The organism is Neisseria mucosa, assembly GCF_013267835.1.
Taxonomy (GTDB): Bacteria; Pseudomonadota; Gammaproteobacteria; order Burkholderiales; family Neisseriaceae; genus Neisseria.
Window position 1 is genome coordinate 685,368 of record NZ_CP053939.1, and the last position, 115,343, is coordinate 800,710.

Consider the following 115,343-nt stretch of genomic DNA (forward strand, 5'->3'; position numbering starts at 1 on the left):
TGCCCGTCGGTAAGCGCACCTTCCAACCATACGGCCATGCCGCGTTCGATGCGCTCAATGCCTTCCAAACCACAGTTTTCGGCGATATTGGTTGCTTTGGAAGCCCAAGGCGAAATGGTACCCAAACGGGGTGTTACCAAAAATAAATGCAAGCCCTCGCGCGCTTTGGGCGTTTGTTCAACGCTTTGCGCCGCCAGTAAGGCTTGCAGTTTTTCGACTGTCGCGGCATCAAGTGCTTTTTCGCTACCGACAAAATACCAAAATTCGCTGCTTAATTTGACTTCGGGCAGGCCGAGTGCGGCTGCTTTTTGAAAGAGTTTTTCAACACGGAAATCGGAAAGGGCGGTTACACCGCGCAAGGGCAGAACAACAGACATGGATTCAGCTCACAAAATGCAGTTGGGGAATCCATTATTATACCTGAAAAATGCGATTTTGCTTGTGAATTTATACTTGAAATGTTGACAATTTTTACTTGTGAACAGAAGGCGGAAGAAGCCGTCTTTCCTTCCTTTTGTTTATTTTATATCTGATTATTCAGTTATTTTTATTTATTTTTGAAGGATTGGGCGAAATGGGGTCGGATAGGTGCGACGACATAAAGTGAGGATTATTGGATGGTTGTTTGTGATTTTTTGCTGACAATAAGGCCGTCTGAAACCTTGTTTTCAGACGGCCTTGCGTTATCCTTTCTTTTTATTCCCCAGCATATCCAACAAGCCTGCTAAGTTACTTTTTCCTTCTTCCTTGCTCACAATCGGATCGCCGCCTTTGCGTCCTAGGATTTTGATGTCTTCCTGCGGCATTTCGTCTATGAAGCGGCTCGGCTCGGGGAACTGCCATGTGCCTTGTTTTTTGCGTTTAAGGCAGTGTGTCAGCGTAAGTTGGCGTTTGGCGCGGGTAATGCCGACGTACATCAGACGACGTTCTTCTTCGACATTGTCTTCTTCTATGCTGTCGTTGTGTGGTAGGATGCCCTCTTCGCAACCGACGAGGAAGACGTAGGGGTATTCCAAGCCTTTGGAAGCGTGCAGGGTGGAGAGTTTGACGGCATCGACTTCTTCTTCACCTTTACCTTCCAAAAGCGTCATCAGAGCGATGGTTTGGGCAAGCTCGATGATGTTTTTGCCGTCCTGCTCACCTTTGTGTTCCAGCCAGCCGGTCAGGTCGGTAACGTTACGCCATTTGATTTCGCCTGCTTTGCCTTCCTCATTGGCTAGCAAGTGGTTTTCGTAGTCGATTTCTCTCAGCAGGTTATGGATAAGTTCGCCTGCTTCGCTGATTTCGGCTTTGGCGCGGTAGCTTTCAATCATATCCATGAAGGCTTGCAGGTGTTGGCGGTTAGTATGGTTCAACAGGGCAAGCGCTTCTTCGGTTTGCGCGGCTTCATACAGGCTGCATTCGTGTTCGTGCGCGTAGGTGTTGAGTTTGCCTAGTGTGACGTCGCCGATGCCGCGTTTGGGCGTGGTGACGGCGCGCAGGAAGGCGGGATCGTCGTTGGGGTTGGCAAGCAGGCGCAAGTAGGACAAAACGTCTTTGATTTCGGCTTTGTCGAAAAAACTTTGTCCGCCGGAGAGCTGGTAGGGAATGCGTGCGCTGCGCAAGGCTTCTTCAAAAATCCGAGCCTGATGGTTGCCGCGGTATAACACGGCGAAATCGGCGTATTGGGTTTTATCGCCGCCGACCAGCTTTTGCTTGACGATTTGGCTGACAACCCAGTCGGCTTCGTGCTGCTCGCTTTGGCAGGCAACGACTTTAACGATTTCGCCTTCGCCGAACTGCGACCAAAGTTTTTTGGTAAAGAGTTTGGGGTTGTTTTCGATGACTTTATTGGCGATTTTGAGAATCCGCGCGGTGGAGCGGTAGTTTTGCTCCAGCTTGATGACCTTCATCTGCGGATAGTCTTCCTGCATTTTGCGCAGGTTTTCCATGTTTGCACCGCGCCATGCGTAGATGGACTGGTCGTCGTCGCCGACGGCGGTAAACATGCCTTCCGCGCCGGTCAGAAGCTTCATCAGGGTGAATTGGCAGGTATTGGTGTCCTGACATTCGTCAACCAACAGATAACGCAGCCGCCGCTGCCATTTGTTGCGCACTTCGCTGTTTTGCTGCAACAGTACGGCGGGCAGGCGGATTAAGTCGTCGAAGTCCACTGCCTGATAGCTTTGCAGGGTTTCCTGATAACTGGCATAGACACGCGCTGTTTGCTGTTCCCACGCATTAGAGGCCGTCTGAACTGCTTCTTCAGGCGTTTTTAAATCGTTTTTCCAAAGGGAAATTTGGTGTTGCGCTTTGAATATGGCTTCTTTGCCCGTACCGCCCAAAAGTTCGCCGATGATTTTCGCGCTGTCGGTGGAATCGAGGATGGAGAAGTTTTTTTTGTAACCGATATGGTTCGCCTCTTCGCGCAGAATTTTCATGCCCAAAGAGTGGAAGGTACAAATTGTCAGCCCGCGCATTTGCGATTTGGGCAGCATTTTTGCAACGCGTTCCTGCATTTCCGTGGCGGCTTTATTGGTAAAGGTAATCGCGGCAACGGTATGCGGCAGATAGCCGACGTTGACAATCAAATGTTTGATTTTTTGCGTAATCACGCCGGTTTTACCGCTGCCTGCGCCGGCAAGGACGAGCAGGGGGCCGCCAAGATATTGGACTGCGGCTTGCTGTTGGGGGTTGAGTTTCATTGAAGGGGGAAGACGGGTAATGTGGGGAACAATTATACAACAAGGCCGTCTGAAATTTTCAGACGGCCTTGGGCGTTTTTTAGCTTAAACCTTATGCCAAATATTTCAATTTGCCTTTGAAGTCTTCCAGTTTTTCGTAGCCTTTTTGCGCCATGATGGCTTTTAATTCAAGGGAAATCCGTTCAAAAATACCTACGCCTTGCTGGTGTAGCGCCGTGCCGATCTGCACCATGCTTGCGCCGCACAAGATGTGTTCAAACGCATCACGACCGCTGTAAACGCCGCCCGTTCCGATGATTTGTATAGATGGATCCAGTCTTTGATAGAATGCGTGGACATTGGCAAGCGCGGTCGGTTTGATGTATTGGCCGCCTATGCCGCCGAAGCCGTTTTTCGGGCGGATGACGACGGATTCGTCTTCGATATATATGCCGTTGCCGATGGAGTTGACACAGTTGACGAATTTTAAGGGATGACGGTTGAACACTTCCGCTGCTTGATCGAAATGGACGATGTCAAAATACGGCGGCAGTTTAATGCCCAAAGGCTTGTCGAAGTAGCCGAAGGCTTCGCTCAAAATCCGCTCGGTGGTTTCAAAATCATAGGCGATTTGCGGTTTACCGGGGACGTTTGGGCAGGAAAGATTGAGTTCGGTAATGCCGTTGAACCCGCTGTTTTGCACTTTTTTTAACAACATATGCGTTTCATCGGGCGACATACCGACCAGCGAGAGGAAAAAAGCCCTTTTGGGATGCACCTCTTGAAGGGTAAGCAGGTAATCCAGATAGTAATCAATGCCTTGGTTTGGCAAGCCCATCGAATTGATGCTGCCGAGAGGCACGTCCCGATAACGCGGCTCGGGGTTGCCTTGACGAGGGGTAAGCGTTGCGGTTTTGGTAACGAAAGTGCCTGCCGAAGACTGTCTGACCGCTTCCAATTCCTCAACGGTCATACACGACACACCAGCCGCATTCATCAGGCAGTTGTCAAAGGAAAAACCGGCGATTTGGGTTTTCAACGATACCATCTCCTGCTCCTTTTCTCTGTAAAATCAAATTGTTTGACAAGCGTAACATGAAGAGGCAGAACGATTTTTAACAAACATCAAATGACAAAGCATGTAGGCGGATGTTGTTTTCAATATTGAAAAAAGGCCGTCTGAAAAACTCAAACGGTCTTTCAGACGGCCTTCGCTAAGCTGTCGGCTGATTTGGCTATTGGGTTTTGAAAATCAGGCCAACCATTCGTTCAAAGCCGCTTCAAAACGTTTCAAGCCTTCGGCCAGGTCTTCGTCGTTCAGCAGCAGGCTGGGAGCGAAACGCACCACATTGGCTCCGGCAACCAGTACCATCAGGCCGTGTTTCAAGGCAGCGGCGGTAATTTCCGATGCCTTGCCTGCGTATTTGTCTGTCAACACGCAGCCGAGCAGCAAACCCATGCCGCGGACTTCTTTAAATACGCCGGTTTTTACGCCTATTTCACGCAAGGCCGTCTGAAGTTTTTGGCCTTGTTGTTCAACGTGTGCCAATGTTTCGGGCGCATTGATGATGTCAAACGCACGGCTGCCGACCGCGCATGCCATCGGATTGCCACCAAAGGTCGAGCCATGCGTTCCGGGGCCGAAGGTTGGGGCGATTTTATCGGTGGTCAGTATCGCGCCAATCGGGAAACCGCAACCTAAGGCTTTGGCGGAGCTGATGATGTCGGGTGTGATGCCGTAATGCTCGTAGGCAAACAGTTTACCCGTATGACCCATGCCGGTTTGCACTTCGTCCAAAATCAGCAAGGCGCCGTGTTCGTCGCACAAACGGCGCGCGGCTTGCAGGTATTCTTGGGTGGCAGGCAGGATGCCGCTTTCACCTTGAATCGGCTCGATAATCACGGCGCAGGTTTTGTCGCCGACGGCGGCTTCCAATGCGGCAATATCATTAAATGGAACATGGGTAATATCTGACGGCAGCGGCGCGTAGTCTTTGCTGTATTTGGGTTGGCCGCCGACGGATACGGTAAACAGGGTACGGCCGTGGAAGCTGTTGAGGCAGGAGATGATTTCGGTTTTGTGTTCGCCAAAATGATCGCGACCGTATTTGCGCGCCAGTTTCAACGCGGCTTCATTGGCTTCTGCGCCGGAATTGCAGAAAAACACTTTATCGGCAAAGGTGTTTTCGACCAGTTTTTTAGCTAATTCTTGCGCCGGTTGGGTGGTGTAGATATTAGAAATGTGCCAGAGTTTATGCGCCTGTTCGGCCAAGGCTGCGACTAAATCGGGATGGCAATGCCCCAGTGCGTTCACTGCAATACCGCCTGACAGGTCAATGTACTCTCGTCCTTCGGTATCCCAAACACGGCTGCCGAGAGCGCGTTCCGGAATCATGGGGGCGAATGAGAAATTGGGCGTCAGGTAGTTTTGCATGTTCTTTTCCTTTTAATATTGTCAACAATTTCTTGAATTATGCGCCTATTGGTTGAGAGATTCAATATGGTAATCAGGCCGTCTGAAAACTGGCTTTCAGACGGCCTGATGCTTATTTATGCTTGATTTCCCAGCATTGATGGATTTTTTTGTTGCGGAAATCGTCGGGAACGGACTGCTTGGAAATATCTTTGACGGCATATTGTTCCGCGACCGAATCGTCCAACACAAAGCTGCGCAAGTTGTTGGAGAAATACAGAATGCCGTCTGAAGCGAGCAGGTTTATCGCGCCGTCGATCAGCTTTTTGTGGTCGCGCTGGATGTCGAGGATGTCGAGCATCTTTTTGCTGTTGGAAAAGCTGGGCGGATCCATAACGATCAGGTCGAACTTTTTGCCTTCGTCTGCGGCATTTTGAAGGTATTGGAACACATCGGCACGGACGATTTTGTGTTGTTCGGGGTCGATGCCGTTGAGTTCAAAATTGCGTTTTGCCCACTCGAGATAAGTGTTGGATAAATCAACAGTTTCGCTGGATACCGCGCCGCCGGTTGCGGCATAGACGGTGAAGCTGCCTGTGTAGGAAAACAGGTTGAGGAAGCGTTTGTCCGCTGCGGTTTCGCCGACTTTTTTGCGCGTGTTGCGGTGGTCGAGGAAAAGGCCGGTATCGAGGTATTTGTCGAGGTTGACCCAAAACTTGCGGCCGTTTTCGGTAATGACGAAATCGTCGCCGGTTTTGCCGGTTTTCTCGTATTGCTGCAAACCTTTTTGACGTTCGCGGCGTTTGAGGTGGATTTGTTCGGGTGCAAAACCGGTCACAAAACCAATGGCTTCCAATACATCGGCAAGCCATGCTTCGTATTCTTCGGGCTGCATCAGCCAGCCGGTATCGTATTCCTGAAGGTGGATTTGGTCGCCGTAAACATCGACGGCAAAGGGAAATTGGGGAATATCGCGGTCGTAAATGCGCCAGGCTTCAATATTGTTGCGTTTGGCCCATTTCATAAGATGTTTGATGTTTTTGCCCAAACGGTTGGCAAATGGGGTAATGTCGGTCATGGTTTCAGACGGCCTGAATAAGTATTGGGAAGGGGTTGGATTTTAACGCACTTGATGCCTTTTTGCTTGACTGTTATCCATAAAATCTATATTATCCGCCGTTCGCCTTTTGATACGAAGCCATCGTCATCCAACCTAAACCGCCGTTTCGGGCGCGTTTCTTTTATTGCTTGCTTATTGGCAAAGCCTTTTCTGTGCAGGTTGTCGTCGATGTTAACCACAAGCAAGATGCTTGCGACAACCCTGTAACTTCACATTTCCCGTATCGTTACTTTCCTTTGCTTCAGGTCGTCTGAAATTGTTCAGGCGTGCGCGTTGTTGTCTCTTTAGGATAGCCATGTCTATTAAATTTGCCGATTTGAACCTTGATAAAAACATTTTGTCAGCCGTACGCAGCGAGGGTTATGAAAGCCCGACTCCGATTCAGGCGCAAGCGATTCCGTTTGCTTTGGACGGCCGTGACATTATGGCTTCGGCACAAACCGGTTCAGGCAAAACCGCCGCCTTCCTGCTGCCGACGTTGCAGCGGCTGACCAAGCGCAGCGAAAAACCGGGCAAAGGCCCGCGCGCGTTGGTGTTGACGCCGACCCGCGAATTGGCGGCCCAGGTGGAAAAAAATGCGCTGGCGTATGCTAAAAATATGCGTTGGTTCCGCACCGTCAGTATTGTCGGCGGCGCATCTTTCGGCTACCAAACCCGCGCCCTGAGCAAACCGGTTGACCTGATTGTCGCCACGCCGGGCCGTCTGATGGACTTGATGCAAAGCGGCAAAGTCGATTTCGCCCGCTTAGAAGTGCTGATTTTGGACGAAGCCGACCGTATGTTGGACATGGGCTTTATCGACGATATCGAAACCATCGTCGAAGCCACCCCGACTGACCGTCAGACTTTGTTATTCTCCGCCACTTGGGACGGCGCAGTCGGCAAACTCGCGCGCAAACTGACCAAAGACCCTGAAATCATCGAAGTTGAGCGCGTGGACGACCAAGGCAAAATCGAAGAGCAGCTGCTGTACTGCGACGACATGCGCCACAAAAACCGCCTGCTCGACCACATTCTGCGCGACGCCAACATCGACCAATGCGTGATTTTCACGTCCACCAAAGCCATGACCGAAGTCATCGCGGATGAATTGTACGAAAAAGGTTTCGCCGCCAACTGTCTGCACGGCGATATGCCGCAAGGCTGGCGCAACCGCACGCTGATGGACTTGCGCAAAGGCCGCTGCAAAATTTTGGTTGCCACCGACGTCGCCGCACGCGGTATCGACGTACCGACCATTACCCACGTTATCAACTACGATCTGCCGAAACAGGCGGAAGACTACGTCCACCGCATCGGCCGTACCGGTCGCGCAGGCCGTACCGGTATTGCGATTACTTTTGCCGAAGTGAACGAATACGTCAAAGTACACAAAATCGAAAAATACATCGGCCGTAAATTGCCTGAACTGACCATCGAAGGTATGGAGCCGACACGCAAACGTAAATCCGCAGGCGGCAAGCCGAAAGGCAAAGGCGGCTGGGGCGATCGTAAATCCGGCGGCTGGCGCGGTGATAAGAAACCGGGCAAAGAAGGCTTTGGCGGCAAATCACGCGGCGAAGGTCATAAAAAAGACGGCTTCAAAAAAGATGGCTTTAAGAAAGACGGTTTCAAGAAGTCTGAAGGTTTCAAAAAAGGCGGCGAAGGCTTTAAAGGCAAGCGCAAGTCTAACGACAGCTTTGGCGGCAAACACAAAAGAGGTTGATTGCTTCAGTCTTAAGGCCGTCTGAAAAGACATAAGGGCGTGTGAAGACACGCCCTTTTTTATGGTTTCAAGTTTTTGTATATAAAAAAGCGTGGGATTGGTCCCACGCTTTTTTTCAGACGGCCTCTTACAAAGCGGCCAATACGGCATCGCCCATTTCGGAGCAGGAAACCAGTTTGGTGCCTTCTTCGTAAATGTCGCCGGTACGCAAGCCTTGTTGCAGTACTTTTTGTACGGCGTTTTCAACTTGTTGCGCGCGTGTTTCGTCGTTCAGGCTGTAACGCAGCAGCATGGCAAGAGACAATACGGTCGCCAGTGGATTGGCTTTGTTTTGACCGGCAATGTCAGGAGCGGAGCCGTGAGACGGTTCGTACAGGCCTTTGCCGTTTTCGTCCAAAGAAGCAGAAGGCAGCATACCGATGGAGCCGGTCAGCATGGAGGCTTCGTCAGAGAGGATGTCGCCGAAGATGTTGCCGGTGGCAATCACGTCAAATTGTTTGGGCGCGCGTACCAACTGCATGGCGGCATTGTCGACGTACATATGGGAAAGCTCAACATCAGGATATTGTTTGCCGATTTCTTCAAAGATTTCGCGCCACAGTTCGGTGGTTTCCAAAACGTTGGCTTTGCCTACGGAGCAGACTTTTTTGCTGCGTTTTTGGGCGGATTGGAAGGCAACGTGGGCAATACGGCGGATTTCGCTTTCGCTGTATTTCATGGTGTTGTAGCCTTCGCGTTCGCCGTTTTCCAAAACACGGATGCCGCGCGGCTCGCCAAAGTAAATATCGCCGGTCAGTTCGCGTACGATAAGGATGTCGAGGCCGGCTACGATTTCAGGTTTCAAAGTAGAAGCATTGGCCAGCTCTTTATACAAAATGGCAGGGCGCAAATTGGCAAACAGATTCAAGTCTTTACGAATAGCCAATAAGCCGCGTTCAGGGCGCAGCGGACGATCGAGATTGTCGTATTGAGGAGAACCGACTGCACCAAGCAGGACCGCATCGGCTTTGCGGCAAAGGTTTTGTGTGAATTCTGGATAAGGATGGCCGTATTCGTCATAGGCTTCGCCGCCCAAAGGCGCGTATTCGTAGCTGACATCCAAACCTTGTTCGATAAGTTTGTCGAGTACACGGACGGTTTCTGCAACGATTTCAGGGCCGATGCCGTCGCCGCGCAAGATAGCGATATGTTTGGTCATTTCGGGTTTCCTTATGGGAAGGTTTTAGGTAAAGGGCAGGTCGCCTGTTTTTCAGACGGCCTTAAATCAATTTGCTCTGAAAACGCTGATTGTACCATTATGGTACTGGTAAAGCTGGGTAGAAATCGCGTAGGCAGAGTCTTCAAATGCCTGCAGGGCAATATTTGCCATCGCCTGCAAAGCCTCTTCATCGGATGGGCTGCAAACGAGCAGGGCGTTGCGTGCCGGGACTGCAAAAACAGGGTTGACCGGCAGCATAGGATCGTCTTTAAGCACTTCGTCCAAAAGCAAAATCAGGGAAGCATCATAGTCGTTGTCCAAATGGATTTGAGCCAATGACCAACCTTCGGCATGATGAATTTGAACACCTCCATTCATCCGTTGGCGCAAATTATCCATGGCGGTACGATACAAGGCGTCCTCATCTTCAATACCGGCTTCTTTCATATGCTCACGATTGAGCGTATGCATGGATTCTTCCGTATCCACCATGTAAAGCAACATGATATCGCCCGCAATCGGTTTGTATACCAGATAATCGGCAGGTTCGTCTTTGTCCGTATTTGTAATCAGTCTGACGTTTTCCAGATAAATCGTATTTTTAATTGTCGGAAGAATTTGTTGTGCTGAAACACTGGCATCAGCATCTTGAATCTTATCGATAACCGCTAAATTGGCAGCAACAATAGCCTCCAAGGCCTCGGGATTTTGCAGATAACTTGTGTAATGGTTGCTCAAATATGTGCTGAACGATGCTTCATCATCTTCGGAAAACTGGATGATGATAGGCGAAGAAGCAATGTTTTCGCCCCAGTCGATTTTTGCCTCAAGATCCAATTCTTCTTGGATGCGACGGGCAAAGTATTCGACAAATTCCTGCCAAGTCATTAATTTAGGTTTAGAGCGGAACAACCTGCTGAAAAAAGACATATTGTGTCCTGAATAAGGAAGTAAGGCCGTCTGAAAAATTATAGACGTTCGGTTTCAACACGGATTTTAAAAACAACTTTGCGTATGTTTGCCCTGTCGCCGACCAATGGGGCATGCGCATCATTCGAGAAAAATAGCGCAAATTCGCCGGGCTCCAAGGTCAACCAGGTTTCCGGCTCGCAGTCGAAAAACTCGATATCGCGTTTTTCGTTGTAGCCTAAACCGTTTTTCAGACGGCCTCTGTCTATCCAGCCATACGTTTCGCTGCCATCAATCGGCGTTTGAATATCAATGTGTTTTAAGTGCGCTTCAGGCTTAGCTTCGCCTTGAGTCCTCATCGGCTCGCTGCCGATAAAAATACGGATATTGGGATTTTCGCACGGCACTTGACCGTCCGGCAGATTGGCAAAATCTAGGGTCTGCAACAGATGGAAGGCCTCGGCAAAGTCAGGATGCAGGACAGCGTAGCGGGTAGCATTGCTTATGGTGTCGGTAATCATGGTATGGTTAGGTAGAAATTAAACTTCAGACCAATACGTTTTTAAGGATGCTTTATTTGAATTGTAACAACAAGGCCGTCTGAAAATGCTTTTTATGGAGTTGTATTTTGCAAATCCAAAGTGGAAGCATAATGTTCTGCTATGGGAACACGCTTGCGGCTGACTTGGTTTATATCGCTGCCTTCTTCAGTCCATAAAAACGGAAAGAACGTGTAAACGCTGTCACCATTCAAATCACGGATTTCTTCGCGCCAATTTTCCCAACGCAGGTTTTCGTAAAACAACTGCAAATCGCCGTTCAATGCCCAATTTAAGAAGTCGCCGTAACCTTTACCGCAATCTTCCCATTCCAAGGTATCCGGTGGCAGGTAGAAAACATTACCTACTTTGCCATTCAATCCTCCACCATTAATCGCAAAATAGCCTCCAGCAACATCATCGGCAAACAGATAATAGGGAGCAGGGCCTGCTGGCTCGGATTGTGTGCGGCTCAGATTCCAACTTCCCAGACCACGGGGTAGCTTCGTACTGCCGGAACCCAGTATCCGCAACCAGCCATCATCAATCAGGATGCCGCCGGTTTCATAAACGACAGCGCCCATAAACGAACGTATCGTTACTTGGGTTTTGAAAAGTTCTTCCTGTACCTTTTCAAGTGTACGAGGCAGGACTTCAACGCTGTTTGTCGCTTCCTCAAGCCACTCTTGAATCAATGGCCATGCAGGGTCTTGGGTTTGGATTAATTCGTCGAATGATCTCATGGACTATCCCAAAACATTCAGTAAAGGCCGTCTGAAACGCTTAAATTTTTCAGACGGCCTTTGGTATATCAACCGTTAAACAGCCAAGGTTGGCTTTGGCGGCGTTTTTCTTCGAAATCGCGGATTTCGTCGGCGTGTTGCAGAGTCAGGCCGATTTCGTCCAAGCCGTTTAAGAGGCAGTGTTTGCGGTGTTCGGTAATGTCGAATGTGAATGTCTCGCCGCTAGGAGTGGTCAGGGTTTGCTCGGCAAGGTTGATGGAGAGTTGATAGCCTTCGTTGGCTTCAACTTCTTTGAAAAGCTGGTCAACCTGTTCTTCGGTCAAAACGATGGGTAAAAGGCCGTTTTTGTAGCAGTTGTTGAAGAAGATGTCGGCAAAGCTGGGGGCAATGATGGCGCGGAAGCCGTAGTCGTCCAATGCCCAAGGGGCGTGTTCGCGTGAAGAGCCACAACCAAAGTTTTTACGCGTCAATAGGATTTGCGCGCCTTGATAGCGTGGTTGGTTCAGGGAGAAATCCGGATTCAATGGGCGTTTGCTGTTGTCCATGCCAGGTTCGCCGTGGTCGAGGTAACGCCATTCGTCAAAGGCATTAGGGCCGAAGCCGCTGCGTTTGATGGATTTTAAAAATTGTTTGGGGATGATGGCGTCGGTATCGACATTGCTGCGGTTGAGCGGGGCGACGATGGCGGTAATTTTGGTAAAGGCTTTCATGTCAGGTTCTTATAGTAATAATGGGAAATTTTATGGCTATTCGGCTTAGCGTATGCTGTGCAAACCGATTCGGTTGCCTTCTGTATCTTCGATAAATGCGGCAAAGCCGTTGGCAATGCGGAATTTCTCTTGTAACAGTTTGCCGCCTGCTGCAACGGCTTTTTCTGCGGTTTCGGCACAATCCGGGCAATTGAAGAAAATAGTCGTTCCACCGTGGCCGGGCTGAGCATTACTGTCGTGCCAAATCATGCCGGCCGTACCGTGTTGGGTGTAATCGGCTGGAAAAATGATGAAACGGAATCCGTTGCCGCCAACGTCTTGCAGGGGCTTGTCGAATACGGATTCGTAAAAGGCTTTGGCGCGATCCAAATCATGAGCGTGAATACCAAACCAGCTTGACGGATTACTCATTGTTTCTTCCTTTGCTTGGAATCGTGAAAATGTCTGGAAAATTAATAATGTATCAGGCCGTCTGAAACGGAGTCAGGAGCTTCAGACGGCCTGATTTACCGAATTATTCGGTAGCGGCTTCGATTTTTTCTCCAACATGGCTCATGCCGCGGCCTACTGCATTGCCGCCTTTTTTAACGGCTTCGCCGGTTTTGTCGGCAACGTGTTCTGCGGTTTCTTTGGTTTTATCGGCTACGCGCTCGGCAGTCTCTTTGGTTTTGTCCCAATTGCGGTTGGCATCGTTTTTTGCGCCGGACCAAGTGCTGGAACAAGCTGACAGGATAAGGGCTGCGGCAGCCAATGCAAACAGTTTTTTCATAGTAGATTCCTTTCAAGGTATCGATTGATTGAGAAGGTTTTCAAACGTTTTGCGCAATGGGAAAACTTAATTGGGCAATGTATTGTTTCAGACGGCCTGATGAATAAAGGCTGTCTGAACATGTTTTAAGCCATAGTGCGGATGTCGGTAAAACGGCCGGTTACCGCGGCTGCGGCTGCCATAGCCGGGCTGACGAGATGGGTGCGTCCGCCGTTGCCTTGACGGCCTTCAAAGTTACGGTTGGAAGTGGAGGCGCAACGCTGTCCCGGGGTCAGGCGGTCGGCATTCATGGCGAGGCACATCGAGCAGCCCGGTTCGCGCCATTCGAAGCCGGCATCGATGAAAATTTTGTCCAAGCCTTCTTTTTCAGCTTGTTCTTTAACCAAGCCGGAGCCGGGAACGATTAACACGCGTTGTACATTGTCCGCTTTTTTGCGGCCTTTGGCGATAGCAGCGGCTTCGCGCAAATCTTCGATACGGCTGTTGGTACAAGATCCGATAAAGACGATATCGACAGGGATTTCGTTCAATGGCGTACCCGCTTCCAAGCCCATGTATTCAAGGGCGCGTTCCATGCCGCTGCGTTTGACCGGATCGGTTTCTTCGGCAGGATTCGGTACTTTGCCGCTGATGTCCAAAACCATTTCAGGAGATGTACCCCAGGTTACTTGAGGCTCGATGTCTTCGGCTTTGAAGTGGTATTCTTTATCAAAAACTGCGCCTTCGTCAGACACCAGCGTGCGCCAGTATTCGACGGCTTTGTCCCATGCTTCGCCTTTAGGTGCGAAAGGTTTGCCTTTTACATAGTCGATGGTGGTTTGGTCGACGGCAACCATGCCTGAGCGCGCACCGGCTTCAATCGCCATATTGCACAAGGTCATGCGGCCTTCCATAGAAAGGCTGCGGATGGCTTCGCCGCCAAACTCGATGGCGTAACCTGTACCACCGGCCGTACCGATTTGGCCGATGATATAAAGCGCTACGTCTTTAGCGGTAACACCGGGTTTCAGACGGCCTTCAACGGAAATCAGCATGGATTTGGATTTTTTTGCGGTAATGCACTGGGTTGCCATGGTATGTTCGACTTCGGAAGTACCGATACCGTGAGCCAATGCACCGAATGCGCCGTGGGTAGAGGTGTGCGAGTCGCCACAAACGACGGTCATACCGGGCAGGGTGGCACCTTGTTCCGGGCCCATGACGTGCACAATGCCTTGACCTTTATCCATAAACGGGAAGTAGGCGAGTGCGCCAAACTCTTTGATGTTTTTGTCCAAAGTATCGACTTGCAGTTTGGAAATCGGGTCTTGGATGCCTTTATCCCAGTCGCCGGTCGGGGTATTGTGGTCGGCTGTGGAGACTACGCTGTCGATACGCCAGAGTTTGCGGCCGGCCATTTTCAAGCCTTCAAATGCCTGCGGGCTGGTAACTTCGTGAACCAAATGACGGTCGATGTAAAGCAGGACAGTGCCGTCTTCTTCTTCGCGGACGACGTGGCTGTTCCAAAGTTTATCGTAAAGGGTTTGTGCGCTCATGATGAGTTTCTTTGCTAATTGGTAAGTATGAATGATGGTTTGTGTTTATGGGCGGATTTTAGGCTTTTTATAGGGGCTGTGCAATAGAAATTTGTCCAATTTTTAAAATTTGTCGTAAAGTTTCAAAAAGCCTTATCAAAAATTAGACAAATTGTAGAATTGTTGACAAAAAGATGCATTTTATCTGAAAGAATACTTGTCGAAATGCACTAAAAAGTTCTATCATTCTCACTCAATATCCACATTTACCAAGAGGTATAGAGAATGAAATTACCGGTTCTGGCTCCTGAGTACCTGACTCAATTTCAGGAATTCGAGAGAAAAATTCTTGCCAATCATGCCAAAATCGAAGCATGGTTTCGTTCGCACTGGAACGAACACCGTCCGCCGTTTTATGGTTCGGTTGACATCCGCAATGCCGGTTACAAAATTTCATCTATTGATATGAATTTGTTTCCGGGCGGCTTCAATAATTTGAATCCAAACTTCATCCCGCTGGCAGCGGTTGCCGCGCAAGATGCGGTACAGCGCGCCTGTGAAACGGCAAAATCCGTATTGATTATTCCTGAAAACCACACACGCAACACATTCTACCTGCAAAACGTTTACGCACTCAGCGAGATTTTGCGTTCGGCAGGGTATGAAGTCCGTTTGGGCAGCCTGAATCCAGAAGTTACCGAGCCGACTGAGTTTGAAACTGCCTTGGGCGACAAAATCCTGCTGGAACCTTTATTGCGTACCCGTGAGCGCGTCCACCTTGCCGACGGTTTTTCGCCTTGCGTTGTTTTGTTGAATAACGACTTGTCCGCCGGCGTTCCCGATATTCTCAAAGGCATCAGCCAAACCGTATTGCCTCCATTGCACGGCGGTTGGACGACGCGCCGCAAAACAGAACATTTCAGTGCATACAACCAAGTTGCCACCGAATTTGCCAAGCTGATTGACGTCGATGAATGGCAAATTAATCCTTATTTTGAAAAAATCAGCGGTTTGGATTTCCAAGAGCGCGAAGGCGAGGACGCATTGGCAGGTGCGGTAGAACGCGTATTGGCGAAAATTCAAGCCAAATACGATGAATTGGGTATTACCGACCAACCTTTCGTGATTGTCAAAGCCGACGCAGGCACTTACGGCATGGGCGTGATGAGCGTTAAATCAGCCGATGAAGTGCGCGGATTGAACCGCAAAAACCGCAATAAAATGGCAAAAGTCAAAGAAGGTTTGGAAGTCAGCGAAGTCATTGTCCAAGAAGGCATTTATACCTATGAAACCATGAACGGCGCCGTCAGCGAACCTGTCGTGTATATGATGGACCGTTTCGTCATCGGCGGCTTCTTCCGTGTACACGAAGGACGCGGAGCGGACGAAAACCTCAACGCCGGCGGCATGGTGTTCGTCCCGCTGTCCAACAGCATTCCCACCGGTAGCGGCGACAACTCCCAAGAGGCCCCCGAAGCCTGCAAACGCGTATTCGAACAATGGGATTCGCTCGGTATGCCACGCTCCGAGAAAGACTGCGACGTGGACAACGAACACAACCGCCTCTACGTTTACGGCGTAATGGCACGCTTGTCCTTACTCGCCGCCGCATTAGAGTTGGAACAAACAGCGCCTCAAGCCTAATAAAACATTAATCAATGTCATCAGGCCGTCTGAAAATCAGTTTTCAGACGGCCTTTTATGTCTGTACAATCCATTCAAACCAATAAACATGATTTCTTTTTATGAATAAACCAGCCAATCCTGTTGAGACAAACGACAATCTGCAAGAGCAGGCCATGCAGCGCAGCAATACGGACAATGCGCCGCGTTCTGCCATCCACCAAACCTTATATTCCGCCGATACCTTTGTTCAGCATGATTATCTTGCTGGAAAGGCTTTGCCCGATATTGCACGCCCGCAAGAAGACCAAATCAACTGGCTGCATTTTGTCGGCATCAATGATGCTGCTTTGCTCAAACACGCGCTTGAGCCTTACGGCATCCATGAGCTGGTTATTGAAGACATTCTCAGCCGCAAGCAGCGCCCGAAAATCGAAGACTACGGCAACTATGTATTTACTGCCGCACAGGTTTACCATTACACCACCACAGGCAAGCTCCATTCCGACCAAGTGTATGTGATTATCGGCAAAGATTTTGTATTGTCTTTCCAACAAAAACCGCTGGGCTTGTTCAGCCAGCTGCGCCGGCAGATGCACGAAAATCCGCACAATATTTTGAACAAAAATACGGCGTTTCTGGCGTATTGCCTGCTTGACCGCATTGTGGACGACTATTTTATCGTTTTGGAATCATACAACAACCGTTTTGAAACCATAGACAAATCCCTGTTTAAAAATGAAAACAGCGATATTCTCAGTAAGATTCACCGCCTCAAGCGCGATGCCGTCCGCCTGCGCCGAACGCTTTTGCCCTTGCGCGATGTGTTTTACCAGCTGGCCGTACGCGGCGATTTTGCCATTTTCAAAGGCGAATCGACCGTCTATCTGCGCGACGTGTACGACCACAATATGCAGCTTATCGAATCGCTTGATGCCTCGCGTGATATGGTGTTGAGCATGATGGACATTTACCTTTCCTTCCAATCCAACCGCATGAACCAGCAAATGCGCGTGTTGACGGTTATTACCATCATCTTCATGCCGCTGACCGTCATCACCGGCATCTACGGCATGAACTTCGACAATATGCCCGAGCTGCATTGGCATTACGGCTATTTCATGGTTTTGGGTGTGATGCTGTGCATTATCATCGGACTGCTGATTTTCTTCTCACGTAGAAAATGGCTATGATTAGGTGCGCCAGATTGAATTTTTCCACTCAAAAACGGTAGAATCAAAATTCCTACAAAACATGCCGTCTGAAATAACAGGCGGCCTTAAAAACGAACCACTTCAAGAGGCCAAACCATGGAACAAGCACGCCAACTTCCTTCTCACGAACTCATCATGTCTGAGCTGATGATGCCGGATACGGCAAACTTCAGCGGCAACGTCCACGGCGGCGAATTATTGCGCCTGCTCGACCAAGTCGCTTATTCCTGCGCCAGCCGATACAGCGGCAACTACTGCGTTACCTTGTCTGTCGATAAAGTTTTGTTTAAAGAGCCTATCCATGTCGGCGAACTGGTAACCTTTTACGCCAGCATCAACTACACTGGCCGCACTTCTATGGAAGTCGGCATCCGCGTTGAAGCGCAAAACATCCGCACTGGCGAAGTGCGCCATACCAACAGCTGCTACTTCACCATGGTTGCCGTAGAAGACGGCAAGCCGGTTGCCGTGCCGCCATTGGAAATCAATACACCGCGCCAACGCTGCCGTTATGAAAAGGCCAAAAAACGCAAAGCGTTGAGCCTTCAGGCGTCCAATGAAGTTTCTTGCAGCCTTTAAATGATTGCTTAGAAAGAATAAAGGCCGTCTGAAACCCTGTTTCAGACGGCCTTCACGCAAAAGCCATAAACCGCTTGTTTTGTGGTAGAATTAACAAGATTTTTGCCATAAGAAATTACAGATAATCATGACCGACGCAACCATCCGCAACGACCATAAATTTGCACTCGAAACCCTGCCTGTCAGCCTTGAAGACGAAATGCGCAAGAGCTACCTCGATTACGCCATGAGCGTGATTGTGGGTCGAGCCCTGCCGGATGTCCGCGACGGTCTCAAGCCGGTACACCGCCGCGTGTTGTACGCGATGCACGAGTTGAAAAACAACTGGAATTCCGCCTATAAAAAATCGGCGCGTATCGTCGGCGACGTTATCGGTAAATACCATCCCCACGGCGATACGGCCGTTTACGATACCATCGTCCGCATGGCGCAAGATTTTTCCATGCGTTATGTGCTGATCGACGGTCAGGGCAACTTTGGTTCCGTTGACGGATTGGCCGCGGCAGCCATGCGTTATACCGAAATCCGCATGGAAAAGATTTCCCATGAAATGCTGGCGGATATTGAAGAAGAAACCGTCAATTTCGGCCCCAACTATGACGGCAGCGAACATGAGCCGCTGGTATTGCCGACCCGTTTCCCCGCGCTGTTGGTAAACGGTTCGTCCGGTATTGCCGTCGGTATGGCAACCAATATCCCGCCGCACAATTTGGGCGATACCATCAATGCCTGCCTGCGCTTGTTGGATGAGCCTGAAACTGAAATTGACGAGCTGATCAACATTATCCAAGCGCCCGATTTCCCGACCGGCGCAACTATTTACGGCTTGAGCGGCGTTCGCGAAGGCTATAAAACTGGCCGCGGCCGCGTGGTCATGCGCGGTAAAACCCATATCGAGCCTATCGGCAAAAACGGCGAGCGCGAAGCCATTGTAATCGATGAAATCCCATATCAAGTAAACAAAGCCAAGCTGGTTGAGAAAATCGGCGAATTGGTACGCGAAAAAACGTTGGAAGGCGTATCCGACCTGCGCGACGAGTCCGACAAATCTGGTATGCGTGTCGTAATCGAATTGAAACGCAATGAAAATGCCGAAGTCGTTTTGAATCAACTCTACAAACTGACCCAGCTGCAAGACAGCTTCGGTATCAACATGGTGGCCTTGGTTGACGGCCAGCCGCGTTTGCTGAACCTGAAACAAATCCTGTCCGAATTCCTGCGCCACCGTCGCGAAGTCGTTACCCGCCGTACCCTGTTCCGCCTGAAAAAAGCGCGTCATGAAGGCCATATTGCCGAAGGTAAAGCGGTGGCCTTGTCCAATATCGACGAAATCATCCGTCTGATCAAAGAATCTGCCAATGCGCCGGAAGCCAAAGAAAAACTGCTGTCCCGCCCATGGCGCAGCAGCTTGGTTGAAGATATGCTCAGCCGTACGGATTTGGACCTGCAAATGATGCGCCCTGAAGGCTTGCCTGAAAATTTGGGTCTGCACAGTCAAGGCTATTACCTGAGCGAATTGCAAGCCGATGCCATCCTGCGCATGAGCCTGCGCAACCTGACCGGCCTCGATCAGGAAGAAATTGTCGGCGAATATAAAAACCTGATGAGTAAAATCATTGATTTCGTGGATATTCTTTCCAAACCTGAACGCGTTACCCAAATCATCCGCGAAGAATTGGCAGATATTAAAGCCAACTTTGGTGATGAGCGTCGCAGCGAAATCAATCCGTTTGGTGGCGACATTGCCGATGAAGACCTGATTCCGCAACGCGAAATGGTCGTTACCCTGACTCATGGCGGCTACATCAAAACCCAGCCGACTACCGATTATCAGGCGCAGCGTCGCGGCGGTCGCGGTAAACAGGCAGCGGCCACCAAAGACGAAGATTTTATCGAAACCCTGTTTGTTGCCAATACGCATGATTATTTGATGTGCTTCACCAATTTGGGCAAGTGCCATTGGATTAAAGTGTACAAACTGCCGGAAGGCGGCCGCAACAGCCGCGGCCGTCCGATTAACAACGTCATCCAATTGGAAGAAGGTGAAAAAGTCAGCGCCATCTTGGCCGTCCGCGAGTTCCCGGAAGACCAATACGTCTTCTTCGCCACTGCACAAGGCATGGTGAAAAAAGTCCAGCTGTCTGCGTTTAAAAACGTCCGCAGCCAAGGCATCAAAGCCATCGCGCTTAAAGAAGACGATTACTTGGTCGGCGCAGCGCAAACCGGCGGTGCGGACGATATTATGTTGTTCTCCAACTTGGGCAAAGCCATCCGCTTTAACGAATATTGGGAAAAATCCGGCAACGATGAGGCAGAAGATGCCGATATCGAAACCGAAAACGAAGATTCAGACGGCCTGGATGATGAAAATGCCGAAAACGCATTGCCAAGCGGCAAACACGGTGTCCGTCCGTCCGGTCGCGGCAGCGGCGGTTTGCGCGGTATGCGCCTGCCGGCCGATGGCAAGATTGTCAGCCTGATTACCTTCGCCCCTGAGGCCGAGCAAAGTGATTTGCAAGTATTGACCGCTACGGCCAACGGCTATGGCAAACGTACCCCGATTGCCGATTACAGCCGTAAAAACAAAGGCGGCCAAGGCAATATCGCCATCAATACCGGCGAACGCAACGGCGATTTGGTTGCCGCGACTTTGGTCAGCGAAACCGACGACCTGATGCTGATTACCAGCGGCGGCGTCCTGATTCGTACCAAAGTTGAGCAAATCCGTGAGACCGGCCGCGCTGCCGCAGGTGTCCGCCTGATTAATCTGGATGAAGGCGAAACCTTGGTCAGCTTGGAGCGCGTGGCTGAAGAGGCTGAAGATGAAGCCGCTTTAGAAAGCGATGCAGCTGAAAACCAAGTGGTAGAAACTGAAGATACTCCGTCTCAAGAATCTTAAACGTCAATGAAAAAGGCCGTCTGAAACATTTTCAGACGGCCTGCTTATTCCAAAAGAAAATCCCGTGAGCGCAACCGAACCGTTCGATTTACCTCTTTTTCTGAAAAATCTACCTAACCTGCCTGGCGTGTACCGTTTTTTTGACGAAGACAACAATGTTTTGTATGTCGGTAAAGCGGTCAATCTCAAGCGGCGCGTTTCCAGCTATTTCCAAAAAAGCGACCATTCGCCGCGCATCGCATTGATGGTAAAACAGGTTCACCATATCGAAACCACCATCACGCGTTCCGAAGCCGAAGCACTGATTCTCGAAAACAACTTCATCAAAGCCTTGTCGCCGAAATACAATATTCTTTTCCGCGATGACAAAAGCTATCCTTATTTGATGCTCAGCGGCCATCAATATCCGCAAATGGCGTATTACCGCGGCACGCTGAAGAAGCCTAATCAATATTTCGGCCCGTATCCCAACAGCAACGCCGTGCGCGACAGCATTCAATTGTTGCAAAAAGTTTTTATGTTGCGTACCTGTGAAGACAGCGTGTTTGAACACCGCGACCGTCCTTGCCTGCTTTACCAAATCAAACGTTGCACCGCGCCTTGTGTCGGCTACATCAGCGAAGAAGATTATCGCGACAGCGTGCGTGAAGCCGCGACTTTCCTTAATGGCAAAACCGACGAACTGACGCACACCTTGCAACACAAAATGCAAACCGCCGCCGCCAATCTGCAATTTGAAGAAGCCGCGCGTTACCGCGATCAAATCCAAGCGCTCGGTATCATGCAGAGTAATCAGTTTATCGACAGCAAAAATCCGAACAATCCCAACGATATCGATTTGCTCGCGCTGGCGGTTTCAGACGGCCTGGTCTGCGTACACTGGGTCAGCATACGCGGCGGGCGGCACGTCGGCGATAAAAGCTTCTTCCCCGACACCAAAAACGATCCCGAACCAAACGGACAAGATTACGCCGAAGCCTTTGTCGCCCAACATTATCTGGGCAAAAGTAAACCCGACATCATCATCAGCAACTTTCCCGTTCCCGATGCGCTGAAAGAGGCTTTGGAAGGCGAACACGGCAAACAGATGCAATTTGTCACCAAAACCATAGGCGAACGCAAAGTCTGGTTGAAAATGGCGGAGCAAAACGCACAAATGGCGATTGCCCAACGCCGCCTGCAACAAAGCAGCCAGCAACACCGCATCGACGAACTGGCCAAAATCCTCGGCATGGATTCAGACGGCCTTAACCGCCTTGAATGCTTCGACATCAGCCACACGCAAGGCGAAGCCACGATTGCGTCCTGCGTTGTGTACGATGAGCAAAACATCCAGCCTTCTCAATACCGCCGCTACAACATCACTACCGCCAAACCCGGCGACGACTACGCCGCCATGCGCGAAGTGTTGACGCGCCGTTACGGCAAAATGCAGGAAGCCGAAGCCAACGGAGAGGCCGTCAAATGGCCCGATGTCGTATTGATTGACGGCGGCAAAGGGCAAATCGGCGTTGCCGTATCGGTATGGGAAGAACTCGGGCTGCACATTCCTTTGGTCGGTATCGCCAAAGGCCCCGAGCGCAAAGCCGGCATGGAAGAACTCATACTGCCTTTTACCGGAGAAGTTTTCCGCCTGCCGCCCAACAGCCCGGCTTTACATTTATTGCAAACCGTACGCGATGAATCGCACCGCTTTGCCATTACAGGCCACCGCAAAAAACGCGACAAAGCACGCGTTACTTCCTCACTCAGCGAAATCCCCGGTATCGGCAGCAAACGCCGCCAAGCATTGCTTACCCGATTCGGCGGTCTGCGCGGCGTGATTGCGGCCAGCCGCGAGGATTTGGAAAAAGTGGAAGGCATCAGCAAAGCATTGGCGGAAACCATTTACGAGCATCTGCACTGATTGGTTTGAACAGCAAAAAGGAACAATATGAAACCTGTCATCATCAAAAATATCGAGATCGGCAAAGGCCTGCCTAAAATTGCCGTGCCGCTGGTGGCCGCCAATACGCAGGAATTGGAGCAGGCTTTGCGCGTATTGAAAGAGACGGCTTTTGACATTATTGAATTTCGTGCGGATTTTTTCCAAGAGGCGCTTGATGCCGATTTTATTGCCGAGCAATTAGGCATTGTCCGACAGGCTTTTCCTGACAAGCCTTTGCTGTTTACGTTTAGAAGGGCGCAAGAGGGCGGCAATACGCCTTGTTCGGAAGACTATTATTTTGAATTATTGGAAAAAATTATCTGTTCCAAACAAGCTGATATTATCGACATCGAGCTTTTTGCCGAGGAGGGCGGCGTCAAACAAATCATCGCCTTGGCACATGAATATCAAACTGCCGCCTTGCTTTGCAATCACGATTTCCAAGCCACGCCGTCTTTGGTAGATATTACAGGCCGTCTGAAAACAATGGCCGAGTGGGGCGCGGATATCTGCAAAATTGCCGTGATGCCGCAATCGCCGCAAGATGTATTGACCCTGTTGCAGGCGACATATGATGCTTCACAAATTATCGACCGCCCGATTATTACTATGTCCATGGGTAAAACCGGAGTTGTCAGCCGCTTGGCCGGCTCGACTTTCGGCTCGGCTGTTACCTTTGGTGCAGCACAAAAAACGTCGGCTCCCGGTCAAATTGATGCCAACGAATTAAGGAAAATCTTGGCGATTTTAGGATAATTTAATTATTAATATTCAAGGCCGTCTGAAAAATATTTTTCAGACGGCCTGATTTTTTTAAATTTATTTCTTTTAATTTTGAATAAAACCTGTAACAATGGGTTTCCTATTTTAATAACCAGAGGAGAAATAAAATGACTACTACTAAAGAAAATCTGGCGAACCCAGGTCCAGTAGGCCTGTGTGGCTTTGCATTGACAACTTGGTTGCTCAGTCTGATTAACGGCGGCTTTTTTACTGCTCAAGAGGGTGTCGGCTTAGTTTTGAGCATGGCTCTCGCCTTTGGTGGTATCGCCCAAGTTATTGCCGGTATGTTTGAGTTCAAGAAAGGCAATACGTTCGGCTTTACCGCTTTTATCAGCTATGGCGCCTTCTGGTGGACATGGGCTTTGTTTATCATCTTTTTTAAAGGTGAAACAGCACCGGCATTTATCGGCTGGTATCTTTGCGCATGGGGTATGTTTTCGCTGATGATGTTTGTGGCCACCTTGACCAAGCCTAAAGTATTGAGCGGTATTTTCTTTTTTTTGACGCTGACTTTCTTTGCTTTGGGTATTGGCGATGGCATGGAAAATCATAGCATCGTCCATATCGGCGGTTGCTTAGGCTTGGTAACTGCACTTGGTGCGTTCTACTTGGCAGCGGCAGAGGTCATCAACGAATCTTTCGGCAAGACGGTTTTGCCGGTTGGCGAGCGTAAATAAGCTTTGTCATACAAAATGCCGTCTGAACAGTGGAAATGAAATCAAAGATTTCAGCCACAATGTTCAGACGGCATTTTTTATTTGTCTTCAAATAAATCGACATCAAATAAATCCGGCTCTTTGATGCGCTCCCGACAATCAAGTTTGATGTCTTCAGTAACCCGGCAGCAGCACGGCAAAATTTCTCCGGGCGCGACAAAGGCGAGCGGAAAATTATCATAAGAGACTTTCCCATCCAAGATTTTAACCCGGCATGAACCGCAATAACCGCTGCGACATTGGTATTCAACCTCGTGTCCGGTGCGCTCCAAGCCCTCCAATAAGGTTTCGCCTTGTTGGAGTTGGAAGGTTTTGTCGTGTGTGCTAATGAGTGCCATATGATTTGTTTGGATTGGAAAGGCCGTCTGAAACGGTGTAAAGACGAAATCAAAGATTTCTGCCACACCGTTCAGACGGCCTTGATCATAAAACCGAATGTTCGATTACAGCTCGAAATCGCCCAAATCGTCCGCGCTGACTTCCGAATCAATCTGACCGATTAAGTAAGAAGAAATTTCCACTTCCTGCGGCGCAACCTGTACATTGTCAGAAGACAACCACGCGTTAATCCAAGGAATCGGGTTTTGGGTCGCACCTTCAAATCCGGCTGGAAGGCCAACCGCCTGCATACGCAGATTGGTAATGTATTCAACGTATTGAGCCAAAATTTCTTTATTTAGGCCAATCATTGAGCCGTCTTTAAACAGATAGGCCGCCCATTCTTTTTCCTGCTCGGCTGCTTTTTTAAAGAGGTTGAAGCATTCGTCCTGCAATTCATTGGCAATTTCAGCCATTTCAGGATCATCGGCACCGGCACGCATCAGGTTGAGCATATGCTGGGTGCTGGTCAAATGCAGGGCTTCATCACGGGCAATCAGCTTGATGATTTTGGCGTTGCCTTCCATCAATTCGCGCTCTGCAAAGGCGAACGAACAGGCGAATGAAACGTAAAAGCGGATGGCTTCCAATACGTTGACGCACATCAGGCAGAGATAGAGTTTTTTCTTCAACTCGCGCAAAGATACGGTAACGAGCTTGCCGCCGACATTGTGCGTGCCTTCACCCAACAGGTTGTAATACTGGGTGTATTCAATCAAATCATCGTAATAGCAGGCAATGTCTTCGGCGCGGGCGATAATGTATTTGTTTTGCACAATATCATCGAATACGACTGACGGATCATTCACGATATTGCGGATGATATGAGTGTAGCTGCGCGAGTGGATGGTTTCGCTGAAGCTCCACGTTTCAATCCACGTTTCCAGCTCGGGAATAGACACCAAAGGTAAGAACGCAACATTCGGGCTGCGGCCTTGGATCGAATCGAGCAGGGTTTGATATTTCAGATTGCTGATGAAAATATGTTTTTCGTGTTCAGGTAGATTGGCGTAGTCGATACGGTCGCGCGACACGTCGATTTCTTCCGGACGCCAGAAGAAAGATAATTGTTTTTCAATCAGTTTTTCAAATACTTCGTATTTCTGCTGGTCATAACGGGCGACATTTACCGGCTGACCAAAAAACATCGGCTCTTTCAGCGCGTCGTTTTTGGTTTTGGAAAAGGTGCTGTAGGACATAACTAGGTGTTCGCAGGACATGGTGTTTCTCAGGTTGATTTAAATTTAAAAGTTAAGATTTCAGACGACCTTTTGAATTAGACAAAGGTCGTCTGAAAAAATTTGGTAACTTTGGAAGTTATGTATTTCAAAGTTTGTTCATATCAATATCGAATCCTGCTGCTTTTAACTCTTTGGCAATTTTGTATTTCCATTGGTCAAAATCATTTGCTGGTATATAACCTAAACCTTGAATATCTGATGGAAATTCAACATTTTTACTAACTAAGCAGCAAACTCTTTCCCTCCCTAACTTCGCCATCAAATAACCATGTTCAAGCACTACATTTTGTCTTGCGCGGGATTTAAGCTCTCCATCTTCTGATTTCAGACGACCTTCATCGCATGGCGTATAAAGAACAATACCAAAACCTACATCTGTACATTCTTCAATTTTTTCAATAATTGTTTTTCCGATATTGGCTTGCTCTTGCAAAATAATTGGTTCTAGTCCTAATGCTCTCAGTACATTCTCTACTTGAGTAAGTAGGTTACGGTCTCTACCATGAACAATGAAAATTTTGTTTGAGCTAATTGGTAGCTCTTTTTTGGGTTCTGAAACAGTAGTACTTAATAAATTTTGAGCTTCTTCTAAAATATCATCAGTTATGTCTTGTGTATATTGATTTGCTTTTGATGCTTTCTCTCTTGAGTAAAACAGTGCTAAGAATTGGTCAGTTCTAGGATCTTTTTTAACGTTTTCCACAATGATTTCGGTATTTAAGTCAGACTTTGTTACAACAAATCGGCAGGCATCATTTATTTTATAGCCATTTATTCGTAATGTTTGTTCTTTTAGATAAGGTATTGCAAACTTATCTAATAACTTAGTTTTATCTTGCATATCAAGTTCATAATATTGTTTATTATTGCCATTCTTATCTTTCTCATTAGTTTCTACCAATACATGATAAAACATCATTTTTCCTTGTAATATTATTTTCCCAATATTTTTAAGACGACCCTTTAGACTTTACTGGTCGTCTGAAAATTCATCTTATTTAAATCTTACAAGCCCCTCCAGCGCAACCGTCATCCTGAATATCGGTCTGCGTATCGTCCGCGCCGTCGCGGGTGTTGTGGTAGTACAGGGTTTTGACGCCATATTTGTAGGCGGTCAGCAGATCTTTCAGCATTTGTTTCATGGAAACTTTGCTGCCTTCAAATTTGTTAGGGTCATAGGCGGTATTGGCAGAAATCGATTGATCGACGAATTTTTGCATTACACCAACGAGTTTCAGGTAGCCTTCGTTGCCGGGAAGCTGCCACAGGGTTTCGTAGGCATCTTTCAGGGTTTCAAATTCCGGTACGACTTGTTTCAAAATACCGTCTTTCGATGCTTTAACGCTGACCAGGCCGCGTGGAGGCTCGATGCCGTTGGTGGCGTTGGCAATTTGCGAGCTGGTTTCAGACGGCATGAGTGCGGTCAGGGTAGAGTTGCGCAGGCCGTATTTGACGATGTCGGCGCGCAGGCTTTCCCAGTCGTAGTGCAAAGGCTCGTTGCACACGGCGTCCAAGTCTTTTTTGTAGGTGTCGATGGGCAGTTTGCCTTGCGAATAAACGGTTTGGTTGAAGAGCGGACATGCGCCGTATTCTTTGGCAAGGTTCACCGATGCTTTGAGCAGGTAATACTGCATGGCTTCAAAGGTGCGGTGGGTCAGGCCAAGCGCAGAGTCGTCGCTGTAACGTACGCCGTTTTTCGCCAAATAGTAGGCGTAGTTGATGACGCCGATGCCGAGCGTGCGGCGGTTCATGGTTGCGGTGCGTGCGGCTGCAACCGGATAGTCTTGATAGTCCAGCAGGGCATCAAGTGCGCGTACGGTCAAATCGGCGAGTTCTTCCAGTTCGTCCAAGTTGTTCAATGCGCCCAAGTTGAAGGCGGACAAGGTGCACAAGGCAATTTCGCCGTTCGGATCGTTGATGTTGTCCAAAGGTTTGGTCGGCAGGGCGATTTCCATGCACAAGTTGGACTGATGAACAGGCGCAACGCGTGGATCAAAAGGGCTGTGCGTGTTGCAGTGATCAACGTTTTGGATATAGATACGACCGGTACCGGCGCGCTCCTGCATCAGGGTGGAGAACAATTCTGTTGCCGGCAAAGTGCGTTTGCGGATGTTCGGGTCTTGCTCGTATTTCGTGTAGAGACGCTCGAATTCGTCTTGGTCGGCAAAAAACGCATCATACAAACCCGGAACTTCATTCGGCGAGAACAGGGTAATGTTGCCGCCTTTAATCAAGCGGGTGTACAGCAGGCGGTTGATTTGCACGCCGTAGTCCAGTTGGCGGATGCGGTTGTCTTCCACGCCGCGGTTGTTTTTCAATACCAACAGGCTTTCGGCTTCGATGTGCCACAATGGGTAGAACAAGGTTGCCGCGCCGCCGCGTACGCCGCCTTGTGAGCAGGACTTAACGGCCGCCTGGAACATTTTGAAGAATGGGATACAGCCGGTATGTTGCGCTTCACCGCCACGGATTTCGCTACCCAAGCCGCGGATACGGCCGGCGTTGATGCCGATGCCTGCTCGTTGGGAAACGTATTTCACAATCGCACTGGTGGTGGCGTTGATGGAGTCGAGGCTGTCGTCGCATTCAATCAATACGCAGCTTGAGAATTGACGGGTAGGCGTACGCACGCCGCTCATGATAGGCGTAGGCAGCGATACTTTGAATGTGGAAACGGCGTCGTAAAATCGTTTGACGTAATCCAAACGGGTCTCTTTCGGATATTTGCTAAAGAGACACATGGCCACCAAAATGTATAAAAACTGAGGCGTTTCATAAATTTGGCGGGTCACGCGGTTTTGAACCAGATATTTGCCTTCGAGCTGTTTCACGGCAGCATAAGAGAAGGTCATGTCGCGGCTATGGTCGATATAGGCATTCAGCTCGTCAAACTCTTCGCGACTGTAATCTGCGATGATGTGGCGGTCGTATTTGCCCGCATCGGTCAGTTTTTTAACGTGATCGTAGAGGTGGGGCGGTTCGAACTCGCCGTAAGCGATTTTGCGCAGATGGAAAATGGCGAGGCGGGCAGCCAGATATTGATAATCGGGCGTGTCTTGTGAGATCAGGTCGGCCGCGGCCTTGATGATGGTCTCATGGATGTCGTCGGTACGGATACCGTTGTAAAACTGAATATGTGATTTGAGCTCGACTTGCGATACGGAGACGTTTTGTAAGCCTTCCGCCGCCCAAGTAACAACACGGTGGATTTTGTCTAAATCGATATCTTCCAAGCGTCCGTCGCGTTTGGTTACTTTAATATTCGTTGCTGCATTCATTATTCAGTCTTCCCATTAAAAAACACAAGATACGGTATTTGATTGCTTTGAACGGCACAATATAATGTATTTTTCCTTGTTTAACTAGACTTGACAATGCGCTTTTTTCGGGGGTTGATTAAAGAGGGGAATGGCTCAGGCTAGGTTTTATGTGGGTTTGTGGCGGTCAGGCATTATTTTGTGTTTGCATCACATTTGTTCAAAATTTTTCTAGAGGCTTATGAAATAAAGAGATTTATATTCAGATTTCGTCTAAATGGAAGGTGTGTTAAATTTTGCAAAGCAAGTAGTATGATGTAGTAATTAACCACATTTTTTGTCATGTAAAAAATGGGCGTTTTGCCGGTGCCTAGGCGAAACATATAATGGAAAAACTATTTAGGAGGCGAATCATGTTAATGTTGAAAAATTTAGGTTCCGCACTGGCGGCGATTGCCATATTGAGTTTGGGTGCTTATTCTGCCGAGGTGGCGGCCAAGCCGCATGGCCCTCATGTGAGCAAACACCAGCCAGCGAAGAAAAACAAATTGCATCCCGCTTGCAAGCAATACCTTGAGCGCCGTGCCGCTTGGTATCGCTACAAGGGCAACAAGGCCGAGCTGAAGGAAAACCGAAAAGCGGCAAAAGCGTTCCGCAGTTTGCCTTATGCCGAACAAAAAATCCAATGCCAAGCCGCTTATCGGGCATTTGATGATTTTGATCATGGCAAATTCCGCCGCCGTTAATCGGCTGATTTGAATAAAGGCCGTCTGAAGGTTTCAGACGGCCTTTGATTTTTATTTCTCAACGATGATTTTGCTTTCGGCTTGAGGCTCGTATTGAGTGGATTCATCACCGTAATACAACACGCCCAGCTTGATGGGGATGCGGCCTTGCGATTTGCGGTGGGCATTGGAGTCGCGCAGGGAATAGGCGCATCCGCAGTATTCTTGTTGGTAGAAATGTTCGCGCTTGCTGATTTCAATCATGCGTGCGCTGCCGCCGCCTTTGCGCCAGTTGAAATCCCAATAAACCAAGTCATCGTAGGGCTCGGCAGCGCGATGGCCGCAGCCGTTGATCTGTTTCATGTCTTTCCAGCGTGAAATGCCCAGTGAGCTGGTGAATACATGGAAGCCGTTTTCATGGGCGTATTGGGCCGTTTTTTCAAAACGCATGTCGAAACACATGGTGCAGCGGATACCGCGTTCGGGTTCGAATTCCATGCCTTTGGCTTTGGCGAACCATTCTTTGCGGTCGTTTTCGTAGTCGTCGTCTTTGTCGATGAAGGGAATGCCGAATTTATCCGCAAAGCGCATGTTTTCTTCTTTGCGCAGCATATATTCTTTGTGCGGATGGATATTGGGGTTGTAAAAATAAATGGTGTAGTCGATGCCGCTGGCAAGCAGGGCTTCCATTACTTCGCCGCTGCACGGGGCGCAGCAGGAATGCAGCAGGACTTTTTTATGACCGCCGGGCGGAACGAGGATGGGGCGGTCGATATTGGTAACGATAGGCGTGGTTTTTTCGGTCATGGTTGTATTCTGTTTTTGATATTTTTTTCAGACGGCCTTTATCTCTGAGGCCGTCTGAAGGGGTTGAAATCTATTTGTCTATTTTAACAGAGCAATACTTTATGGAACAGATTGTTTCTGTGTTTCTTTTTCGTTTAACGGTTTGAAATCTTTAGCGTCCGGCGGCGGTTCGGCAAAGATGGTGTCTGGATTGTGATGTGCTGCAAATTCTGTCAGCAGGTTGCGGTAGTCCAGCGATTGCTTCATCAGTTCGGCAGCGGCGGTACACAGGTTGTCCACATCTTCCGGCGGCAGATAAAAACTGGTCGGAATGTTCAATACTTTTTCCCTCAACTCGGAAGGAGGGAGGTCTTTGAGGTTGAGGCTGACGAAGGAGAAGCTGATGCCGTCGGTTTGTTTGTCTTTATTCCACTGATCGACGAAGGCGCGGAAACGGCGCAGGGATTCTTGCGAGTTTTGGTCGATGGGGATATTGACGATGGAGGAGACGACGTCGCGGAAACCGGGAACGGCCGCGGTTTTGTCCAAATTGCTGCTGACTTGGTTTTGCGCATTGACGTTGATAACGACGATATGGCGGATTTTGTTTTGTTTGATTTTATGCGTCAGAATTTTTTCCGGATACATCTCCGTCATGTCCAAAAGGCTGCGCATGCCCAGATTGTCGGTCAGGCCGCCGTCTATCAGGTGGATGTAGGGGCGGTTTTTCCCGTCTGCGTATTTTTGGAATCGCTCGTAAAACTCTTTTATAGTGCGGCTTTGTTGTCTGCCTGTTTCACTGTCGTCTACGTTTTCGATTTTAATCGGCGGCGTGTAGTTGCAGCGTCCGCCGTTGTTGTTTAGGGTGATCGGTGCAAAGACCATGGGGACGGAGCTGGATGCGGCGACGGCTCGGGCGATGCGGAGGTTGCCCAGGTCGATACACATCGGATCAAAGTATTCCTGCGTGAAGTTGAAGCGTTCGCCTATGCCCATATCGGTGGCGGAAATGATGGCAAACGGGCCTTTTCCGTGTTTTTCCAAATCGCGGAAAGTGGCTTTGCCGAAAAGATAGTTTTCAAACTGCTCCTGCAACAAATCTCCGCGCCCGTACTCGGGGGAGGCAAGGCGGGGTAGGTTGGACATGGAAAAGGCTTGTTTGATGACTTGGCGTTGGAAGTTTTGATGCAGGAAGCGTTTGTAAAACAATGGGATGGTGTCTTCGCCTTTTAATGCGAAATAGGCGGCCAAAACCGATCCGCCGGATACGCCGACGACGACATCGACGTTGGCCAGCAAGGATTTTCTCTTACCGCCGATGGTTACCTGCTGCTGGTTAAGCTGTTCCAAAACGCCGTAACCCAAGGCCGCCGCACGCGTTCCTCCGCCTGAAAACATGACGACAATTAAGGTATCGTCATCGTCTTCACGCTGGAGTTTGCTGGTTTCAAAGCGGTAGCCTTGCTTCAAATCGACTGCATCAATACCGGCAATGGGTTGGTATTTCACCAAGGAGCAGGCGGATAACAGGGCGAGAGAAAGTATGGAAAGCGTGGATTTGAGCTGGAATTTCGGCATAAAGTCAACAAAATCGGAAAATTATTGAAAACGGATTATAAAGGTTTTCAGGCGTTGTTCACAGAAGCAGGCCTTTCAGACGGCCTTTTGTGTCGATTTTCCGTTATAATCAACACAATCTTTATCTTTCCAAACCCTTATGGCGCAACCGAACCGCATCAACCACGAACCTGTCTTTCTGCTTGCTTCCGCCCCTTGGCGCGAGAGTAGCTTGTGGGTAGAGGCCTTCAGCCGCCGTTATGGACGTGTGGCTTTGTTGGCCAGAAGTGCGCGCAAACGACAGAGCGAGTTGCGCGGCGTGTTGGTGCCGTTTGTGCCGGTGAGCGCGTCTTGGTATGGTTCGCAAGAGTTGAAGACCTTACATCGCGCCGAATGGATAGGCGGTTGGCCGCAGCCGCAGGGCAGGGCTTTGTTCAGCGGATTGTATGTGAACGAGTTGATGCTGAAGTTGACCGTCCGCGAAGACCCGTTGCCCGAGCTTTACGATGTTTTGGCGGAAACCATGAAAACCATTTGTTGCGAGGCCAACCACATTGCCGCTTTGCGTCGTTTTGAATGGACGCTGCTGACACGCTTGGGCTTTGCCCCCGATTTGTTCCATGACGGCAACGGCAATGAAATCAACGGCGAAGAAACGTATTGGCTCACGCCGGAAGAGGCTGTGGTGCCCTTGGCAGAGGCCGACCGCTTTCACGCGCTCAATAAAGGCGTTGCCGTATCGGGTGCGACGTTAATCGATTTGAGGGAAGGCAGTTTCGTTCATCAGGAAAGTCTGGGGCAGGCTTTGAAAGTAACGCGGCTTTTGATTGACAACCTTCTGCCCGAGGGCATCAAGTCTCGGCAGGTTTTGCAACAGTTGCAGCAGTTTGGTTTGGGCAGTTGAATTTTTTTCAGACGGCCTTTGATATGAGAAGGCTCAGGCCGTCTGAAACCTTAAAGAAAGGACATTATTATGTTGTTAGGCGTAAACATCGACCATATTGCCACCGTCCGCAATGCGCGCGGTACGATTTATCCCAGCCCTGTCGAGGCGGCGCTGATTGCGGAAACCCACGGCGCAGATTTGATTACCATGCACTTGCGTGAAGACCGCCGCCATATTAAAGATGCGGACGTGTTTGCCGTTAAAAACGCCATCCGCACGCGCCTGAATTTGGAAATGGCGTTGACGGAAGAAATGCTGGAAAACGCGCTCAACGTCATGCCGGAAGATGTGTGCATCGTGCCTGAAAAACGCCAAGAAGTAACCACCGAAGGCGGTTTGGACGTATTGGCGCAACAGGATAAAGTGGCCGAGTTCACCAAAATCCTGACCGACGCTGGCATCCGCGTGTCCTTGTTTATCGATGCCGACAACGCGCAAATCCAAGCCGCTTATGATGTCGGCGCGCCCGTTATCGAATTGCACACCGGTGCGTATGCCGATGCGCACGGCCACGCCGAGCAGATGAAACAATTCGAGCGCATTCAAAACGGTGCGCATTACGCCAGCGATTTGGGCTTGATCGTCAACGCCGGACACGGCCTGACCATTCACAACGTAACGCCGATTGCCCAAATTCTCGCCATCCGCGAGCTGAACATCGGCCATTCGCTGATTTCCCAAGCACTCTTCCTCGGCCTGCCTGAAGCGGTCCGCCAAATGAAGGAAGTCATGTTCAGGGCCAGAATGTTGCCTTAAGGGCATCAGCCATACCGGCTAAAGCGGTTTGCTTTGGCCGGTAGCCGCATTTTCAGACGGCCTGACTATTTAAACAAGGAGCAGACCCATGATTTACGGAATAGGCACGGATATTGTTTCCCTCAAACGCATTATCCGCCTGAACAAAAAATTCGGACTGGCATTTGCGCAACGCATTCTCAGCCCGGAAGAGCTGTTGGAATTTCCGCAGGCAGGCAAGCCGGTCAACTATCTTGCCAAACGCTTTGCCGCCAAGGAGGCCTTTGCCAAAGCTGTCGGGACGGGCATACGCGGCGTGGTGTCCTTCCGTAATATCGGTGTCGGGCATGACGCATTGGGCAAGCCTGAATTGTTTTTTGCACCGGCTTTGAGCAAATGGCTGGAAGAGCAGGGCATCCGCGGCTGTCATCTGAGCATGAGCGATGAAGAAGATACCGTCATGGCTTTTGTCATTGCGGAAAAATAAAGCCGGCCAATTTAAGTATTCTGGAATAGAACATCCTTTTCAGACGGCCTGAAGGATTGGATATTTGTTAAAAGTCGGGCGCATAGGCCCGACATCGTTTTTTTACGCATAAATCGGCAGGTGTCGCTGCCTGCTACGTATAAGAATAATCTCATGATGACTGAAGACACACGTCCCTTGGTGCAAGTGGTTGCCGGGATTTTGCTTGATCCAAACGGCCGCTACCTGCTCAGTTCCCGCCCGGAGGGCAAGCCCTATGCCGGATATTGGGAATTTGCCGGCGGCAAGGTGGAAGCCGGTGAAAGCGATTTTCAAGCCTTGCAACGCGAGTTTGAAGAAGAACTCGGTATCCGTATCCTTGCCGCTACGCCGTGGCTGACCAAAGTCCATTCCTACGAACATGCACATGTACGCCTGCATTTTTTATGGGTGGAAGCCGACCAATGGACGGGCGAAATCCAATCGAGGGAAGGGCAGAAATGGGCATGGCAAAAGGCCGGGGATTTTACCGTTACGCCGATGCTGCCAGCCAATAGCGCATTGTTACGCTCCCTATCCATTCCGCGCCGGCTTCAAGGCCGTCTGAAAAGCGGCTTGAGCGGTCAAAACAGCATGGGCGAATATCATGTTGTGCCATATATGTTGACTCAGCATCAAAGCGCATCTGCCGTATTGTTGGAATTTGCCGATTGGCAGCAAGGCAAACCTATAGAAGCGCTCAGTGTGTGGCCAATCATTGAAAATGCCGAACAATGGCGGCAGGTGCAAAATGCGGATGCCGTTGTTTGGAAAGTGGCTGACGAAGCGGCTGCCGGGCAAGTTGCCGATATTTTGGCGCAAGGCGTGGCGATGCCGCTGATTGTGGCAGCTCCGGAAAGTCTGGTTTCCATTTATCGTGAACAGTGGCAGAGCATGGGTGTGCATGCCGTTTTGACCGATAATGACATTGAGGCCGTCTGAAATGAGTAAAAATCAAAAGCTTTTGATTGCCGCTGTTTTACTGATTGTGTTCGCGGTGGCCAAACTGCTGCTCTTGGATTGGTGGCAGCAACAGCAATCAAAAACGAAAGTAGTCGAATGTAATTTGACACAAGGCTGCGTCCTGCCTGACGGTTCAAAAGTGCGTGCGACATCCATCAATACGCACGAACCATTTGATATTGTGATAGAGAATGTTCCGCAAAATACGGGCGTGGTCAGTATCAGTTTCAGCATGAAAAACATGGACATGGGCTTCAACCGCTATAACCTGACTAAACAATCTCCGCGAAGCTGGCAGGCTTTGCAAATCCGCTTGCCGTTTTGTGTCGAGGGCCGCCATGATTACACTGCCGATATTACCGTCGGCAAACAGACTTTTCAGACGGCATTTAGCGCGAAGTAGCCATCCGATAGAGGCCGTCTGAACAGCATAGGCTAAAAAAATCTAATTTTTTAGATGATGTATTTAAAAAATTCCTTATAAATGAATCAATTATAAATTATTTTTTGATGGATTGTTTACAATCATTCTGAATGCAAACCCAAAATACAAAACGGACAGAAGCCAGGCTACATCAGGGTTTGATGTGACAGAGACTGTCCGTTTTTTATGTTTGTTGCGAAAGAATCGTTTATTAATAACTGAATTTTTTATAATTTTTTTGAAAAAAGTGTTTGACAAGACCGGTTTTATTTTTTAAATTTGTTTCCATAAATAAAAACTACATCGCACTACAAAGGAACATCATCATGAATCTGTATCAAACCACTCTCTCTTGTTATAGATTTTCTCCCATCTCTGCCGCTCCCGTCGCTGCCAGCTTATTGGCAGTCGCGACGGTCTGAAGGCTCTCAATCCGAATCCAGTTTCCGCATTTCCACAAACACTTCGGGTTTTTAAATATCTGTATCCCCCAGCAGCCATTCATATACTGATTAATAAAAATTTAAAAACGTACGCCTCCGCTTCAGCCTTATTGTATTTATTGGTTTTGATAACTATTTGTATTTATTGATTTTAAATTTTCAGATGGTTGATGATTGAAATTTTACAGGCCGTCTGAAAACAGTTTTCAGAATAATTGTTTATTTTTAAACGGTTCGTTTCAGGTTGTGAAAAAACCGAGCCGTCCGATTAATACTGATGAAAAAAGTCTATAAAGGAGAAATATGATGAGTCAACACTCTGCCGGAGCACGTTTCCGCCAAGCCGTGAAAGAATCAAACCCTCTTGCCGTAGTCGGTTGCGTCAATGCTTACTTTGCACGATTGGCCACCCAAAGCGGTTTCAAGGCGATTTATCTGTCCGGCGGCGGCGTGGCAGCCTGCTCTTGCGGTATCCCTGATTTGGGCATTACCACAATGGAAGATGTGCTGATCGACGCACGACGCATTACGGACAACGTGGATACGCCTCTGCTGGTGGACATTGATGTGGGTTGGGGCGGTGCATTCAATATTGCCCGTACCATTCGCAACTTTGAACGCGCCGGTGTTGCAGCAGTTCACATCGAAGATCAGGTAGCGCAAAAACGCTGCGGCCACCGTCCGAACAAAGCCATTGTTTCTAAAGATGAAATGGTCGACCGTATCAAAGCTGCCGTCGATGCCCGCGTTGATGAGAACTTTGTGATTATGGCGCGTACCGATGCGCTGGCGGTAGAAGGTTTGGATGCTGCTATCGAACGAGCCCAAGCGTGTGTCGAAGCTGGTGCAGACATGATTTTCCCTGAAGCCATGACCGATTTGAAAATGTACCGCCAATTTGCAGATGCAGTGAAAGTACCTGTATTGGCCAACATTACCGAGTTTGGTGCTACACCGCTTTATACGCAAAGCGAGCTGGCTGAAAACGGCGTATCGCTGGTGCTGTATCCGCTGTCATCGTTCCGCGCCGCAAGCAAAGCCGCATTGAATGTTTATGAGGCGATTATGCGCGACGGCACGCAGGCGGCGGTGGTAGATACCATGCAAACCCGTGCCGAGCTGTACGAGCATCTGAACTATCATGCCTTCGAGCAAAAACTGGATAAATTGTTTCAAAAATGATTTACCGCTTTCAGACGGCCTTTCAACAAATCCGCATCGGCCGTCTGAAAAATAAAACCCATAAAAATACAAAGGAGAAATACCATGACTGCAACTACTCAAACCCCGACTTTCAAACCTAAAAAATCCGTTGCGCTTTCTGGCGTTGCGGCCGGTAATACCGAATTGTGTACCGTTGGCCGTACCGGTAACGATTTGAGCTATCGCGGTTATGACATCTTGGATTTGGCACAAAAATGCGAGTTTGAAGAAGTCGCCCACCTGCTGATTCACGGTCATCTGCCCAATAAATTCGAGCTGGCCGCTTATAAAGCCAAACTCAAATCCATGCGCGGCCTGCCTATCCGTGTGATCAAAGTTTTGGAAAGCCTGCCTGCACATACCCATCCGATGGACGTAATGCGTACCGGCGTATCCATGCTGGGCTGCGTTCATCCTGAACGTGAAAGCCATCCGGAAAGTGAAGCGCGCGACATCGCCGACAAACTGATCGCCAGCCTCGGCAGCATCCTGCTGTACTGGTATCAATATTCTCACAACGGCAAACGCATTGAAGTTGAAAGCGACGAAGAGACCATCGGCGGTCATTTCTTGCACCTGTTGCACGGCAAACGCCCAAGCGAATCACATATCAAAGCCATGCATGTTTCACTGATTCTGTATGCGGAGCATGAGTTCAACGCTTCTACCTTTACCGCCCGCGTGATTGCCGGTACAGGCTCTGATATGTACTCCAGCATTACCGGTGCAATCGGCGCGCTGAAAGGTCCGAAACACGGCGGCGCAAACGAAGTGGCTTACGATATTCAAAAACGCTACCGCAATGCCGACGAAGCCGAAGCCGACATCCGCGAACGCATCGGCCGCAAAGAAATCGTGATCGGTTTCGGTCATCCGGTGTACACCATCTCCGACCCTCGCAACGTTGTCATTAAAGAAGTGGCACGCGGTTTGAGCAAAGAAACCGGCGATATGCGCCTCTTTGACATTGCCGAACGCTTGGAAAGCGTGATGTGGGAAGAGAAAAAAATGTTCCCGAATCTGGACTGGTTCTCTGCCGTTTCCTACCAAAAATTGGGCGTACCGACCGCTATGTTCACACCGTTGTTCGTAATTTCCCGTACAACCGGTTGGAGCGCACACGTTCTCGAGCAACGCAAAGACGGCAAAATCATCCGTCCGAGCGCGAACTACACAGGCCCTGAAGATTTGGCATTCGTGGAGATTGAAAACCGCTGATACGCGTAACAGCAGGGTGGGCCGCCAGCCCGCCCCATCTCGAAATGCCGTTTGAAAACAATGAATAAATGATGTTTTCGTTTTTCGACGGCCTAGTGCAGTATGCGAGAGAGAGAGCCGGCCGTTTGGAAAACATGCTGCTCTGCTGTCGTCATTCTGTAAAGAGTGCCGAAAGATTTAAGTTTGGATTTCCGTCTATACGGGAATGATGGTAGCAGAGCGGCAATTTTTTTTCATACCGCGAATAGATTTCAAATCACAAGCAATAAAACCGAATTTATGGTTTCAGACGGCCTGAAGGTCCGAATCAACAGGCCGTCTGAAACCCAAAACCAAAAAAATAATAGATTTAGGAGAACCAACATGACTGCCAACCAACGCTACCGCAAAGCTTTGCCCGGTACGGATTTGGAATATTACGACGCGCGTCAGGCGTGTGAAGACATCAAACCAGGCTCTTACGACAAGCTGCCTTACACAAGCCGCATCTTGGCTGAGAACTTGGTCAACCGCGCAGACAAAGTCGACCTGCCTACGCTGCAAAGCTGGCTGGGTCAGCTGATTGAGGGAAAACAGGAAATCGACTTCCCTTGGTATCCGGCGCGCGTGGTGTGTCACGATATTCTGGGGCAGACAGCGTTGGTGGATTTGGCAGGTCTGCGCGATGCAATTGCCGAAAAAGGCGGCGATCCTGCCAAAGTGAATCCGGTGGTGCAAACCCAGCTTATCGTCGACCACTCTTTGGCCGTTGAATGCGGCGGCTACGATCCTGATGCTTTCCGCAAAAACCGCGAAATCGAAGACAGACGTAACGAAGACCGTTTCCACTTCATCAACTGGACGAAAACCGCATTTGAAAATGTGGACGTGATTCCGGCGGGCAACGGCATTATGCACCAAATCAACTTGGAAAAAATGTCGCCCGTCGTCCAAGTCAAAAACGGCGTGGCATTCCCTGATACCTGCGTCGGTACAGACTCACATACGCCGCACGTCGATTCATTGGGCGTGATTTCCGTAGGCGTGGGCGGTTTGGAAGCCGAAACCGTGATGTTGGGCCGTGCATCCATGATGCGTCTGCCTGATATTGTCGGCGTTGAGCTGACCGGCAAACGCCAGCCGGGCATTACTGCCACCGACATCGTGTTGGCACTGACCGAATTCTTGCGTAAAGAGCGCGTGGTTGGCGCATTTGTCGAGTTTTTCGGTGAAGGCGCAAGAAGTCTGTCCATCGGCGACCGTGCCACCATTTCCAACATGACCCCTGAGTTCGGCGCAACTGCCGCAATGTTCGCCATCGACGAGCAAACCATTGATTATTTGAAACTGACCGGTCGCGACGATGCGCAAGTGAAATTGGTAGAAACCTACGCCAAAACCGCAGGCTTGTGGGCAGATGCCTTGAAAACCGCCGTTTATCCTCGCGTATTGAAATTTGATTTGAGCAACGTAACGCGCAACATGGCAGGCCCAAGTAATCCGCATGCCCGTTTTGCGACCGCCGATTTGGCCAGCAAAGGCTTGGCTAAACCTTACGAAGAGCCTTCAGACGGCCAAATGCCTGACGGTGCTGTGATTATTGCCGCGATTACTTCCTGTACCAATACTTCCAATCCGCGCAACGTTGTCGCCGCCGCGCTGTTGGCACGCAATGCCAACCGTCTTGGCTTAAAACGCAAACCTTGGGTGAAATCTTCATTTGCCCCTGGTTCAAAAGTAGCCGAAATCTATTTGAAAGAAGCAGGCCTGCTGCCTGAAATGGAAAAACTCGGCTTCGGTATTGTTGCCTTCGCATGTACCACCTGTAACGGCATGAGCGGCGCACTGGATCCGAAAATCCAAAAAGAAATCATCGACCGCGATTTGTACGCTACCGCCGTATTGTCAGGCAACCGCAACTTCGACGGCCGTATCCATCCGTATGCGAAACAGGCTTTCCTCGCTTCGCCTCCGTTGGTCGTTGCCTACGCGCTGGCAGGCAGCATTCGTTTCGATATTGAAAACGACGTTCTCGGCGTTTCAGACGGCCGCGAAATCCGCCTGAAAGATATCTGGCCGACCGACGAAGAAATCGATGCCATTGTTGCCGAATATGTGAAACCGCAGCAGTTCCGCGATGTGTATGTACCGATGTTCGACACCGGCAAGGCGCAAAAAGCCCCGAGCCCGCTGTACGACTGGCGCCCGATGTCCACCTATATCCGCCGTCCGCCCTATTGGGAAGGCGCGCTGGCGGGTGAACGCACATTAAGAGGTATGCGACCGCTGGCGATTCTGCCCGACAACATCACCACCGACCACATTTCGCCGTCCAACGCGATTCTGGCGGCGAGTGCGGCGGGCGAATATCTGGCGAAAATGGGTTTGCCCGAAGAAGACTTCAATTCATACGCTACCCACCGCGGCGACCACCTCACCGCCCAACGCGCCACATTCGCCAATCCGAAACTGTTTAACGAAATGGTAAAAAACGAAGACGGCAGCGTACGCCAAGGTTCGCTGGCACGCGTTGAACCCGAAGGCAAAACCATGCGCATGTGGGAAGCCATCGAAACCTATATGAACCGCAAACAGCCGCTCATCATCATCGCCGGCGCGGACTACGGTCAAGGCTCAAGCCGCGACTGGGCTGCAAAAGGCGTACGCCTCGCCGGTGTGGAAGCGATTGTTGCCGAAGGCTTCGAGCGTATCCACCGCACTAACTTAATCGGTATGGGCGTATTGCCGCTGCAGTTCAAACCGGGTACCAACCGCCATACCCTGCAACTGGACGGTACGGAAACCTACGACGTTGTCGGCGAACGCACACCGCGCTGCGACCTGACCCTCGTGATTCACCGTAAAAACGGCGAAACCGTCGAAGTGCCGGTTACCTGCCGCCTCGATACCGCAGAAGAAGTGTTGGTATATGAAGCCGGTGGCGTGTTGCAACGTTTCGCACAAGACTTCTTAGAAGGAAATGCAGCGTAAGGTAAATCGGGTATCGTCAAAATGCCCGGGCTACGCTAAAAAAGGTTTTCAGACGGCCTCGAATGTTTGAGAGGCCGTCTGAAAAAAAACCATACGAGAAATACAAAGGAGAACTCGAAATGCCGCAAATTAAAATCCCCGCCGTTTACTACCGCGGCGGTACATCTAAAGGCATTTTCTTCAAACGCACCGATCTGCCGGCTGCTGCGCAGGAAGCAGGCGAGGCGCGCGACAAAATCCTCTTGCGCGTACTCGGCAGCCCCGACCCTTACGGCAAACAGATTGACGGTTTGGGCAACGCCAGTTCGTCCACCAGTAAAGCCGTGATTTTGGACAAATCTGAACACGCCGATCACGATGTTGATTACTTGTTCGGACAAGTTTCCATCGACAAACCTTTTGTCGATTGGAGCGGCAACTGCGGCAATCTGACCGCCGCCGTGGGCGCATTTGCCATCGAACAAGGCTTGGTTGATAAATCCAAAATCCCTTCAGACGGCCTGTGTACCGTCAAAATCTGGCAGAAAAACATCGGCAAAACCATTATTGCCCATGTACCGATGCAAAACGGCGCAGTTTTAGAAACAGGTGATTTTGAGCTAGACGGCGTAACGTTCCCGGCAGCCGAAGTACAAATTGAATTTTTAGATCCAGCCGACGGCGAAGGCAGTATGTTCCCAACCGGCAATTTGGTCGATGAAATTGATGTGCCGAATATAGGCCGTCTGAAAGCCACGCTTATCAATGCCGGTATTCCAACCATTTTCCTGAATGCCGCAGATTTGGGCTACACAGGTAAAGAGTTGCAAGACGACATCAACAACGATGCCACGGCACTGGAAAAATTTGAAACCATCCGCGCATATGGCGCGCTGAAAATGGGCTTGATCAGCGACGTATCCGAAGCCGCCACCCGCGCCCATACTCCGAAAGTCGCTTTTGTCGCCCCTGCGGCCGATTACACCGCTTCAAGCGGCAAAACCGTCCAAGCTGCCGACATCGACTTGTTGGTACGCGCGCTGAGCATGGGCAAATTGCACCACGCCATGATGGGTACCGCTTCAGTTGCCATCGCTACCGCCGCCGCCGTGCCCGGTACGCTGGTCAACCTTGCAGCCGGAGGCGGAGCGCGTAAAGAAGTCCGTTTCGGTCATCCGTCAGGCACACTGCGTGTCGGTGCCGCCGCCGAATGTCAGGACGGACAATGGACGGCTACCAAAGCAGTCATGAGCCGTAGCGCACGCGTGATTATGGAAGGACAAGTCCGAGTGCCGGAAGATTGCTTTTAAGTTTTCAGACGGCCGCAGCCTTAAATAAGGCCGTCTGAAAACCAAATAAGCAAATTTTAGTCAGGTAGCGATACCTGCAATGGAGATTAGGGTTGGGCATAAAGCCTGACTAAACACCAAATCAAAGGCAATCTGAAAAGCTCTCAAATATTCTTGCTCTTTTCAGACGGCCTGAAGCCAAAAATAATCAAAAATTCAAAGGAGAAACACCATGTCCAACCAACTCATTCTTGTTCTGAACTGCGGCAGCTCTTCGCTCAAAGGCGCCGTTATCGACCGTAAAAGCGGTAATGTCCTCCTAAGCTGTCTCGGCGAACGTTTGGGTACGCCCGAAGCAGTCATTACGTTCAGCAAAGACGGTAAAAAATGCCAAACAGCCTTGACCGGCCGTAACGACCATGCCGGTGCCGTAGGTATGCTGTTGAAAGAGCTTGAAAAACACGGCCTGCACGACCGCATTAAAGCCATTGGCCACCGCATCGCACACGGCGGCGAAAAATACAGCGAATCTGTTTTGATCGACCAAGCGGTAATGGACGAACTCAATGCCTGCATTCCGCTCGCTCCGCTGCACAACCCTGCCAATATTAACGGTATTTTGGCTGCGCAAGAGCATTTCCCAGGCCTGCCCAATGTCGGCGTGATGGATACTTCGTTCCACCAAACCATGCCGGAGCGTGCCTACACTTATGCCGTTCCGCGTGAATTGCGTAAAAAATACGCTTTCCGCCGCTACGGTTTCCACGGTACCAGCATGCGTTACGTTGCCCCTGAGGCCGCACGGATTTTGGGCAAACCTCTGGAAGACATCCGCATGATTATTGCCCACTTAGGCAACGGCGCATCCATTACCGCCATCAAAAACGGCAAATCCGTTGACACCAGTATGGGCTTCACGCCGATCGAAGGTTTGGTAATGGGCACCCGTTGCGGCGACATCGATCCGGGTGTATACAGCTATCTGACTTCCCAAGCCGGATTGGATGTTGCCCAAGTTGATGAAATGCTGAACAAAAAATCAGGCTTGCTCGGTATTTCCGAACTCTCCAACGACTGCCGTTCTTTGGAAATCGCGGCGGATGAAGGCCATGAAGGCGCTCGTTTGGCCCTGGAAGTCATGACCTACCGCCTTGCCAAATACATTGCTTCGATGGCAGTGGCTTGTGGCGGCGTTGACGCACTCGTGTTTACCGGCGGTATCGGCGAAAACTCGCGCAACATCCGTGCCAAAACCGTTTCCTATCTTGATTTCTTGGGTCTGCACATCGACACCAAAGCCAACATGGACAAACGCTACGGCAACTCCGGTATCATCAGTCCGACAGGTTCTATGCCGGCTGTTTTGGTTGTGCCAACCAATGAAGAGCTGATGATTGCCCACGATACGGCGCAGTTGGCCGGCTTTTTGGAAGAAGTAGGCTAGGGCAGTGTAAACAAAAAAGTGCGGATTCATCATCCGCACTTTTTCATTGCATCTCAAATCAAGCCACTTGGGTTTGATGTTCGTCACCGTTACGTTCACGAATAACGCCCAAACGGTAAACGGTTTCGCCTTGTTCGCTCAAGAAAGCTTGTACTGCATCAGCATCTTCTTTAGCAATAATAACGACCATGCCGATACCGCAGTTGAACGTACGGTACATTTCTTGGGTTTCCACATTGCCTGCTTTTTGCAGCCATTGGAACAGTTTAGGCAATTCCCACGCTTTGGCATCGATTTGTGCAACGGTATTTTCAGGCAAAACGCGAGGTACGTTTTCGGTAATGCCACCGCCGGTAATGTGGGCCATGCCTTTAATGGTGAATTTTTCCAAAGCGGCAAGGATAGGTTTCACATATAGACGGGTAGGGGCGATGATGGCTTCGCGCAAAGTTTTGCCGTGGTCGAATTCCGCGTCCAAATCGGGATTGTCGCGCTCGATGATTTTGCGTACCAAAGAGTAGCCGTTGGAGTGTGCGCCGTTGGAGGCCAAGCCCAAAACAACGTCCCCGGCCTGAATGCTGCGGCCGTTAATCACGCGTTCTTTTTCAACCACGCCGACGGCAAAACCTGCCAAGTCGTATTCGCCTTCGGGATACATGCCCGGCATTTCGGCAGTTTCACCGCCAATCAAAGCGCAACCGGATTCTTCGCAGCCTTGGGCAATGCCTTTAATCACATCAGTCGCGCGGGCAACATCCAGCTTGCCGCAAGCGAAATAGTCCAAGAAGAACAAAGGTTCTGCGCCTTGAACCAAAATGTCGTTGACACTCATGGCAACCAAATCGATGCCGACGGTATCGTGTTTGTCCCAGTCGAATGCCAGTTTCAGCTTGGTGCCGACGCCGTCCGTACCGGAAACCAATACCGGATTTTTGTATTTTTTGCCGATTTCGACCAAAGCGCCGAAACCGCCCAAATCACCCAACACTTCAGGGCGCATAGTACGTTTGGCAAAAGGTTTGATGTTTTCGACCAGTTGATCGCCTGCGTCGATATCCACGCCTGCGTCACGATAGCTCAAAGAAGTGCTCATTGGATTTCCTTATTCGGGTATGGGTAGATTGTCGGAGCGTATTTTATCTTAAATTGGAGGATTCAGGCTGAATTTTTTGGCGTTATTGTTAACAATTTTATTTTGCCTTGATTGGTGCCGCACTTTCAGACGGCCTTTGTGAATCTGTTATACTGCTTATTTATTTTGAAAACCTTAAACATCAATTGGGAAATACCTTTTTATGTATCAAAAGAAAGCGCGCGGGGCAAAACCGTGGATTATTATGGCTTGCGTCATCGCAGCCTTTATTTGGCTTTTATATGCTTTGGGCGATGTTTTGACGCCGTTTATTGTGGCTGCCGTTTTGGCCTATGTTTTGAATCCCTTGGTCGAATGGCTGCAACTGAGGCGTATCCGCCGCGCACCGGCATCTATGATTATTATGGCGTTTGCCTTACTGGTATTGCTGTCGTTGGTGCTGATTATCGTGCCTATGTTGTTGAACCAGTTTAACAATCTGGCTGAACGTCTACCACAGATTGTAGGTTTTGTTCAAAACAAACTGCTGCCGTGGCTCAACAGCGTCAGCGGGGATTATATTCAAATCGATCAAGAATCAATTATTGCATGGTTGCAGTCGCATACAGATGAGTTGAGCAATACGCTCAAAGCATGGATTCCTACCCTGATGCGCCAGAGTGGCAACGTGATCAGCGGCGTCAGCAATTTGGTATTGTTGCCTTTGCTGTTGTATTACTTCTTGTTGGACTGGAAACGCTGGTCTTCCGGAATCAGCAAATTGGTTCCGCGCCGCTTTATCGAGACCTACACGCGTATTAGCAGCAATATGGACGAAGTCTTGGGCGAGTTTCTGCGCGGCCAGCTGATGGTCATGATGATTATGGGCTTGGTCTATGGCTTGGGCTTGATGCTGGTCGGTTTGGATTCCGGTTTTGCTATCGGTATGATTGCCGGTATTTTGGTATTTATTCCGTATTTGGGTGCATTTACCGGCCTTTTGCTGGCAACAGTTGCCGCGCTTTTACAATATGGCTCATGGCAGGGTTTGTTGATGGTCTGGGCTGTATTCGGTGTTGGACAATTCCTGGAAAGCTTTTTCATTACGCCTAAAATCGTCGGCGACCGCATCGGTTTGTCTCCGCTCTGGGTGATTTTCTCGTTGATGGCTTTCGGACAACTGATGGGTTTTGTCGGTATGCTTGCCGGTCTGCCGCTTGCCGCTGTAACGCTGGTTTTATTGCGTGAAGGCGCATCTGCTTATTTCGGCAGCCATTTCTACAAACATAAATAAATCGATGATATTAAGGCCGTCTGAAATCCAAGTTTCAGACGGCCATTGATAATAAAGGAAGTCTATATGTTAGCCATTATCGGCGGCAGCGGCTTGACCAAACTGCCGGAACTCGAAATTACCGAACGAAAAATCGTCCGCACCCCTTACGGCTTAACCAGCAGCCCTATTTTATTCGGCAGGTTGGGGCGCTTGGATATTGTTTTCCTTGCCCGACACGGCTTCAGCCATACCATCGCGCCGCATGAAATCAACTACCGCGCCAATATTTGGGCGTTACATTCTTTAGGCGTTGAAAACATTATTGCCATTTCTTCAGTCGTCGGTATCAATCCTGATTTTGAAAACGGCAGCCTGGTGCTGCCGGACGATTTAATCGACTATACCTATGGCCGCAAAGATACCTTTTTTGAAGGCCAAGAATGCCCGGTTGTCCATACTGATTTTTTCAACCCTTATAGCAATGAGTTGCGGCAAGAATTATTGAACATCACAAAAGCACACAATGTGCCGATTTACGACGCCGCCGTTTATGGCTGCCTGCAAGGCCCGCGCCGCCCAACCCATGCCGAAATCGCCCGTTATCGCCGCGACGGCGTAGATGTACTCGGGATGACCGGTATGCCAGAAGCCGTTTTGGCAAGGGAACTGAAAATGGCCTATGCCCACTTTTGCAGCGTCAGCAGTATTGATTGTTTTGATAATGGGAAAGGGAATGAAGGCTGTAACGAACAGGTTTCTATGACAATGACCAAAATCCGACAATTATTGAATGGCTTGTAACTGATAATGCCGTCTGAAATGAGGTTTTCAGACGGCATTGTTTATTTAAGAAGCCGTTTCTCGCGCCCAGTAGGGCAGAGAGGCTTTTTGTTTGCGGAACGAGGCAAGTTGCATGCCCCGACATTTTTCAAAAATCAATTCGACCCCGCTTTGCAAGTGCAAAATTAAATTGGTATGTGTTTCCGTTTTAATAAAATCGATATTGCGTTGTACCAAACGTTGAATGACGGCATACACATCAAGGCAGCCATTTGCGAAAAACCACGGATTCAACTTTACCCAACGACCGCCGCTTAAGGCCGCATCAGGCTGAAAATCAGCACGAATCTGAGTCAGCCGATTGTCGGAGAAATGCAGCTCGATATCGCCATAAAGCCAAATATTCCAGCCTTTTTGTACCAACAAGCCTTTAGGGACGCAATCTGGTGCAGGGAACATCTGCAAAATAGACTCCGCAGATTGTCCGATTTCCAAATAATCAAACCGGCCGGTATACAAAAAATCATAAATATCAATGGCAATAGGGAAATGGTAACGCATGGCAACAACCATAGAAAAGCAATTAACCAAGCTATCTTAAACTTAAAATATAATGAAATCAATTCCTATTATTATTTAATTAATATAAGAAAGGCCGTCTGGAATTCCAGACGGCCTTGCTTTGGTTTAAACCGATATTGGTTTACTCAGCCTTTAAATCAGCCACACATTGCTTATTGCGTGCCTCAAAGGCTTCCGCGCCACCCAAAAGTTTGAGTTGCTCCTCAGGGCTGATTTTACCGAAGGTTCGGATTTGCTCGTCAGAGAGTTTGCTTAAAGGCTGGTCCCACATGCAGACACAATAGTCCTGAGCCAATTTCTCGTTTTGCGCATCCAAACCTTTTGCCTTCAAATCAGCTTGCCATTTTTCAGCGAAAGGAATGTTTTTCACGCAAGACTCCACCACATTTTGTTTCATCTGCGGCTTGTTCATGGCGCATTGCGAGAGCAGGGCGGTCAGCGCCAGCAAAGACAAAATTACCCATGCCCAAATGCGGATGGTACGGATTTTTGCCTTGGCTTTCTTTCTGGCCGCCAGTTGTTCTTCAGACGGCCTGTCTGTTTGTTGCTCAGTCATGCAGGCTTTCCATGCGGATCATGGTGATCGGAGCATCTACGCAGCTCAGTGCCTCAATCGCTGCGATAGCGCGTTTGACATTACGTTCCACAGTTGTGTGAGTCAAAATCACGATTTCGGCAGTACTTTGATCAATCACACCTTTTTGAATCAAAGCCTCGATAGAAACATTTTCTTTGGCCAAGAGGGCGGCAATTTGACCCAAAGTACCCGGCTCGTCAGTTGCTTGAACGCGCAGATAGTAGCCGCTGGTAATTTCATCCATAGGCAGAATATTTTGCGCTCGAACTTGTGAAGGTTGGAATGCCAAGTGAGGAACACGGTGGTCAGTTTCAGCTTCAATCAGACGGGCAATATCAATAATATCGGCAACCACGGCAGAAGCAGTCGGCAATGCACCGGCGCCTGCACCGTAATACAAAGTCTCACCAACCATATCGGCATTGACACGGACAGCATTCATCACGCCGTTCACATTAGCCAACAGACGGCTTTCAGGAATCAGAGTAGGGTGTACGCGCAACTCAATGCCTTTGTCGGTTTTACGGGTAATGCCCAACAATTTGATACGGTAGCCGAGTTCTTCAGCATATTTGATGTCACGGCTGTCGAGTTTGCTGATGCCCTCCAGATAGCAGGCAGAAAAGTTCATCGGCGTACCGAATGCCAATGCGCTCATAATCGTAATTTTATGGCCGGCATCATGACCTTCGATGTCAAAAGTAGGGTCAGCTTCAGCATAGCCCAAAGCCTGAGCTTCTTTCAGTACGTCTGCAAACGCGCTGCCTTTTTCGCGCATTTCAGTCAGAATGAAGTTGCTGGTGCCATTAATGATACCGGCGATACTGCGGATTTGGTTCGCAGCCAAGCCTTCACGCAAAGCCTTGATAATGGGGATACCGCCGGCAACAGCAGCTTCAAACTGCACCATGACATTTTTTTCTTCCGCCAAAGGGAAAATTTCATTGCCGTATTCAGCCAGTAGTTTTTTATTGGCAGTAACAATATGTTTACCGTTTTCAATCGCTTTCAATACCGCATCTTTGGCAATACCGGTACCGCCAAACAACTCAACAACAACATCAACATCTTGATGTTGAACCAGCTCAAACGGATCTTTGATAAAAGCAGCATTCGGGCAAATTTGTTTGGCTTTTTCTTCGCTCAAATCGCAAACAGCAGAAATACGGACTTCACGTCCCAAACGGCGGCTGATTTCCGCAGCATTGTCCTGCAATACAGTAGCCGTACCGCCACCGACTGTACCCAAACCTAAAAGACCGATATTTACTGGCTTCATTGTGTCTCCTTTTGAGCCGATACTTTAAAATAATCACGAAAAACCAAGGCTTGTTATAATCGCTTGCAATCGTAAATTCAGAGCAAAGCATCAATGCACAAGGTCAAACGTTGAATCCTACCTGATATTGCTTGATTTTGCACCTTTTTTTGCAAGTTTCCCAAGGCCGTCTGAAAAATTGTTCCGCCATAAAAACAGGAATTACCATGAAAATTACAGAAAACCATATCGCCGAAGCCACATCATTTTTTTCATCCTCTCAAGGCATATTGCAAATTGGTGAACAAACATACTCAAAACCCATTTGCTGGCAAGATGGCAAAATTAGCATCATTCCTCAAGCGACCATCGGAGAATTAAACGAACAAATTTTTATATCAGCAATTGAAGCAGCAGAAAACCGTCCTGAAGTCATCATTATCGGTACCGGAGCGAAACAACAATTCATGCATCCCAAAATTGCCGCAGCCTTATCAGCCTACGGAATCGGCTTCGAATGCATGAACACATCCTCAGCTTGCCGAACTTTAGTTTTACTGCAAGGCGAAGGCCGAAGCACATGGGCGTGGTTGTGGCCATAATTTGTGGAAAAGGCTTTTACATCATCACAGTATGAGTTCGCATAATTTATATTATGTTAAATTCATAATGCTAGTATTTTAGCCTGCTAAGTCCTGTTTCTTCTAGTCGTACAATCACTTACAGAATTCAAATATAAAAGGCCATCTGAAGAATTTCAGACGGCCTTCTCTTTATCAATATCCATAAACTAATTCAGATCACAGTTTTATTCCAAAGCATGATTAAATTTCTTTGATAGAATTTTAGATAGCCCTATTCATTGACTACCACCACTTTTCCGAATCCGTCCGCGCTTTGCAAAAAACGGTGGGCTTCGGAAACTTGTTCCAATGTAAACACGCGTTCAATTAAGATTTTCACATTAAACTGCCGGATATAGTCAAACATCTCATCCAGCTTGGCTTGCGACACATTGCCCGAATAAAAGGCGGTGAGATAGCTGTTGTTTTTGAGTTCGACAATCGGATCAAAATCGTTCACGCCCCACACGTTACCAAGCTGCCCTGTATTGCAGACGATACCGTGTTCGTTGATGTGGGAGAAAGAATCACGCAAAGTTGCCGGCCCGACCAATTCCAGAATTTTGTCATAGTTTTGGTCGGTTTGTAGTTTGCCATCGACTTCAGTAATTACTCCGTCAAATCCGACCGCTTGCAAACGGGCAGCTTTAGCAGGATTACGCGTTGAGCCGTGCAGTTCGATATGCGGAAACTGCGCTTTAAGCAGCTGTGCAAAGGCTATGCCCACGCCGCTGCCTGCACCACGCACCAGTACACGATCTTGCGGCGCGATACGAAGCTGTTGTAATGAGCCGAACGCGGTGTAGTAGGTTTCGGGAATTGCGGCAAGGGTTGTCCAATCCAAATCGGTATGAACGGGATAAATTTGCTCGTTGGGTAGCAACACATATTCGGCGTAACTGCCGTCAAAGGCGCGTCCCATTTCGCCCATAATAGAGACAACCTTTTGTCCGACCGCCAGCGCGGGCGTGGAACTTTGCGCCACTTCGCCTACACATTCAATGCCCAAGATGCGCGGAAATTGGACAGACGGTGATTTGCCTTCGCGAGTGAAAATCTCGGAATGGTTGATGCCGAAGCCTTTGATTTTTACCAGTGACCACCCCTCTTTGATATCAGGTGTTGGCACGTCTTGATAAATCAGTTGTTCCGGACCGCCGGCTTGGTAGATTTTTACGGCTTTCATAATACCTCCCTAAGAATCTGATGCTTTCAGGTAGCCTACTGCCAATTTTACTTTCCTAACAACCCATTTTTCTCCAAATAATCCCGCGCTACATTTTCCGCGCTTTCGCCTTGCACTTTCACGCGGTAGTTCATCTCGCTCATTTCCTCTTCGCTAATTTTTCCCGCCAGTCGATTAAGTGCGGTCACAATTTGAGGATTTTTCTCGGCAAATTCTGCTTTCATCAGCGGTGCGCCCTGATAGGCTGGAAACAGGGAAATATCATCTTTCAGTAGGCGCAATTGATATTGTTTCAATTCTGCATCGGTGGAAAAGGCTTCCACTAGGTCGATTTTGTCATTCAACAATGCCGTATAGCGTAAGGCTGGTTCCAAGCTAACAATATGTTTTAGCGTGATACCGGCAGCCTGCATGCCTTTATAGCCATCTGCTCGGTCGATAAATTCCAGTGAGAAACCTGCTCGGATATCGGGCGCTACCTGCTTCAAGTCGCTGATTGTCTTCAGTTGGTGCGATGCACCGTAACTTTCTTTGACTGCCAACGCATAAGTGTTCTGATAAGACATTGGTGGCAGAAACTCCAACTGATATTGTTCCGCCAATAATTGTTTGCCCCGTTGATAGGTTTCGTCTGGTGACAGATGGTGGTTCTTCTGTTCAGTTGGTACTTGTACTAAGGCTTCCAGCACTGTACCGGTGAATTCAGGATAAATATCGATTTCGCCACTATTCAGTGCGCTAAACAGGAAAGTAGTTTTGCCAAAATTAGGTTTGACTGTGACTTTCACGTTCGAATTCTCACGTTCAATCAATAATTTATACATGTTAATCAGAATATCCGGCTCACTCCCCATTTTGCCGGCAACCACCACGTTTTTTGTAGCAGGTGTAAATGAAATCTGCGACAGACCGAGTGTGCCTAAACCCACCGCCAATGCAAGAACAATCGGCAACTTGCGTCGCGATTTCTGCAACAGCCCGATAATGCCGCTTACGCCGACAGCCAGTAACGCGGAGAGCAATGCGCCGGTAAACGTCATCGTCATGTTGTTACGGTCGATGCCGAGCAGAATCAGGTTACCCAAGCCGCCTGCGCCAATTAACGCCGCCAGAGTTGCCGTGCCGACAATCAGCACCGCCGCCGTGCGAATGCCCGAAATCATGGCAGGCAAAGCCATCGGCAGCTCAATCCGCCACAATGATTGACAGCGCGATAGTCCGAATGCGGTGTACGCATCTTGAATCGATTGGTCGATTTGAGTCAGCCCCAAATAGGTATTTTGAAAAATCGGCAGCAGAGCGTATAGCGTGAGCGCAATCAAGACGGGGGGCGAACCAATGCCGACAAACGGAATCAACAGACCCAGCAATGCCAAAGATGGGATGGTTTGCAATATATTGGTGAACTGCAATACCGCTTCCGCTGCCCGCTGTCTGTGCGCAAACAACACGGCGGCAGGCACCGCAATGGCCACTGCCGCGAGCAAAGCCAGCCCGGAAAGCCATAAATGCGTAAGCAGCATTTGCCAGAGTTCTGCCGGAGTAACGTTTAGGGATGAGAACATAGTTTTAATTGTTATGGTTAGTATGTTGAATAATAGATGTTTATGTTTGCTTTACAGCAAAGGTGTTAGCGCCGTGAAAAAGGTTTCAGACGGCCTTCACCATCATAATACTGCCCTTCTCACAGCTTCCTGTCCCTGTTTATCCAACCGTAAGAATTGGTGGATGATGCGTTCGGCATCGGGTGCGTCGGCGGTGGAAAACAGCGATTGCACATAATCATTTGCCGGCTGCTTTTTGATTTCTTCAGGTGTGCCGATTTGTACCAGTTTGCCATTATGCATTACACCGATACGGCAAGCGAGTTTGGCGGCTTCCTGCATATCATGGGTAACGAAAACGATAGTGGTGCCAAATTTTTGGTGAATCATAGCAATTTGGTCTTGCAGCACGGTGCGTACCAGCGGGTCAAGTGCTGAAAACGGTTCGTCCATCAGCAGAACTTGGGGCTTGGCGGCAATGGCGCGCAAAATACCGATGCGCTGCTGTTCGCCGCCGGAAAGTTCGTGCGGATAGCGGTCGCGGTAGTGCGCAGGGTCAAGTTCCACCAGCTCCAATAATTCATTCACACGCGTTTTGCGTTCGGCTTTCGGCCAGCCCAGTACGTCAGGCATGAGTTCGATGTTTTCCGCTACGGTCATCGTGGGAAAAAGCGCGATTTGCTGCAATACGTAACCAATTTGGTGGCGAAGTTGGCGGATGTCGTAGTCTTTAATCCGTTTGCCGTGCAGATAAACGTTGCCATCGGTAGGTTCAATTAGCGCGTTAATCATGCGTAAAGTAGTGGATTTTCCGCTGCCCGAACCGCCCACTAACACGAAAAATTCCCCCTGATAAATGGTTAAATCCAAATCGCGCACAGCATATTTGCCATCATACTGCTTGCCTGCGCCGTGAAATTCGATAAACGGGACACGATTATTTTGCATATTGTGCCCTTACTACGTCTTCAAAATTAAGTGGTGCACGTCCCAACAACTGTGGCAGGTCGTCTGAAACTGCGGCAAGTTCGCCTTTAGCAATGGCGGTGTAGGTGGAAACCCATGCCTCAATCTGCCAATCGGGCGTGTCAGGATACTCAGCTTTGCGGCTGGCGAAGGCTTCTTCCACAGTTTCATTGTGGTAGCAGTGCGGTTTACCGGTAATTTCGGTTAAGACGGCGGCTATTTCAGCGAAGTTTAATGATTGGGAACCGGTCAGCGTGTAGGTCTGATTGTCGTGGCGGTGGTTGCCGTATGCGATGTCGGCGATAATGTTTGCCGCTGCTTGGGCGACATCGCGCTGTGAAACGCAGGCAACGCACCCATCATCAGCAGGGCCTGCGATGATGCCGTCTGCGTTGGCAATCGTTGCCATCATCTCACTGTAAAAATTGTCGCGCAGAAAGGTGTAGCGCATATTTGTTTGCCGGATTGCATTTTCGGTAACCGCATGGGTACGCGCCAGCGTGAAGGTGCTGTCCAACGCTGCTTGAGCAAAAGAGAGATAGACAATGTGTTGCACGCCCTCTTCCGAAGCAGCCTGCACCAGAGTCAAATGCTCCTGTTCACGCATCGGACTTTCGGCGGCGGACACCATAAACAGCACGTCCACCCCATTTAAAGCCTGCTTAGCAAGCTCCAAATCGCCATAGGCAAACCGTCGCGCCTCGCAGTTCATGAGATTGGGCGCTTTGGCGGGGTTGCGCAGCGGCAGGATAAGCGGCAGGCCGCGTGTGCTCAGATGACGGGCAACCATACCGCCGATGTTGCCGCTGGAGCCAGTGATGGCTAGATTCATGTTGTTTTCCTTATGCGTTTTCTAAAGAGATAGCTTTGCCGTTTACAGGGTTTCTGTAAAACCATGTGCATGCTGCTTTTTGGGTTTCAGGTAGACTGAATAGATTCAAGGGATGGTTTATTAATGGTTATTTTATTGTAGCAGTTTTCCTGCATACGATAAGCCGCGAAAGACTTACTTGATTATTAAGCTGATATTAATAATTAGGTTAGGATATGTGGTCTTTCCGTTTTCAGGTCCCTTATGGCTTAAAACGGACCTCTTTTACTAGTTTTTAGAATTTAGGTGGCATTTACATTACCAAGTATTTGTACTGCATTTCTCTATTCGCAAAGAATTTAAAGAGCTTGGGGTATGTCCCCACGGCCCTACTCCACTACTAAATAATTAAGTGATAGAGTTATAGCATAATTAAACTGACAAATTTCTTAAAACCTATTGATTTGATACTAAAAATTGGAGTACTATGAGCACACTCTCTAGAGTATCATTAATTCTCATTTGACATATAGGAACAAAACAGCGGAATTTGTAGAAGAATAGGGAAAAGGAAATTAATTTATATTATGTTAAATTCATAATGCTAGTATTTTAGTCTATCAATTCCTGTTTTTCTTAATTCTACAATCACTTACAATATTCAAAAACAAAAAGGCCGTCTGAAAGGTTTTTCAGACGGCCCGAGACCTTTGCAAAATCCCCCCAAAAATCCCCTAAATTCCTACTTAAGACATTCAGGGGATTTTCCATGACCACCTTCTTCCAGCAAACCGCCCAAGCCATGATCGCCAAACACATCGACCGTTTCCCACTATTGAAGTTGGATCAGGTGATTGATTGGCAACCGATCGAACAATACCTGAATCGTCAAAGAACCCGTTACCGCCGCGGCCGCCCCACCTATCCCCTGTTGTCCATGTTCAAAGCCGTCCTGCTCGGCCAATGGCACAGCCTCTCCGATCCCGAACTCGAACACAGCCTCATCACCCGCATCGACTTCAACCTGTTTTGCCGTTTTGACGAACTGAGCATCCCCGATTACAGCACCTTATGCCGCTACCGCAACTGGCTGGCGCAAGATGACACCCTGTCCGAATTGCTGGAACTGATTAACCGCCAACTGACCGAAAAAAAACCTAAAATTAGAGAAAGCATCCGCCGCCGTCATTGATGCCACCATTATTCAGACTGCCGGCAGCAAACAGCGTCAGGCCATAGAAGTCGACGAGGAAAGACAAGTCAGCGGCCAAACCACACCAAGTAAGGACAAAGATGCCCGTTGGACAAAGAAAAACGGCCTCTACAAACTCGGTTACAAACAACATACCCGTACCGATTCTGAAATCGCTTTCAGACGGCATTTCGCCCCAAAAGAGCGGTGGATTTTGCAAAAGTTTTTCGGCTTTGCACTCCGCACGCAGGCAGCCTGAAAACGCCGAGCAGGTCGGGCATGGATGCCCGACAAACAAACTGTTCAGACGGCCTTACCGCATTCGGATGTTCGTCGTTTGCATTATTTGCAATGTTGTTTTATCATCAATACTACATTGATTATGTTGCGTATTTTAGTAATTTATTATTTTTAAAAGGTATTTAAATGAAGAAAAAAATGCTGCTTTTAACCTTGCTGGTCTCGGCAACAGTGGTGGCGAAGCCGGTAAATAGTGGAAAAATAGCCCATCATCAAACCGTGTCGTGCGGCAATCAGGTTTATGTACAATCATCAGGCGGCGCAGTGTTAAAGGAAAAGCCCGATGCCCGTTCGAAAACGGTAATGCAGTTAAGAAACACCCAATATCTCTGTGTGGTCGGCAATGTGGCTGAATCAAACGGCTGGACGCTGGTGAAAAAAGTGCCTCCGGCAGCGGGTGCAGGCTGTGAAGATGCAGGCGCGAAAGAATGCTTGAAAATGGCAGATTTTCCAAGCAAATGGCAGGTAAAGAAACCGTCAGGCAGCCAATGCCGTCTGACGACTTCGTTTGACGAGGGCGGGCAGCTTGTTGTAACCGCCAGCGGTGTATGTGCAACCGGCTGGGTTAAAACAAAGGCTGTCCGTTTTTTTGCAGATTAATTTCTTAACACGGCATAAAAGGAATTGAAATGTCTGAAATTCAAGAACGGCAGAATCAACGGATTATTGATTATGCTGAAGCAAACTTTTCGAAAACCACGCATGAATACGGCAGACAGGATATGGCTAGACGCTCTGCAAATAAATCTGGAGAGAAAATTGATCCTTCTCGTTTAAATGAAGACAAAGATCATGATGGAAGAAAAGGTGTTGATTGTTCTTCTCTTGTTTATTTTTCATTAGAAGGAGCGGGATTTAATCTTAAAATGGAAGCCGAAGACTTTGGAACCAGAACGCTGTTTAACGGAAAACATATAACGAACTATGCTCAAAAAAATTTTGATGTACTACCTGCATCTGCCAAAACAGATGGCAGTTTGAAAGCAGGCGACATATTAATGATGACAATGCCGGGAGGTTCTCAACACGTTGCTGTTTTTAAAGAGTATGATGAAAAAGGACGCATTCATTTTTTTGGATCTCAAACATCAACAGGGCCTGCTGAAGTAGTGATGACAGGAAATTCTTATTGGGATCAAAAAACTATTTTTCACGGTGCATTACGGCCTAAAGAAAACTTTATTAAACCTGAGATGGCGCCGGATATTGGAAAAAATGAATCGGAATCCCAATCTAAATATGAAAAAATTCGTTCGATGATCAATGGGTTAATGAATGATAAGGATGGTTCGTACACCAAGCAGCTTTTAGCAGAAAACCAAGATATTGTTGATAAATTCAACAAACGTGTACAGGAGGGTTTGGCACAACAGACACCATCGTTTTCGAACCAAGAGACTCAAATTGCACAACAGGAAACGGAATACCAGGGTTATTCGCGTAGCTGATAAAGATCTGATTTTGAATAACTGTATTTGATTCAACACAAATGCAAAAAAGGCCGTCTGAACCCGCTTTCAGACGGCCTTTAACCCAACACAAGGAGCCAAAAAATGAACCCGCGTTACGCCCCGATGTTTGCGCCGTATACCCTGAACAACGGCGTGGCAATCAAAAACCGCTTTATCGTCGCGCCGCTGACGATTTACGAATCCGATGCCAACGGCGGGTTGACCGACGCCGCCCGTAATTTCTGGCGCGACCGTTTTCGCGGCTTCGGGCTGTTTGTGATGCCGTTTACCAATGTGCATCCGACCGGCATCGGTTTTCCGTCGCCCAACGCTTTTGACGCAAGCCACCTACCCACCCTGCGCGAATACACAGCCATTTCGCACGAACAAGGCGCGAAAATCGTCGCCCAAATCGCCCACGCGGGCAGCCGTGCCAATCCGCTGATGACGCGCGGACTCGGCGCCGTCGCCCCCAGCGCTTACGGGCGCGTGCGCGAAATGAGCAGCGACGAAGTGGCGCAAATGGGGCAGCACTTTGCCCATGCCGCCGAACTCGCGCTCGACGCAGGCTTGGACGGCGTAGAAATCCACGGCGCAAACGGCTGGCTGATTCAGCAATTCGTCTCCGCCGCCACCAACCTGCGCCAAGACCAATGGGGCGGCAGCCGCGAAAACCGCTTCCGTTTCCCGCTCGCCGTCATCGACGCGATTGACGAAATGCGCCGCCGCAAAAACCGCCCCGACTTCATCATCGGCTACCGTTTCTCGCCCGAAGAACCCGGCGCAGACGGCTTAACGATGGCAGACACGCTCGCGCTGGTGGACGCACTCGCCGCCAAACCGCTGCAATACCTGCACGTTTCTCTGTGGGATTTCTACAAAAAAGCGCGCCGCGACGGCAACGACGAATACCGTATGAAACTCATCCACCAGCGGATTAACGGGCGTTTACCCTTTATCGGCGTGGGCAAACTCTACACCGCCGACGACATCGCCCAAGCCTGGGAAACGGGCTGGGCGGAATTCATCGCGCTGGGCAAAACCGTGATGCTCAACCCCGATTTGATCGAGCTGATAGCAAACGGCCGCGAAGCCGAGATTCACACGCATTTTGACTGGTAGCAAACCGACCGTTACCGCTACACGCCCGCGATGCTCGCCGGCACGCGGCAGGGGATGGACTTTTATCCGCCGGCGAAGGGGTAAACAACGACGGTCGGGCATCAATATCCGACCTTGTATATCGGAAATCCCGTATCATAGCAACAAACCGCCCGCCGCCGCCCGCATCCGACCAAGGTAAACAACCGTTGCGTAGCTCAGGGAGCGGTCGGGCAACCCATCGACGCAACCGGACAGTTGCCAGACAACACAACCGAATGCAAGGCAGGTTTATGATGAGTACCCAATACCATTACGCAGGCATCGACATCGCCAAACGAAACTTCGTCATCTCCGTTTCGTCTTTGTCTAAAACCAAAACCGAAACCAACAACCCGAAAGGTATCGCCCATACTATCGAGTACCTTAAAAAACACAACGTCGCCCTCGTCGTGATGGAAAGCACCGGCGGTCTCGAAGTCCCCGCTGCCAAAGCCATCCACCGCTCAGGCATAGCCGTGATTATCGCCAACCCGCGTCAGACGCATCAATTTGCCCAATCGCAGTCGCTGACCAAAACCGACGCCAAAGATGCCAAAATGCTCGCCTTCTTCGCACAGATGATGACGCAGAAAGAAGGTTGGCAAACCATGCTCTACCACTCGCCCACCGAAGCGGAAGAAGTGTTGGAAGCATTGGTTAACCGCCGCAACCAACTGGTGGATATGCAGACTGCCGAGAAAAACCGACTGCATCAGGTTCATGAAACGCAAGTCGAAAGCGTCAAACAACTGATTGCCCATTTTGACAGGTTGATTGGCGAATTGGACAAACAAATCGACGAACACACCCGCACGCATTTTGACGGCAAAGCCCAAGTGGCGGAGCAAATCAAAGGCATCGGTTCGATAACGGCGGCTACGCTGATGGCGATGCTGCCCGAATTGGGACGGCTGAACCACAAACGGCTGGCGAGTCTGGTCGGTATTGCCCCACACCCGAGGGAGAGCGGGGAAACCAAATTCAAAAGCCGCTGCTTCGGCGGAAGGTCTGCGGTGCGTAAGGCGCTGTATATGGCTACCGTGGTAGCGACACGTTTTGAACCGCTTATTCGGGATTTCTATCAACGCCTGCTGTCCAAGGGTAAGCCGTATAAGGTTGCCGTTACGGCATGTATGCGCAAACTGCTGACGATATTGAATGCCCGTATGCGTGATTACTTTGCCGGGAACGGTATCACCGAAAACGGTATCCGAACGGCTTGATTTGAGTTTTGGTATTTTTGCCCGACGGGGTGAAAAATACAGTTGCTGCAAACTTAAACAACAAGGCGGCCTGAAACCCAAAATACGGTTTTCAGGCTGCCTTTGGCGTTTGGTTTTGCGGCAATCGGTTTTCGTCTCACAAAAGCGTGCAAACCGGTTTTCAGACGGCCTGATGTTTACATTTGGTTTTAAAAACGCATAAGGCAGCCTGAAAACGTGGCAGCCCCTAAGCACTGTCATTGCCGTGCAGGCGGGAATCTTGTTTCAGATTCTGTATCTTATTGTTTATTAAATAATGGGGCTGTACTAGATAAGCAGTCATGTTAGACTGCAAAAATGAAGATAACCCGTTTAAACTAAAAAAGAGTATTCAAAAGAAACTGCTTCAGTTTTTTGTACTCGAAGTTACCACCCATTCGGCTGCTGATTTATTGGGCATCCACCCTAATTCGGCAGTGCTGTTTTACCGCAAGGTTCGCGAAGTCATCAGCCATCATCTCTCGTTGGAAGCCGATATGATTTTTGACGGCTCAGTCGAGCTGGACGAGAGTTATTTCGGCGGACACCGCAAAGGCAAACGCGGACGTGGAGCGGCAGGCAAAGTGGCGGTTTGCTGGAAGAAGATGCTCATGGAAAATCCCCTAAATGTCTTAATGGGAATTTAAGGGATTTTGGGGAATTTTGCAAAGGTCTCAAACTGCTAAGGCACTTATCTCAAGGAAGTTGGAGGTACTTAGTATAGTAGAAGCTATTTTCCCTGGACACTATTCCATTACTCATTAATTCAGTGGTAGAGTTACAGTAAAATTAAGCAACTTAAAACCTATTGATTTTATACTAAAAATTGGAGTATTATACGGAATCTTTTAAGATTGACTAATAGTTAACAAACAGGAATAAACAACGGCGATTGTTAGGCATAGGGAAAAACTACATAATTTATATTATGTTAAATTTATGATTCCAGCATTTTAGTCTGCTAACTCCTGTTTTGCTCAGTAGTACAATCACTTACAGAATTCAAGAATAAAAAAGGCCGTCTGAAAGGTTTTTCAGACGGCCTTTTATTTATATCCCCCAGTATTTTCTCAGCAAATCCTTTATTGTTTGATCGGCTGCTAATCAATTACCTACTCCAACTTTAACAATGGAAAGTGGGCAATCTATTCAATCCGTTTATGCCGCACCAATGCTATACGTTTTGTCCTTGCTATCTGCTTGGTCGACAATGGCAGCAACGGCAGCGGCCAAGCCGTTGCGCGTCATGTATTTTTGCGGAATTTCTTGGACATTTTGTGTCAAGGTATAGGCATTACTTTCGCCATCGGCAAGGCCGCAGGGGCGCAAGATGGTCCAATTCAAACCGCTTTGTTTGAGATAGATTTCGGCTTCCGTTTTGGCACGGACGGCTTCGCCGAGTGCCTGTTTGAACGGCTCGCTCATCATGTCCCATTGTTCGCCGCAGCCCATGCTGGTAATCAGTACAAAGCGGGCTTGCGGATTGGCGGCTTTCGTAGCGGCAATGATGTTGATATTGCCCAGCGCATCGCTGCGGATACCCTCTTCGTTTTTGCCGCCGACAAAACTGATCACGGTATCGGGACGGTATTGTGCCAACGCTTTATCGAGCGCGTCGGCATCAAGCGCATCAGCGACGACGGTTTGAATATTGTGTTTGGCAAAAAAGCTGTCTTCAGACGGCTTTCTCAATACGGCGACGACATCGGCTGAGTCAGTCAATGTGCGGATATAGGCGCGGCCGGATGGGCCGTTGGCTCCGAAGATGAGTTGCATAGTAGTCTCCTTATATTTTTATATAGATTATATAAACCAAAAATTCTTAAATATTGTTAAAAATAATGACAATACTAATATAGAAGGCCATAATATTTTTTTAATTAATCTATTATTAAAATAACTACTAATCCTTGATGAAATATATTCTGAAAAATCATCATGCAAAATAACTAAAAATATTAAAAAATAAATAATAAATTTTATAACTGCACATAATAACGTAACACTGCCAGAATCAGTAGAAAGAAAAAAATCATGGCATAAACTAAAAATTGTTACTCCTAGAAGATATACAATTGCTATTAATACTAAATCAAATAATTCACTTTTAGTAATAGCAATATATTTTTTTATAACATTAACATTTGTTATTACTTCTAGCATCTTAAGTAATGATAAGTAAAAAGCCAAAACTAATATACCATTCATACTTACAAAAGTTTCAATTAAATTTTTTATTATTATAGAAGTATCTTTTGAATAAATTATTAGAATCCCAGTTATAAAACCCAAAGGGAAGAAAACAATTATTTTAGAAATAATTCTAATTATTACAGTATGATAAATATCATACAATATAGTTGTTAATATACTATTATTTGTATTCATGGCAATATAAAAACTATTTAAACCTTAGGTAACCATCAGTATCCAAATCTAATTCTAGAAATTAAATCTTTACGAGATTAACTGAAGGTTACCTACCATACTTTAGTTATACTACATCAAACAGTTTGCGCATGGCTTCGATTTGGTGTTGTTTCAACTCGCCTGCTTCGTCGCGGCCGACGAAAATTTTAAACATGGCGCCGCCGTTGCGGTTGATAAAGTTGAGCGAGCAAGTGGCTTTGCCCATGAACGGGCGTTCCAAAAGGTAGATGGAGGCGCAGTTTTCGTAATAGATATGACCGTGTACGCCGCCGTCGGTTTCGGGATGGTCAAAGTTGTAGAAACCGCGGCCGACTTTGCCGTTAGGCAGTTTGCCGCTGACTTCGACGATGGCATCGGGGGTATGGGCGATGAAGGTAACGGATTCATCCCATGCGGCGATGGCTTGGAGGATTTCGACAATGCGGCTGCCTTCGGTTTGGCGCACGTTCTCTTCAGGCAGGCAGCGGATAACGTCTTCAAAACTGCATTGGTTTTGCGTGGCCAGCATTTCCAGCACTTGGCCGGGATTTTTTTCCAATGATTGGCGCAACATAGTTTGTTGTTCGGCTGAAAGTTTTTGCATGGTTTGATCCTTTTCTTGAGTCGGAAGAGTGAGCATGAGTTTGCGGATAAGGGTGGGCGACCAATAACGGCCGCTGGTATTCAAACGAATCAGGCCGTCTGAATCGGGTTCTTTAAAAAGCTGCATTTCCTGCCATTGGGCAATCAGCTTTTGGGCTGCTTTGTTGCCGTCAAACAATGATGGATTCAGACGGCCTGTTTCAATATCGTGCTGGACTTTGCTGAGTAGTGCTTTATTTGGGCTGTGGCCGCTCATAAATGCGATGTTTTTCTCACCTTTCGGCGTGGCAAGATAGCTCTCCAAATCGCCCTGCACCTGATAGCTGAAACCGCCGAAGTTACCGCCTGCTCCGGAGCCGAACGCCAAACAGGAAATATCAGATTTGATCAGGGTATTGTAGCGGTTGCGCTCGCCGCGGCCGGGATAGGCGAAGTGGCTGTTACTGACCTGTTCCCAGCCTTTTTCCAGCAGCGTTTCAACCGTGTAGGCATATTGGTCTGCCTGAATATCGAAACCCGGCGGTGTCGGAAATGCACCTTTTTCAATCATGCGGTTGATGGGCAGCATGGGATAAAGGTTGAACGCGTATGTATCCAAACCGGACAGGGGCAGCTCGGCGGCGCGGGCAATATCGTTTTGCCAAACTTCATCGGTTTGATTGGGCAGGCCAAATATCAAATCAGCCACAATCACGGCATCGAGTTCGCACAATTTTTCCAAATATTCAAACGCCTCGTCGCCGCTGTGTTTACGGCCGAGACGGCGGCGGATGGCGGTATTGAAGGTTTGCACGCCGATGGAAATGCGGTTGGCCCCTGCTTCGAGACAAGCCTGTGCTTTTTCCAAATCGAAATGGCTCATGCGCCCTTCGATGGTGAACTCGCAGTCTTCGGCAAGCGGCAGATATTGGTAGCAGGCACGAATCAGGCGGACGAGGTCTTCCGTAAGCAACGCGGTCGGCGTACCGCCCCCGAAATAAACAGCTCGGATTTTTCCTTTGCCTGTACGGACTTCAGCTTCAGCGGCCATTTCTTCGATAATTTTGTCGGTGTACACGCTGCTTTGGCTGTCCTTCCACGCATTACGGTAGAAGCCGCAAAAAACGCAATGGTTGGCGCAAAATGGAATATGCAGATAAGCAAGCGCGTCCATATCGGCGGCATGGGGAAGCTTTTTCTTCCAAATGTTCTGCCACTGAGGACGCGGCATTGGAACGCCGCCCCAAACGGGCATTAATGCCTGACGTTCGGGAAATGCCTTGGGTGCGGATTGTTTCGGAGTCCAAACAAGCTGCTGTACCATGATAATGATTAATAAAAGTTATCAATAAGATTGTTATATTAAATAACTATCATCGTTTTCTTGTCAATATTTTTGTGTAATTAAAAATCAGTATTATTTTAAAATATTGTATTCTATAAATAATTAAATGTATTTCTATTTGATGGAAATCGGCATGTTACTTGTGAAATGCGCAAAATCTGGTTCTTCAAGTCGGGAACATCCTCCCATCTCGTTTTATTTTTGAACGATAAAATAAATTTTCTTTATCGTTTTTCAGACGGCCTGTTGGCGCTCAGCTTCGGAAATAAAACCCTGCTTCATCTTCGCAACGGCGTATCTGCCAACCGTAAACCGATTCAAGCAAGTCGGGGCGCATCACTTCTCCCACCTTGCCTGATGCAACGACTTTTCCCTTATTCATCAAGATAATATGTTCAGCATAACGCGCGGCGAGGTTTAAATCGTGCAATACCATCATTGATGAGGCACGGTTTGAATGCCCGACCAAATACTGCATCAGGCGGTGTTGGTGGCGGATATCGAGATGGTTGCACGGTTCGTCCAAAAGCAAGACCGGCGCGTTTTGCAACAGGGCGCGGATGATGTTGGTGCGTTGCTGTTCGCCGCCTGAGAGTTTGCCGATACGCTTATCCGCCAATGCCGTCAAATCAAAATAATCGAGCAATTCGTCCGCCCATTCATGGTTCAGACGGCCTTTTTGTACGAATGACGCCAACGCAATGTATTCGCGTACGGTCATCGGCATGTTGTAACGGCCATGCTGCCCGACCCACGCCACCCTGCCCGCTCGGATTTGCGGCGCAACGGCCTCACCGAAAAGCGTGATTTTCCCCTGCCCTGTTTGCCCGATTAAGGCCCGCAGCAAAGTAGATTTACCCGCACCATTCGGGCCGATAATAACGGTTATGCCGTGAGGTATATCCAGTTGATCGATTTCTAGCAGGGTTTTGTCTTGGACGCGGACGGAGAGATTACGGATTTGAAATAAAGAGTGCATGGCAAAAAATATGGGGAAATGAAGTTTCAGACGGCCTGTTCAGGCATCAACGGCTTTTCAAAGGCTTAATAAACAAATACATAAAAAACGGTCCGCCCAATAAGGCAATCACGATACCAACCGGCAGATCGACAGGGTATGTCAGCCAGCGTGCCGCGCCGTCCACCACCATCAAAAATACTGCGCCCAACCAAGCCGACAACGCAATCAGTTTGCGGCGGCTGCCGCCGACGGTTTGTGCCAGCACATTGGGGATCATCATACCTAGAAAACCGATGATGCCTGAAAGCGATACCGCTGCCCCCGTCATCAATGCCGCGCCGATTACGGTTTGTACTCGCAATGCCTCGACCGACACCCCCATACTGGCTGCTGTGTCTTCCCCCGTCATCAAAACGTCCAGCCGCCTGCCTGCCGACAGCAAAATCAGAAAACCGGGCAACATGACCGCGATTGCCGCGACAGGCGATGAGAAACCGGCTTCGGCAAGGCTGCCCGACAGCCATGTGGTCGCGCTGCGCAACACCAAATCGTCAGATAAAAACAAAATCATGCTGACCACCGCGCCCGAAAACGCGCTCAACACAAACCCCAACACCAGCAATCCCAAAGTACCGCCGCCGAGCAGTTTGTGCACCGCCAAAATCAGCAGGCATACACCCAATGCACCAAGAAAAGCCGCCGCCGGCACACCCATCGCGCCGCCGCCCAAAGCCAATAACACAATCACGCCCAAGGCCGCCCCGCCCGACGTCCCGATCAAACTCGGATCGGCCAGCGGATTCTCAAATAAAGCCTGCAATGCCGCACCCGAAGCGGACAAACCGGCTCCGACCAAAAGTGCGGTATAAATGCGCGGTAAACGAATTTGGCGGACGGTTTCATCCATCGCCAGCGGCGACTCCCACGCGCCAAAACCGATGCCACAGCACAAATAAACGGCGGCAGCAGTAAGCAGCAGGCAAAGGGTAAGGATATGCGGTTTCATGACATCATGCGGTTTAAGCGGATTGTGGGACGGTTTCAGACGGCATTTTTAAGACAACCGTTTTGCTCCCTCCTCAATAAGAAGGAACACATCAAGGCCGTCTGAAAACAAAAATCGGGCAGAGTTTTCAAAACAGGTGCGTTTATTTCGCCAACCCATGCAAACGCTGAATCACTTGTGGCGTATCCAGCCCGTAACGGAACATATCGTTGGCCTTCCACAAATAAATCTTGCCGTTTTTCGCGGCAGGCGAGCCGGCGATTTCGGGGCGTGCGGCAAAGGTTTTGACGTTGCCTATCATGGCGGTGTTGTGGTCGGCAATAATGATGATGTCGGGTTTGGCCGCAATCCATGCCTCACGCGTCATCGGTTTGAGGCCGTCAATGGCGGCTGCGGCATTGATACCGCCGGCACGGCGGATGATTTCGTCAGCGGCGGTATTCTTGCCCGATACGATGCGTCCGTCGTAGCTGAAGAGGTAGCGTTTGCCGTTGGAAGGCTGCTGTTTCATATCCGCCTGCCACTTGCTTGCCAACTTGTCCGCCTGCGCGCTTTTGCCGATAAGCTGACCAATGTTGCGGATACTTTGCGGATAGGCGGCGATACTGTCGTCGGGCGCAACATTGACGGCTTTAATGCCCGCTTTCTGCAGGTGGGCAAAAATATCGGCAGGCTGCGCCATCCATGAACCGATGGCAATGTCGGGTTTGGCGGCCACAATCGGCTCAACCGTCAGACGGCGATGGATGCCGATACTGGGCTTGTTTTTCAACGCCGGGTTTTGAACGGTCTGATCGCGGCCGACGACTTCGTCCAATGCGCCAAGAGCGGCAACGATGTCTGCCGTATCGGGGGTCAACACGACGATGCGTTGCGCGTGTGCAGTGCCGGCCAACGAAATAAGCGCGGAAAGCAGGAGGAGTTTGAGTTTCATTGTTTTTCCTTGTCGAATACTTTCAGACGGCCTGCTCGCTTTCTCAGGCCGTCTGAAAACGGTTGAATCACATTAGAACTTCAGTTGTACGGTTGCGGCGAAATTGCGGCCGCTTTCAGTGTACAAGTCCATCACACTGGTACGGCTCATGCCGGAAACGTCTGCGTGCTGCCAGTATTTTTTGTTGCCGACGTTGTAAATGTTTGCGCCGATTTCAAGGTTTTTAAACGGCTTGTACCACGCGCCGACATCCCATACGCCGTAGCCCGGCGCTTGGAAAACAGTGTCGCTGCTGACGCGGCTATGTTTTTTCGACCAGCGCAGCTTGGTGCCGACACCCCATTTTTCCTGCGTGTAATCCAAACCCAAAACGCCGTTGAGCGGATAAGCGGAATCCAACGGTTTGCCGTCCTGCTGCTCAGCGCGCATCCAGGCGATGCTGCCGGAGACTTGCCAGCCTGGCAGGAATTTGTAGGCGGCAGAAGCTTCAGCACCGTAGGTTTTGACGTGATCGAGGTTTTGATATTGGTACTGGATAATCGGGCGTCTTCCAACGGTGGAGGTACCGATTTCAGTGCGGTTGATGAAGTTGCGGTAACGGTTGTAGAACGCGGTAACTTGCGCACGGGTGCGTTCGTTTTTAAATTTCATCCCCAATTCAAAGCTGTTGGAGCGTTCAGATTTGAGATTCGCATTCGGGATGACGGCATAGCCGTAGGTCGTATTGGCAAACGCCATGGTCGCGCTGTCAAACGGCGGCGTACGGAAGCCTTGGGAATAAGTAGCAAAGCCGGTGAACTGCTCACCCATCGGTACGCTCAGACGCAGACTGGGCGTGAGTGCGGAATCGCTGAAACGTGTCGCTGTTCCGCTGGGGTTGGCATTGAGATAGGCTTGGTCGGTCGAAGTGTTCAGCTTGTCTTTTTCGTAACGCAGGGCCGGGGTCAGGACGATGCCGTTACCGAAAGTCAGGCTGTCTTGTGCGTAAACGCTAAACGTTTTGCGCTTACTATCGGGGAAAGTTTTATTCGGATAGGTGCTGCCTGCATAGATTTTGCTGACGGCGCCGGTCAGGTTGTCCACTGTCAGGCTGTCGCGCGGACGGGCGGTCTCGGCGTGTTTATATTCTGCGCCGGCAACGACGGTTTGTTTGACCGCGCCATCAAATTCCCACACGCCTCGCCCGTTCAGTCCGCGTATGGTCTGATTGAAACCGTAGTCGGAATAACGGGTCGAGTTACCTAATAGACGCGCGCCCATGCGCGTCATGCTGACATCGACGGCATCGTCTTCTGTACGCAGTTTTTGCTGATAGGCAGTCAGGTTGGCTTCTTTCAGACGGCCTTCGCCAGTGTAGCGGTAGCCTGCTTCGATACGTTGACGGCGGATGCGGTCTCGGGCGTTGCTCTCAGATGTTGCGATGGATACCGGCCCGCGTGATTGCGAACCCAAGCCGTTTGCCAATACTGTATCGTTGGCGTGGTAATACTGTTCGTACAAAGTTTCAAAGCGGTGGTGTTCGTTGCCGATATTGCCTTTCGCCAAGATATTGTAGGCATTGTTTTTCTGCGGGTTGGTAGCAGTACGTGCAGTCGAGTAGCTGGTATCGCTGCCCATGTTTTCGGTTTCATGACCTTGACGGCGCGTCAGCATCAGCAGACCTTCGGCGTTTTCATGGAAACCGGCCACAGTCGCAGTAACTCCATGGCTGCGGTCGCGGCTGCGGTAACCGTGTTTCAAACCGAAATGACCGCGTTTGCCTTCATCGACGAAATCACTCGGAGAAAGCGTCACCATGTTCACCACGCCGCCGAGCGCGTCGCTGCCGTACAGCGCGGAATAAGGGCCTTTGACAATATCGACCTGCTTGAGCGTGTCGCTTTCGACCATATCACGCCCCGAAATCGCACCGTTGGAGCCGCCGCCTGCATAAGATTCGGGAATGCGCACGCCGTCCACCATCATCAGAATGCGGTTGCCGTCTATGCCCCGGATATTAATGCCCGCATGGCCACGGCGGTTGTTGTCAGACGGCACGCTAACGCCGGATTCATACATCACAATATCGTCCAAATTCTGCGCCGAGGCTTGATTCAAGGTTTTGCGTCCGATAACCGACACATTCGGCGCAGCTTTATCCAAGGTTTGCGCATTTCGGTCGGCCGTGACCACCACAGGCTCTATTTCGGCCTGCTCTACCGGCATCTGAGCCGCATATAAATGTCCGGAAAAAACCGCCCCTACTACACAGGCAATCGCTTTCTTTTTCATTACATAACCTTATTATTTGAATAAAAATGGTTTTCATTTATAAAACAAATAGGCGGTTTTTGCAAGTTTAGAAACAGTAAGACAGCACTAACAAGGGCGCGGAGCATATGTATTCGTCTGACTACGCCTGCCTGCTCTAACCTGCCCGTGATTGACTGATACGGCAGCGACGCAGCCGTTAAGCCATAAACGCAGTTTTCAGGCTATCTGAAACCCTGTGCAGACTGCTTTTAAAGGCCGTCTGAAATCCAAAAAGCAGCCTGCACTTTGAAAAGCAAGGTGCAGGCTGCTTTAGGGTAATGAGCCGTTTATCAATCCAGTTTCAGGATTTCTCCGTCTTCCGGAACGTTCACACGGCTTTCAATGCCTTGACCGCGTATAAATTTACGCATATCGGCGCGGCTGACGGCGGTATGATTCACGGTATCCATGTGTACGGTGATGATTTTGGCTTTAGGCATGACTTGGCTGGCTTTTAATACATCAGCCGTCCCCATAATAATGCCGTCTGAAATGCCTGAAATCAGCGCGTAGCCCGTGTTCATAATCAGATAATCGGGTTTGTAGCGGTTCAATGCTTTGTTTACATCTGCCGTCCACACAGTATCACCCATAACATAAGCGGTTTTGTGTCCGCTGCTTTGGAATACCACACCCATTGCATCGCCTAAGATTTCGGCTAGCTGCGGGTTGGCATACATGGCTTCTGTACCATGTACGCCGCCGGTTTTGCTGATGGTTACGCCGTTGAAGACAGCGTTGCCGTTCAACACGCGTACATCAGTAAAGCCTTGACTGCGGATTTTTACTGCGTCGGCGTGGTGCTGCACATATATGGGCAGGTTTTTCAGAATGGAACGTGCGGCGGTTTCGTCCCAATGGTCTTCGTGGGTATGGGTAACGATCACTGCATCCACACCGTCCAAAATTTTATTCACGCTCATCGGCAGCCCGACCAGCGGCATTTTGGCTTGGCTGTTGAACGTGCCGGCAAAGCCGTTCATGGAGTGCTTGGGTGCGAAAAACGGGTCAATCAAAAACGTCTGCCCCGCATATTCGACCTTGGCGGTAGCGTTACGGATATGTTGGTATGAATCGTCTGCCCAAGCGGAAAAGGCTGTCGCGCCCCAAACAGTGGCAAGAATAAATTGATTGAATTTCATGATGTTGCTCCTTAAAAAATCATGGAGCGTATTTTAAGCAGCAGGTGCATCGGCTAAAATAGGCAATATTGCCAATAAACGCAAGGATAGTGCCAAAATGTCGTCTGAAAACGAGCGTAACGAGTTTCGCCAAAATCAAACTGTCCCCAAAATCGTGCTATATGCTCAATCGGGCATGAATGATTTTGTCTTCAACATTCCCTTTTCTGTTTTTCAGACGACCTATCGGAACAATCCGCTCTTTGACCTGAAAATCTGTTCCGATGATAGCAAAGACGTCATCACGGCACTGGGCGCAAGTATTCCCGTACACGGCGGCTTGGATTTGACGGAAGAAGCCGACATCATCGTCATCGCAAGCTGGCGCAATATTGAAGAAGCCCCGACACCCGAGTTGAGTACACATTTACAGAAAGCAGTACAACGTGGTGCACATATCACCGCCCTATGTTACGGCACTTACGCCCTTGCCTACACAGGACTTTTAGACGGCAGAACCGCCGCCACCCACTGGCTTGCCGAAGACGACTTTGTCCGCCGTTTCCCTAAAATTAATCTGGATACCAACCGCCTATATGCGGAAGACGGCAACTTTTTAACATCGGCAGGTGCGGCGGGCGGGCTGGATTGCTGCCTGTACCTCATCCGCAAAATCCACGGTGCAACCATTGCCAACGACCTTGCCCGTACCTTGGTTGCGGCACCACACCGCGAAGGCGGGCAGGCACAGTTTATCCACCGACCTGTCGAACGTCGTACCGCCGATGACAAAATAAATCACTTATTGGACGAACTGCGCCAAAACCTTGCCACCCCATACCGCTTGGACGATTTGGCAAAAAAATTAGCTGTTTCCCGCCGAACCTTTATCCGCCATTTTTCTCAAGCCACAGGCATGAATTTCGGTGAATGGCTGACAACAGAGAGGCTATGGCAGGTACAGGATTTATTGGAAAATACGGATTTGCCGATAGAACGCATCGCCGAACAAAGCGGCTTCGGCAGCGCGGCAAACCTACGTTTACAGTTTAAAGCCAAGTTTAAAATCAATCCGAATGCCTGGCGGAAAGTATTTGGCAGATAGCTCGCGTTAGTCAATCCAAAATACCTGAGTGCAGGCTGCTTCGGAGGTCTCCACTGAAACCGAGTTTCCCGCCAAACTGCCGCAGGCGGAATAAAACGCGAAAGTCAGACAAATACTTGCCCAAGGCAGGCGCATCAACTTCATCTAATTCACGCCGCATACGGTGATTTCCGTTCTCTCTACAAAGGAACAGAGCATATGTATTCGTTGCGCCTACCTGTACAAACACCACCAGATGACATTCCATCACGGCACCGTTTACCGCCACCTTCGTTAAGATAATCGACAAAGATCGAAAGGCTCATCGCCAAAAAAACATTTAGCTTACGAAACGCCAAGTGTTTTATTTTTAAATCTGTTCCAACCACTGGTGCCCGAGTGTTACATTTGAAATTCGAATCAAAAGCTATCTGAAATTTTCAAACAAGTTTTTATTTGTTCCTCTTGTCCCTCACCCTTCTATCTACTTCAAATTCTAAAAACATTTCCATATTATTAAAAATTAGTTAGAATTTCACAAAATTATAAATAATAATCAAACTTATTTTTATCATTTTAGTCAGAGTGTAATCGCATCTATTCGGTCTGTCTTGTTCAGACGGCCTTACCAATCAAGCCATATGGATACATTCTATGCAACCGATCAAAGTCACCACCCTCTCCGCCTGTATCGCCGCCATTGGTTTTGCACCTACTGTTTATGCTGCAGATAATTTGACAGTTATTCTCGATACCATTACTGTCAAAGGAACTCGAAATAAGGATGAAATCGGTAAAAACCGAGTTTATACCCGCGAAATCGTCAATCTTTACAAAGGCAAAAACGAAGTCGAAACCTTCAAAGGCAACACTGTATCGGACCTTTTGAGCGGTATGTCCGGCGTGTACAGCGGCGACGCGCGCAACAGCGGCGCGCTGGATCCCAATATACGCGGCGTGCAGGGACAGGGACGGATTCCCGTTACCATCGACGGCACGGAGCAGGCGATTACCGTTTGGCGCGGCTATGCAGGCGCAAACAACCGCAACTACGTCGATCCCAACATCATCAGCAGCGTTTCCATCGAAAAAGGCCCTTCGTTCAGCCGTGATATGAAAAGCGGCATAGGCGGCTCCGTCGCCCTGAAAACCACCGATGCCGACGATATTGTCCCCGAAGGGCAGAAATACGGATTTGAAGTGAAGGCGGAGGCTGCCAACAATTCCATCAAGCGGCGTGAGAATGCTTATGAACATTCAGTCGATTATCGAACCTTGCCTGTTCCCGCAGTAGCAACAGGCGGTATTTGGCGTTCATTTTTTGACGATACCGACCGAATCGACCAGCGTTTCAACGGACGCAATAAATTTGGGGAGGATAAAGCCTACCGCATCGCCGCTGCCACCAAGCAGGACAATTTCGATGCCATGCTCGCCTATGCCTACCGCAGTAAAGGCAATTATTTTTCCGGCAAAAAAGGGGCGGAACGCTACGGCTATATCGGTCCTTGGACACAAGAAACTTTAGACGAATTAAAACGTCGTCAAGAAGAAGCCGCTGCCAAGGGCGAGAAATTTTACGGCAGTGAAAACATGCTGGGCACACCCGATATTTCAAAAATCGGACTTTTCTACCATCCGGGTGGAGAAGTCAGCAATACCTCGCTCGAAACCAAATCATGGGTAGGTAAAACCACCTTCCGTCTGCCGAACCGCCAAACGCTCAAATTCGGCCTGCGCCATACCGATTCCACGTTCGGCGAAATCATGCCTTCGCGTATTATCGGCCCCATCAGTTGGGATGCTTCCGTCCTCAACAAAATTGCCGAATGGCCGCAGGCATGGGTCAAACAGCGTTCCTACAATATCGACTATTCGTGGAAGCCCGAGGGCAGCCGTTGGATAGATTTCGATGCCACGCTTTGGACAACGCGCACCAAATCCAAAACCAATACCGCAGGCGGCTCGCCCGGCGATACCGTTTATGAAGACAACAAATTTCAAATAGCATGGGACGAATACGACAGATGGCAGAAATACACCCCCGCAGAGCGGCAGGAATTGCTGGATGCAGGAATAGAAGCCCCCAAACCGCCCAAACCTGAAACGCCCAATACCAACGGCAGGTTCAACACCATCGAAGGCAACGCCTATTACACCCGTAACAACCGTACAGGTTTTCAATTCTCCAACCGTATGAAATTGAGCAACAAACTGTCGTTGACCTTGATGGGCGATTTTCAAAACGAAAAACTGGCATCGCGCGATAATTTTTCAGACGAGCTGGAGCGGGGAGGATATGACAAATATCAGGAAGAACTCGAAAACAGCACCATCAGGGCAAACTACGGATTAAACCAATTCGGCGTACCGCGCAACGGCAAACGGCGAGAATACAATCTGGGCTTCAATTTCCGCTACGAACCGTTCCGCTGGCTGACTTTGACGGCAGGCGGGCGATATACCAATTTCCAACTTCAGGATAAAAGCAAACGTTTGGAAAGCGGTACATATAAAACCGGCTATCCATTAGAGATGAACAGGGGGATGAAATATTCGGTCGTGAGGGTGATTACTCCACAGGAATATGCGGATTACAAGGCGATCAATGATGCTTTGGCAGATGGCAGTTTGGATTGGGGAGACTTATATACCAAAGAGGAATATGCAGAACAATTAAAGAAATATCAGCAAATTGACTGGAATTCGACTATACCGACCTTGAGTAGTGATCGAAGTACATGGGTCAATCCCAATGAACAGACAGATTTTTACTGGCTGAAAGACAATGAAGGTCGTTTGAATATGAAGGATCACCCCCTTACCAACGGCAGCATTCCCGATTTGCACGCCCAAGTCCCCAATCCCGTTTACGACCCGTCCAATCCCGACAGCCCGAAATTTGTGCCCAAATATTATAACGTTGACTCAAGTGTATATACGACTCCGATGACCGAAGCAGAAAGGCAGCGGGCGATGAAGCAGAAAGGCAGCGGCTGGGTGCCCGCATTTTCTGCCACTGTCAATTTTACTGATTACAGCCGCGCCTATCTGCGCTATACCGAAACCCTGCGCTACCCCAGCATTTTTGAAGGGACTTACGGCTTTTCTACTGCCGCTGGCTCATTCAACCGCATGGGCTATGGCTGGCGGCCCGAACACGCCAAAAACTGGGAAGTCGGCTATATTCATGATTTGACGGGGCTGTTACCGAAAATGAAAAAAGCGGATTTCCGCATTAACTACTTCCATAACAAGACCAAAAACGTTATCGACAGGGACGACAATCTCGAATTCGAACAATTCGACAGACAAATCCGCAGTGGTGCCGAGCTGTCCACCCGCTTCGATACCGGACACGTCTTCGGCAGCCTGAACGTATTCCGCAGTCTGAAAAACAAAATGTGCGACGAAACCTTCCAATGGTCGTCTGTAACAGCAGGAGATGTCGATGCAGCATATTTTGCCGAAACCGGCAAAACCATGAGTCGCCCCGTCTGCAATCACGGAGGTTTGAGCGATTCGGGCTATCTGGCAAGCGCGCTTCAACCACGCTGGTCAATTGATGCCGAATTGGGCAGCCGCTTTCTTGCCAATAGACTGGAAACAGGCGTGCGCCTTCATTACCACAGCCGCGTCTATGAAAACCGCAATGATGCATGGCAGCCTCACTACAACATATTCAATCAATATAGGGGAACTAATCATAAACCCCAATATAACGATATGCGCTGGCAGCCTGTTGCGGTATGGGATGCTTACCTGCGCTACAAAATTGGCAAAAACCTGACTGCCGAGCTTGTGGGCAGCAATCTGACCAACCGCTACTACCTCGACCCGATGAGCCGTTCTTACCTGCCTGCACCGGGCAGAACCATCAGGATAGGGATTAAGGGCAAGTTCTAAAATAGTTTCTAAATACAATTATCAAAACTCTGATATTGGTGAAGTATAAATTTTCAGAAATGATAATAATTTATTTTTGAAATAGGAATATACTTACCTTGCTTTTCCAAGGGAAGGAAAATGTAAGTTTGAGTCTGCCTTCTCTTGGAGAAGATTCGTTATTCTGTAAACTTTTATTTTGGAGTGAATTATGAAACTCATTAAAACCGTTGTGGTATTGAGTGTTGCATTTGCCGCTTCTTCTGTGTTTGCACTGCCTAAAGGTTTTCAAGCCAACCCGACGGGAGCGTCGACCAATTCAATTCAGGCTGAAGGGGTAAAACATATCGGCATTACTCTTGAAACGAAGGCGATCATAAAGGTAAAGCTGCAATTTTTGTCAGTGATACCAAGGCTGTTCCATCAAATCCCAAGAAAGGACTTGCCAATAACAAGCCCGTCTCTTTTGCCAAAATCGATGAAACGGCAAATAAATTCTTTGTCAAAACTTTTGCCCACAGCATTTTGGGTAAAGACAAAAACGGCGTTACGGTCGCGAATCTGTACCGTATGAAAGGTATTGTTTGAGACAATATTCCAAGAATGCCCGACCATTCCCATTTAGGCCGTTTATCTTATTCCAAAGTCGGTAATATGGATGTTTACTTCGGCGACTGGTCTGCCGTTCCTTCCGGTGCGGCTGTCGGTACAAAAGGTACGAATTACACCGCCTTCTACAGCGGCACGGGTCGAACCCACCAATCTGCCGACTACGGGTACTGCCACTTATACGGTCAAAGGTATCAACCAATACCACGCGCAAAATTCTACCGTCTTGAACGGTACGCTGACAGCCGACTTTAGCAGCAATAAACTAAGCGGCAGTTTGAAAAACTCCGGTTTGACTATTGCCATTAACAATGCCGCTATCAAAACGGCTGAGGCTTCATTCTCAGGCAATGCTACGGCAAACGGAACAGCAGGTGCAACGCACGGCCACTTCTTCGGCAACCAAGGCGCAGTAATTGCGGGTGTGGCTGAGTTTGGTCGAAACCATGCCTATAACACTGCCTTTGGCGGTACGAAAACCGGCAAATAATGAATCATAATGCGATAAGGCGGACGGTTTTTGTCGTTTCCCATTCCGTCCGTCTATAAAACACAAATCATCCGACACAAAAACACAAATCATCCGACACACAATGCACATCGTACAGGGCCGTTCGGAAATATCGGGCTTCGCAATGCGTTTAAGCCGGTATTTTCCGAACGGCCCGTGAGTTTGAAGGCGTGCTGTTTCGATGGGCTTGAGAAGCTCATTTTCAGACGACCCGGCAGGTGCTTTCATTCAAATAAACAATGCTCTTGCCCGGTAAAGATGAAATGTCAGCTTTTCTTTGAAAAGGTCGTCTGAAAAACAAAGCCGTCCGACACACAGGAAAGAATTTTATGAAACGCCTTTTGCTCCTTCCTTTTTTTATCAGCCTGCTGCCCTACGCGTTTGCCGACGACAGGGAAGACCGCTTCATGCAGCTCAAACTACGCCGCGCGCAGCAGGAAAGGAACGAAGCGGACAATACGGCGATTGAGTTCGGCGCGGGAGAAATGCAGGACGGCGAAGATTTGGCGTTGTCGCTGATGAAGGTGGTCAACGCGCAAAACGAAGAGGGAACGGCTCGGCTGTTGGACATTTACCGCCGTCAGGATGTTTACGATCCCGATATAGTGCTGTTTGCCGAGGCCAATCAGGCGGTGTTCCGCGACGATTTGAAGGCCGCGCTGGCGAAATACCGTGAGCTTTACCGCCAAAATCCCGAATTTCTGCGCGGCCGCCTGGATTTGGCGCGGCTGCTGTTTATAGACAAACAAAACAAAGAATCGGCGGCATTGTTCGACGGCATCGATATTCCCGAAGTGCCCGCCGTCAATGAGAAAATCAAAGTGTTTGCCGACGCTTTGAAGAAACGCGATGCGTGGAGCGGCTCGGTTTCGTTCGGCGCGGGTTACGACACCAACTTAAACCAGTCGTCGGGCACGACGGTTGTCCGCAATCAGACAAGCTGCGGTTTCGATTCGAACGGGCAGCCGATTCTGGACGATGCCGAAATGCTGTCCTGCCGCAACGAACAGCTTGACGCCTACGCGCCAAGCCTCACTGGGCGTGCAGCTCGACCACAAATACGACCGCTACCGCGGCGAATTAAAACATTTCAACGGCCCGCAGACGCTTCTGTTCACCACCGCCATCTACGCCCTGCCGAAAGACTGGCTGATATTCGGCGGCTACGACTATCTACGCAAAAACAGCCGCGAAAAAGTGGATTCCTACCGTCGACACGGCCTGCGCGCGGGTGTCAACAAACGTTTTGAATACGGTATCGACGCCACCTTTCAGGCAATCTGGCGCAAAACAGCCTATCAGGACTACCATGCCTGGCTGGGGAAACCCGCCGCCGTGATTTCGAACGCACCTACCAGTTAGACATCAAATTCGACCGCCCTTTTCTCCGCGGCTTCGTACCCATCCTTACCGTAAAACACACTGACAACAAAAGCTCGTCCTGGCTAAATCGTTATAAACGGAATGAATTTCTAATTAAAATAGAACATAGGTTTTGAAATTAAAGGTCAGCCAGATTATATCTTGTAAGATTATTATTTTATATTCATAATGTGATTAACTCGCAAATTTCTTATAGTTTAACTTATCAACTTGCCAAAAAATTTGCAAAATAGGCCGTCTGGACTTAATGTTTCAGACGGCCTTTGCAGTATAGATTAGCTATCCCCTACGCTTTCTTGTTTCACAAGAGTTTGATGGTACTTGGTATTCTTATACCTCCCCCTATTCCACTACTCAATAAGTTAGGTAGTAGAGGTAAGGTAAAATTAAGTGGCCAAATTTCTCTTAAAACATATTGATTTGATACTAAAAATTGGAGTACTATGAGCACACTCTCTAGAGTATCATTAATTCTTATTTGACATATAGGAACAAAACAGCGGAATTTGTAGAAGAATAGGGAAAAGGAAATTAATTTATATTATGTTAAATTAATAATAGTGATATTTAATCCTAACTTGCAACTCTAATTTGTATTTTTTAATTTTTTATTTCTAGTCTCTACCAAAGAATATATTTGCCGCTTTCTTATAATTCAAAAAAGCCGATTGAACTTCATCCTTCAAACGGCTTTTAATCTATACGTTAGACTATTTTCGCTTTTCCATTGCCAACGGGTACGCGCCTCTTGGAGCAAGGAGAAAGAAGATGTGTGTTCCATCGCCTGCTGGTAAAATGCGCCGACTATCCCGAACTTTATATCGATTGGCGCAGCAACGACGCCAAACTTAACGCGGTGAAAAACCAACTCGACATCGGCATCCGCATCGGCATACAGGCGGAAGATTTGATGATTGTCCGCAAAATCTGCGACACCACCGACAAAATCGTCGCCTCCCCCGCCTATCTCGCCTGCCACGGCACGCCGCAAAGCCTAGACGAATTAACCGGTCGTTTCCCCGCATCGTCGCTCATTGACGCCAACACCAACCGCCCGTGGGGCTGGCCGCTCAACGCAGAAATGCACGTTTTTCCAAAAAACATCCGTTTCATCACAGACGACCCTGCCAACGAACTCGCCGCTGCGCTGGCAGGCTGCGTTGCCGCCTATATCCCGGAACATCTGTGCCGAACCCACCTGCAAAACGGCAAACTGGTGGAACTCTTCCCCGAAATCCCGCGCCGCCCGTGGCAACTCTATATCTACTGCCCGCAACGCACAGTAACTTCCAGGCGCGTGTTAAAGGTGTTCGACTGGCTGACGGAGGTGTTGCTGGAAATGTATGATAAAGAGGCTACCTAAAAATCAAGAAGGCTCAAGCGACATTCATCGTCTGTTTCCGCTTGCCTTCAGGTCGTCTGAAAACTACATTTGGAAATTCAAACCGATGAAGATAAACCCTGAAAACGGCAGCATCATCCTGCCGGACTGCAATATTATTAGTGCACGAACCACGCTTGATGACTGGATTGCATGTTTCCCAAAATCAAGCCCGAATCATCTGCAAACGGGAATAACATTTTTCGGTTTGTCATTTACCAAGCAATCCGAACAATACACCCTTACCGCCCGGTTCGAGCAGCAGCGGCTGGAGCGCTTATCCATATTCTTCTACCCGATAGGCGAGGACAATAGCTGGGCAGCATGGTCGGAGGAGCGCGAATTGCAACGCAGAAAACAATTTGATCGATGGCTGGATAAGCAGCTGGGCGATGCCCCTTGCTCCATTGAAACATCGGCAGCAGGCAAATGCCGCCGATTTACATGGGGCAATGCGGGCGCGTATTACTACAATAAAGACGGCAGTACGATGATCGTCATCAGTTATCGCTGAACGCCTTTCAAAGGATACCCCATGCACTACCGATCGCTCAACGCCGTTCTGGAACAATACAGCAGCAGCCTGCCCCACCATCCCTCCTCCCCAAACAGCCTCGCCCTGCATATCGACCGTCAAACGCAAGGCTACCTGAAACTCCATACACCCGACGGCATCAGCCTGACTTATCAGGACGAACCCGTGTTCTGGTCGTTCTTCAGCCACGATTTATACGACGCTTACCTCATCCGCAGCTACGCCGAAAGCTGGCAGGCATACCAGCCCGTCGCAGATGGACAAGCATTCCAAGCCGTACCGTCCCAAAGGCTGTCTGAACGCCCCTACTCCGAAGCGGGTATCTTTTCAGACGACCTTCAAAACACATTCAGCCGCCCCGCCCTGCAAGCGTTCAACCAACACCATCTAGGCATTCTCCGCAACGATACCGACCTGCGCCGCGCTATCGCCCAACTGAGGCTTTGGAAACAAAACCAAGCCGAGCCGCACACCGTGTCCGAATACGAAAACCGAAACTTGCTCGAATGCAGCCTCACCGTCGCCCAAGCTGCATACAGGCGGAGACAGACTATCGGAGCACATTTTAATAGTGATTGTTAAGGCTGATAGTGAAAACTTTTCTCCAATAAATAAAACGTCATTGACTGAAAAAGAAAAGGTTCACACATGATTAAGGAAAGATTGAAAGAAAGTAGGAGAAACGGTGTAAACTAAAATGCAGGGATTGACAGTAGTTATAAGTGATAATAACTAATCAACAATGATCTTTGCATTTTGTGGAGAGAAAAAAGCTAGGATTAATGAAATAAGACCATCTGAACAGTTTTGAATAAGTTCAAACAAAGTTGGCACAATTCACTATCTTTACCCTACTCTATTTCGCCAGGCTACAATTAATGGTAAGGTTACAGTAAAATTAACCAGCCGAATTTCTATTAAAACCTATTGATTTTATACTAAAAATTGGAGTACTATGAGCACTCTTTCTAGAGTATTATTAATTCTCATTTGACATATAGGAACAAAAAGCGAAATTTGTAGAAGAATAGGGAAAAGGAAAATAATTTATATTATGTTAAATTCATAATGCTAGTATTTTAGCCTGCTGAATTCTGTTTCGCTCAGTAGTACAATCACTTATAGAATCCAAGAATAAAAAAGCCATCTGAAATTTATCAGATGACTTTTTCTCTATTGATGCACACTAAATTCTCATTATAACGACTAGTTTTACGACGGTTGTATTCCTTTTTTCATGCTACCGATGTCCCCTAACCAATTTTGAACAAATTTTTGACTGACATCTTCTATTCCACCCAAGGCATTTGCCAATTTTAAAATAGTGGCATCATAGTCCAAGTTCGTTACCGAACCGCGCCTTGGCGTCCATTTCTTTTACGACAAGCTCATACCTCGTGTCTGGGTTTGCGCTATCTGTCTTTGTTGTTCATCATATTCAAATTGCCGTGTAGCTTGTTGAATTTGATTCAAACTTTCTACTGCTGGTATAGAGGCAGATTCATTCATATGCATTCCAACACGATTCAGATGGGGATTGAGTTCACCAATTAGATATTGATCTCCTTTCACACTGAACAGAGTGGCAGTAGTCATTCCTTGTGATCTCCCTAAAGCAGTAAGAGCCATTACGGAATTTTGGAATTTTTCTTCATCAATAGGCAAACCGTTTTTCTCATGGTAAGCGGTCATATGCCCTTTGACAGAATCAAAAAGTTTTTGTGCCTCAGGTGGAAGAGATTGTGGGTTAAATGAAGCAACTGTCTGCATAAAATTGTACTGCTCTTCCTTATCATTCCAAGACATTAGGTTCGGATCTCTGTCAATTTTTTCCCGGATTTTCCGGTATATTTCTCGGGTTTCGCTTACACCTTTGCCTATTTTATGTAACGTGTTGCGGTAGTCATTAACATCATCTCTGTAATCATTTATCATTTTTTTATTACGTTCTGCCAATTCCAAAGCTGACTGATAATTGCGTTCTGAGAGTATTGAATTAATGCCTGTAAAATTACCAATGCCGTGTGCCCACCACACAGTTCCAATGGCTGCTGAAACAGTGTTCTTGGTATCTAGATGAGGTATGCCGGTACTTTCATTACTGTATCCATTCACTCGCAGCATAATTAATTCTGGTTGTTTAGCTAGAATGACCATTTTGCCGTAATGAGGAGCTGCTGCAGATACCACGTCTGAGGCCAAGGCATGATTGATCACTTTATCTCCACCTTTGGGAATTCCATTTAACGCTGCTGCACCATAGGCATTAAAGGTGACGCCCTCTTGCTTGAAGTGATAAGATTGAATTTGAGCCAATGCCCCCCCGAGGGAATGACCAACTTGTGTAATGCTGGGTTGACTTTGTTCAGGATGTTTATTGTGAAATTTATCTGCTTCTTTTAGTGCTATCATAGTTAGTTTTGCTGCATCTTCTGCCTGGATATTGACCTTATGGATAATCATTTTCAGATCAACTTTGGCATCCATCGCGGATGATGTCCCCCTATGGGCGACAACAATCTCATTGGTACGGACATCTTGATAAACTGCACCTTGGTAGTCTGTTGTCGGATTTTTGTGGACAGCTAGAACTCTATAATGATTTCCGCCAATAAGTAAGGTTTTATTAGGGGGGGTAACCACACGATCTTCATAGGAATCTTGAGCAAGGTCTGCATACTGTTGTTTACTTAGTCGAGTCATGGTTTAACTTCCTCTAGAGTAACGGTGATACTAAAAAAATCATTGTCATTATGAGGTCCCGCCCCATAGGCAGACAGGCTTTTTTCACCAAAATCCACATCAGGAGAATCTTCGCTTCCATATGGTAAACCATCTTTATTTTTATAATACGGATACCCTCGCTTCCAATAATATTTGGTCAGTGTTTTTTCTTTTTCAAGATTTTCCATTACATCGCTGATATTGAATTCAGTTTCTTCCTTATTACCTGTCGCCTTAAATGAAGCTCCAAAATTTTCAGGCTTCCATTGGCAGATACCTTCTCCGAAATAATCTTCATCCAGTACAGCATCAGCATAGAAGAGTACTTCGTATTCATCATGTCCGACCAAATTCATTTTGATTGGAATATTTTTTTCAGGAGATGCCGTCGCACCTGCCAACCGACTAATGGTATAAGAACAATTTCTTGCTACATAACCAATATACATATCGTTTATAGGTTTCATCGGCCCCGGTGCATTATTAATCTTAACCTTGACCCTGTATGGTTGTTTCGGCTCGGGGTTCAATTTGAAACGTGCTTCTGTTTGTTGTTGGACACTCATATTACTCCTCTCCGTACAGGCATTTAGGCTTAAAGTTGACAATAAAGCTGCAGATAGCAGCAGGATAAAAGGTTTCATCAGTAAAATCCTTATTCAATATCATGAGCAAATTAAATATTAATTTAAGATAACTTGATCAGGATACATTCTGTTTGATGCTTCAACGCATTTACCACATTACTCTAAATAGTGGTTATTGAATTATATTATAACAGCATCCAGACATCTTAACTAAGATAATGCTGAAAGGTAGATAAATAGTGATTAATGGAAAGAATACTAAATAAATATTAGGATTTAGGCAACTCAAAACTTTACTACGCCCCGTTCTATTAAGTCCCAATCAGTGATAGAGCGAGATAAAGGTACTTGGTCATACTAAGCTTCCTGCTCTTTACTCTATTCTACTCCTTAACAATTAAGAAGTAGAATTACAGTAAAATTAAACAGCCTAATTTCTCTTAAAAACTATTGATTATATAATAAAATTTAAAGTACTATGCACATACTCTCAGTATTATTAATTCTCATTTGAAAGATAGAAACAAAAAGCGGAATTAGTAGAAAAATAGGAAAAAGGAAAATAATTTATATTATGTTGAATTTATAATTTATTTAGATGGCCTCATCAATCAAGCGATCCTACTGATCGACTCGACTGCTCATGAAATATCTGCGCTATCTTCAATGAAATGAAATGAAATGAAATGAAATGAAATTAGCAAACATAGCTCAAATGGCTTAATTGGGGAAGCTGCTTATAAAAAATCCCCTAAATATTCTCAGTGATAATTTAGAGGATTCTTATAAAGGTTTTAGGTCAGAAAATATATCTTTTTAAACCCTTTATCAAGTTTTGATAGGGTTAAAATCAATACCTGTAATATAACGTTGTCCAGAATGAGCCTTAATATGTACTACAATATCAATGGTTTGCCTGAGTAGATTTTTTATAACTTCAAACTCTAAACCACTTCCTTCCGGTGATGCCTTTACCATTAGTGCCAGCTGATCCCAAGTCTGTTCAGTACTACCAGCATGACAACTTGTAATAGATCCTGGGTGTCCAGATGCACAATTTCGAATAAAATAAAACGATTCGTCTCCTCGTAACTCGGCCAGAATAATTCTATCTGGTTTCATACGTAAACAGGACTCCATGCAACTTTTTGCTGTGATATTTGAACTACCTTGTCCACCTTTTGAGTAAAGTAAATGAACTACATTCTCATGTGGAATAAATAGTTCTCTAGCATCTTCAATACTGATTAGTCTCTCGCTTAAAGGAATATGATTAACTAACGCTTTCATGAAAGTAGTCTTACCGCTACCAGTTGCACCTGAAACAACAATATTTTTTTTATACTCAACGGCTTTTTTAAAAAATTCCTCGTAATTCCGATTATTTTTCAGTTCAACTAATTCCTTATCTTGAGGAGACAATTCTCCATTTAATTCAATAATCTGACTAAAGAAACCATCTTTGCTATACTGGCTTAAGCTCTTAGTATGTTTTGATGGTAGACGGATTGTAATTGAAGCTTTTCCTGCATCACAGGCAGGAGGAATTACAAATTGTGCCCGTTGGCCTGTTGGAAATGTTAATGACACCATTGGCTCTGCTTCTGTAATTCGTTGACCAGTATTACTTTCATTAACAACAGCTGTACAGAACTGACGTGCCCTATCAAAGTTTAGCGTATCTACTTCTACCTTTTTCCAACCTCGAGAAGTCTCAAGAAATACCTCTCCCGGCCTATTAATACAAATTTCTGTAACATCAGGATCTTTCAGGAAAGAGGTAATTCCCAATACTTCGTATTGATAATCTAAGAAATCTGCTGAAATTGTTGAGTTTAATTCATCCATGTTTAAAATAAGTTTATTCAAAAATTTAATTACAATATATTTGAACCTTAGGTGTGTTTTTCATTTTAGCCTAAGAAATACTCAGCCCTCTGGCTTGTGTTAACTGCTTTTGTTGTGTTTCTAATTCAAATTGCTGAGTTGTTGCTTGTACTTTAATAATACTCTCCTCTATCGGAGTAACCGCAGCTTTCTGCATATCCACCGAAGCAGTTCTTAATTCAGGAGCCTTATCACCAATAAGAATATGCCCATTTTCTTTAATATTAATGAGAGATGCACCTCTCATCTTGTTTGCGTACCCTTCAGCAGCCAGTGCCATAGCAATATTATCTAAGCTTCTTTCATCGTAGATAATATCTTTTTTATTACAGAATTCAGTAAAAATTTTTTTACTCTGCTGATAGATATTTTGGGCATGTTGTGGGATTGCTTCCAAATTCAAAGGCTGATTAGTGTACATATCATCCCCATTGCTAGGAGCTGGAGCATGAGCCATGTTGGTATTCCGAGGTTGACGCAAAATCTTAATACCATCTATTCCCGTAGCAGAATGTACTCTAATAACATCATTATATTGGCCTGTTTTTTGTTCTTTAAATGAATTCCTAAATCACCATTTTTGAAATTTTCAATTTTGAGACCATTTACATCTAATGTCCCTGTATTTCTATCCCATTCATATACCATTCTAGAACTGCGGTAAACAAAACGGTCTGGCTTAGATAAATCGCGTACACCACCCTGTAATATATAACCATTTAATGACACTTCACCCTTGCCGTCTGAATCTCGGATAATATCTGAATTGTCAGCACGATATTTATCATATCCTTTACCACCAAATAATTTATCTCTTCCAGAATTACCAACTAAAATATCATTGCCATTACCACCAATCAACACATCATTACCACTGCCGCCTAATAAAATATCATTTTGATTAGTACCTTTTAAGACATCATCTCCGGCATCTCCATACATATATGCCCCACTTTTTAAATAAGTCTTAGATCTGCCTATCAATAAACTATCACGACTATATGATCCATCAGCAACAATTTTATTATTACCCTTATTGCCAAACGTATCATAATTCGCCATATGCTTAACAAATAATTGTTTGAAATTGGGACTTAAGAATGCTTCTTCAAAGTCTTTGGAAAAATTGGTACGAGTATTCAGGAAATATTCAATATCAGTTTCATAATAAGTCATTCTGATCGATCCAGTTCCATTACTTGGGTACATGCCATACATATTCTGACGAGCAATTAGATCTTTAACCTCTCCAAAACTCTTACCTTTAATGTATGGGTAAAGATTACCACTAATTCCTGTGCTATATGCTCTACCATTATATCTTTCTTCGTAAGCAACCATACGCGCTTCGTTAAAGATTGCCTCAGCTTCTCCATAGCCTCGTGCTTGAGCATAAGCCTTAGCAGTATTGTAGTAACTAGCTGCTTTAGCTTGATGTTTACCTAATGCATGGCCCACTTCATGAGATATTGTCCTAGCGGTAATATGTCTGGAACCTTGTTCTAAATAGATATTCCCATCTTTCGAATTATAAAAGGCCCCCTTACTTCCATCTACAATCCTAAAAAATCCATGACCTTGACTGCCAAATTGATTAATTTGCCTTACTAACTCATCATTAGCCTTTATTCTATCCAATTCAGACATAGTAGAATTAAAACGTTGATTATGGAAACCTAATATTTTTAATTGAGCTTCTGCTTTTTCATTTAATTTAGTCATGATTTATTAGCCTTTTTATCAAAAACCCATAGGGCTCATTTCTGTATTACTGTAAAAAGTAAATGCATGAATAGCACCGGACCCATTGTTTGCCGCAACCATTTCTCGACCATTTTCACGCCAATAATAATTAACTAATTCTTTAATTGGGTCATTTTCCTGACGTGGGTAATAGTCCCCATATCTAGGAGGCATTTCTCTTTCATTAGGTTTAGGTAAAAAATCAGGAAATTTATTTTCAGGGAAAATACTTATTTTTTCTTTGTAGTATTGTTTAGTTGGTAAAATAACGAAACTTGTTTGAAAAGAATCATGTCTTATTGCTACATACAAACCAATGGATGATGAGAGATTTCTATGTAATTGATTACTATCATAACCTTCAACAACCGGAATTTTCCAAATATTTTCTAATTCTAGCGCATACATTGTATACAGGCAGTCATCCTTAAATGCTGTATCATACATCTGCTTAATTAGATCATCCCGATTTTCCACTTTGTGCAACATACTTCGGCAACGATTGCGCACCTGTTCCATAGTTGTTTCCTTTTGTATATTTGGTATTTTAGAAGAATCCTTAATATTTTTATTGCTAATCTGAGGAGTACAGGAAGTCATCAAACATACAGTTAATATGGCTGTAATTGCCAATAGCTTCATATAAATTCCTTTTTAGTCATTTTGCAAATTTCATTTTCAGACGGCCTCGAACTTTCATTACTATTACCGTTTTCCTTTTAACGAGGCAACCTTTACTGACCCCATCAATCGTTTGGTAAATGTCCCATCTTGGTAATAACGGATTTTCCCCACTTGCGCCGGATGTGACATACCTTCATAAAGGATAATCTCCTTATCTTGGCTCATTGCCTTCAACTCTTGCGGCAACATCAGTGCGCGACGTTCTTCGCTTTCCGATACACTACGTTCGCGTCCACGGCTGACATTTTTTCTTTTCACTGTGGTATAACCCAGCATTTCGGAGTATTCGTTTGCATCCTGCTGTTCTCTAGGGGTATAGATGATTTGTAAAGCATGGTTAGTGATAATAGTACGCGCATATTCTTTGCCATAAACAGCATCCAGCTGGGCGACTGATTGGATAATTGGAAATAGGCGAATGTTGTAACCTGCCATATAGCTGACGGAATGGGCAATAATTTCAACTTTACCAATACTTGTGAATTCATCCATCAGCAGCATACATTGATGTTTCAAATCTGGGTTGTCCTGAGGCAGCTCTTTCGTATTCTGGTTGATAAGTTGAGAGAAAAATAGGTTGACAATGACCCTTGATTCAGCAAGTTTATTGGGAAGAATGCCGATATAGATGGTCATTTTCTTTTTACGTACGTCAGTTAACAGAAAATCATCAGCTGAAGTAGCGGAATCAATGACGGGATTAATCCATGGATTTAAAGGTTCTTTAAATGTCCCCATGATAGAACCGAAAGTTTCTTTTTCTTGAGAAATTAAGCCAGAAAAAGCTGTTTTTGTAGCCTCGCTGAGATATGGTTGTTGCGATAAAGATGTAAAATACTCCTTGAGCTCTGTTCCATTACCTGATGAAAGGCGGTATATTTTTCCCAATGTACAGGCTGGCTCATTTTCTTTGCCCTCCACAGGAAAATCAGCCATTGCTTCATGCTCATCAAAACAATAAAGTGAAAATGCTAAAAATGCATTTCTTGCCTGCGCCACCCAGAACTTATCACGACTATCTCCATCCGGATACAACATTGCAGCTATCGACATCAAGTCTGACACTCGTTGGTCCGGATCGGAAGAAACGTAGGTAAACGGATTCCAACGATGCGTCCTACCATCTTCAGCAAATGGATTAAATAGATATACTTCCTGGCCTAGCACCTCTTTACGGTAGCCACTAGTCAAGTTGAAGTTTTCCTGTTTAATATCCAATACTACTACCGATCCTTTATAGCTTAACAGGTTCGGTATTACGATGCCGACACCTTTACCAGATCGAGTTGGAGCCGCTAATAAGGCGAATTGCTGGCCATTGTAATGTAATAATTTACCGTTGTATTTACCAACAACAATTGAAGTATCTGTCTGTTTAAAAAATCCAGCTTTTGACAAATCAGCCATTCCGGCAAATCGTGCCTCTCCATGAAGACTTTGTGAGGCAGTACGCCAAATGGGAATTAAACCAATCAGACCAATCAAAAAGGTTAAACCAAATCCAATAATTCCTGAAGTTTTAATCTGTAACGAGTATTTGGCAACTTGAGGAATATCTAATGTATTATAGTATTTAAACCATGTTGTGAGCAGCAAAGGGGTTTTATCTAAGCCTAACCATTGCAGTAGGATAAAACCTGATAGATAACAACCCAGTAACAAAGAGATTAATAATAGAAATACCGTGATAATAGATTTGTTTTTTAGAGTCATTATAATACCTACAAGTTAAATAATTGAATTATTTTGAATTTTTATTTGAGATGTAAATTTTCAGATAGTTTTTAGTATCTTGCATTTAAGAAAGACTATTCTTAAGAACACCGAGCGAATTCTTATGCTATCTTCTCTATACAAACTCTTAGATTCTCATTTAATCATAGAGAGTTATCGACAGCTTTTATCCATAATTCCTCCTTATTATAAGGCCTAAAAATTAGGCCGTCTGAAAAAATAGACGGCCTTTTATGGTTACTGCATTACCGAACTGAAATCAATATCCTGGGCAGTATAAATATTAATCAAAGTACCTTGATTTATTGTTACTGTATTAGGACGAGCATTATTTCGTTCAAGCTGATTGATAGCCTGTTGTTTCAATGTATTGGCTGTCTCACTTTCATAAGGGTTAGTAGTAGTTGATGTCATGGTTGAAACCGTTTGTCCTTGTGGACCATATTCAGTAGCAGCATATTTAAAAGCATCTGAAATCATACTAATCAATAAAGCCGATGCCAAACGTGATCCCCAGTGAGACTTAAATTTACCGACATGACCTGCTGCACCAAGATTATCTACTCCAGGAGATTCCAGTGTTACATCGATACCATCGGGTGTTATAACTCGATTCCAAATGACCTCCATCCGTGGGCCAGTAGGGTTACTGGAGCCATATTGCCCCATTACTTTTGAACCTTTCGGCAATAAGAGATATTTTCCACTTGCAGAATATACAGGTTCAGTAATGATACAAGATGTAAATCCTTTTACCTCAGAAATAATTTTAGTTTCTAATACACAACGCAAATAAGTCCCTTGTTGAAGCAACTTATCCCTATTATGCATATAACGGACAGCATTAGCCTGAGCTGTACTTACTCCCGACTCTTTTTGAGCAGCCTCCCCGTCCTGAACAAATGCAGAATTCATATTAGCATACATATCTCCTGCTGGAATAATCGGCTGTATAGGAACATTAGGAGTTGTTGGAGTTGTTGGAGTTGTTGGAGTTGATGGAGTTATAGGTGGCAAGGTCTCCACTACTGGTGGAGTAGTTACTTCTATTGTTTTTGTATTCGATGTATTATCCGTTTCTAATTCGGGCTTTTTGTCTTCTGCTAAATCAATTGAAGGGGGTTCCGTAACTTGAGGATCTGGAGCAGGTAAATCTGGTACAGTAACTACCTGAGGACGTTCTGGAGGGGGAGCTTCATCAGAACCACTAAATTGATGATAGGCAAATGCCCCTAGTCCAGCTAACCCAAAACCTGCAGCTACAATAAACGCAATAGCTTTTTTGTTGACTGTACGGTCAACAGGAGCATTTAGTTGAGGAGCATTCTCCTCAAGTCCCGCCAATTGTTCTTGTTCGTATTGGCTTGAATATAAATTTTGTGATGATTCACTATCTTTGTGATGTTCATTATTTAGCTTATCAGACATTCTTAATTCCTTTTTAATCCAACTACATCATTTCCATGTCTCAAAACTAAGAATGGATAAGTCCCATGGACAATAACTACATTACCTTCAACATTACTGTTTAAAACAAACTCAGCTCCTTTCTCTGATTTTCTGCCATAAACAGCAGGAAAATCACCTGTGAACTTGCCCTTATTCAAGTAGATATAGGTAAATCTGCCATCATCATAGACTTTTAAAGGAACTAGCCAACGAGATTTTTCATTTGCAGCCACATCATAATTAGTATTATAGATTTTAGAAGAATCATATTTCAGGCTATAACCAGCCAAAGTACTAGCACGAAGACTGAAATCCGTAGAATCGGGATATCTGAATTTAACTTGATAATTTACCCCTTTGTCTGAAGCTTCTGACAAATTGCCAACAACATTCTTCAAAACCTTAAGCTCAAAAATATATTGGTGAGCCTGAGTACGAACAATAAGATTAGTATCAACTGCATCAGCCTTTGGACGCAGATAAAATACATTTTCTCTACGTACCAAATCCCATCCACCACTTAGGCCTGCACCAAAATCTTTAACCTTTTCACGAGAATCAAGTTCAATTTGTGTGACTACGCCTTGTGCCGTATGAACGGGATAAGTTGTATTTTCTTGAAACGTATACTCTTGAATAGCTGCAGCATAGACGCTTCCTTGCAACAAACATGATGCTGCTGTTGCTAAAAACATTTTTCTTAACATTATTGATTTCCACTTTCAACAGATATAGGAGAAGCATTAGGAACATCATTATCTACAGATGTAGGAGCTTCTAACTGGGGCTGGGGTACACTTTGTATTTGTTGCTGAGTCTGGTTTTCAGATGGTGTTCCTGCAGAAAGATAATCCGAAGATAAATCTTGAATAGGCGATTCACTAGCATCAGGATCAACACGATAAGATAATACCTGGAATCCTAGAGGATTTTTTAACCTATACTTTTCATCCATCTTCAAATTGCTATTATAAGTATAAGTCAGAGTAGCAACATTGCTATCTATAAATCTTGATATGCCAGTACTCTTATTTAACAAAAATCTTTGGAATCTTACTGTTGCACTGGCATCGCGACCATCAGCCTTTCCACTATTATTAAGGACGATACTCAAAATCTTAACGCGAATTGACTGAGCAGATCCATAAAGATTAAATGGGCTATTCGGATTACTTTTATTCATCAGATTGCGGTAGCTGTCAGATACCCCAGCAACCGACATAGAATAAACTGTAGCCCAGTCATTATCATAAATAATCTGACTATCAAAAGATTCTCTAGCAATAATAAAGTGAGAAATATTACTCTTATTTACTGCTTCATTTTTAGTAATATCTAAATTATTCCAATCACCGGCTAGCTTAGCAACAGTAGCTTGTCCCGTATAGACATCAGCCATAACAAGATAAGGTTCTTTTTCTTTCAGCGGCAAAATATAAAATAATCCGCCAAGCAGACACAAAGAAGAGAAGGTAGAAATACCGGCAACAATCCATGCCCTTTTCTCACTTTTTTTGCGGATATCGACCAAGGTCGTTTCAAAATCCAAAGATCTTTTTACAGCCTTTTGGATATTGCCATCAGTAGTATTTTTACTTGATTTGAACATATATTTCCATTTTAATCTTGAGTTTTTACATCAGCTTTTGCTGATCTCTCATGTTTTTTCTTTCCACTGTTTTTCACAGCAACATCCATTTTCTTATGCGCCATAATGACACCATTTTGAACATAGAAAACCATCCCTTTATCTTCATAAAGTTTAGATAATTCACTCAAGGCATTATCAAGTTCGGTATTTCGTATTGTTGATACTTTCTTATACAAAGTAAAATCAAGCGTATGGTCATAAACAACAGGCATCTTTGCCTCTTCTCCCCAACGCTCCAACAAACCTTTTACAGTTGTATCAAGTTGTGTTACTTGATAAACATGAGGTTTGACAAGAGGAATCTCAGTTACCTGATCAGGTAGTTCATTTAATGGCTTCCATGAACTTGGGAAATCTGGAGCAGACTGATTTGCACAACCTGCCATTAGCGCGCCCACACTAGCAGACAGCAACAGCGTTCTTAAAAGAAACATACATAGCACCTTATAAAACAACTTAAGTTACAACCAAAGCGTCTTAATTAAAAATGAAGAAAAGACAATTCATGTTTGGTTATTTTTATTGGTTAAAATCTTGTTAATTATTTTAATCTGTGCTAAATTTCACGTCAATACAAATTCATATTTTCATCTCAACATCATGTTTTTTTCCTGCGCCGACTTAGCTGTTCCGCATGATATTATGCATCATGTCGTGAGAGTTGAATCCTCAGGCAACCCATATGCTATAGGTGTTGTAGGCGGACGCTTACAAAGACAGCCTAAAAATTTGGCTGAAGCAGTCGCCACTGCTAAAATGTTGGAACAAAAGGGATTTAACTTCTCCTTAGGATTAGCTCAAGTTAACCGATACAATTTAAAAAAATATGGATTGCATTCCTACGAGCATGCATTCCAAGTGTGCCCAAACGTCAAGGCAGGCTCGCACATATTGCGAGAATGCTACAATCGTGCAAAAGACTGGGGTAAATCTTTCAGCTGTTATTATTCCGGTAACTTTGTAACCGGTTATAAGCATGGCTATGTGCAAAAAATTTTTTCATCCATGAGGAAAGGGAGAGCAATCCCACAAAATGCCATTCCAGTCATCAGCAATACTGTGAATACCCCTCGCCCTATGGGCCAAATGCCAGCACAACAAGCTAACCGCCCAAATTTGACAGTTACCGCCAATCCACAACCATACTCGGCCGCTGTCTCTAAAAACCAACATTCCTTGCAAGATAATAATACTGCACAAGCGAAAAGCAATACTTATAAAGATAGCGCAGCAGTCTTTTAGATAGTTTTTTTCCACATCAACCTGTAATAAACATAGGAAATTTCAAATGAAAAACACTCAGATTCAAAAAAAATCCCGCTTTACCGCTGAAAACGTTGCCACAGCAGCATTTGTTGCTGCAGCATTTTTAGCACCGACTGTAGGTATGGCAGCCGATGATTTTACTTCAGCTTCTGGTGGTGCCTGTAAATTCATTAAAAACATCCATACCGTATTGAACTTAATGTCCGTTGCAGTTGTAACCATCGCCATTATCTTTGCCGGTTACCAAATTGCTTTTGCACACAAACGCATTTCTGACGTCGCTCCTATTTTAATTGGTGGCGTACTGATTGGTGCGGCCGGCCAAATCGCAAAAATGCTGGTTGGCAATGCAGACTCTTGCTCTGCCGGTACAACATCAGCAATGTTCCAAGTATTGCAATTTTTTGCCTAATTAACACCATGCAGAAAAACATCGTTTTTCGAGGATGTACGCGTCCGGCAACCTTTCTTGGTGTACCCTATATACCTTTCTTTATAGGAGCCGGCTCAGGATTGTTGATGGGAATGTACTTCAATATGTTTTTTTTATTGACTATTCCCTTCATCATCCTGATTATGAGGCAGATGGCCAAGCGGGATGATATGATTTTTCGTTTTCTCGGTTTACGTCTGAAATTTAGACTTAAAGCCAGAAACCGAGAGGAGTTTCCTGATACATGGTGCTTCTCGCCTAATGAATACCGTAACAATCCTCCCAAACAATGACAACAAAACATCCGACAGACATCTTTGTCTGTCGGACGATTTCAACACAAAAAAACAAATAAAATGTTTACTCCTGACGCATCAATCAGTCAATTCGTATCCCTCTCTACCCATGTTTCCCCAACCATTGTCAAAACCACTGGTGGGGACTATCTGACAACATGGCATCTATCCGGCCTTCCTTTTGTGGGTCGAGAAGAATGGGAGCTCGAACACAAACACAACACATTTAATCGTTTACTCCAATCCTTACGCGCTCCGGACTATGTCAATGTTGCCTTCTGGGTACATGACATTCGCCGCCACCGCGGCATCGATTTGCGCCCAAAATTCCAAGAGTCTTTCAATCAAAGCCTCTCCGACCGCTATTTTTCCCGACTTTCTAAAGAAAAGCTCATGAATAACGAGCTTTACTTGACCATGATTTACCGTCCCGTTGTTGACGGCAAAAAGTTTGTTGATAAATCAGGCAATATCGATCGTCTGAAGGCCGAACAGGAGCAAGCTATCGGTACGCTAAATGAATTAGCAACCAACCTTGAAGCCGTCCTCAAAGACTACCATCCCTACCGACTCGGTATGTACGAAGGCAAAAACGGTACTGTATTCTCAGAAACACTCGAACTTTTCGGTTACATCCTTAACCGTGTTAACGAGCCGGTTCCCGTACTGCCTGCTCCTGTTTACAACTACTTACCTCTTAGCAGACATCTTTTCTCTGCCAAAACCGGCGACTATATCGTCCGTACCCCTGAAGGTAAAAATCACTACGGTGCCATACTCAACCTTAAAGAATACCCTGACGGTACCTATCCCGGCGTGCTTAACGGGCTCAAATATTTGGATGTCGAATACGTTATCACTCATAGTTTCAGCCCCATGAGCCGATACGACGCCATGAAAACCCTTGAGCGTACCCGTGGCATGATGATCTCTTCCGGCGATAAATCCTTTACCCAAATTGCAGAACTTGATCATGCAATGGACCAACTCGCATCCGGCAATTTCGTTCTTGGCGGCTACCACTTCAGTCTTGCTATCTATGCCGACAGCCAAGAGCAGCTTTCCCAAAACATTGCCGCCGCCCGAGCAGAGCTTTCCAATGCAGGTTTTGTAACAACAAAAGAGGACTTGGCCGTCTGCGCCGCATATTATGCCCAGCTTCCGGGTAACTGGAACTACCGCACCCGCATCGCCAATCTCTCATCGTTAAATTTCTTGGGTCTCTGCCCACTACACAATTTTGCCACCGGTAAACGTGAGGGCAACCCATGGGGGCAATGCGTTACCGTTCTTCAGACGACCAATGGCCAGCCCTACTACTTCAACTTCCATGCAACCCTCGAAGGCGAAGATTCTGAAGGAGAAAAAGCCATTGCCAATACTATGGTTATTGGTAAGTCCGGTACAGGTAAAACAGCCCTTATCAACTTCCTCCTCAGTCAGGTACAAAAATACGATCCCAAACCCACAATCTTTTTCTTCGACAAAGACCGTGGTGCTGAAATTTTTGTTAGAGCCTGCGGCGGTGCCTATATGGCACTGGAAAGCGGCCAACCTACCGGCTTTAACCCTTTCCAATGCGAAAATACAGAGGCAAATGTCCAATTCCTCTGTGGCCTTATGAAGCAACTGGGTGGCAAAGCACACTATTCAGCAGCAGAAGACGACGACATCCTGCGCGCCGTGCGAGCCATGCTTGATACCCCACCAGCGCTGCGCAGTATTTCCAACTTCCAAAAATCGCTACCCAATACTGGTGATGATTCCCTCTATGCCAATATTCGCAAATGGACTCGTGGAAACAGCCTTGGCTGGGTGTTTGATAACCCTCAGGATAAAATCGACTTCAGCGGAGCCAATATTATCGGCTTCGACTACACCGATGTGATTGAAAACCCTCAGGTACGCGATCCAGTCATCGGCTACCTTATCCATCGAATGGAAGAGCTTATCGATGGCCGTCGCTTCATCTACATCATGGACGAATTCTGGAAAATCCTTGATGGCGAAGGCGGTTTGAAAGAGTTTGCCAAAAACAAACAAAAAACCATCCGTAAGCAAAACGGTATGGGTATCTTCGCTACCCAGTCACCGGAAGACGCCCTCAAAAGCGATATTTCCGCCGCACTGATTGAGCAGACAGCTACTATGATACTGCTGCCAAATCCGAATGCAGATAAAAAAGACTACATCGATGGACTGAAGCTGACCGACTCAGAGTTCCAAGTGATTAAAAGCCTGGACGAGCGCAGCCGCTGCTTCTTGGTCAAACAGGGTCATGCTTCCGCAGTATGCCAGCTCAACCTACGCGGATTTGACGATGAATTGGCAGTTATCTCCGCCAGTACCGACAACATCGACATCATGGACGGCATCATCAAGAAAACGGCCGAACGTCTTGGTGTCGGCATCGATGCGGTAAGACCGGAGGATTGGTTACAGACCTTCTACGATGAGCGTAAAGGTTCCGGCAAGAAGTCGGCTACTAATATGATGCGTAATGCAGATTAAACCGATTTGACTAAAAATGAGATAGGGTTATCTAAAGACAGTATGTCTTCAGGCAACCCTAAGACTGAAAATTTAAATATTTTAAAATTAACCAATTTGAAGAAAGATTGAATAGTAATGAAAACTAAAATAAAACGGATAATCGCCTCAGTTTTGGTGGGGGCGACAATGCTTACTTCCATGCCGATAGCTAATTCATATGTATTGCCTGTTGTTGATGGGGCCAAAATGATGCAAGATGCTATCAACTGGGCGATGGATGCGGCAGACCGCGCCATGACACTATCTCACTGGGCAGAGCAGCTGCAAAACTGGCGTACCCAGTTGCAACATTGGGTACGCGGTCAAATGGAACAGATTCCAGAATTGAAAGCTCTACTCGATAAAAAAGAAGAAAACGCAATCAAAAAAATGTTCCAAAACCGTAAGGATCGCTGTAATAGAATTGCTAATCAAACATCAAGAAATTTATGTAGTGGCACAGTAACTCTTGAAGAGCAAAAATTTACGCTTCTACGAAAAATGGAAACAGAAATTAACCAAACTTTTTCGGAGATAAATGCCACTTCGATTAAAAAACAAAATTCCAATGCCCAAGGAAAAAGTAATTCAGCAGCCTCTGCAGAAGCCGAAGTCATCGCAAAATTGCAGCAGTTGGAAATCAAACTGACAAATTACCAATCGGCAATAAAATCTATCGACCAAATGCTTGATCAATACAAATGGGCAAGGGTAAATCTGACCAAAGACCAGCTCTCAGGCTCGAACAACAGCAGCCTGACAAAAGCGGCAGCTTCGATCCTTTTAGAAAAAAAGGTAAAACAAATCCGCGAAGAGGCGAAAGAAAAAAGAGCCATCAGCACTGGCTATAAACTCCGCTAATTTTAATGTTATTTTTACCCAAACTATTTAACAGGAAAACATCATCATGATGGATCTTCTCCTTTATTCCAGTATTCGTGACTATATCTATGCACGAATAAGCTTTTTTACTGAACATGTATTGTCTAAAAACCTAACGCTTGCTTTTACCATTATCGTCGCCTTATTGACTTTATGGATAATGATCCAAGGTTATCTGATTGCAACCGGCAGAAGTCAGGAAGGCCTGAAAGGCTTTGTGTACGGTCTCGGCAAGACCTACCTCATTGTAGCCGTTGCACTGGGTGTGGCGGCCGGCGGCGATTTCAGCGTACGGGTTCTGACCGATACCCTTTCAGACGGCATTTCCCAAATCATGACCGGCGACAGTGATGTCGGCAGTAAGTGTCTGACACAAGACAGCAAATCCATCATTGGCTGCCGAATCGACCAAAACCTGACGGCAACCCAAAGTATGATGGGCATACTTGACGGTATCGATACCGCCGACAGCGAATATCTCGAAGGGAAAGTGACACAGGCAAGATGGTTTGTCGGCGTCGGTACCGCAGGGCCTGCCATCGTAGCAGGCACCATGCTGATCATGTTCCGCATCGCCATGGCTCTCTTTATCGGCTTTGCGCCCATCTTTATTTTATGCCTTCTGTTCAAAAAAACAGCACCCCTGTTTCAAAAATGGCTATACTATGGACTGGCAACCATCTTTTCCAGCGTGATGCTTGGCGTCATGGCGGAAATCTCTATGGATCTGGTAGGCAATATCGCCATTACCGATGCCGTATCCAATATTGCCGCGGCACTGACCGGCGGAAATGTCGGCGGTATTATGCAGACCGTGACCCAGCAGCTGGGCCTGGGTTTGATGCTCTCTACCCTGCTGATTACCGTACCGCCTATGGCAGGTGCCTGGTTTAATGGCATGATGGCTGGTTTCAGCGCCTATTCTGTTATTGGTAACGGAAATCGCCAAGAAGTTCCGCCGCATTTGGATGGTGGTGCAAGTCAACGGGTAAATTATAATATACCAAATAATTCCGGAAATTCTACCAATCTGTATTCAAACGCTCACTATGATCCTTCTATATGGACAACAGGTGGTACAAAATCTGGAGGGACAGCGACTGATGCCATGAAATCCCCAAGTCAACCTGGCAAAGGAAATACATCAATCTAGTATTTCTATATTTAAAGGCAAAAACTTGAACAAATAAGATTGGATGCTTAAATGAAACAGCTACTTTTTATATCATTAGGATTAACCTGCCTGAATATTTGTGTTGCAAATCCCACTTATGATGCTACTAGAGGAGCATTGCAAAATGATCCTAGTTTATGCCAATACGGATACAATCCAAACTGTGGCTCATCTGGCCGACACCAACAAAGACGACCTACGGAAATTATTAATATTGATGTTCCTTCAAGATACGGGGCATGGGCTGCTAATGCAAAAACTGGTGTTTCAGGTGGTGCAATTGATATGGAATCACTTGAAGCGGCTAAAGCACAGGCTATTAAGACGTGTGAACGAGGCGGACGTAACGCGCCATGCAAAGTAGTGGCATGGGCAAAAAATAGTTGTATTGCTGTTGCCCAAGGTAAGTCTGGTAAAAAATGGATTGCTTTTCCCAGTATAAAAGGTCCTGGTCTTGCAGAGGCTGATGCCTTAAGGAAATGTCAAACTTCTGGTAGCTCTCAATGTTCTATCATTGCCAACGAAGGTTGTTCATTACCTAGATTTTAATAGGCAAAGGCCGTCTAAAATTTCAACCACTTCCCTTTCAAATTTCATTAAATAACAGAGTAAATTATGAAATTCATTTCAACAATTACTGCCTTAATAATGGGCTTCTCCTCAATTGCCGCTATGGCTGCCAATCCCCTCAATCCTCCGCAAATGGGCGGAGATGAGCGTTTGGCTTGCGAGGCGCTTATGTGCTTGGTCAATCCGGCATCTCAACCATCTGAGTGCCAATCTGCTTTAAGAAAATTCCACTCTATCAAGCATAAACATGGACACGATACGATTACCGCACGGCGCAATTTCCTAAAAAAATGCCCTGCTCAGGATCGTTCTGGTTTTGATGATTTTATTGATTCAATCATCAAGTAATTTTTGCTCATTAAATAAAGGCTGTCTGATATTCAGACGGCCTTTTCTTTTACAAAGAAGTTTTCATCGCATGACTCTCTTTATCGGCTTTGCGCCCCATCTTTATTTTATGCCTTCTGTTCAAAAAAACAGCACCCCTGTTTCAAAAATGGCTATACTATGGACTGGCAACCATCTTTTCCAGCGTGATGCTTGGCGTCATGGCGGAAATCTCTATGGATCTGGTAGGCAATATCGCCATTACCGATGCCGTATCCAATATTGCCGCGGCACTGACCGGCGGAAACGTCGGCGGTATTATGCAGACCGTGACCCAGCAGCTGGGCCTGGGTCTGATGCTCTCTACCCTGCTGATCACAGTACCGCCTATGGCAGGTGCCTGGTTTAACGGCATGATGGCTGGTTTCAGCGCCTACTCAGTCATTGGCAATGGAAATCGCCAAGAAGTTCCGCCACATTTGGATGGCGGAGCAAGTAGACAACAAATTTCAAATATTGATAAGCCTATGAATTATTACCAGGATCAGTATCAGCAACCTATATCGAGTTATACTACAGGAGGATATGGAAACGCTAACCAAGGCTTTGGTTCTAATACTGTTAAACCTATTGGTCAGTCTAAATTTGGTGCTAGTCAGACTCAAGAACCTCAATAGGCAAAACAAAATCGGACAAAGGATCTTACTGATGAAATACTTATATTTTATATTTGCAATAGGATTGGTAAATACAGCTTTGGCAACAAATCCTACATATGATGTAACCAAAGGTGCATTACAAAATGATCCAACGCTATGCCAATATGGTTACAATCCTAATTGTTCTCAGGCACATAAGCAGTCACAACAAACAATTGAACACATTTATGTTCATAGACCCCCAAAATTTGGCGCTTTAGCATATAGTTCAAAGGTTGGTCATATTGCGGGGTCTCTGAATCATAATTCTAAGGCTGAAGCTCAACAGGCTGCAATTCAGCGTTGTCAACGTGGAAGCAAGAATACCCCATGCAAAGTAATTGTATGGGTACAGAATGGTTGTGTTGCATCAGCAGTAGGAAAAATTAAAAATAAATTCGTTGTAGTTACCGGTGCAGGCCATCCAGGAACAGCTGAGCAAATAGCTTTGCAAAACTGCAAAAAGGGCGGATTGGATGATTGTGAAATTATTATGCCCGAAGGTTGTTCTCTCCCACAGTAATGATGCTAAAGATCATCTGAGATTTTGTTACCTTACTTTCGAATTCCATTTAATATCAGAGTAAATTATGAAATTCATTTCAACAATGACTGCCTTGGTAATGGGCTTTTCTTCAGTTACCTCTATGGCTGCCAATCCTCTTAATCCTCCGCAGATGGGCGGAGACGAGCGTTTGGCTTGCGAGGCGCTTATGTGCTTGGTCAATCCGGCATCTCAGCCGTCTGAATGTCAATCTGCTTTGAAAAAGTTCCACTCTATCAAGCATAAACATGGACACGATACGATTACCGCACGACGCAATTTCCTAAAAAAATGCCCTGCTCAGGATCGTTCTGGTTTTGATGATTTTATTGATTCAATCATCAAGTAATTTTGCTCATTAAAAAAAGGCCGTCTGATATTCAGACGGCCTTTTCTCTTACAAAAAGATTTTACAAGTTACCTTCAAACCTACTCCCTATTTTGCTAAATTATTTACATTCAAAACTTACAGGCTTAATCTGATCTTTGTCGATATTAAGGCTTTTATGTAGATATAAAATGCCGTCTGAAACAATTTGGCACCATCTGCAAAGTGGCTCGAACAAATAAAGAATAGTTTGCTTTGTTCTGATTTTTCCCTTTTTACCCTACCAAAACCGATGTCATGCTGAGTGAACCTGCAATCAGCTTGTCGTTGAAAAACGTAACCTGATCTTGCGGTTCGCGCAATGCCATGATGTAAAGCAAGGGCAAGTAATGATCCGGTGTTGGCACGGAAAGCTCGGCTTTTTCGCCTAGCTGCTGATAATGCACCAAGGTTTCATCATCTCGTGTTGCAATCGCTTGATTGACCGTTTCTTGGAATGCAAACGCCCATTCATACCCCGCACCGATTTGATCGATATGTTCCCAGCTTATCGCCCTTAGATTATGCACAATATTGCCACTGCCGATAATCAGCACGCCTTGTTCTCGTAAAGCAGCTAACTTTTTCGCCAAGTTGAAATGCCATTCTGCCGATTGCAAACGGTGAAGGCTAAGTTGCACCAAAGGAATATCGGCATTGGGATAAAGAAATTTCAATACTGCCCAAGCGCCATGATCAAAGCCACGCGTTGGGTTCAACTCGACCTTTTCCGGCTGTAATAACGACCGCACTTGCTCCGCCAATTCAGGCGAGCCGGGCGCAGGATATTGCACTTGGCTGAGCTCTTCAGGAAAACCATAGAAATCGTAAATCATTTTAGGATGTTCACCAGACGTAACCTGCAAACGGCTGCTGAACCAATGCGCTGAAATCATCAAAATGGCTTTTGGTTTGGCAAACTTTTGCGTAATTAGGCTGAAATTCTGATTGAACGGGTTTTCTTTATCTAACGCATTCATCGGGCTGCCATGCCCAACAAACAATACAGGCATTTTTTTCATGGTTTACTCCTCGTTATTTGATACAGCGGATTGTACGGATAAATTTTTATTCAAAAAATACCGGTTTACGAACAATATCTTTTCCTCATAGGAAATCATGGCTGATAAGGTCTAGAGATTTTGAGAGAATATATAGAAGAAGGGTTGATTCAAAAGGCCGTCTGAACATTTTACTTCATATGCTAAAATTTCTTTATTTCTGTATTGACAGAAATAAAAGATAAAAATAGAATACCATTACTATGAAACTGAATCCGACCACTGAAAAATTTATCCTCCATTGGGGCGAAATGGGTACCAAATGGGGGGTCAACCGTACCGTTGCGCAAATTCACGCCCTGCTCTATATCTTGGGCAGGCCGATGAATGCCGAGGAAATTACCGAAACTCTTGGCGTGGCGCGCTCCAACGTCAGCAACAGTATTAAAGAGCTGCAAAATCTGAGACTGGTGCATACCGTGCATATCTTGGGAGACAGACGCGATCACTTTGAAACTTCGGATGATGTCTGGACTTTATTCCGCACCATTGCTGAAGTGCGTATGCAGCGCGAAATTGAACCGACGCGGCAATTTTTGCAAAGCCTGATCGACAGCCCTGAATTTAGCCAGGAAAATGAAACCGCCAAGCAACGAATCCGACAAACCCATGATTTCATCAGTACGCTGACCATATGGGCAAATGAAATGCTGAAGCTGTCCACTTCAACCATGGTAAAAATCTTGAAAGTCGGTGCAGGAATACAAAAATTTTTCCGGTAATGGCAATGGGCATCTGCTCAAAAAAATACTGCCTATGTTATTTAGAAATATGAAAACATGCTCATGTTAGTTTTACATGGGCATGTAAAACCAAAATTTTTTACCCTATAATTTCTCTCTTGACAGAAATTTTAGAAATTAAAGATTAAACAGGCTTAACTGATGAAATAGGAACTCGGTATGCTCGACAATATTAAACGCCCTCCTCCCGCCTACTTGTCTTACTCGATGGGGCTGCTATGGCTTTGGAGTGGTACCCAGCCTCTGTTTTTCATGCCTGAAATGTCATTGGGTTTACTGCGTTCGGTCGGCATTCCCGATCCGTTGCAATGGCCGACATTAATCGCCGCTTCACTGTTGGACATCGGTTTTGCCTTTTTATGCTTCAGCCGCTTTCGCTTCCGTTCCGCAATATGGCTGCTGCAATTGATAACCGTCGCGGCATACAGCCTGATTATTGCCTTCAGGCTGCCTGAAATGTGGGCGCATCCGTTTGCACCCTTGGTAAAAAACCTGCCGATTATGGCTACTTTATTTTTTCTGTATCAATCCGTAGGAGATAAAAAATGAACACCTATTTAATCGTTAAAACCTTGCACATCATCTCGGCTACCCTAATGGTCGGCACCGGTTTTGGTACAGCGTTTTACCTCTTTTGGGCAAACCGCAGCGGTTCGGTTGCCGCGCAGTCGGTGGTCTCGCATTGGGTCATCAAAGCAGATTGGTGGTTTACGACACCTGCCGTCATTTTCCAACCCTTGTCCGGTTTATGGATGCTTTACGAACGCGGCTATACCATTTCCACCATGCTGGAACAAAATTGGGTATGGATGACACTCGGTTTATACATTCTTGCAGGCATTTGCTGGCTGCCCGTTGTCTGGCTGCAAATCCACATGGCCAAGATTGCCGAAAAAGCGCATAAAGAAAACGCAGACACCATTCCTGATCCCTATTGGCGTTATGCCAGACGCTGGGAATTGCTGGGCTATCCCGCCTTTTGCGCCACTATCGTGATTTACTTCCTGATGGTAATGAAACCGATTTAAAGATTTTCAGACGGCCTCAACAATATAAAGAAAAAACCATGAACATCATCATTTTCGGAGGCAGCGGCTTCATCGGCAGCCGTACCGCCCAAATCTTAAAAGAACAAGGTCATCAAGTTTGCACGCCCGACCGCCGCGCCTTCGATTTTCTTCATCCCGACGAAACCGCCGCACGCCGTTTATTAGAGGGGCAAGACGTCCTCATCAACTGCATCGGCATCATGAGCCGTCATGCCGAAATACTCGAAACCGTACACCACCGCACGCCCAAACAGCTCGCCGCATGGGCGAGAGCAGCAGGCATAAAACACTGGGTGCAACTATCCGCACTGGGTGCCGACCCATCTCAATCCATCAACTTTGTCGGCAGCAAAGGACGTGGAGATGATGCCGTCGCCCAAAGCGGCATACCGATTGCCATAGCCCGACCATCCGTCGTTTACGGGCGAGGGGGAACCAGCTGCGAACTGTTCATCAAATTAGCCCGCCTCCCTTTACTTCCACTGCCGGAAGGCGGACGCTTTCATTTGCAGCCCGTCCATCTTGCCGATGTTGCCGAAGGCTTGGCAAAACTTGCCACCCAAACCGACACCGACCACAGCATCATCAATATGACCGGCAGCCAAACCCTGACCTTGGCGGAATACCTGACCACCCTCCGCCAAACCCTGCACCACAAACTGCCGCAACACATCCTACCCGTTCCCCTGCGCCTGATTGACCCAGCATTGCCGTTGGCAAACCTTCTCAGCAACGGCATCATCAGCCGCGACAGCTTTGCCCTGCTCAAGCAAGGTTCATGCGCCGATTATTCTGATTTTGCAGCTTTATTGAGCAGAAAACCTTTGGCGGCTGAAAACTTTGCCGACTGCCTATAAATCGGCTGATAACTGTTTAACCTTAAAATCAAGAAAGAAAGGCCGTCTGTTGTTCAGACGGCCTATTCAGACGTTGCTATTGACAGGTTCTAGCATCAATAAAGGTATGTTATAAGTTTCCATTTAGGAGTTTGGCACATCGGCAAAAATACTATGCCGTTTCGTGCAAGCTTGCTTGTCTTTAGACACACAGTAAGCATAAACAAAAAATGAAAAAAGGTGGGCAAATGCCCACCTTCAAAACCCATATTTTGCAATTAACCGAATACTTTTTCCAAGTGGGCTTGGTAGTCTGCCAAGTATTGTTCTACTTGTGGATTTTTAATCACATCGTTACATAAGAATGTCGGCAGACGGGTCAATCCGATGAATTCATTGAGTTTGTGGAAATGCATGTATAACACATCCACGCCTTTTCCTTCGAAGAAATCGCCTTCACGAGTGAACGCCTCAATCGGCGCATTCCAAGTAAGTGAAAGCATGTGTTTTTTGCCTTGTAACAAACCGCCAGTGCCGTAGCCTTCGGTTGGATTGACACGATGACGACCATCACTATGGTAAAGCTTACCGTGTCCGGCGGTTAATACTTCGTCTATGTATTTTTTTACTGTCCAAGGTTCGTGCATCCACCAGCCTGGCATTTGCCAAATCACGACATCCATCCATAAGAATTTTTCGATTTCTGCCTCGACATCATAGCCGGCATCAATCACGGTTTCTTGAACATTGTGTCCAAGCGCGGTCAACACTTCTTTCGCTTTTTTATGAAGCGTATGGTTCAACTCACCATGCGAATGTCCGAAATTTTTACCGCCGTCTAATAATAAAATATTCATTTGACTCTCCTAAACCAGGCAATTCTAAAAAAGAGGGGCTGCTATTATGCCGTTTTAGCCTTTATTTTGAAAGTATGGCCGTCTGAACATCTTAAGCCATGCAACGTAAAATCAGAATATCCCGTGGATTTTTTCGGTTAACTGTTTTACGAGGATTTGTTCGTAGATAATTTGGACTTAGGCAGACTAAATGACCTAAAAGAAACAGCCAATAGGGAAAAGCCAAAATTTATTGCAACGAGAAACGTATCATTCTTCTGAATACACGGATTGAATAATTTCTAAGGGGACTGATTACAAGATAGTTATTACCTATTAAAATTAAAAGATTTTTAAGCATCATCAAATGGCGCATTCCTATCTAAATATTAGTCCCCTTACCTACCCAACTACAAAGGCTGAGCCAAATCGTTTTCCGTGTTGTAGCTGATAAAATCCTGCTCATGAGGGAAAGGAACGACCCGTGCGCGTTGCTGCTGCAACCAGCCGCGTATGCTGCGCATTCCTGAATAAAGGTATGGCACGGTACTTTGTAGGATTTGCGGACGGATAAACATCACGCTGTAATGCGGTCTGGACGGGGTTTCAACGTAAAATGCATTGCACAACGGCGTGCGTTTGGCGATGGTCTCAAACTGGGAAACCAAGTTTTCAGGCAGGCGGGGCATATCGCAGGAGATGATAAGCAGCCAGTCTGCAGTAGCAATTTGCAAATCGTTGGCGGCGGTACACAAGGCGGCCAAAGGGCCGTAATGTTGCCATTGGCGCGCATCGGAGAAAACATGCGCGCTGCGTTGGGCGTAGGATTCGAGATTGCGGTTGGCACTGATGGCGATATGGCTGACTTGCGGGCGGATTTTTTCGATAACGTGGTCTATCAAGGCTTTGTTGTGCCACTGCACCAACCCTTTATCGACACCTCCCATCCGGCTTCCCTGCCCGCCGGCCAATATCAGTGCAAAAATTTTCATTTTGGTAGTCCTTTGCAAAGCAGAGTGTGTAAGTGTTATTCGCGATGTTGTATTTATGGAATAAGTTTTAAGGCTTCAGGCCGTCTGAAACCTGGTTTTGTGATTTAATTCACTTAAGATGAATTTTATCATAACATGATTTTACATTAAACCCCTGTTTTTTCTTATCATAACCATACAATTATTTTAGACAGGTTGTTTATAGGCCGAAAGAATGATATTTTTATAAGATTATCGGATTAGTCTTCCTGCGTGCTTTATGCGTTTATTCTCCGGATCTTCAGACGGCCTGAGTCTGTCCTCGCGTTTAAAACTGCTGACTGTGTTATGGGTCGGCTCAGCTTTTTTATCGATTGCCTTTACCCTGCTGCTTTCTTGGCGTTTGGAAAGCGCGGCCAAAACGATTGAAGATGCGGGCAGCTTGAAAATGCAGGTGTACCGCTTGGCTTATATGGCAAGCGTCCGTACGCCCAATGCGCAAATTGACAACCAAATCAAAGAATTTGAACGTACGCTGGCCAATGTAACGCAAAGCGATGCCATTCATCCGCTGATTCCGTCACAAATGCCACTGGCTTACGATTTGATCCAATCGATGCTGTTGATCGATTGGGAATCCAACATCAAGCCTTCTTTGCAACATTACGAGCGGCCGACCCAAATCGGCCTGTACCGTTTTGCCGGCAATATCGAGCTGTTTTTACAGGCGATGGAAAACGCCAACGAGCAAAATACTTTGTGGCTGCGCCGTTTTCAAATGGCGATGATGCTGATGATTTTAGTGGCTGCCGGCTTGATGATTGTTTGGCATTATTCGTGGATCATCCGGCCGCTGGAAAAACTGCGCGACGGGGTGGAAACCATCAGCGAAGGCCGTTTCGGGGTTCAAATCGATACAGACCAAATTCGTGAATTCGCCCAAGTCAGCAAGGGCTTCAACCAAATGAGCCGCCGTCTGAAAACGCTTTATACGGATTTGGAAGGACAGGTCGCCCAACAAACTCAAGACTTGGCCCGGCAAAACCGTGATTTAACCCTGCTCTACCAGACTACGCGCAACCTGCACCAAACCTTTACGCCGCAACAGGCCGCAGAAGAATTTTTGGCTCAGATTCTTCCGGCGTTTTCCGCCTTGGGTGGTACGGTATATCTTTCCGATGAAGAACGCAAACGCTCTGACTTGGCGGCAAGTGTCGGTAAAACCGAAGAGGGAAATCGTGTAGAATTCCCAATCGTTTACCAAGACGAACAGCTCGGCGTATTGGCCCTGTATTTTTCAGACGGCCAGATGCCCAATGAGCAAGATGAAAAATTGTTGCAGACTTTAAGCGGGCAGCTGGGGATTTCCATCGCCAACAACCGCATGGAACAAGAACGCCGCCTGCTTGCCGTCTTGCAGGAACGCAACTTGATTGCACAAGGTTTGCATGACAGCATTGCACAAGCCCTGACCTTTTTGAATTTGCAGGTGCAAATGTTGGAAAGCGCGTTTGCTTCAAACCAACGCGAGCAGGCTGAAGAAAACATCAGCTTCATTAAAGACGGCGTGCAGGAATGCTATGAAGACGTCCGCGAGCTGCTGATGAATTTCCGCACCAAAATCAGTAATAAAGATTTTCCTGAAGCGGTAGAATCGCTGCTGGCGCGTTTTGAACGGCAAACCGGTATCCCGGTTGATTCAAAATGGCAGGACGACGGCCAGGCATTGAATTATGATGAACACTTGCAAATCATCTTCATCTTGCAAGAAAGTCTGTCCAACATCCGGAAACACGCGCGTGCGCAGCATGTCAGCGTCGAAATTGCCAACCATGGCGATTTTGTCATGAAGATTCAGGACGACGGCGCAGGCTTTAATCAAGAACACTTATCAAACCGGCCTTCAGGCGAACATGTCGGCTTGGGCATTATGCAGGAACGGGCCCAACGGATTAACGCAGAATTGGCCATTACATCGCAGATTGGGCAAGGTACGGCAGTGATGCTGACTTTGCCGCAACAAATGAGAACAGCATCATGACGATTAAAATTACCCTTATTGACGACCACACCCTGTTTCGCAGCGGTATCAAGGCCTTGCTTTCGCGCCAGCCCGATTTTGAAGTCGTCGGCGAAGCTTCAGACGGCCTGGCCGGCGTAAAAATGGTCGAACAGCTCAAGCCTGACGTAGTTTTGCTGGACTTGGATATGCCGGTCATGAACGGCCGCGAAGCACTGGCTCAAATTTTGAGCATCAATCCGCAACTGACCGTCATCATGCTGACTGTTTCCGAAGACAGCGACGACTTGACAGAATGTATGCGTATGGGTGCAAAAGGCTTTTTGCTGAAAAACATCAACGCCGACTTCCTCTTGGAAAGCATCCGCAAGGCCGTTGACGGAGACAATGTCTTCTCTCCAGAAATGACCAGCCGCTTGGTGCAATCGCTGATTTCCCCTTCTCCTTCCCGCTCCGACCACCTGCTGGCGCAGCTGACCCCGCGCGAAATGGAAATCTTGGGCTACCTTGCCGCCGGACACAGCAATAAAATCATTGCCCGCCATTTGAACTTGGCTGAGTCTACCGTCAAAGTGCATGTGCAGAACCTGTTGCGCAAGCTGAATCTAAGCAGCCGCGTTCAAGCTGCGGTTTATGCGGTGCAACACAAAGTACCGCAACCGGAATTGTCTTAAAAAGGCCGTCTGAACCTGAAACCTTGTTGTAGAAAGGTTTCAGATAAAGCGTTTATTCGCTATAATCACGCCGATTTGTAAGCAGGGTTGTCTGATTTTTCAGACGGCCTTTTTATTTGATTTTTCACTGATTTAAAACGATATGTCCGAAAACATTCCAGAAAATACGCCCGAAAATACCGTTCCTGAAGAACACAAACGCAGCATCCGCAGTTTCGTTTTGCGCCAAGGCCATATGACCGCGGCCCAACAGCGCGCCATCGATACGATGTGGCCGCAATTCGGTGTGGACTTCCAAGAAGCCCCTTTGGATTTGAACCGCACTTTTGGACGGGACAACCCTAAAGTTTTGGAAATCGGTTTCGGTATGGGCGTCGCAACGGTGGAAATCGCCAAACGTCTGCCTGATACCGACTTTTTAGCGATTGATGTTCACGGCCCGGGCGTCGGTAATATCTTGAAGCTGATTGAGGAAGAACACATTTCCAATATCCGCGTGATGCGTCATGATGCGGTGGAAGTGGTGGAAAAAATGCTGGAAGACGATTCTTTAGACGGTATTCATATTTTCTTCCCCGACCCTTGGCACAAAAAACGCCACAACAAACGCCGCTTGGTACAAGTGCCGTTTGTTGAAAAGCTGCTGCCCAAACTCAAAAGCGGCGGCTATGTCCATATGGCGACCGATTGGGAAGAATACGCCGTGCAAATGCTGGAGGTTTTGAGCAGTTTCGACTCTTTGCAAAACACGGCTGCCGATTACGTCCCTACGCCTGATTATCGTCCTGAAACCAAGTTTGAAGCCCGAGGCAAGCGATTGGGTCATGGCGTTTGGGACTTGGTGTTCCGTAAAAAATAATTCAAAACTTAAAACACAAGGCCGTCTGAAAAGTTTCAGACGGCCTTTTATCTTACCGATTAAGCTAGGAAAAGTTTGTAGGCCGGATTGTCAGTTTCTTCTTTATAAACATAACCCAAGCTATCCAAGAAGTCGGCAAAAGCCTCATTGTCGCTTTCAGGTACATCGATACCGACCAAAATACGACCGTAGTCCGCACCATGGTTGCGGTAATGGAATAAAGTAATATTCCACTCGGCACGCATATGGCTCAAGAAACGGGACAACGCACCCGGGCGCTCAGGAAATTCAAAGCTGACCAAACGTTCGTTGGCTACTTTTTCCGTACGGCCGCCGACCATGTAACGGATATGGATTTTGGCGATTTCATCATTGGTCAAATCGACATTGGGCAGGCCTGCTTCAGTCAGTTGTTCACTGATGACGGCCAAGTCTTGCGCACCGGCAGTTTGCAAGCCGACAAAAATATGCGCATTTTTATCACTGCCGTAGCGATAGTTGAACTCAGTAATGTTCCGGCTTCCCAACAAATTGATAAACTTCAGGAAGCTGCCCTTTTCTTCGGGAATGGTAACGGCGAAAATGCCTTCGTTGCCCTCGCCCAGCTCACTGCGCTCCGAAACGTGGCGTAAGCGGTGGAAGTTCATGTTGGCGCCGCTGGTAACGGCAACCAGGTTTTGACCTTGGATATTGTTTTTCGCAACGTAAGCCTTCAGGCCGGCAAGTGCCAATGCGCCCGCAGGCTCGGTAATGCTGCGCGTATCGTCAAAAATATCTTTAATCGCGCCGCACAACATATCCGTATTGACCGTAATAATCTCGTCCAACAGCTCTTTACACAGGCGGAAGGTTTCATCACCGACAACCTTGACCGCCGTGCCGTCTGAAAACAGGCCGACATCTTTCAAATGTACGATTTCCCCTGCTTCTACCGATTGCTTCATACAACAAGAATCATCGGTTTGCACGCCAATCACTTTAATCTCAGGGCAAACCTGTTTGATAAATGCCGCTACGCCTGCTGCCAAACCGCCGCCGCCAATCGGAACAAAAATCGCATTGATATTGCGGTGTTGGCGGAGAATTTCCATGCCGATGGTTCCCTGACCGGCAATCACATCCGGATCATCAAACGGCGCGATATAAGTCAGCTTTTCCTTTTCGGCCAACTCCATCGCATAATCATAGGCATCATTGTAAGACACGCCTTTCAATACCACTTCGCCGCCACGGCTCTTAACTGCGTCAATTTTAATTTTGGGCGTTGTTTCCGGCATCACGATGACGGCGCGGCAACCCAAATACTGCGCCGACAAAGCCACACCCTGCGCATGGTTGCCCGCGCTGGCAGCAATCACGCCGCAATCCAAGGCTTCTTTCGGCAGCTTCGCCATTTTGTTGTACGCGCCGCGGATTTTGAACGAAAACACCGGCTGCAAATCTTCGCGCTTGAGCAAAACCTGATTGTTCAGACGGCCTGACAGACTGCGCGCCAAGTCCAAAGGCGTTTCTATGGCCACATCATAAACGGAAGCGGTCAAAATACGGGTCAGATAATCGGAAAGAGGAAGAGGATGGTTCATGGTATTCAGTGTTCGAAAATAAATTGTCATTCGGCCGAATCGGCCTGAGGAAAAAGTTAAAACCATACCCCTGAGGCCGTCTGAAGGCAAGAAAAATCTTAGCAAAGCCTGAATGAAACGGTATAATGTCCGCTTACTATCTATTTAGTATGCCAAACCGTTTACTCAATAACAGTATCCACCCATATTCAAATCTACAAACAATGATGAAAAAAACGCTACTTAGCTTAATTTTTGCTGCCCTCCTGAATACCCACGCCCTTGCCGCCGACCCGGTTGCCTCCGCACCTGCCGTACAAGGCGAGGCACAGCCGCAGCCATTGTTGCACAGCATCAACAGCCCGACAACGCCGCCGGAAATCGCGGCGACCGCCTACATCGTTACCGACCTGCACAGCAAGCAAACCTTGGCATCCAACAATGCCGACGCGCCTATCGAACCTGCCGCGTTGACACAAATGATGACTGCCTACCTTGCCTTTAAAGCATTAGAAAACGGTACACTTGAAGCAGGCCAAATGCTGACCGTTTCCAATGCCGCATGGAAAGTCGAAGGTTCGCGTATGTTCCTCGACCCCAAAGTGCCTGTCAGCGTCAGCTCCTTAATTAAGGGGACAACCATCCAATCGGCCAACGATGCCGCCATCACCCTTGCAGAAGCCATCGGCAACGGCTCCATCGATGAATTCGTCAAACAAATGAATGAAGAAGCCAAACGCTTGGGCATGAAGCACACCCACTTCAACAACCCGACCGGCATTTCTTCTAACGGCCATGTTTCAACCGTTGGCGACTTGGCTATTTTGGCAGCCGCGCTGATCAACGACTATCCGAAATACTATCCTTTGTTTGCAAACAAATCTTTCAAATACAATAATATCGAGCAGCCCAACCGCAATCTCCTGCTCTATCGCGACAGCAGTATCGATGGTTTGAAAACCGGCTATAGCGAAGGCGCAGGCTACCATCTCGCCGCTTCCAGCAAACGTAACAACCGCCGTATTGTTTCCATCCTTGCCGGTGCCGAATCCACCGAAGCGCGCGCAAGCGAAAGCAGCAAACTGCTCAACTGGTCATTGCAGGCATTTGATACACCTAAACTTTACAACGGCGGAGAAGTGATTTCCCAAGTCAAAGTTTACAAAGGCAGCACCAAAGCCGTAGATATCGGTTTCTTGGACGATGTTTACATTACCATTCCCCACGATACCGGCAAAAACGTCAAACCAATCTTAGAAACGCTTCAGCCCGTCCTCGCCCCGATTGAAAAAGGCCAAGTATTGGGCAAACTGAAAGTCATGAAAGACGGCAAAATCATTGCCGAAAAAGACGTCGTCGCGCTAAACGGTGTGGAAGAAGGCAGCTGGCTGCGCCGTATGTGGGATGCGATTGTGTTGTGGTTTAAAGGTTTATTCAGTTAATGCTCTTCTAAACAATCAACCATAACAAGATAAGCAACAAAAAGGCCGTCTGAAATCTGTTTTCCAGTTTTCAGACGGCCTTTATTTATCCTAAAAGACAGCTAATTAAATGATTCCAGCGTTGGCGGCAGATGCTGCGTCATCATGAACATCAGCCGTATTGACAGACGAGTAGCTCATGCGCTCAGTGTGCGTATTGACGGCTGACAAATGACTGATATTGCCGTTGCCTGACAATCTACCCATCAACTCTTGCAGGCTCAATGTACCTTCATCGAAACGGAAGGTATCAATCACAGCATCAGTTTTACCGGAAATGAACTGATCATTGATGGTTATGCTGTCCCCTTCTGATCCCTTGATGGTAATTTTCCAATCAGTATTGCCTCGAACATCGGTAGCAACATCAATATGCAGGTCATTAACAGAGATATTTTGGCCGAATTGCAGTGCATTATGTTCGCCCACATTATCGATAATCGTATCCTTACCTTCTCCAAGGCTGAAAACATAAGTATCGGCACCCTTGCCGCCTACCAAGTAATCGATTCCTTGTCCGCCGAACAAAACGTCGTCGCCATCACCCCCACTCAAACGGTCATCGCCACTTTCTCCCCATAAGGTATCGTTGCCATTACCTCCATGTACAGAATCATTACCTATACCGCCATTAAGACGATCGTCTCCATCATAGCCGAAAATGACATCATCACCTGAATCACCGTTAATCGTATCATTACCCAAACTACCTCTGATCCGGTCATTGCCATCGCCGCCGCTGACAAGAGCATGGCTGCTGTCCGTAATGGTTATGATGTTATTCTCCCCTAAATGAAGCGAGGCTTGGGTAAGACTATGATCATCTACTTCCGCTACATTTTTTGCAGAATTATTTTCTGCTACCGAAAGGCTGTGATTATTTTCGATGGTCAATGTAGTCTCGTTTACAGACTCCGGAATATTACCTTCTTTAGGATTACGGGTTTTGGTAATTTCTTGATCGGAAAGATTATTCACAATAGTGTTATTTTCAATTTTGATATTTTTGAGTTCTCCCAAAATATCTTTTTTGGGAGTAGCATAATCCCTGCCTTCTTCCAAATCGATAGATCCTTTAACACGACCATATGTATCTGCATTAGTCCCGTTGCTTACCAGTAAATTATCGTGAACGGAAATACCCATATCATTGAAATCAAAATTATGGCTTTTTTTGAATACAGTGTTTAAGCGTACGCCGCCCCAATTAGCATTATCTTTGATAAGGTTATTGGCTACTTCATGACCTTTACCGCCAAAGATGCCAATACCGGCCGCACGCCAGCCTAATTCAACGGTATTATTCAAAAAGCGGTTATTTTCAGCAACATGGGCATTAGTATTTTCATGAATGCTCGACCATGTTGCTAAGCCATCATCACCATTGCCACGGAGATTGGAATTGATAACGGTGGAATTGCTGGTCCCTTGGGCAAAGTTAACGCCATCTGCCAAGTTATTGCGAATAGTGGCATTAGAAATAGTCAAACCATTAGTGTAGTGCATATCAGATGCTGGGGCATAATCACCAATCCAGGCACCTACTTCAAAATGTTCAATTTTGATATCGTGAATC

General features: G+C 47.1%; 103 protein-coding genes and 5 pseudogenes (2 of these 108 cut by a window edge). 56 read left to right on the forward strand and 52 right to left on the reverse strand.

Annotated elements, in window-relative coordinates; translation table 11 throughout:
* The 5 genes from purL to FOC66_RS03235 form a co-directional block, all read right to left on the reverse strand.
* On the reverse strand, positions 1-377 hold the start of the coding sequence (gene purL / locus FOC66_RS03215; protein ID WP_003746585.1) for a phosphoribosylformylglycinamidine synthase. It extends 3,550 nt beyond the left edge of the window; only the first 377 of its 3,927 coding nucleotides appear in the window; it begins with the start codon at positions 375-377; its stop codon lies beyond the left edge, outside the window.
* Between the two features lie 306 nt (positions 378-683).
* On the reverse strand, positions 684-2,684 hold the full coding sequence (gene rep / locus FOC66_RS03220) for a DNA helicase Rep (protein WP_003746587.1): 2,001 nt from the start codon (positions 2,682-2,684) through the stop codon (positions 684-686).
* Positions 2,685-2,775: 91 nt separating this feature from the next.
* A complete protein-coding gene (locus FOC66_RS03225) occupies positions 2,776-3,711 on the reverse strand; it encodes a dihydroorotate oxidase (RefSeq protein WP_003746589.1) in 936 nt (311 codons plus the stop codon).
* A gap of 204 nt (positions 3,712-3,915) precedes the next feature.
* Complete coding sequence (locus tag FOC66_RS03230) at positions 3,916-5,097, reverse strand: aspartate aminotransferase family protein (RefSeq protein ID WP_003746591.1); 1,182 nt, start codon at positions 5,095-5,097, stop codon at positions 3,916-3,918.
* A 112-nt stretch (positions 5,098-5,209) separates the two neighbouring features.
* Positions 5,210-6,154 (reverse strand): class I SAM-dependent methyltransferase, encoded by a 945-nt coding sequence (locus FOC66_RS03235; protein ID WP_003746593.1) that lies wholly within the window; start codon positions 6,152-6,154, stop codon positions 5,210-5,212.
* A 337-nt stretch (positions 6,155-6,491) separates the two neighbouring features.
* Here FOC66_RS03235 and FOC66_RS03240 point away from each other — a divergent pair, with 337 nt between their 5' ends.
* Positions 6,492-7,901, forward strand: a complete 1,410-nt coding sequence (locus tag FOC66_RS03240) for a DEAD/DEAH box helicase (RefSeq protein WP_003746595.1) — start codon at positions 6,492-6,494, stop codon at positions 7,899-7,901.
* A 127-nt stretch (positions 7,902-8,028) separates the two neighbouring features.
* Here the strand turns inward: FOC66_RS03240 and leuB are convergent, their stop codons facing one another.
* The 8 genes from leuB to leuC all read right to left on the reverse strand — a co-directional run bounded on the left by leuB (position 8,029) and on the right by leuC (position 14,304).
* A complete protein-coding gene (gene leuB / locus FOC66_RS03245) occupies positions 8,029-9,099 on the reverse strand; it encodes a 3-isopropylmalate dehydrogenase (protein ID WP_003746596.1) in 1,071 nt (356 codons plus the stop codon).
* 66 nt (positions 9,100-9,165) lie between these two features.
* Entirely contained in the window at positions 9,166-10,029 is an 864-nt protein-coding gene (locus tag FOC66_RS03250; protein WP_003746598.1) for a DUF1444 family protein, read from the reverse strand.
* A 38-nt stretch (positions 10,030-10,067) separates the two neighbouring features.
* Entirely contained in the window at positions 10,068-10,529 is a 462-nt protein-coding gene (locus FOC66_RS03255) for a YhcH/YjgK/YiaL family protein (protein ID WP_003746600.1), read from the reverse strand.
* A gap of 92 nt (positions 10,530-10,621) precedes the next feature.
* Complete coding sequence (locus tag FOC66_RS03260; RefSeq protein ID WP_003746602.1) at positions 10,622-11,290, reverse strand: DUF2625 domain-containing protein; 669 nt, start codon at positions 11,288-11,290, stop codon at positions 10,622-10,624.
* A gap of 68 nt (positions 11,291-11,358) precedes the next feature.
* Positions 11,359-12,000: a 3-isopropylmalate dehydratase small subunit gene (gene leuD, locus FOC66_RS03265; RefSeq protein WP_003746604.1), complete on the reverse strand. Its 642-nt coding sequence runs from the start codon at positions 11,998-12,000 to the stop codon at positions 11,359-11,361.
* A gap of 45 nt (positions 12,001-12,045) precedes the next feature.
* Positions 12,046-12,411 (reverse strand): VOC family protein, encoded by a 366-nt coding sequence (locus tag FOC66_RS03270; protein ID WP_003746606.1) that lies wholly within the window; start codon positions 12,409-12,411, stop codon positions 12,046-12,048.
* Between the two features lie 103 nt (positions 12,412-12,514).
* Positions 12,515-12,769, reverse strand: a complete 255-nt coding sequence (locus FOC66_RS03275; RefSeq protein WP_003746608.1) for a hypothetical protein — start codon at positions 12,767-12,769, stop codon at positions 12,515-12,517.
* 125 nt (positions 12,770-12,894) lie between these two features.
* Positions 12,895-14,304 carry a 3-isopropylmalate dehydratase large subunit gene (gene leuC, locus FOC66_RS03280; protein WP_003746610.1) on the reverse strand — a complete coding sequence of 470 codons (1,410 nt, stop codon included), beginning with the start codon at positions 14,302-14,304 and terminating at the stop codon, positions 12,895-12,897.
* A gap of 264 nt (positions 14,305-14,568) precedes the next feature.
* Between leuC and gshA the strand changes: the two genes are divergently transcribed.
* The 7 genes from gshA (at position 14,569) to FOC66_RS03315 (ending at position 23,985) form a co-directional block, all read left to right on the forward strand.
* Positions 14,569-15,927: a glutamate--cysteine ligase gene (gene gshA, locus FOC66_RS03285; protein ID WP_003746611.1), complete on the forward strand. Its 1,359-nt coding sequence runs from the start codon at positions 14,569-14,571 to the stop codon at positions 15,925-15,927.
* A 101-nt stretch (positions 15,928-16,028) separates the two neighbouring features.
* Positions 16,029-17,099 (forward strand): magnesium/cobalt transporter CorA, encoded by a 1,071-nt coding sequence (gene corA / locus FOC66_RS03290; RefSeq protein WP_003746612.1) that lies wholly within the window; start codon positions 16,029-16,031, stop codon positions 17,097-17,099.
* 117 nt (positions 17,100-17,216) lie between these two features.
* Entirely contained in the window at positions 17,217-17,699 is a 483-nt protein-coding gene (locus FOC66_RS03295) for an acyl-CoA thioesterase (protein ID WP_003746615.1), read from the forward strand.
* Between the two features lie 127 nt (positions 17,700-17,826).
* Entirely contained in the window at positions 17,827-20,598 is a 2,772-nt protein-coding gene (gyrA, locus tag FOC66_RS03300) for a DNA gyrase subunit A (RefSeq protein WP_003746616.1), read from the forward strand.
* 64 nt (positions 20,599-20,662) lie between these two features.
* Positions 20,663-22,504 carry an excinuclease ABC subunit UvrC gene (gene uvrC / locus FOC66_RS03305; protein WP_003746619.1) on the forward strand — a complete coding sequence of 614 codons (1,842 nt, stop codon included), beginning with the start codon at positions 20,663-20,665 and terminating at the stop codon, positions 22,502-22,504.
* Between the two features lie 27 nt (positions 22,505-22,531).
* The gene (aroD, locus tag FOC66_RS03310) at positions 22,532-23,281 is read left to right on the forward strand and encodes a type I 3-dehydroquinate dehydratase (RefSeq protein ID WP_003746620.1); all 750 of its coding nucleotides are present in this window, start codon (positions 22,532-22,534) and stop codon (positions 23,279-23,281) included.
* Positions 23,282-23,415: 134 nt separating this feature from the next.
* Entirely contained in the window at positions 23,416-23,985 is a 570-nt protein-coding gene (locus FOC66_RS03315; RefSeq protein ID WP_003746621.1) for an acetate uptake transporter, read from the forward strand.
* A gap of 77 nt (positions 23,986-24,062) precedes the next feature.
* On the opposite strand, the gene yfaE is transcribed toward FOC66_RS03315, so the two are convergent.
* From yfaE to nrdA, 4 genes are all read right to left on the reverse strand, one after another.
* A complete protein-coding gene (gene yfaE / locus FOC66_RS03320; protein ID WP_003686421.1) occupies positions 24,063-24,362 on the reverse strand; it encodes a class I ribonucleotide reductase maintenance protein YfaE in 300 nt (99 codons plus the stop codon).
* A 105-nt stretch (positions 24,363-24,467) separates the two neighbouring features.
* Entirely contained in the window at positions 24,468-25,601 is a 1,134-nt protein-coding gene (gene nrdB / locus FOC66_RS03325; protein WP_155811698.1) for a class Ia ribonucleoside-diphosphate reductase subunit beta, read from the reverse strand.
* 127 nt (positions 25,602-25,728) lie between these two features.
* Complete coding sequence (locus FOC66_RS03330; RefSeq protein WP_081456499.1) at positions 25,729-26,562, reverse strand: TIR domain-containing protein; 834 nt, start codon at positions 26,560-26,562, stop codon at positions 25,729-25,731.
* Positions 26,563-26,641: 79 nt separating this feature from the next.
* Positions 26,642-28,921, reverse strand: a complete 2,280-nt coding sequence (gene nrdA, locus FOC66_RS03335) for a class 1a ribonucleoside-diphosphate reductase subunit alpha (protein WP_003746627.1) — start codon at positions 28,919-28,921, stop codon at positions 26,642-26,644.
* Positions 28,922-29,313: 392 nt separating this feature from the next.
* Between nrdA and FOC66_RS03340 the strand changes: the two genes are divergently transcribed.
* A complete protein-coding gene (locus tag FOC66_RS03340; RefSeq protein ID WP_003746629.1) occupies positions 29,314-29,646 on the forward strand; it encodes a hypothetical protein in 333 nt (110 codons plus the stop codon).
* Between the two features lie 51 nt (positions 29,647-29,697).
* Here the strand turns inward: FOC66_RS03340 and FOC66_RS03345 are convergent, their stop codons facing one another.
* Together FOC66_RS03345 and FOC66_RS03350 are read right to left on the reverse strand one after the other, a co-directional pair.
* Positions 29,698-30,432, reverse strand: coding sequence for an epoxyqueuosine reductase QueH (locus FOC66_RS03345; RefSeq protein ID WP_003746632.1), 735 nt, complete (start codon positions 30,430-30,432; stop codon positions 29,698-29,700).
* 99 nt (positions 30,433-30,531) lie between these two features.
* Positions 30,532-31,989, reverse strand: a complete 1,458-nt coding sequence (locus tag FOC66_RS03350; protein WP_003746633.1) for a patatin-like phospholipase family protein — start codon at positions 31,987-31,989, stop codon at positions 30,532-30,534.
* 139 nt (positions 31,990-32,128) lie between these two features.
* Here FOC66_RS03350 and recO point away from each other — a divergent pair, with 139 nt between their 5' ends.
* The 10 genes from recO (at position 32,129) to FOC66_RS03400 (ending at position 44,087) form a co-directional block, all read left to right on the forward strand.
* Positions 32,129-32,872: a DNA repair protein RecO gene (gene recO, locus FOC66_RS03355; RefSeq protein WP_003746635.1), complete on the forward strand. Its 744-nt coding sequence runs from the start codon at positions 32,129-32,131 to the stop codon at positions 32,870-32,872.
* Between the two features lie 69 nt (positions 32,873-32,941).
* Entirely contained in the window at positions 32,942-33,670 is a 729-nt protein-coding gene (gene pdxJ, locus FOC66_RS03360; protein ID WP_003746637.1) for a pyridoxine 5'-phosphate synthase, read from the forward strand.
* An 88-nt stretch (positions 33,671-33,758) separates the two neighbouring features.
* Positions 33,759-34,136, forward strand: coding sequence for a holo-ACP synthase (gene acpS, locus FOC66_RS03365; protein WP_003746639.1), 378 nt, complete (start codon positions 33,759-33,761; stop codon positions 34,134-34,136).
* 156 nt (positions 34,137-34,292) lie between these two features.
* Positions 34,293-35,096 carry an NUDIX domain-containing protein gene (locus FOC66_RS03370; RefSeq protein WP_172884832.1) on the forward strand — a complete coding sequence of 268 codons (804 nt, stop codon included), beginning with the start codon at positions 34,293-34,295 and terminating at the stop codon, positions 35,094-35,096.
* 1 nt (position 35,097) lies between these two features.
* Positions 35,098-35,520: a hypothetical protein gene (locus tag FOC66_RS03375; protein ID WP_003746644.1), complete on the forward strand. Its 423-nt coding sequence runs from the start codon at positions 35,098-35,100 to the stop codon at positions 35,518-35,520.
* Positions 35,521-36,290: 770 nt separating this feature from the next.
* A complete protein-coding gene (gene prpB / locus FOC66_RS03380) occupies positions 36,291-37,166 on the forward strand; it encodes a methylisocitrate lyase (protein WP_036493638.1) in 876 nt (291 codons plus the stop codon).
* Between the two features lie 84 nt (positions 37,167-37,250).
* Positions 37,251-38,405, forward strand: coding sequence for a bifunctional 2-methylcitrate synthase/citrate synthase (gene prpC / locus FOC66_RS03385; protein ID WP_003746647.1), 1,155 nt, complete (start codon positions 37,251-37,253; stop codon positions 38,403-38,405).
* 363 nt (positions 38,406-38,768) lie between these two features.
* Complete coding sequence (gene acnD, locus FOC66_RS03390) at positions 38,769-41,375, forward strand: Fe/S-dependent 2-methylisocitrate dehydratase AcnD (RefSeq protein WP_003746649.1); 2,607 nt, start codon at positions 38,769-38,771, stop codon at positions 41,373-41,375.
* 119 nt (positions 41,376-41,494) lie between these two features.
* Positions 41,495-42,664 (forward strand): 2-methylaconitate cis-trans isomerase PrpF, encoded by a 1,170-nt coding sequence (prpF, locus tag FOC66_RS03395; RefSeq protein WP_036493643.1) that lies wholly within the window; start codon positions 41,495-41,497, stop codon positions 42,662-42,664.
* Between the two features lie 211 nt (positions 42,665-42,875).
* Positions 42,876-44,087 (forward strand): acetate kinase, encoded by a 1,212-nt coding sequence (locus FOC66_RS03400; RefSeq protein WP_003746653.1) that lies wholly within the window; start codon positions 42,876-42,878, stop codon positions 44,085-44,087.
* 58 nt (positions 44,088-44,145) lie between these two features.
* Here the strand turns inward: FOC66_RS03400 and purM are convergent, their stop codons facing one another.
* Positions 44,146-45,180: a phosphoribosylformylglycinamidine cyclo-ligase gene (gene purM, locus FOC66_RS03405; protein ID WP_003746654.1), complete on the reverse strand. Its 1,035-nt coding sequence runs from the start codon at positions 45,178-45,180 to the stop codon at positions 44,146-44,148.
* 202 nt (positions 45,181-45,382) lie between these two features.
* Here purM and FOC66_RS03410 point away from each other — a divergent pair, with 202 nt between their 5' ends.
* Both FOC66_RS03410 and FOC66_RS03415 read left to right on the forward strand, forming a co-directional pair.
* Entirely contained in the window at positions 45,383-46,453 is a 1,071-nt protein-coding gene (locus tag FOC66_RS03410; RefSeq protein ID WP_003746656.1) for an AI-2E family transporter, read from the forward strand.
* Positions 46,454-46,519: 66 nt separating this feature from the next.
* Positions 46,520-47,236 carry an S-methyl-5'-thioinosine phosphorylase gene (locus FOC66_RS03415; protein ID WP_003746659.1) on the forward strand — a complete coding sequence of 239 codons (717 nt, stop codon included), beginning with the start codon at positions 46,520-46,522 and terminating at the stop codon, positions 47,234-47,236.
* 45 nt (positions 47,237-47,281) lie between these two features.
* Here FOC66_RS03415 and FOC66_RS03420 read toward each other — a convergent pair whose 3' ends face one another.
* The 3 genes from FOC66_RS03420 to FOC66_RS03430 all read right to left on the reverse strand — a co-directional run bounded on the left by FOC66_RS03420 (position 47,282) and on the right by FOC66_RS03430 (position 49,653).
* The gene (locus FOC66_RS03420; protein WP_036493819.1) at positions 47,282-47,776 is read right to left on the reverse strand and encodes a hypothetical protein; all 495 of its coding nucleotides are present in this window, start codon (positions 47,774-47,776) and stop codon (positions 47,282-47,284) included.
* Between the two features lie 142 nt (positions 47,777-47,918).
* Positions 47,919-48,353 (reverse strand): hypothetical protein, encoded by a 435-nt coding sequence (locus FOC66_RS03425; protein ID WP_003746662.1) that lies wholly within the window; start codon positions 48,351-48,353, stop codon positions 47,919-47,921.
* Positions 48,346-49,653 (reverse strand): homoserine dehydrogenase, encoded by a 1,308-nt coding sequence (locus tag FOC66_RS03430; protein ID WP_003746666.1) that lies wholly within the window; start codon positions 49,651-49,653, stop codon positions 48,346-48,348. Before FOC66_RS03430 ends, FOC66_RS03425 begins: the two co-directional genes overlap by 8 nt.
* 206 nt (positions 49,654-49,859) lie before the next feature.
* Between FOC66_RS03430 and FOC66_RS03435 the strand changes: the two genes are divergently transcribed.
* Complete coding sequence (locus FOC66_RS03435; protein WP_003746670.1) at positions 49,860-50,234, forward strand: Mth938-like domain-containing protein; 375 nt, start codon at positions 49,860-49,862, stop codon at positions 50,232-50,234.
* Positions 50,235-50,487: 253 nt separating this feature from the next.
* Here the strand turns inward: FOC66_RS03435 and FOC66_RS03440 are convergent, their stop codons facing one another.
* The 4 genes from FOC66_RS03440 to FOC66_RS03455 all read right to left on the reverse strand — a co-directional run bounded on the left by FOC66_RS03440 (position 50,488) and on the right by FOC66_RS03455 (position 54,783).
* Positions 50,488-51,441, reverse strand: coding sequence for a zinc-binding alcohol dehydrogenase family protein (locus tag FOC66_RS03440; RefSeq protein ID WP_003746671.1), 954 nt, complete (start codon positions 51,439-51,441; stop codon positions 50,488-50,490).
* A 47-nt stretch (positions 51,442-51,488) separates the two neighbouring features.
* Positions 51,489-53,006 carry an ABC transporter permease/substrate-binding protein gene (locus FOC66_RS03445; protein WP_003746673.1) on the reverse strand — a complete coding sequence of 506 codons (1,518 nt, stop codon included), beginning with the start codon at positions 53,004-53,006 and terminating at the stop codon, positions 51,489-51,491.
* Positions 53,007-53,108: 102 nt separating this feature from the next.
* Positions 53,109-53,933 (reverse strand): ABC transporter ATP-binding protein, encoded by an 825-nt coding sequence (locus tag FOC66_RS03450; RefSeq protein WP_003746675.1) that lies wholly within the window; start codon positions 53,931-53,933, stop codon positions 53,109-53,111.
* Positions 53,923-54,783 carry an SDR family oxidoreductase gene (locus FOC66_RS03455; protein ID WP_003746677.1) on the reverse strand — a complete coding sequence of 287 codons (861 nt, stop codon included), beginning with the start codon at positions 54,781-54,783 and terminating at the stop codon, positions 53,923-53,925. Before FOC66_RS03455 ends, FOC66_RS03450 begins: the two co-directional genes overlap by 11 nt.
* 748 nt (positions 54,784-55,531) lie before the next feature.
* On the opposite strand from FOC66_RS03455, the pseudogene FOC66_RS03460 reads away from it, so the two are divergent.
* The 6 genes and pseudogenes from FOC66_RS03460 to FOC66_RS03485 all read left to right on the forward strand — a co-directional run.
* Positions 55,532-56,126 (forward strand): annotated as a pseudogene (locus FOC66_RS03460) (transposase); the annotation flags it as partial.
* A 254-nt stretch (positions 56,127-56,380) separates the two neighbouring features.
* Positions 56,381-56,854, forward strand: a complete 474-nt coding sequence (locus FOC66_RS03465) for a hypothetical protein (protein ID WP_003746683.1) — start codon at positions 56,381-56,383, stop codon at positions 56,852-56,854.
* A gap of 29 nt (positions 56,855-56,883) precedes the next feature.
* Complete coding sequence (locus tag FOC66_RS03470; RefSeq protein WP_003746686.1) at positions 56,884-57,702, forward strand: NlpC/P60 family protein; 819 nt, start codon at positions 56,884-56,886, stop codon at positions 57,700-57,702.
* 105 nt (positions 57,703-57,807) lie between these two features.
* Positions 57,808-58,827, forward strand: a complete 1,020-nt coding sequence (locus FOC66_RS03475; protein WP_003746689.1) for an NADH-dependent flavin oxidoreductase — start codon at positions 57,808-57,810, stop codon at positions 58,825-58,827.
* 257 nt (positions 58,828-59,084) lie between these two features.
* Positions 59,085-60,071 (forward strand): IS110 family transposase, encoded by a 987-nt coding sequence (locus FOC66_RS03480; RefSeq protein ID WP_036493648.1) that lies wholly within the window; start codon positions 59,085-59,087, stop codon positions 60,069-60,071.
* 336 nt (positions 60,072-60,407) lie between these two features.
* Positions 60,408-60,682 (forward strand): annotated as a pseudogene (locus tag FOC66_RS03485) (IS1595 family transposase); the annotation flags it as partial.
* Positions 60,683-61,247: 565 nt separating this feature from the next.
* Here FOC66_RS03485 and FOC66_RS03490 read toward each other — a convergent pair.
* From FOC66_RS03490 to FOC66_RS03525, 8 genes are all read right to left on the reverse strand, one after another.
* The gene (locus tag FOC66_RS03490) at positions 61,248-61,865 is read right to left on the reverse strand and encodes an NAD(P)H-binding protein (protein WP_003746696.1); all 618 of its coding nucleotides are present in this window, start codon (positions 61,863-61,865) and stop codon (positions 61,248-61,250) included.
* A gap of 27 nt (positions 61,866-61,892) precedes the next feature.
* Positions 61,893-62,477, reverse strand: a complete 585-nt coding sequence (locus tag FOC66_RS03495) for a hypothetical protein (protein ID WP_036493653.1) — start codon at positions 62,475-62,477, stop codon at positions 61,893-61,895.
* 106 nt (positions 62,478-62,583) lie between these two features.
* Complete coding sequence (gene hutW, locus FOC66_RS03500; protein WP_003746699.1) at positions 62,584-64,404, reverse strand: heme anaerobic degradation radical SAM methyltransferase ChuW/HutW; 1,821 nt, start codon at positions 64,402-64,404, stop codon at positions 62,584-62,586.
* Positions 64,405-64,678: 274 nt separating this feature from the next.
* Positions 64,679-65,404: an ABC transporter ATP-binding protein gene (locus FOC66_RS03505; RefSeq protein ID WP_003746701.1), complete on the reverse strand. Its 726-nt coding sequence runs from the start codon at positions 65,402-65,404 to the stop codon at positions 64,679-64,681.
* Positions 65,405-65,450: 46 nt separating this feature from the next.
* Complete coding sequence (locus FOC66_RS03510; RefSeq protein WP_003746703.1) at positions 65,451-66,392, reverse strand: FecCD family ABC transporter permease; 942 nt, start codon at positions 66,390-66,392, stop codon at positions 65,451-65,453.
* Positions 66,393-66,534: 142 nt separating this feature from the next.
* On the reverse strand, positions 66,535-67,326 hold the full coding sequence (locus FOC66_RS03515) for a heme/hemin ABC transporter substrate-binding protein (RefSeq protein ID WP_003746704.1): 792 nt from the start codon (positions 67,324-67,326) through the stop codon (positions 66,535-66,537).
* A 72-nt stretch (positions 67,327-67,398) separates the two neighbouring features.
* Positions 67,399-69,597: a TonB-dependent hemoglobin/transferrin/lactoferrin family receptor gene (locus FOC66_RS03520; RefSeq protein ID WP_003746707.1), complete on the reverse strand. Its 2,199-nt coding sequence runs from the start codon at positions 69,595-69,597 to the stop codon at positions 67,399-67,401.
* Between the two features lie 311 nt (positions 69,598-69,908).
* Positions 69,909-70,760 (reverse strand): MBL fold metallo-hydrolase, encoded by an 852-nt coding sequence (locus FOC66_RS03525; RefSeq protein ID WP_003746709.1) that lies wholly within the window; start codon positions 70,758-70,760, stop codon positions 69,909-69,911.
* A 97-nt stretch (positions 70,761-70,857) separates the two neighbouring features.
* On the opposite strand from FOC66_RS03525, the gene FOC66_RS03530 reads away from it, so the two are divergent.
* A complete protein-coding gene (locus tag FOC66_RS03530; protein ID WP_003746712.1) occupies positions 70,858-71,844 on the forward strand; it encodes a GlxA family transcriptional regulator in 987 nt (328 codons plus the stop codon).
* A gap of 10 nt (positions 71,845-71,854) precedes the next feature.
* On the opposite strand, the gene FOC66_RS03535 is transcribed toward FOC66_RS03530, so the two are convergent.
* Complete coding sequence (locus tag FOC66_RS03535; protein ID WP_155811699.1) at positions 71,855-72,004, reverse strand: hypothetical protein; 150 nt, start codon at positions 72,002-72,004, stop codon at positions 71,855-71,857.
* A gap of 473 nt (positions 72,005-72,477) precedes the next feature.
* Here FOC66_RS03535 and FOC66_RS03540 point away from each other — a divergent pair, with 473 nt between their 5' ends.
* From FOC66_RS03540 to FOC66_RS03570, 8 genes and pseudogenes are all read left to right on the forward strand, one after another.
* A complete protein-coding gene (locus FOC66_RS03540; RefSeq protein WP_003746714.1) occupies positions 72,478-75,729 on the forward strand; it encodes a TonB-dependent receptor domain-containing protein in 3,252 nt (1,083 codons plus the stop codon).
* A 190-nt stretch (positions 75,730-75,919) separates the two neighbouring features.
* Positions 75,920-76,282: a hypothetical protein gene (locus FOC66_RS10700; RefSeq protein WP_231288071.1), complete on the forward strand. Its 363-nt coding sequence runs from the start codon at positions 75,920-75,922 to the stop codon at positions 76,280-76,282.
* 29 nt (positions 76,283-76,311) lie between these two features.
* A pseudogene (locus FOC66_RS10865) lies at positions 76,312-76,359 on the forward strand (hypothetical protein); the annotation flags it as partial.
* Between the two features lie 7 nt (positions 76,360-76,366).
* Positions 76,367-76,807 (forward strand): Slam-dependent surface lipoprotein, encoded by a 441-nt coding sequence (locus FOC66_RS10705; protein WP_003746718.1) that lies wholly within the window; start codon positions 76,367-76,369, stop codon positions 76,805-76,807.
* Positions 76,808-77,157: 350 nt separating this feature from the next.
* Positions 77,158-78,327: pseudogene (locus FOC66_RS10870) on the forward strand (surface lipoprotein assembly modifier).
* Between the two features lie 656 nt (positions 78,328-78,983).
* Entirely contained in the window at positions 78,984-79,574 is a 591-nt protein-coding gene (locus tag FOC66_RS03555; RefSeq protein ID WP_003746724.1) for a LysR substrate-binding domain-containing protein, read from the forward strand.
* 85 nt (positions 79,575-79,659) lie between these two features.
* Positions 79,660-80,106 carry a hypothetical protein gene (locus FOC66_RS03560; RefSeq protein WP_003746726.1) on the forward strand — a complete coding sequence of 149 codons (447 nt, stop codon included), beginning with the start codon at positions 79,660-79,662 and terminating at the stop codon, positions 80,104-80,106.
* A gap of 258 nt (positions 80,107-80,364) precedes the next feature.
* Positions 80,365-80,709, forward strand: a pseudogene (locus FOC66_RS03570) (L-aspartate oxidase); the annotation flags it as partial.
* A 795-nt stretch (positions 80,710-81,504) separates the two neighbouring features.
* Here the strand turns inward: FOC66_RS03570 and FOC66_RS03575 are convergent.
* From FOC66_RS03575 to FOC66_RS03625, 11 genes are all read right to left on the reverse strand, one after another.
* Entirely contained in the window at positions 81,505-82,830 is a 1,326-nt protein-coding gene (locus tag FOC66_RS03575) for a lipase family protein (protein ID WP_003746729.1), read from the reverse strand.
* The gene (locus FOC66_RS03580) at positions 82,827-83,495 is read right to left on the reverse strand and encodes a hypothetical protein (protein WP_036493655.1); all 669 of its coding nucleotides are present in this window, start codon (positions 83,493-83,495) and stop codon (positions 82,827-82,829) included. The genes FOC66_RS03575 and FOC66_RS03580 overlap by 4 nt, the downstream gene beginning before the upstream one ends.
* Positions 83,496-84,266: 771 nt before the next feature.
* Positions 84,267-85,286 (reverse strand): P-type DNA transfer ATPase VirB11, encoded by a 1,020-nt coding sequence (virB11, locus tag FOC66_RS03585; protein WP_003746733.1) that lies wholly within the window; start codon positions 85,284-85,286, stop codon positions 84,267-84,269.
* A 70-nt stretch (positions 85,287-85,356) separates the two neighbouring features.
* Positions 85,357-85,782 (reverse strand): hypothetical protein, encoded by a 426-nt coding sequence (locus FOC66_RS03590; RefSeq protein ID WP_050787144.1) that lies wholly within the window; start codon positions 85,780-85,782, stop codon positions 85,357-85,359.
* Between the two features lie 38 nt (positions 85,783-85,820).
* On the reverse strand, positions 85,821-87,047 hold the full coding sequence (locus FOC66_RS03595; protein ID WP_003746735.1) for a calcium-binding protein: 1,227 nt from the start codon (positions 87,045-87,047) through the stop codon (positions 85,821-85,823).
* Positions 87,048-87,065: 18 nt separating this feature from the next.
* Positions 87,066-87,710 carry a hypothetical protein gene (locus tag FOC66_RS03600; RefSeq protein WP_036493657.1) on the reverse strand — a complete coding sequence of 215 codons (645 nt, stop codon included), beginning with the start codon at positions 87,708-87,710 and terminating at the stop codon, positions 87,066-87,068.
* 63 nt (positions 87,711-87,773) lie between these two features.
* Positions 87,774-89,465 carry a type IV secretory system conjugative DNA transfer family protein gene (locus tag FOC66_RS03605; RefSeq protein ID WP_003746738.1) on the reverse strand — a complete coding sequence of 564 codons (1,692 nt, stop codon included), beginning with the start codon at positions 89,463-89,465 and terminating at the stop codon, positions 87,774-87,776.
* Between the two features lie 258 nt (positions 89,466-89,723).
* Complete coding sequence (locus FOC66_RS03610; protein WP_003746740.1) at positions 89,724-90,914, reverse strand: TrbI/VirB10 family protein; 1,191 nt, start codon at positions 90,912-90,914, stop codon at positions 89,724-89,726.
* A 2-nt stretch (positions 90,915-90,916) separates the two neighbouring features.
* Positions 90,917-91,642: a TrbG/VirB9 family P-type conjugative transfer protein gene (locus FOC66_RS03615; RefSeq protein WP_003746743.1), complete on the reverse strand. Its 726-nt coding sequence runs from the start codon at positions 91,640-91,642 to the stop codon at positions 90,917-90,919.
* On the reverse strand, positions 91,642-92,544 hold the full coding sequence (locus FOC66_RS03620) for a virB8 family protein (RefSeq protein ID WP_003746745.1): 903 nt from the start codon (positions 92,542-92,544) through the stop codon (positions 91,642-91,644). Before FOC66_RS03620 ends, FOC66_RS03615 begins: the two co-directional genes overlap by 1 nt.
* A gap of 11 nt (positions 92,545-92,555) precedes the next feature.
* Complete coding sequence (locus FOC66_RS03625; protein ID WP_003746748.1) at positions 92,556-93,020, reverse strand: hypothetical protein; 465 nt, start codon at positions 93,018-93,020, stop codon at positions 92,556-92,558.
* A 100-nt stretch (positions 93,021-93,120) separates the two neighbouring features.
* Here FOC66_RS03625 and FOC66_RS03630 point away from each other — a divergent pair, with 100 nt between their 5' ends.
* The 11 genes from FOC66_RS03630 to FOC66_RS03680 all read left to right on the forward strand — a co-directional run bounded on the left by FOC66_RS03630 (position 93,121) and on the right by FOC66_RS03680 (position 101,657).
* Positions 93,121-93,828 (forward strand): lytic transglycosylase domain-containing protein, encoded by a 708-nt coding sequence (locus FOC66_RS03630; protein ID WP_254351940.1) that lies wholly within the window; start codon positions 93,121-93,123, stop codon positions 93,826-93,828.
* Positions 93,829-93,874: 46 nt separating this feature from the next.
* Positions 93,875-94,264 (forward strand): TrbC/VirB2 family protein, encoded by a 390-nt coding sequence (locus FOC66_RS03635; RefSeq protein WP_003746751.1) that lies wholly within the window; start codon positions 93,875-93,877, stop codon positions 94,262-94,264.
* A gap of 8 nt (positions 94,265-94,272) precedes the next feature.
* Positions 94,273-94,578 carry a type IV secretion system protein VirB3 gene (locus tag FOC66_RS03640; RefSeq protein ID WP_036490852.1) on the forward strand — a complete coding sequence of 102 codons (306 nt, stop codon included), beginning with the start codon at positions 94,273-94,275 and terminating at the stop codon, positions 94,576-94,578.
* Between the two features lie 63 nt (positions 94,579-94,641).
* The gene (locus FOC66_RS03645; RefSeq protein ID WP_003746753.1) at positions 94,642-97,092 is read left to right on the forward strand and encodes a VirB4 family type IV secretion/conjugal transfer ATPase; all 2,451 of its coding nucleotides are present in this window, start codon (positions 94,642-94,644) and stop codon (positions 97,090-97,092) included.
* A 117-nt stretch (positions 97,093-97,209) separates the two neighbouring features.
* The gene (locus FOC66_RS03650) at positions 97,210-97,974 is read left to right on the forward strand and encodes a hypothetical protein (protein ID WP_231288076.1); all 765 of its coding nucleotides are present in this window, start codon (positions 97,210-97,212) and stop codon (positions 97,972-97,974) included.
* A 46-nt stretch (positions 97,975-98,020) separates the two neighbouring features.
* Positions 98,021-99,148, forward strand: coding sequence for a type IV secretion system protein (locus tag FOC66_RS03655; protein WP_003746760.1), 1,128 nt, complete (start codon positions 98,021-98,023; stop codon positions 99,146-99,148).
* A 51-nt stretch (positions 99,149-99,199) separates the two neighbouring features.
* Positions 99,200-99,718, forward strand: a complete 519-nt coding sequence (locus tag FOC66_RS03660) for a DUF4189 domain-containing protein (RefSeq protein ID WP_081456500.1) — start codon at positions 99,200-99,202, stop codon at positions 99,716-99,718.
* Between the two features lie 66 nt (positions 99,719-99,784).
* Positions 99,785-100,087 (forward strand): TrbM/KikA/MpfK family conjugal transfer protein, encoded by a 303-nt coding sequence (locus tag FOC66_RS03665; RefSeq protein WP_036493662.1) that lies wholly within the window; start codon positions 99,785-99,787, stop codon positions 100,085-100,087.
* An 89-nt stretch (positions 100,088-100,176) separates the two neighbouring features.
* Entirely contained in the window at positions 100,177-100,743 is a 567-nt protein-coding gene (locus FOC66_RS03670) for a type IV secretion system protein (protein WP_003746764.1), read from the forward strand.
* Between the two features lie 31 nt (positions 100,744-100,774).
* The gene (locus FOC66_RS03675; RefSeq protein ID WP_036493664.1) at positions 100,775-101,287 is read left to right on the forward strand and encodes a DUF4189 domain-containing protein; all 513 of its coding nucleotides are present in this window, start codon (positions 100,775-100,777) and stop codon (positions 101,285-101,287) included.
* Between the two features lie 67 nt (positions 101,288-101,354).
* The gene (locus tag FOC66_RS03680) at positions 101,355-101,657 is read left to right on the forward strand and encodes a TrbM/KikA/MpfK family conjugal transfer protein (protein WP_003746766.1); all 303 of its coding nucleotides are present in this window, start codon (positions 101,355-101,357) and stop codon (positions 101,655-101,657) included.
* A gap of 254 nt (positions 101,658-101,911) precedes the next feature.
* On the opposite strand, the gene ygiD is transcribed toward FOC66_RS03680, so the two are convergent.
* Complete coding sequence (ygiD, locus tag FOC66_RS03685) at positions 101,912-102,697, reverse strand: 4,5-DOPA dioxygenase extradiol (protein ID WP_003746768.1); 786 nt, start codon at positions 102,695-102,697, stop codon at positions 101,912-101,914.
* A 242-nt stretch (positions 102,698-102,939) separates the two neighbouring features.
* Between ygiD and FOC66_RS03690 the strand changes: the two genes are divergently transcribed.
* The 4 genes from FOC66_RS03690 to FOC66_RS03705 all read left to right on the forward strand — a co-directional run bounded on the left by FOC66_RS03690 (position 102,940) and on the right by FOC66_RS03705 (position 105,385).
* Positions 102,940-103,458: a GbsR/MarR family transcriptional regulator gene (locus tag FOC66_RS03690; protein ID WP_003746770.1), complete on the forward strand. Its 519-nt coding sequence runs from the start codon at positions 102,940-102,942 to the stop codon at positions 103,456-103,458.
* 180 nt (positions 103,459-103,638) lie between these two features.
* Positions 103,639-104,028 carry a DoxX-like family protein gene (locus FOC66_RS03695; RefSeq protein WP_003746772.1) on the forward strand — a complete coding sequence of 130 codons (390 nt, stop codon included), beginning with the start codon at positions 103,639-103,641 and terminating at the stop codon, positions 104,026-104,028.
* Positions 104,025-104,507 carry a DUF2269 family protein gene (locus FOC66_RS03700; protein WP_003746773.1) on the forward strand — a complete coding sequence of 161 codons (483 nt, stop codon included), beginning with the start codon at positions 104,025-104,027 and terminating at the stop codon, positions 104,505-104,507. Before FOC66_RS03695 ends, FOC66_RS03700 begins: the two co-directional genes overlap by 4 nt.
* Positions 104,508-104,545: 38 nt before the next feature.
* Positions 104,546-105,385 (forward strand): NAD-dependent epimerase/dehydratase family protein, encoded by an 840-nt coding sequence (locus tag FOC66_RS03705; protein WP_003746775.1) that lies wholly within the window; start codon positions 104,546-104,548, stop codon positions 105,383-105,385.
* A 257-nt stretch (positions 105,386-105,642) separates the two neighbouring features.
* Here FOC66_RS03705 and FOC66_RS03710 read toward each other — a convergent pair whose 3' ends face one another.
* Positions 105,643-106,221: an NAD(P)H-dependent oxidoreductase gene (locus tag FOC66_RS03710; protein ID WP_003746777.1), complete on the reverse strand. Its 579-nt coding sequence runs from the start codon at positions 106,219-106,221 to the stop codon at positions 105,643-105,645.
* Positions 106,222-106,610: 389 nt separating this feature from the next.
* Positions 106,611-107,192: a molybdenum cofactor guanylyltransferase MobA gene (gene mobA, locus FOC66_RS03715; protein ID WP_003746781.1), complete on the reverse strand. Its 582-nt coding sequence runs from the start codon at positions 107,190-107,192 to the stop codon at positions 106,611-106,613.
* Positions 107,193-107,451: 259 nt separating this feature from the next.
* Here mobA and FOC66_RS03720 point away from each other — a divergent pair, with 259 nt between their 5' ends.
* The 3 genes from FOC66_RS03720 (at position 107,452) to trmB (ending at position 110,724) form a co-directional block, all read left to right on the forward strand.
* Complete coding sequence (locus FOC66_RS03720) at positions 107,452-109,212, forward strand: histidine kinase (RefSeq protein WP_003746783.1); 1,761 nt, start codon at positions 107,452-107,454, stop codon at positions 109,210-109,212.
* Entirely contained in the window at positions 109,209-109,865 is a 657-nt protein-coding gene (locus FOC66_RS03725) for a response regulator (RefSeq protein WP_003746785.1), read from the forward strand. Before FOC66_RS03720 ends, FOC66_RS03725 begins: the two co-directional genes overlap by 4 nt.
* Before the next feature lie 142 nt (positions 109,866-110,007).
* Positions 110,008-110,724 carry a tRNA (guanosine(46)-N7)-methyltransferase TrmB gene (gene trmB, locus FOC66_RS03730; protein WP_003746787.1) on the forward strand — a complete coding sequence of 239 codons (717 nt, stop codon included), beginning with the start codon at positions 110,008-110,010 and terminating at the stop codon, positions 110,722-110,724.
* Positions 110,725-110,783: 59 nt separating this feature from the next.
* Here the strand turns inward: trmB and ilvA are convergent, their stop codons facing one another.
* On the reverse strand, positions 110,784-112,307 hold the full coding sequence (ilvA, locus tag FOC66_RS03735; protein WP_003746790.1) for a threonine ammonia-lyase, biosynthetic: 1,524 nt from the start codon (positions 112,305-112,307) through the stop codon (positions 110,784-110,786).
* 203 nt (positions 112,308-112,510) lie between these two features.
* Between ilvA and FOC66_RS03740 the strand changes: the two genes are divergently transcribed.
* Entirely contained in the window at positions 112,511-113,728 is a 1,218-nt protein-coding gene (locus FOC66_RS03740; RefSeq protein WP_003746792.1) for a D-alanyl-D-alanine carboxypeptidase family protein, read from the forward strand.
* Between the two features lie 105 nt (positions 113,729-113,833).
* On the opposite strand, the gene FOC66_RS03745 is transcribed toward FOC66_RS03740, so the two are convergent.
* Positions 113,834-115,343, reverse strand: partial view of a right-handed parallel beta-helix repeat-containing protein gene (locus FOC66_RS03745; protein WP_003746794.1) — the 3' portion only. The gene runs 926 nt beyond the window's last position; the window shows 1,510 of its 2,436 coding nt (coding positions 927-2,436); its start codon lies beyond the right edge, outside the window; its stop codon occupies positions 113,834-113,836.

Excerpts from the sequence above, each read along its gene's own strand:
- rep (WP_003746587.1), bottom strand. The coding sequence starts at position 2,684 with ATGAAACTCAACCCCCAACAGCAAGCCGCAGTCCAATATCTTGGCGGC.
- FOC66_RS03225 (WP_003746589.1), bottom strand. The coding sequence starts at position 3,711 with ATGGTATCGTTGAAAACCCAAATCGCCGGTTTTTCCTTTGACAACTGC.
- FOC66_RS03230 (WP_003746591.1), bottom strand. The coding sequence starts at position 5,097 with ATGCAAAACTACCTGACGCCCAATTTCTCATTCGCCCCCATGATTCCG.
- FOC66_RS03235 (WP_003746593.1), bottom strand. The coding sequence starts at position 6,154 with ATGACCGACATTACCCCATTTGCCAACCGTTTGGGCAAAAACATCAAA.
- FOC66_RS03240 (WP_003746595.1), top strand. The coding sequence starts at position 6,492 with ATGTCTATTAAATTTGCCGATTTGAACCTTGATAAAAACATTTTGTCA.
- leuB (WP_003746596.1), bottom strand. The coding sequence starts at position 9,099 with ATGACCAAACATATCGCTATCTTGCGCGGCGACGGCATCGGCCCTGAA.
- FOC66_RS03250 (WP_003746598.1), bottom strand. The coding sequence starts at position 10,029 with ATGTCTTTTTTCAGCAGGTTGTTCCGCTCTAAACCTAAATTAATGACT.
- FOC66_RS03255 (WP_003746600.1), bottom strand. The coding sequence starts at position 10,529 with ATGATTACCGACACCATAAGCAATGCTACCCGCTACGCTGTCCTGCAT.
- FOC66_RS03260 (WP_003746602.1), bottom strand. The coding sequence starts at position 11,290 with ATGAGATCATTCGACGAATTAATCCAAACCCAAGACCCTGCATGGCCA.
- leuD (WP_003746604.1), bottom strand. The coding sequence starts at position 12,000 with ATGAAAGCCTTTACCAAAATTACCGCCATCGTCGCCCCGCTCAACCGC.
- FOC66_RS03270 (WP_003746606.1), bottom strand. The coding sequence starts at position 12,411 with ATGAGTAATCCGTCAAGCTGGTTTGGTATTCACGCTCATGATTTGGAT.
- FOC66_RS03275 (WP_003746608.1), bottom strand. The coding sequence starts at position 12,769 with ATGAAAAAACTGTTTGCATTGGCTGCCGCAGCCCTTATCCTGTCAGCT.
- leuC (WP_003746610.1), bottom strand. The coding sequence starts at position 14,304 with ATGAGCGCACAAACCCTTTACGATAAACTTTGGAACAGCCACGTCGTC.
- gshA (WP_003746611.1), top strand. The coding sequence starts at position 14,569 with ATGAAATTACCGGTTCTGGCTCCTGAGTACCTGACTCAATTTCAGGAA.
- corA (WP_003746612.1), top strand. The coding sequence starts at position 16,029 with ATGAATAAACCAGCCAATCCTGTTGAGACAAACGACAATCTGCAAGAG.
- FOC66_RS03295 (WP_003746615.1), top strand. The coding sequence starts at position 17,217 with ATGGAACAAGCACGCCAACTTCCTTCTCACGAACTCATCATGTCTGAG.
- gyrA (WP_003746616.1), top strand. The coding sequence starts at position 17,827 with ATGACCGACGCAACCATCCGCAACGACCATAAATTTGCACTCGAAACC.
- aroD (WP_003746620.1), top strand. The coding sequence starts at position 22,532 with ATGAAACCTGTCATCATCAAAAATATCGAGATCGGCAAAGGCCTGCCT.
- FOC66_RS03315 (WP_003746621.1), top strand. The coding sequence starts at position 23,416 with ATGACTACTACTAAAGAAAATCTGGCGAACCCAGGTCCAGTAGGCCTG.
- yfaE (WP_003686421.1), bottom strand. The coding sequence starts at position 24,362 with ATGGCACTCATTAGCACACACGACAAAACCTTCCAACTCCAACAAGGC.
- nrdB (WP_155811698.1), bottom strand. The coding sequence starts at position 25,601 with ATGTCCTACAGCACCTTTTCCAAAACCAAAAACGACGCGCTGAAAGAG.
- FOC66_RS03330 (WP_081456499.1), bottom strand. The coding sequence starts at position 26,562 with ATGATGTTTTATCATGTATTGGTAGAAACTAATGAGAAAGATAAGAAT.
- nrdA (WP_003746627.1), bottom strand. The coding sequence starts at position 28,921 with ATGAATGCAGCAACGAATATTAAAGTAACCAAACGCGACGGACGCTTG.
- FOC66_RS03340 (WP_003746629.1), top strand. The coding sequence starts at position 29,314 with ATGTTAATGTTGAAAAATTTAGGTTCCGCACTGGCGGCGATTGCCATA.
- FOC66_RS03345 (WP_003746632.1), bottom strand. The coding sequence starts at position 30,432 with ATGACCGAAAAAACCACGCCTATCGTTACCAATATCGACCGCCCCATC.
- FOC66_RS03350 (WP_003746633.1), bottom strand. The coding sequence starts at position 31,989 with ATGCCGAAATTCCAGCTCAAATCCACGCTTTCCATACTTTCTCTCGCC.
- recO (WP_003746635.1), top strand. The coding sequence starts at position 32,129 with ATGGCGCAACCGAACCGCATCAACCACGAACCTGTCTTTCTGCTTGCT.
- pdxJ (WP_003746637.1), top strand. The coding sequence starts at position 32,942 with ATGTTGTTAGGCGTAAACATCGACCATATTGCCACCGTCCGCAATGCG.
- acpS (WP_003746639.1), top strand. The coding sequence starts at position 33,759 with ATGATTTACGGAATAGGCACGGATATTGTTTCCCTCAAACGCATTATC.
- FOC66_RS03370 (WP_172884832.1), top strand. The coding sequence starts at position 34,293 with ATGACTGAAGACACACGTCCCTTGGTGCAAGTGGTTGCCGGGATTTTG.
- FOC66_RS03375 (WP_003746644.1), top strand. The coding sequence starts at position 35,098 with ATGAGTAAAAATCAAAAGCTTTTGATTGCCGCTGTTTTACTGATTGTG.
- prpB (WP_036493638.1), top strand. The coding sequence starts at position 36,291 with ATGAGTCAACACTCTGCCGGAGCACGTTTCCGCCAAGCCGTGAAAGAA.
- prpC (WP_003746647.1), top strand. The coding sequence starts at position 37,251 with ATGACTGCAACTACTCAAACCCCGACTTTCAAACCTAAAAAATCCGTT.
- acnD (WP_003746649.1), top strand. The coding sequence starts at position 38,769 with ATGACTGCCAACCAACGCTACCGCAAAGCTTTGCCCGGTACGGATTTG.
- prpF (WP_036493643.1), top strand. The coding sequence starts at position 41,495 with ATGCCGCAAATTAAAATCCCCGCCGTTTACTACCGCGGCGGTACATCT.
- FOC66_RS03400 (WP_003746653.1), top strand. The coding sequence starts at position 42,876 with ATGTCCAACCAACTCATTCTTGTTCTGAACTGCGGCAGCTCTTCGCTC.
- purM (WP_003746654.1), bottom strand. The coding sequence starts at position 45,180 with ATGAGCACTTCTTTGAGCTATCGTGACGCAGGCGTGGATATCGACGCA.
- FOC66_RS03410 (WP_003746656.1), top strand. The coding sequence starts at position 45,383 with ATGTATCAAAAGAAAGCGCGCGGGGCAAAACCGTGGATTATTATGGCT.
- FOC66_RS03415 (WP_003746659.1), top strand. The coding sequence starts at position 46,520 with ATGTTAGCCATTATCGGCGGCAGCGGCTTGACCAAACTGCCGGAACTC.
- FOC66_RS03420 (WP_036493819.1), bottom strand. The coding sequence starts at position 47,776 with ATGCGTTACCATTTCCCTATTGCCATTGATATTTATGATTTTTTGTAT.
- FOC66_RS03425 (WP_003746662.1), bottom strand. The coding sequence starts at position 48,353 with ATGACTGAGCAACAAACAGACAGGCCGTCTGAAGAACAACTGGCGGCC.
- FOC66_RS03430 (WP_003746666.1), bottom strand. The coding sequence starts at position 49,653 with ATGAAGCCAGTAAATATCGGTCTTTTAGGTTTGGGTACAGTCGGTGGC.
- FOC66_RS03435 (WP_003746670.1), top strand. The coding sequence starts at position 49,860 with ATGAAAATTACAGAAAACCATATCGCCGAAGCCACATCATTTTTTTCA.
- FOC66_RS03440 (WP_003746671.1), bottom strand. The coding sequence starts at position 51,441 with ATGAAAGCCGTAAAAATCTACCAAGCCGGCGGTCCGGAACAACTGATT.
- FOC66_RS03445 (WP_003746673.1), bottom strand. The coding sequence starts at position 53,006 with ATGTTCTCATCCCTAAACGTTACTCCGGCAGAACTCTGGCAAATGCTG.
- FOC66_RS03450 (WP_003746675.1), bottom strand. The coding sequence starts at position 53,933 with ATGCAAAATAATCGTGTCCCGTTTATCGAATTTCACGGCGCAGGCAAG.
- FOC66_RS03455 (WP_003746677.1), bottom strand. The coding sequence starts at position 54,783 with ATGAATCTAGCCATCACTGGCTCCAGCGGCAACATCGGCGGTATGGTT.
- FOC66_RS03465 (WP_003746683.1), top strand. The coding sequence starts at position 56,381 with ATGAAGAAAAAAATGCTGCTTTTAACCTTGCTGGTCTCGGCAACAGTG.
- FOC66_RS03470 (WP_003746686.1), top strand. The coding sequence starts at position 56,884 with ATGTCTGAAATTCAAGAACGGCAGAATCAACGGATTATTGATTATGCT.
- FOC66_RS03475 (WP_003746689.1), top strand. The coding sequence starts at position 57,808 with ATGAACCCGCGTTACGCCCCGATGTTTGCGCCGTATACCCTGAACAAC.
- FOC66_RS03480 (WP_036493648.1), top strand. The coding sequence starts at position 59,085 with ATGCAAGGCAGGTTTATGATGAGTACCCAATACCATTACGCAGGCATC.
- FOC66_RS03490 (WP_003746696.1), bottom strand. The coding sequence starts at position 61,865 with ATGCAACTCATCTTCGGAGCCAACGGCCCATCCGGCCGCGCCTATATC.
- FOC66_RS03495 (WP_036493653.1), bottom strand. The coding sequence starts at position 62,477 with ATGAATACAAATAATAGTATATTAACAACTATATTGTATGATATTTAT.
- hutW (WP_003746699.1), bottom strand. The coding sequence starts at position 64,404 with ATGGTACAGCAGCTTGTTTGGACTCCGAAACAATCCGCACCCAAGGCA.
- FOC66_RS03505 (WP_003746701.1), bottom strand. The coding sequence starts at position 65,404 with ATGCACTCTTTATTTCAAATCCGTAATCTCTCCGTCCGCGTCCAAGAC.
- FOC66_RS03510 (WP_003746703.1), bottom strand. The coding sequence starts at position 66,392 with ATGAAACCGCATATCCTTACCCTTTGCCTGCTGCTTACTGCTGCCGCC.
- FOC66_RS03515 (WP_003746704.1), bottom strand. The coding sequence starts at position 67,326 with ATGAAACTCAAACTCCTCCTGCTTTCCGCGCTTATTTCGTTGGCCGGC.
- FOC66_RS03520 (WP_003746707.1), bottom strand. The coding sequence starts at position 69,597 with ATGAAAAAGAAAGCGATTGCCTGTGTAGTAGGGGCGGTTTTTTCCGGA.
- FOC66_RS03525 (WP_003746709.1), bottom strand. The coding sequence starts at position 70,760 with ATGAAATTCAATCAATTTATTCTTGCCACTGTTTGGGGCGCGACAGCC.
- FOC66_RS03530 (WP_003746712.1), top strand. The coding sequence starts at position 70,858 with ATGTCGTCTGAAAACGAGCGTAACGAGTTTCGCCAAAATCAAACTGTC.
- FOC66_RS03535 (WP_155811699.1), bottom strand. The coding sequence starts at position 72,004 with ATGCGGCGTGAATTAGATGAAGTTGATGCGCCTGCCTTGGGCAAGTAT.
- FOC66_RS03540 (WP_003746714.1), top strand. The coding sequence starts at position 72,478 with ATGCAACCGATCAAAGTCACCACCCTCTCCGCCTGTATCGCCGCCATT.
- FOC66_RS10700 (WP_231288071.1), top strand. The coding sequence starts at position 75,920 with ATGAAACTCATTAAAACCGTTGTGGTATTGAGTGTTGCATTTGCCGCT.
- FOC66_RS10705 (WP_003746718.1), top strand. The coding sequence starts at position 76,367 with ATGTTTACTTCGGCGACTGGTCTGCCGTTCCTTCCGGTGCGGCTGTCG.
- FOC66_RS03560 (WP_003746726.1), top strand. The coding sequence starts at position 79,660 with ATGAAGATAAACCCTGAAAACGGCAGCATCATCCTGCCGGACTGCAAT.
- FOC66_RS03575 (WP_003746729.1), bottom strand. The coding sequence starts at position 82,830 with ATGACTCGACTAAGTAAACAACAGTATGCAGACCTTGCTCAAGATTCC.
- FOC66_RS03580 (WP_036493655.1), bottom strand. The coding sequence starts at position 83,495 with ATGAAACCTTTTATCCTGCTGCTATCTGCAGCTTTATTGTCAACTTTA.
- virB11 (WP_003746733.1), bottom strand. The coding sequence starts at position 85,286 with ATGGATGAATTAAACTCAACAATTTCAGCAGATTTCTTAGATTATCAA.
- FOC66_RS03590 (WP_050787144.1), bottom strand. The coding sequence starts at position 85,782 with ATGGCTCATGCTCCAGCTCCTAGCAATGGGGATGATATGTACACTAAT.
- FOC66_RS03595 (WP_003746735.1), bottom strand. The coding sequence starts at position 87,047 with ATGACTAAATTAAATGAAAAAGCAGAAGCTCAATTAAAAATATTAGGT.
- FOC66_RS03600 (WP_036493657.1), bottom strand. The coding sequence starts at position 87,710 with ATGAAGCTATTGGCAATTACAGCCATATTAACTGTATGTTTGATGACT.
- FOC66_RS03605 (WP_003746738.1), bottom strand. The coding sequence starts at position 89,465 with ATGACTCTAAAAAACAAATCTATTATCACGGTATTTCTATTATTAATC.
- FOC66_RS03610 (WP_003746740.1), bottom strand. The coding sequence starts at position 90,914 with ATGTCTGATAAGCTAAATAATGAACATCACAAAGATAGTGAATCATCA.
- FOC66_RS03615 (WP_003746743.1), bottom strand. The coding sequence starts at position 91,642 with ATGTTAAGAAAAATGTTTTTAGCAACAGCAGCATCATGTTTGTTGCAA.
- FOC66_RS03620 (WP_003746745.1), bottom strand. The coding sequence starts at position 92,544 with ATGTTCAAATCAAGTAAAAATACTACTGATGGCAATATCCAAAAGGCT.
- FOC66_RS03625 (WP_003746748.1), bottom strand. The coding sequence starts at position 93,020 with ATGTTTCTTTTAAGAACGCTGTTGCTGTCTGCTAGTGTGGGCGCGCTA.
- FOC66_RS03635 (WP_003746751.1), top strand. The coding sequence starts at position 93,875 with ATGAAAAACACTCAGATTCAAAAAAAATCCCGCTTTACCGCTGAAAAC.
- FOC66_RS03640 (WP_036490852.1), top strand. The coding sequence starts at position 94,273 with ATGCAGAAAAACATCGTTTTTCGAGGATGTACGCGTCCGGCAACCTTT.
- FOC66_RS03645 (WP_003746753.1), top strand. The coding sequence starts at position 94,642 with ATGTTTACTCCTGACGCATCAATCAGTCAATTCGTATCCCTCTCTACC.
- FOC66_RS03650 (WP_231288076.1), top strand. The coding sequence starts at position 97,210 with ATGAAAACTAAAATAAAACGGATAATCGCCTCAGTTTTGGTGGGGGCG.
- FOC66_RS03655 (WP_003746760.1), top strand. The coding sequence starts at position 98,021 with ATGATGGATCTTCTCCTTTATTCCAGTATTCGTGACTATATCTATGCA.
- FOC66_RS03660 (WP_081456500.1), top strand. The coding sequence starts at position 99,200 with ATGAAACAGCTACTTTTTATATCATTAGGATTAACCTGCCTGAATATT.
- FOC66_RS03665 (WP_036493662.1), top strand. The coding sequence starts at position 99,785 with ATGAAATTCATTTCAACAATTACTGCCTTAATAATGGGCTTCTCCTCA.
- FOC66_RS03675 (WP_036493664.1), top strand. The coding sequence starts at position 100,775 with ATGAAATACTTATATTTTATATTTGCAATAGGATTGGTAAATACAGCT.
- FOC66_RS03680 (WP_003746766.1), top strand. The coding sequence starts at position 101,355 with ATGAAATTCATTTCAACAATGACTGCCTTGGTAATGGGCTTTTCTTCA.
- ygiD (WP_003746768.1), bottom strand. The coding sequence starts at position 102,697 with ATGAAAAAAATGCCTGTATTGTTTGTTGGGCATGGCAGCCCGATGAAT.
- FOC66_RS03690 (WP_003746770.1), top strand. The coding sequence starts at position 102,940 with ATGAAACTGAATCCGACCACTGAAAAATTTATCCTCCATTGGGGCGAA.
- FOC66_RS03695 (WP_003746772.1), top strand. The coding sequence starts at position 103,639 with ATGCTCGACAATATTAAACGCCCTCCTCCCGCCTACTTGTCTTACTCG.
- FOC66_RS03700 (WP_003746773.1), top strand. The coding sequence starts at position 104,025 with ATGAACACCTATTTAATCGTTAAAACCTTGCACATCATCTCGGCTACC.
- FOC66_RS03705 (WP_003746775.1), top strand. The coding sequence starts at position 104,546 with ATGAACATCATCATTTTCGGAGGCAGCGGCTTCATCGGCAGCCGTACC.
- FOC66_RS03710 (WP_003746777.1), bottom strand. The coding sequence starts at position 106,221 with ATGAATATTTTATTATTAGACGGCGGTAAAAATTTCGGACATTCGCAT.
- mobA (WP_003746781.1), bottom strand. The coding sequence starts at position 107,192 with ATGAAAATTTTTGCACTGATATTGGCCGGCGGGCAGGGAAGCCGGATG.
- FOC66_RS03720 (WP_003746783.1), top strand. The coding sequence starts at position 107,452 with ATGCGTTTATTCTCCGGATCTTCAGACGGCCTGAGTCTGTCCTCGCGT.
- FOC66_RS03725 (WP_003746785.1), top strand. The coding sequence starts at position 109,209 with ATGACGATTAAAATTACCCTTATTGACGACCACACCCTGTTTCGCAGC.
- trmB (WP_003746787.1), top strand. The coding sequence starts at position 110,008 with ATGTCCGAAAACATTCCAGAAAATACGCCCGAAAATACCGTTCCTGAA.
- ilvA (WP_003746790.1), bottom strand. The coding sequence starts at position 112,307 with ATGAACCATCCTCTTCCTCTTTCCGATTATCTGACCCGTATTTTGACC.
- FOC66_RS03740 (WP_003746792.1), top strand. The coding sequence starts at position 112,511 with ATGATGAAAAAAACGCTACTTAGCTTAATTTTTGCTGCCCTCCTGAAT.